The 115,343-nt window shown below is 58.1% G+C and carries 71 protein-coding genes, 1 tRNA gene and 1 rRNA gene (2 of these 73 only partly in view); 36 read left to right on the top strand and 37 right to left on the bottom strand.

Annotated elements, in window-relative coordinates; translation table 11 throughout:
• Window positions 1-1,004: the start of a PVC-type heme-binding CxxCH protein gene (locus EC9_RS03195; protein WP_218934557.1), read on the bottom strand. Its footprint begins 1,936 nt before the window's first position; only the first 1,004 of its 2,940 coding nucleotides appear in the window; its start codon is at window positions 1,002-1,004; its stop codon lies beyond the left edge, outside the window.
• Window positions 1,005-1,285: 281 nt separating this feature from the next.
• Here EC9_RS03195 and EC9_RS03190 point away from each other — a divergent pair, with 281 nt between their 5' ends.
• A complete protein-coding gene (locus EC9_RS03190; protein ID WP_145342304.1) occupies window positions 1,286-2,605 on the top strand; it encodes an outer membrane protein assembly factor BamB family protein in 1,320 nt (439 codons plus the stop codon).
• Between the two features lie 36 nt (window positions 2,606-2,641).
• Here EC9_RS03190 and EC9_RS03185 read toward each other — a convergent pair whose 3' ends face one another.
• Window positions 2,642-3,904: a glycosyltransferase family 4 protein gene (locus EC9_RS03185; RefSeq protein ID WP_145342303.1), complete on the bottom strand. Its 1,263-nt coding sequence runs from the start codon at window positions 3,902-3,904 to the stop codon at window positions 2,642-2,644.
• 150 nt (window positions 3,905-4,054) lie between these two features.
• On the opposite strand from EC9_RS03185, the gene EC9_RS03180 reads away from it, so the two are divergent.
• On the top strand, window positions 4,055-5,755 hold the full coding sequence (locus tag EC9_RS03180) for a HEAT repeat domain-containing protein (protein ID WP_145342302.1): 1,701 nt from the start codon (window positions 4,055-4,057) through the stop codon (window positions 5,753-5,755).
• A 26-nt stretch (window positions 5,756-5,781) separates the two neighbouring features.
• Window positions 5,782-6,330 carry a hypothetical protein gene (locus EC9_RS03175; protein ID WP_145342301.1) on the top strand — a complete coding sequence of 183 codons (549 nt, stop codon included), beginning with the start codon at window positions 5,782-5,784 and terminating at the stop codon, window positions 6,328-6,330.
• Window positions 6,331-6,652: 322 nt separating this feature from the next.
• Here the strand turns inward: EC9_RS03175 and aspS are convergent, their stop codons facing one another.
• The 3 genes from aspS to lpdA form a co-directional block, all read right to left on the bottom strand.
• Window positions 6,653-8,440 (bottom strand): aspartate--tRNA ligase, encoded by a 1,788-nt coding sequence (gene aspS / locus EC9_RS03170; RefSeq protein WP_145342299.1) that lies wholly within the window; start codon window positions 8,438-8,440, stop codon window positions 6,653-6,655.
• Window positions 8,441-8,626: 186 nt separating this feature from the next.
• Window positions 8,627-10,042, bottom strand: a complete 1,416-nt coding sequence (locus tag EC9_RS03165; RefSeq protein ID WP_145342298.1) for a DUF58 domain-containing protein — start codon at window positions 10,040-10,042, stop codon at window positions 8,627-8,629.
• A 127-nt stretch (window positions 10,043-10,169) separates the two neighbouring features.
• Window positions 10,170-11,561 carry a dihydrolipoyl dehydrogenase gene (lpdA, locus tag EC9_RS03160; protein ID WP_145342296.1) on the bottom strand — a complete coding sequence of 464 codons (1,392 nt, stop codon included), beginning with the start codon at window positions 11,559-11,561 and terminating at the stop codon, window positions 10,170-10,172.
• Between the two features lie 291 nt (window positions 11,562-11,852).
• Between lpdA and EC9_RS03155 the strand changes: the two genes are divergently transcribed.
• The 3 genes from EC9_RS03155 (at window position 11,853) to EC9_RS03145 (ending at window position 15,319) form a co-directional block, all read left to right on the top strand.
• A complete protein-coding gene (locus EC9_RS03155; protein WP_145342294.1) occupies window positions 11,853-12,881 on the top strand; it encodes an FAD:protein FMN transferase in 1,029 nt (342 codons plus the stop codon).
• Window positions 12,882-12,944: 63 nt separating this feature from the next.
• On the top strand, window positions 12,945-13,748 hold the full coding sequence (locus EC9_RS26370) for a hypothetical protein (protein ID WP_218934556.1): 804 nt from the start codon (window positions 12,945-12,947) through the stop codon (window positions 13,746-13,748).
• A 260-nt stretch (window positions 13,749-14,008) separates the two neighbouring features.
• Complete coding sequence (locus EC9_RS03145; protein WP_218934555.1) at window positions 14,009-15,319, top strand: sigma-70 family RNA polymerase sigma factor; 1,311 nt, start codon at window positions 14,009-14,011, stop codon at window positions 15,317-15,319.
• 50 nt (window positions 15,320-15,369) lie between these two features.
• Here EC9_RS03145 and EC9_RS03140 read toward each other — a convergent pair whose 3' ends face one another.
• The 5 genes from EC9_RS03140 to EC9_RS03120 all read right to left on the bottom strand — a co-directional run bounded on the left by EC9_RS03140 (window position 15,370) and on the right by EC9_RS03120 (window position 20,543).
• A complete protein-coding gene (locus EC9_RS03140; protein ID WP_145342288.1) occupies window positions 15,370-17,256 on the bottom strand; it encodes a TolC family protein in 1,887 nt (628 codons plus the stop codon).
• A gap of 204 nt (window positions 17,257-17,460) precedes the next feature.
• The gene (locus EC9_RS03135; protein WP_145342285.1) at window positions 17,461-18,204 is read right to left on the bottom strand and encodes a hypothetical protein; all 744 of its coding nucleotides are present in this window, start codon (window positions 18,202-18,204) and stop codon (window positions 17,461-17,463) included.
• Between the two features lie 15 nt (window positions 18,205-18,219).
• Complete coding sequence (locus tag EC9_RS03130; protein ID WP_145342283.1) at window positions 18,220-18,963, bottom strand: metallophosphoesterase family protein; 744 nt, start codon at window positions 18,961-18,963, stop codon at window positions 18,220-18,222.
• Between the two features lie 18 nt (window positions 18,964-18,981).
• Window positions 18,982-19,533, bottom strand: a complete 552-nt coding sequence (locus tag EC9_RS03125) for a YqgE/AlgH family protein (RefSeq protein WP_145342281.1) — start codon at window positions 19,531-19,533, stop codon at window positions 18,982-18,984.
• The gene (locus EC9_RS03120) at window positions 19,530-20,543 is read right to left on the bottom strand and encodes a ketoacyl-ACP synthase III (RefSeq protein ID WP_145342279.1); all 1,014 of its coding nucleotides are present in this window, start codon (window positions 20,541-20,543) and stop codon (window positions 19,530-19,532) included. Before EC9_RS03120 ends, EC9_RS03125 begins: the two co-directional genes overlap by 4 nt.
• A 396-nt stretch (window positions 20,544-20,939) precedes the next feature.
• On the opposite strand from EC9_RS03120, the gene EC9_RS03115 reads away from it, so the two are divergent.
• A tRNA-Gly gene (locus EC9_RS03115) sits at window positions 20,940-21,012 on the top strand.
• Window positions 21,013-21,051: 39 nt separating this feature from the next.
• Window positions 21,052-22,542 (top strand): trigger factor, encoded by a 1,491-nt coding sequence (tig, locus tag EC9_RS03110; protein ID WP_145342277.1) that lies wholly within the window; start codon window positions 21,052-21,054, stop codon window positions 22,540-22,542.
• Between the two features lie 207 nt (window positions 22,543-22,749).
• Here tig and EC9_RS03105 read toward each other — a convergent pair whose 3' ends face one another.
• From EC9_RS03105 to EC9_RS03070, 8 genes are all read right to left on the bottom strand, one after another.
• Complete coding sequence (locus EC9_RS03105) at window positions 22,750-24,177, bottom strand: NAD-dependent malic enzyme (RefSeq protein ID WP_145342275.1); 1,428 nt, start codon at window positions 24,175-24,177, stop codon at window positions 22,750-22,752.
• Window positions 24,178-24,340: 163 nt separating this feature from the next.
• On the bottom strand, window positions 24,341-24,757 hold the full coding sequence (locus EC9_RS03100; RefSeq protein ID WP_145342273.1) for a YkgJ family cysteine cluster protein: 417 nt from the start codon (window positions 24,755-24,757) through the stop codon (window positions 24,341-24,343).
• Window positions 24,758-24,858: 101 nt separating this feature from the next.
• Window positions 24,859-25,998, bottom strand: coding sequence for an aminotransferase class V-fold PLP-dependent enzyme (locus tag EC9_RS03095; RefSeq protein WP_145342271.1), 1,140 nt, complete (start codon window positions 25,996-25,998; stop codon window positions 24,859-24,861).
• On the bottom strand, window positions 25,995-26,429 hold the full coding sequence (locus EC9_RS03090) for a molybdenum cofactor biosynthesis protein MoaE (RefSeq protein ID WP_145342269.1): 435 nt from the start codon (window positions 26,427-26,429) through the stop codon (window positions 25,995-25,997). The genes EC9_RS03095 and EC9_RS03090 overlap by 4 nt, the downstream gene beginning before the upstream one ends.
• A 3-nt stretch (window positions 26,430-26,432) precedes the next feature.
• A complete protein-coding gene (locus tag EC9_RS03085) occupies window positions 26,433-26,693 on the bottom strand; it encodes a MoaD/ThiS family protein (RefSeq protein ID WP_145342267.1) in 261 nt (86 codons plus the stop codon).
• 78 nt (window positions 26,694-26,771) lie between these two features.
• On the bottom strand, window positions 26,772-29,714 hold the full coding sequence (locus EC9_RS03080; RefSeq protein ID WP_145342265.1) for an FAD-binding oxidoreductase: 2,943 nt from the start codon (window positions 29,712-29,714) through the stop codon (window positions 26,772-26,774).
• A gap of 38 nt (window positions 29,715-29,752) precedes the next feature.
• Complete coding sequence (locus tag EC9_RS03075) at window positions 29,753-30,472, bottom strand: LON peptidase substrate-binding domain-containing protein (protein ID WP_145342263.1); 720 nt, start codon at window positions 30,470-30,472, stop codon at window positions 29,753-29,755.
• Window positions 30,473-30,571: 99 nt separating this feature from the next.
• The gene (locus EC9_RS03070; RefSeq protein ID WP_246105933.1) at window positions 30,572-31,318 is read right to left on the bottom strand and encodes a Bax inhibitor-1/YccA family protein; all 747 of its coding nucleotides are present in this window, start codon (window positions 31,316-31,318) and stop codon (window positions 30,572-30,574) included.
• Between the two features lie 307 nt (window positions 31,319-31,625).
• On the opposite strand from EC9_RS03070, the gene dcd reads away from it, so the two are divergent.
• Complete coding sequence (dcd, locus tag EC9_RS03065; RefSeq protein ID WP_145342261.1) at window positions 31,626-32,204, top strand: dCTP deaminase; 579 nt, start codon at window positions 31,626-31,628, stop codon at window positions 32,202-32,204.
• Window positions 32,205-32,359: 155 nt separating this feature from the next.
• On the opposite strand, the gene EC9_RS03060 is transcribed toward dcd, so the two are convergent.
• Window positions 32,360-33,544, bottom strand: a complete 1,185-nt coding sequence (locus tag EC9_RS03060) for an ATP-binding protein (protein WP_145348979.1) — start codon at window positions 33,542-33,544, stop codon at window positions 32,360-32,362.
• Between the two features lie 623 nt (window positions 33,545-34,167).
• Here EC9_RS03060 and EC9_RS03055 point away from each other — a divergent pair.
• From EC9_RS03055 to EC9_RS03005, 11 genes are all read left to right on the top strand, one after another.
• A complete protein-coding gene (locus EC9_RS03055) occupies window positions 34,168-35,034 on the top strand; it encodes an HDOD domain-containing protein (protein WP_218934554.1) in 867 nt (288 codons plus the stop codon).
• Window positions 35,035-35,528: 494 nt separating this feature from the next.
• Window positions 35,529-37,057, top strand: a 16S ribosomal RNA gene (locus EC9_RS03050).
• Window positions 37,058-37,536: 479 nt separating this feature from the next.
• Window positions 37,537-38,106: a sigma-70 family RNA polymerase sigma factor gene (locus EC9_RS03045; RefSeq protein WP_145342258.1), complete on the top strand. Its 570-nt coding sequence runs from the start codon at window positions 37,537-37,539 to the stop codon at window positions 38,104-38,106.
• The gene (locus EC9_RS03040) at window positions 38,103-39,743 is read left to right on the top strand and encodes a LamG-like jellyroll fold domain-containing protein (RefSeq protein WP_218934553.1); all 1,641 of its coding nucleotides are present in this window, start codon (window positions 38,103-38,105) and stop codon (window positions 39,741-39,743) included. Before EC9_RS03045 ends, EC9_RS03040 begins: the two co-directional genes overlap by 4 nt.
• A 20-nt stretch (window positions 39,744-39,763) precedes the next feature.
• Window positions 39,764-41,143 carry a c-type cytochrome domain-containing protein gene (locus EC9_RS03035; protein WP_145342254.1) on the top strand — a complete coding sequence of 460 codons (1,380 nt, stop codon included), beginning with the start codon at window positions 39,764-39,766 and terminating at the stop codon, window positions 41,141-41,143.
• Between the two features lie 56 nt (window positions 41,144-41,199).
• Window positions 41,200-42,552 carry a DUF1501 domain-containing protein gene (locus EC9_RS03030; protein WP_145342252.1) on the top strand — a complete coding sequence of 451 codons (1,353 nt, stop codon included), beginning with the start codon at window positions 41,200-41,202 and terminating at the stop codon, window positions 42,550-42,552.
• Window positions 42,553-42,648: 96 nt separating this feature from the next.
• Window positions 42,649-45,108: a serine protease gene (locus tag EC9_RS03025; RefSeq protein ID WP_145342249.1), complete on the top strand. Its 2,460-nt coding sequence runs from the start codon at window positions 42,649-42,651 to the stop codon at window positions 45,106-45,108.
• A gap of 128 nt (window positions 45,109-45,236) precedes the next feature.
• Window positions 45,237-47,450, top strand: coding sequence for a DUF1549 and DUF1553 domain-containing protein (locus tag EC9_RS03020; RefSeq protein ID WP_145342247.1), 2,214 nt, complete (start codon window positions 45,237-45,239; stop codon window positions 47,448-47,450).
• A 14-nt stretch (window positions 47,451-47,464) separates the two neighbouring features.
• A complete protein-coding gene (locus tag EC9_RS03015; protein ID WP_145342245.1) occupies window positions 47,465-48,451 on the top strand; it encodes an amidohydrolase family protein in 987 nt (328 codons plus the stop codon).
• Between the two features lie 339 nt (window positions 48,452-48,790).
• Window positions 48,791-49,195, top strand: a complete 405-nt coding sequence (locus EC9_RS03010; RefSeq protein WP_145342243.1) for an HU family DNA-binding protein — start codon at window positions 48,791-48,793, stop codon at window positions 49,193-49,195.
• A 111-nt stretch (window positions 49,196-49,306) separates the two neighbouring features.
• Window positions 49,307-49,525, top strand: coding sequence for a hypothetical protein (locus tag EC9_RS03005; RefSeq protein WP_145091328.1), 219 nt, complete (start codon window positions 49,307-49,309; stop codon window positions 49,523-49,525).
• Between the two features lie 63 nt (window positions 49,526-49,588).
• Here EC9_RS03005 and EC9_RS03000 read toward each other — a convergent pair whose 3' ends face one another.
• The 5 genes from EC9_RS03000 to EC9_RS02980 form a co-directional block, all read right to left on the bottom strand.
• Complete coding sequence (locus tag EC9_RS03000; protein WP_246105932.1) at window positions 49,589-50,815, bottom strand: amidohydrolase; 1,227 nt, start codon at window positions 50,813-50,815, stop codon at window positions 49,589-49,591.
• Window positions 50,816-51,522: 707 nt separating this feature from the next.
• On the bottom strand, window positions 51,523-51,921 hold the full coding sequence (locus EC9_RS02995) for a hypothetical protein (protein ID WP_218934552.1): 399 nt from the start codon (window positions 51,919-51,921) through the stop codon (window positions 51,523-51,525).
• Window positions 51,922-51,937: 16 nt separating this feature from the next.
• On the bottom strand, window positions 51,938-52,171 hold the full coding sequence (locus EC9_RS02990) for a DUF4926 domain-containing protein (RefSeq protein ID WP_246105931.1): 234 nt from the start codon (window positions 52,169-52,171) through the stop codon (window positions 51,938-51,940).
• 5 nt (window positions 52,172-52,176) lie between these two features.
• The gene (locus EC9_RS02985; RefSeq protein ID WP_145342239.1) at window positions 52,177-52,506 is read right to left on the bottom strand and encodes a DUF6883 domain-containing protein; all 330 of its coding nucleotides are present in this window, start codon (window positions 52,504-52,506) and stop codon (window positions 52,177-52,179) included.
• 460 nt (window positions 52,507-52,966) lie between these two features.
• Window positions 52,967-54,454 carry a sulfatase gene (locus tag EC9_RS02980; protein WP_391556718.1) on the bottom strand — a complete coding sequence of 496 codons (1,488 nt, stop codon included), beginning with the start codon at window positions 54,452-54,454 and terminating at the stop codon, window positions 52,967-52,969.
• A gap of 253 nt (window positions 54,455-54,707) precedes the next feature.
• Between EC9_RS02980 and EC9_RS02975 the strand changes: the two genes are divergently transcribed.
• The 3 genes from EC9_RS02975 to EC9_RS02965 all read left to right on the top strand — a co-directional run bounded on the left by EC9_RS02975 (window position 54,708) and on the right by EC9_RS02965 (window position 59,044).
• Window positions 54,708-56,726, top strand: a complete 2,019-nt coding sequence (locus EC9_RS02975; RefSeq protein WP_145342235.1) for a LamG-like jellyroll fold domain-containing protein — start codon at window positions 54,708-54,710, stop codon at window positions 56,724-56,726.
• A gap of 876 nt (window positions 56,727-57,602) precedes the next feature.
• The gene (locus EC9_RS02970; RefSeq protein WP_145342233.1) at window positions 57,603-58,610 is read left to right on the top strand and encodes a DUF1559 domain-containing protein; all 1,008 of its coding nucleotides are present in this window, start codon (window positions 57,603-57,605) and stop codon (window positions 58,608-58,610) included.
• Window positions 58,610-59,044, top strand: a complete 435-nt coding sequence (locus tag EC9_RS02965) for a hypothetical protein (RefSeq protein WP_145342231.1) — start codon at window positions 58,610-58,612, stop codon at window positions 59,042-59,044. Before EC9_RS02970 ends, EC9_RS02965 begins: the two co-directional genes overlap by 1 nt.
• 1,106 nt (window positions 59,045-60,150) lie before the next feature.
• On the opposite strand, the gene panD is transcribed toward EC9_RS02965, so the two are convergent.
• From panD to EC9_RS02940, 5 genes are all read right to left on the bottom strand, one after another.
• Window positions 60,151-60,555 carry an aspartate 1-decarboxylase gene (gene panD / locus EC9_RS02960; protein WP_145117542.1) on the bottom strand — a complete coding sequence of 135 codons (405 nt, stop codon included), beginning with the start codon at window positions 60,553-60,555 and terminating at the stop codon, window positions 60,151-60,153.
• 15 nt (window positions 60,556-60,570) lie between these two features.
• On the bottom strand, window positions 60,571-60,939 hold the full coding sequence (locus EC9_RS02955; RefSeq protein ID WP_231745957.1) for a response regulator: 369 nt from the start codon (window positions 60,937-60,939) through the stop codon (window positions 60,571-60,573).
• 250 nt (window positions 60,940-61,189) lie between these two features.
• Window positions 61,190-63,115, bottom strand: coding sequence for an outer membrane protein assembly factor BamB family protein (locus tag EC9_RS02950; RefSeq protein ID WP_391556717.1), 1,926 nt, complete (start codon window positions 63,113-63,115; stop codon window positions 61,190-61,192).
• Between the two features lie 504 nt (window positions 63,116-63,619).
• A complete protein-coding gene (locus tag EC9_RS02945; RefSeq protein WP_246105930.1) occupies window positions 63,620-65,845 on the bottom strand; it encodes a PQQ-binding-like beta-propeller repeat protein in 2,226 nt (741 codons plus the stop codon).
• Between the two features lie 108 nt (window positions 65,846-65,953).
• Window positions 65,954-66,310 carry a cupin domain-containing protein gene (locus EC9_RS02940; RefSeq protein ID WP_145342229.1) on the bottom strand — a complete coding sequence of 119 codons (357 nt, stop codon included), beginning with the start codon at window positions 66,308-66,310 and terminating at the stop codon, window positions 65,954-65,956.
• An 845-nt stretch (window positions 66,311-67,155) separates the two neighbouring features.
• Between EC9_RS02940 and EC9_RS26365 the strand changes: the two genes are divergently transcribed.
• Together EC9_RS26365 and EC9_RS26360 are read left to right on the top strand one after the other, a co-directional pair.
• The gene (locus tag EC9_RS26365; RefSeq protein ID WP_218934551.1) at window positions 67,156-67,305 is read left to right on the top strand and encodes a hypothetical protein; all 150 of its coding nucleotides are present in this window, start codon (window positions 67,156-67,158) and stop codon (window positions 67,303-67,305) included.
• A gap of 78 nt (window positions 67,306-67,383) precedes the next feature.
• Window positions 67,384-67,557, top strand: coding sequence for a hypothetical protein (locus EC9_RS26360; protein ID WP_218934550.1), 174 nt, complete (start codon window positions 67,384-67,386; stop codon window positions 67,555-67,557).
• Between the two features lie 282 nt (window positions 67,558-67,839).
• Here the strand turns inward: EC9_RS26360 and EC9_RS02930 are convergent, their stop codons facing one another.
• On the bottom strand, window positions 67,840-68,322 hold the full coding sequence (locus EC9_RS02930; RefSeq protein WP_145342225.1) for a hypothetical protein: 483 nt from the start codon (window positions 68,320-68,322) through the stop codon (window positions 67,840-67,842).
• A gap of 138 nt (window positions 68,323-68,460) precedes the next feature.
• Here EC9_RS02930 and lpxB point away from each other — a divergent pair, with 138 nt between their 5' ends.
• Entirely contained in the window at window positions 68,461-69,648 is a 1,188-nt protein-coding gene (gene lpxB / locus EC9_RS02925; RefSeq protein WP_145342223.1) for a lipid-A-disaccharide synthase, read from the top strand.
• A gap of 532 nt (window positions 69,649-70,180) precedes the next feature.
• Here lpxB and EC9_RS02920 read toward each other — a convergent pair.
• Window positions 70,181-70,885: a tetratricopeptide repeat protein gene (locus EC9_RS02920; protein ID WP_246105929.1), complete on the bottom strand. Its 705-nt coding sequence runs from the start codon at window positions 70,883-70,885 to the stop codon at window positions 70,181-70,183.
• Window positions 70,886-71,442: 557 nt separating this feature from the next.
• On the opposite strand from EC9_RS02920, the gene EC9_RS02915 reads away from it, so the two are divergent.
• From EC9_RS02915 to EC9_RS02905, 3 genes are all read left to right on the top strand, one after another.
• Window positions 71,443-87,426, top strand: a complete 15,984-nt coding sequence (locus tag EC9_RS02915) for a GEVED domain-containing protein (protein WP_218934549.1) — start codon at window positions 71,443-71,445, stop codon at window positions 87,424-87,426.
• A gap of 203 nt (window positions 87,427-87,629) precedes the next feature.
• Window positions 87,630-90,221, top strand: coding sequence for a dockerin type I domain-containing protein (locus EC9_RS02910; protein ID WP_145342216.1), 2,592 nt, complete (start codon window positions 87,630-87,632; stop codon window positions 90,219-90,221).
• Between the two features lie 300 nt (window positions 90,222-90,521).
• On the top strand, window positions 90,522-95,192 hold the full coding sequence (locus EC9_RS02905; protein ID WP_218934548.1) for an Ig-like domain-containing protein: 4,671 nt from the start codon (window positions 90,522-90,524) through the stop codon (window positions 95,190-95,192).
• Window positions 95,193-95,222: 30 nt separating this feature from the next.
• On the opposite strand, the gene EC9_RS02900 is transcribed toward EC9_RS02905, so the two are convergent.
• Both EC9_RS02900 and thrC read right to left on the bottom strand, forming a co-directional pair.
• Window positions 95,223-95,663, bottom strand: a complete 441-nt coding sequence (locus EC9_RS02900) for a YraN family protein (RefSeq protein WP_246105928.1) — start codon at window positions 95,661-95,663, stop codon at window positions 95,223-95,225.
• Window positions 95,664-95,802: 139 nt separating this feature from the next.
• Window positions 95,803-97,227: a threonine synthase gene (thrC, locus tag EC9_RS02895; protein ID WP_145342212.1), complete on the bottom strand. Its 1,425-nt coding sequence runs from the start codon at window positions 97,225-97,227 to the stop codon at window positions 95,803-95,805.
• Window positions 97,228-97,457: 230 nt separating this feature from the next.
• Between thrC and EC9_RS02890 the strand changes: the two genes are divergently transcribed.
• Together EC9_RS02890 and hisN are read left to right on the top strand one after the other, a co-directional pair.
• Window positions 97,458-98,159: a signal peptidase II gene (locus tag EC9_RS02890; RefSeq protein WP_145342210.1), complete on the top strand. Its 702-nt coding sequence runs from the start codon at window positions 97,458-97,460 to the stop codon at window positions 98,157-98,159.
• Complete coding sequence (hisN, locus tag EC9_RS02885; protein WP_145342208.1) at window positions 98,137-98,952, top strand: histidinol-phosphatase; 816 nt, start codon at window positions 98,137-98,139, stop codon at window positions 98,950-98,952. The genes EC9_RS02890 and hisN overlap by 23 nt, the downstream gene beginning before the upstream one ends.
• A 1,095-nt stretch (window positions 98,953-100,047) precedes the next feature.
• Here the strand turns inward: hisN and EC9_RS02880 are convergent.
• The 4 genes from EC9_RS02880 to EC9_RS02865 all read right to left on the bottom strand — a co-directional run bounded on the left by EC9_RS02880 (window position 100,048) and on the right by EC9_RS02865 (window position 108,970).
• Entirely contained in the window at window positions 100,048-100,659 is a 612-nt protein-coding gene (locus EC9_RS02880) for an REP-associated tyrosine transposase (protein WP_145348974.1), read from the bottom strand.
• A gap of 1,255 nt (window positions 100,660-101,914) precedes the next feature.
• The gene (locus EC9_RS02875) at window positions 101,915-106,249 is read right to left on the bottom strand and encodes a hypothetical protein (RefSeq protein ID WP_145342207.1); all 4,335 of its coding nucleotides are present in this window, start codon (window positions 106,247-106,249) and stop codon (window positions 101,915-101,917) included.
• Between the two features lie 184 nt (window positions 106,250-106,433).
• Window positions 106,434-107,831 carry a tetratricopeptide repeat protein gene (locus EC9_RS02870; RefSeq protein ID WP_145342205.1) on the bottom strand — a complete coding sequence of 466 codons (1,398 nt, stop codon included), beginning with the start codon at window positions 107,829-107,831 and terminating at the stop codon, window positions 106,434-106,436.
• Window positions 107,828-108,970 carry an FG-GAP repeat domain-containing protein gene (locus tag EC9_RS02865; protein ID WP_218934545.1) on the bottom strand — a complete coding sequence of 381 codons (1,143 nt, stop codon included), beginning with the start codon at window positions 108,968-108,970 and terminating at the stop codon, window positions 107,828-107,830. The genes EC9_RS02870 and EC9_RS02865 overlap by 4 nt, the downstream gene beginning before the upstream one ends.
• Before the next feature lie 343 nt (window positions 108,971-109,313).
• On the opposite strand from EC9_RS02865, the gene EC9_RS02860 reads away from it, so the two are divergent.
• The 5 genes from EC9_RS02860 to EC9_RS02840 all read left to right on the top strand — a co-directional run.
• A complete protein-coding gene (locus tag EC9_RS02860; RefSeq protein WP_145342203.1) occupies window positions 109,314-109,787 on the top strand; it encodes a peptidase associated/transthyretin-like domain-containing protein in 474 nt (157 codons plus the stop codon).
• A gap of 153 nt (window positions 109,788-109,940) precedes the next feature.
• Window positions 109,941-110,948, top strand: a complete 1,008-nt coding sequence (locus EC9_RS02855) for a DUF1559 domain-containing protein (protein ID WP_145342201.1) — start codon at window positions 109,941-109,943, stop codon at window positions 110,946-110,948.
• A gap of 674 nt (window positions 110,949-111,622) precedes the next feature.
• Complete coding sequence (locus EC9_RS02850) at window positions 111,623-112,081, top strand: transthyretin-like family protein (protein ID WP_218934544.1); 459 nt, start codon at window positions 111,623-111,625, stop codon at window positions 112,079-112,081.
• A 108-nt stretch (window positions 112,082-112,189) separates the two neighbouring features.
• Window positions 112,190-113,182, top strand: a complete 993-nt coding sequence (locus EC9_RS02845) for a DUF1559 domain-containing protein (RefSeq protein WP_145342197.1) — start codon at window positions 112,190-112,192, stop codon at window positions 113,180-113,182.
• Between the two features lie 250 nt (window positions 113,183-113,432).
• Window positions 113,433-115,343, top strand: partial view of a PQQ-dependent sugar dehydrogenase gene (locus EC9_RS02840; RefSeq protein ID WP_218934543.1) — the 5' portion only. 771 nt of this gene lie beyond the right edge of the window; 1,911 of the gene's 2,682 nt are visible here — the first part of the coding sequence; its start codon is at window positions 113,433-113,435; its stop codon lies beyond the right edge, outside the window.

The following is a 115,343-nucleotide window of genomic DNA, read 5'->3' as shown; positions in this document are numbered from 1 at the left end:
TGGCCCTGACAACGGAACCCCGCCAGATTCGGCTCGACATCGTAGGCTCGGCAAACATTCACCCCCGCATCGGTATGAATCAGATTGCCCAACAATTGCGGCAGAAGCTCTCCCTCATAACACGTAATCCCCGCCGGGGCGCCGCCTCCGGTGTGCAGGAGGCTGGGGACCACACCAGGGTCGTCTAAGTGCCAGTGTTGACGCGGTTTCTCATCGCTCATCCCCGTCCTTTCCGTATGCCAACCGGCCCCGGTCATTTCATCCCGGAAGCCATAGTTACCGAATTCCAGAACATAATTAAGACGCACCGAAGCGTCGCCGTCGTCGTTATCGGACAGCCACATCGAGCCAAAAGAATCGACGGCCACCATCCAGCTGTTGCGCAAATTCCATCCGAGCGTTTCAAAATGACTGCCATCGAGATCGCATCGAAACAGCATCCCTTCTTGATAAGGAAGATGTTCGGCCGAAACAAGATTTCCGGCTAAGTCCACGATCGGCTTGCCCTCCTTATCCTTGATTTGCCGGCCCTCGTTTCCAAAGTTGAAGTAAAGCTTGCCGTCCGGACCAAACGAAACCGCGTGAATTCCGTGGTCGTGTTGGACTCCAGAAATGCCAGAAAACAAGGTCTGTTTCTCATCTGGTTTGTCATCGCCATCGGAGTCGGTAAATCGAATGATCTTGTCTCCAGCGGACACAAATACGTGCTCCCCTAAGACGCAGACTCCATGGGGTGAGTTGATATCCGGACCTTGGTAGAAGACGCTGTGTTTGTCAGCAACCCCGTCCGCATCGGTGTCCTCGATAATGACGATTCGATCGCCTTGTGGACGGGCATCTTCGTGATGCTGGCGGTAATTGGCGATCTCGCACACCCAAACGCGGCCCCGGTGGTCGATGTCGATACTGGCAGGATTGATACACTGAGGTTCGGATGCAAACAACGTAGCGGCCATCCCCGCCGCGATATCGAGCCCTGCGATCGCCTGCAAGGGCTCGCGCATCGTGGTATCGATGCCGGGATCCGGCATGGTCGGCTCGGCGAAACGCTTCCAAATCAAAACCGGCACGACCGCGAGCCCAATGAGCGCCGAGACCGCGAGCCCTATCCGAAGACGTTTGTTGTGTAGCCAGTGCATGGTGCTGCTGTTTTGCGGTCGATTGATTCGATAGGATAGACGGAGCGAGAACGACGATCGAAGCTCCGACGGTTGCCGATTGAGGCGTTCCGAAGCGTATAATACCACGTCTCTCACTTTGGGGAGTTGTGGCATGGAGAGTGGAGATGACGAACGTTCGGGTTGCTTTCTTGATTGCCCTGACTCTGCTGGCCGCGAGTCAGGGGGGATGCAAACGCGCCCCAGAAAAAACCGTTTCCGAATTGCCTGAAATTAGCGACCTTCCAGTGGTGGAGCTTCAGCACACGGCCGCTTGGGGGATGTTCCGAGGACCAGGCATGGAGGGACACGCTCCCGATCAGCCTTTGCCAACCTCATGGGGAGAAGACGAGAATGTTGTCTGGGCGAAGGACTTGCCTGGCCTTGGTCATGCCTCTCCCATTCTCGTTGACAACATGGTGGTGTTGCCGACGGCGATCGAGGAACAGGAACAGCAACTCGTGATCGCGCTGGATCGGTCCGATGGTCGTGAACTGTGGAGACGCGTCATCCACGAGGGGAACTTTGTCGACGAGAGCCAGTTGCATCTAAAAAGCAGCCAGGCAAATTCAACGTTGGCCTGCAACGGCAAGCAAATTTTCGCAGTGTTCTTGAACGATGCGAAGGTTGTTCTCTCGGCGTTGGGGCTTGATGGTGCATTGCTTTGGCAAACCGACGTGAGCAAGTTTCAATCCAGAAATGGCTTTGGCGCCTCACCCGTGCTCTACAAGTCACTCGTCATCTGCCCAACGGACAACAACGGCGGCGGAAACATCGTAGCGATCGACGGTGCTTCGGGCGAAGTTGTTTGGCGTACCGACCGCGGTGCCCACAACACCTATTCGTCAGCCAATGTTTGCTACTTCGGTGAGGACCGGGAGGCTCAGCTGCTGATCAGCGGAGGAGAGGGAATCACGAGCTACGATCCCGAGACGGGGAAGATCAATTGGGTCGCCCATTCCGAGTGTGACGTTACCTGCGGGACGATGATTTGTGGTGGCGATTACACGTTTGCATCAGGGGGCGTTCCCGGGAACGAGACGATCTGTTTAGATCGCGTGGGGACAACGATATGGACGAATCAGGTGAAGGTCTACGAACCCTCACTGCTGTATGTCGAAGGCTACCTGTACGCGGTCACGGACAACGGAATTGCGTATTGTTGGAACGCGTCCAATGGAGAGGAGTGCTGGAGGAAGCGACTGGGGAAAAACTTCAGCGCGTCCCCTTGGACCTGCAACGGGCTGATCTATGTGACCAATGTTGTTGGTGACACGATTGTTTTTGAAGCCAACCACGATGAGTTCAAAGAGGTTGCGAAGAACCACCTAGGCACCGATTGCTTCGCCTCTCCCGCGATCGATGAGGGCCAGATCTACATGCGTGTGGGCGTCGAGGGTGACAACGGTCGTCAGGAACGACTTTACTGCCTCGGCGACAAGTCTTAGCCGCTCGGGAAACCTCGTTTCCGTTTTCGCAATCTCTTACGAACTTCGATCTAAAAGTTGATCGATCCGGGCTTTGTAGCGTTCACAATTGATGCGGATCGAATGCTCTGAACGCACCCAGCGTTGGGCCGCCTCGGAGCATCGCTGCCAGGTCGCGGCATTCTCTTTGAGTTCACGAAGCCGCTGGGCGGCAAGGTCGAGGTCGTTGTCGGTCCCCCACCCGGCTCCGGACGCCGCCAGATAGCCGTCGAAATCTTCGAGTGAAACAACGGGCGTACCCGCTGCAGAGGCCTCGAGGATCACATTTGGAAAGCCTTCAAATTCGGCTGCACCTGTTGATAAGTACGCCAAGGCGTTGTGGTAGCGTTTGGGCATTTCGGCGTAGGGCACAAAATCAAGGATCTTTACGTTGTCGGGCACCGCCTCGCGAAGCTCTTGTTCAACAAGCACGCTCCCTGGATTGAGGATCATTTCAAACTGCAGATCGGGGCATCGTTTCGCAATTTCCAAGCATAACCAAGGCCGCTTGTGCCAAGTATCGTACCGGCCAATCCACAAGACAGGACCCTCCGGATGAACACGTGGCTTCGACGGGGTCCATCGATCGATCCTGATCCCTCCCTTGATGACATGGGCTTCCAGATTCAACGTCTTGCGCACCTGATCCCGCTGGCACTGGGTCTGACAGATGATTGCCGACGCCAGGCGTAGCGTCTCCTGACGAGCCTGAACGGTCTCCCCGTATTCGTTGCGTGTTGAAACTTGCATGTCGTCTGGGGAGGAGGGAGCGTCCGCGTTGGAAACGATGCACGCGATCGATTTGGCGCCGACTTCATTTGCTGCGCGAATGCAAGCCAGTTGGTCGTTGCCCGTGCCAAACACTAAGCAGATAGCTGGATCGATACGGCGTATGTGTTCCGCAATGCGGCTTACAATCGGGCGACGATCTCGAAACGGACGCGTGACAGCGAGCAATGGAACCTGCCACGCCAATCGCAACAAGGACCGGAAGCGAGCCTGCTTGAGAGCTTGCAGATTCAGACTCTGCGACACCTGAAGCCGGGTGTTCTTCAGCGGGTCCAGGATGGTGTGCAGTTCCACATGATCCACGACCGCGTTGGCTGGTCGTCGCGATTCGCTCACAAGGATGGAGATCGCGAGGTCGTCGCTAGTGGAAGCCAGCGTCCTGGCAATCGTCCACATGCCCGACTCGAGCCCCCCGACCGTTGTTCCCGACCTTCCTTGAATCGCCGGATAGGCATTGAGACCTAAAAAACAAACCTTTTTCGCTGCGGGCATATTGGAACTGAGAATCTGGGGGAGTAACGAGCAAATGGCGGTTCACGGGTGCGTCAACTCCCTGCCCTTTTGCCTCCAGCAAGCCTGGAATGCTATACTAAACAATCTTCTATGTACCTGCTGCAGAAATCTCATTTCGGTTTGACGTCAATGCTGTTACCCACTCTGAAACGAATGGTTTGGAACCCTTGGGCTTTCAATCTGGTCGTCATACTGGTCGCATCGGTAACGATAAACCTGCAGGAAGCGTCTGCATATTCGCCTGAACATCCAGACGTGGTCCGCATGATCGATCGCGGAATCGCATTCCTGCGTTCAAAAGAGAAGGACCATGGGCACCACCCCGAAGGTGCCAAAATGTTGAAGGCCTATGCAATCTACAAGGTGAATCACGATCCCGACGACCCGCTGGTCCGTGAGGGGGTGGCAGCCGCGGTGGCGTACATCGAAAAACAAACGAAAGCGAAATCGGTCGACCACTACATGTCGTACGCTGGCGCGTTCGCAATGCTGCTGTTGATCGATGTCGACCCGATTAAGCACCGATCAGCGATTGAGCGGATGTCCCGCTACTACTTGGGGTTGCAAAAGCCACACGGCGGTTTCGGGTACCCCAATGGTCCCGAAGGGGACAATTCACAGAACCAATATGCAGTCCTGTCGATGTGGTCGCTGCGGAAGGCAGGCTTCAAAGTCCCCCCTGAAGTCATGGAACGGCTGGCGATCTACCTGCTGCAAACGCAAGATCCATCGGGGATGTGGGGCTATTTTGGAATCATCGGCAACCGCGGCTTGGTCCGGCAGGAACGAACGCGGATGTCACTGACCTCCGCATGCGCTGGCAGCCTGTTGATTGCAGGCGATTTTTTTGACTTCTACAAAGACAGGGCGCGTCGCAAGCAGAAAACCGATGACGACAGTGGCTTGCCCCCCGCATTAACAATCCATGACGAGAAGTCCGAGCAGGCGGCCGCTGCGGTAAAAACATCGCAACTGAAGAACCCAATGATCGAAACGGCCGTTGGGCGGGCGATGAATTTCTACAACAAAACAGCCTTCAAGTTCTCCAACTTCCCCAACTCACTGGGGTTCTACTACTACGCGCTCTACGCTCACGAACGCTTCATGAGCTTCGTCGAGAACTCGCGCGGCGAGTACGAAAACGAGCCAGCCTGGTACAACCAGGGGGTCGAAGACTTAAAACGCCACCAAGACCCCAACGGGGCGTTTGGAGGAGTGGCTGCTCGCAAGGCAGGCATGTCCCCCCACCTTTCCGAAAGTGAAAACACGGCCTTCGCAATCCTGTTCCTGATTCGCAGCACCAAGAAGGCAATTGGTCAGCTGAGCACGGGAACGATGCAGGGCGGGTACGGGCTTCCCAAAAGCACCAAGGGGATGCAGTCCAAGGGGGGCCAGTTGATCGATGCTCCTAAGGCGGGCAGCGTTGGCGGAATGCTCGATTTGCTCGAACAGGGTGGCGACGATGTCGACGACAAGGCGATCTACGATTCGTTGATCCTGTCGAAAGATCCGCAGGAGCGAGCCGACCAATTGAAGCGGCTCAAACGCATGGTCAAAGGCGGCCCCTACAAGACCCGCCGCGCTGCCGCTCGGATGTTGGGCCAGAGCAGCGACATGGACATCGTGCCGACACTGATCTTCGCTCTGACCGATCCCGACAAAACGGTGCAACGCGAAGCTCGCAACGGCTTGCGTTTTGTCAGCCGCCGTTTCGAAGGCTTCGGCCTGCCCGACGACCCGCCCCCCAAACAGGTCGAAGCTGCCGTGAAGGCCTGGAAAGAGTGGTATCTGCTCTCGAATCCCTCTTACATCTTCCTGGATGAGGGCTGAGCCTCGCGAACCAATGGAGCCGATCGATGCGGATCTTGATCCTGACAGCCGCCGTGACGATGCTCGCCGCCCAAACCTGCTCCGCGCAGGTTGTCATGCTGCCGACGTTCGGCACGTTCCAGTATTCGGGATCGGTCTTGGTTCCCGACGGCGGATCGGCTCATCTGGGCAGCATCGGTCGGTCGGCCGAAAGCAGCCGCAACTCGGGCTGGGGATCGCGAGCGACAGGCCGCTCGATCTCTCGCGGCACGATGAGCGCCCACGTTCAGATCATCGACTTGGCCGAGATGGATCGCCAATTGCTAGGTGCCGAACCGGCGGAGTTCCTGCGTCAACAGAAGGCCAAAGAAGCGGCCAAGGTTGTCCCGCCGAAGCCGATCGATCCGGTCGAGGCAGCGAAACAGCTGGTCCGCGACGCCCGGCGATGCGTGCAAGAAGGCCACCTCAAGGCAGCCGATTATTATTACCGCCGCGCGATCGGCGAACTGCCGAGCGATCTCGCCGCGATCGCTCGGGCGGAATATGAACGGTTCAAGCAGCAAACCGTACTCGTGGCCCGTCGCGACCAACCGTAGAGCCGTCGCAGGGAATCCTTGGCAAGCTGCTGCTTTCTCATAGGCACTAGCCACGCCAAAGGTGTGCCAGCCATTAGCCGGTGGTCGAGCGATAGCGAAGACCACCGGTAGGAAGCAAGAATCGAACTATCGACCCCGCAGGCGGTCGCAGCACACATCGCATGAGCTTCTGCGACCGCCTACGGCGGTCAACGACGCGAAGGACACCGCAACCGCAGGTGGCGCTACGCTTACCTGCGGCTAATTGCTCAAATCCCTGACGGGATATTTATGGGTGCTCAACCGCATCGGCAAGATCCACGACGATACTAGCGCGGCAGCCTTAAGCTTGCTGCTTGCTGGCTGGTGGAGTCGTTCGCAAGTACAGCTCTTCCAGCTGCTTCTTGTCGACTTCGCTTGGCGCTTCGGTCATCATATCGGACGCCTTCTGCGTTTTCGGGAACGCGATGCAGTCGCGGATGCTGTCCAGATTGGCGAACAACATCACCCAGCGATCGATTCCCAACGCGATCCCGCCGTGCGGTGGCGCTCCCAGTCGCAGCGCGTCCAACAGGAACCCAAATCGCTCCTTCGCCAGTTCAGGCGAAATCCCCAGCAGATCGAAGACCTGTTGCTGGATCCCCGAATCGTGGATCCGGATCGTTCCGCCGCCCGCTTCGCTGCCGTTGATGATCAGATCGTAAGCGATCGCTCGGCAAGCGGCCGGATCCTCTTTCAGCATCGGCAGATCGGCGGTCCGCGGCGCGGTGAACGGATGATGCATCGCGACCCAACGGTCCTCTTCGGCATCGTGTTCGAACATCGGGAATTCGATCACCCACGAAAAGCTCATCGCTTCGGGATCGTACAGCTTCAGTTCCGCACCCAATCGCTTTCGCAAACCGGCCAAACCGCGGCAGGTCACTTCCCACGAATCGGCAAGGAAGAGCAGCAGGTCGCCCGGTTCCGCTTCAAATCGTTGGCCGATCGCCTGCAATTGCTCCGCTTCCAGATTCTTGCTGATCGGCGACCAGAGCGATCCATCCTCTTCGACGCGGAACCAAGCCAAGCCCTTGGCTCCAAAGTCCTGCTTGACGTATTCGGTCAGTTCATCGATCTGGCGACGCGAGTATTTCGACGCGGCACCCTTGGCGTTCATGCCGCGGACCTTGCCTCCAGCGTCGACGGCACCGCGGAAGACGCGGAACTCCACATTCGCTGCGATATCGCTGATGTCGACGATCTCCATCCCAAACCGCAGGTCGGGAGCGTCGGTTCCGTATTTGGTCATCGCTTCGTCCCACGTCATCCGTGGCAACTTGGCGGGCGCGTCGATTCCCAACACATCCTTGGCGACCACGCCGACCAGACCATCGATCATCCCGATCACATCGTCCATGTCGACAAACGACATCTCGAGGTCCAGCTGCGTGAACTCGGGCTGGCGATCGGCGCGAAGATCTTCGTCGCGGAAACATTTGGCGACCTGCACGTAGCGGTCGAAACCGGCGACCATCAAGATCTGCTTGTACAGTTGAGGCGATTGGGGCAGGGCGTAGAATTCGCCGGGATGAACGCGGCTGGGAACCAGGTAATCGCGAGCTCCCTCGGGAGTGCTGCGGCCCAGGATCGGCGTTTCGACGTCGATGAAGTCGCGATCGGCGAAATAGTCGCGCATCAGCTTGATGATCCGGCTGCGAAGGACCATCGTGTCGAGCATCTTGGTCCGACGGAGATCCAAATAACGATGCTTCAGTCGCAGATCTTCGCCCGGCAGATCTTGCTGCGACGGAACAAAAGGAGCCTGCTGGCAGCTGTTCAGCAGTTCCAAATCCTTGGTCCGCAGCTCGATATCGCCGGTCGCCAGCTTATCGTTGTGCTTCCCTTCCAATCGCGCCGCGACGGTCCCGACGACCTTGATCACCGATTCATTCGCCAACCGACCGGCGGCGTCGACAGCTTCCTGACCGCACTCGGGGCCAACAACCACCTGGGTGATTCCGTAGCGATCGCGGAGATCGATAAAGACAGCTCCGCCGTGGTCCCGCGTGCTTTCAACCCAACCGCAAAGTGTGACTTCAGTGTCAATATCCTGCGACCGAAGCTGGCCGCATGTGTGCGAACGTAACAATTTAGTGACCTTTTGAGGCGTTTTTGAAATGCTGGGAGGGTCCGGAACGCGTCCGGCGAAAACGATCTAGACGAGCATTTTACTTGCGATCCTCTGGCCGGGAAGGTCACCACCGAAACAACCCGTCGGGGCAGGGGATTGACGGTGACGCGCCGTTGTCGGATCGGCAGAGCCACCAGAACCGCGTTACAGCAGGTGCTTGGCTTTGATTTCCAGATACTGATTCACCAGCGGAGCGGTCATCTGTTCGGGAAACAGATCCATCGCTAGCACGCCGGAGTGTTTCATGTCCTGAATCACTTGATTCCGCCAACACAGGATCTCCGCCGCCGCCGCCGCACGATACAACCGCTGCGGATCGCTTGACGGATGATCGGCCGCGTCGAACAACTGATGATCTCGCAACAGAATCCCCAGCGGCAGATGTTTGCCGACGAGATTCGACAGGTAATCGGTCACCTGACCGGCGTTCACCTCGTCGATCACATTGGTCGCCATCACGACAAGCGATCGCTGCTTGCAGTGATTGGAGAGATACAAAAACGCCTTATCGAAGCGAGATTCGAAAAGCTGAGGGAACTGGTTGAAGCCGGCCTGCAGCAGTCGATTCATCTGCGCCTTGCCGGTCCGAGGCGGGATGTAGGCGTGGATCCGGTCGGAGAAGCAGAGCATGCCGACGGCGTCGCCGCGAGCCAACGCGACGTGAGCCATCATCAGGAACGAATTCAGCGCGTGATCCAACAGCGTCATCCCGTCGTGCTCGTTGGTCATCATCCGCCCGCAATCGAGCATGAAGATCACGCGTTGCGATTGGTCGGTTTGAAACTGGCGAACGGTCAGCTTGTTCCGCCGCGCGGTCGTCCGCCAATCGATGTGCCGATAATTATCGTCGCGGGAATAATCTCGCAACCGCTCGAAATCGTTGTCCTGGCCGATCCGCCGCGACTGCCGCACGCCGATCAGACTCAGTCGATCCTGCCGCGCAAGCAGGGCGTAATCGCTCAACTGCTTCATGTCGGGATAGACGTTCAGCTTCGATTCGCACGGCAGCTCGATATGCCGCCGCCACAACCGCAGCCCGCTGACGACTTCCAGATAGACCGTCGTCAGTTCCGCCACGCCGCGACGCAGCGGCGTCAACCGCCGCCGAAACGTCAACTGGCTGCGCGAAGGCAGCAGCAGCGGATGCTGTTCCGGACTGCTGAGAAAACCCTCGGGAAGATCATCCCGCACGCTGCCGCGAAGCGATCGCGAGCCGCGATTGATGACAGTCAGATCGACCGAGGTCGGCGCACCGATCGACGCGGTCCGAACCAATTGCCGCTCCGCCGTCAGGCCGCGCGATCCGGGCAACATCAGATAATCGACCAAGCCGACCAACAGGATCACCGCGTCGACAGCGATCACCGCGTAAGCCCATGCGTCGGTCAACGTCACCGCCAGACTGAGCGCCGCCGGGATGATCAACAGCCCGATCCACAACCGACTGGGATAGGTCTTGCGAACCAACGCGACGATCACCAGCGGCAGCAACACCACAGCCAACAACAACCAAGGGTAGTTGGCCAGATGGCCGATCGCTTCGGTTGTGGAATTTGGCATTCCTGCGTTTGTACCTATTCAATAAAACGAGCCCGACGAATTCGCCGCAACAACAGAGAACCGGACGCTAGCGCGTGCCGGCTGATACCTCAAACGGAACCTGTTGCGGGCTCATGCGCCCAACCAATTAAAAGGTGTGCAAGGCGCGTCCATCGACGCCCAACGCCGCTTCGTGCAACGATTCGGAGAGCGTTGGGTGGGCGTGGCAGCAGCGAGCGATATCCTCGGCGCTTGCGCCAAATTCCATCGCCGCCCCGGCTTCAGCGATCAGATCGCCCGCGCGGGCGCCGATGATGTGAACGCCCAACACGCGGTCGGTCTTCGCATCGGCCAAGACCTTCACGCGGCCTTCGGTCTCGCCCAGCGTGTGAGCGCGGCCGTTGGCACCGTAGGGAGCCATTCCCTTCTTGTATTCGACACCCGCTTCCTTCAACTGCTCTTCGGTCTTGCCGACCGCAGCGATTTCGGGATGCGTGTAGACGATCGCCGGGATCACATCGTAATTGAAGTGGCTGCCCATGCCGGTCATCCGCTCGACGCAGACGACTCCCTCTTCCATCGCTTTGTGAGCCAACATCGCACCGCCGATGCAATCGCCCAGCGCGTAGATTCCCGGGACCGAGGTTTGGTAGTTCGCATCGACTTCCAGGAAGCCACGTTTGTCGGTCGCCACGCCGGCGGCATCCAATCCGATCTTGTCGGTCGACGGCACGCGTCCGGTCGCCAGCAGCACGCGATCGGCTTCGATCGTCTCGCCCGCCTTGGTCTTGATCACGCACAGATCGCCTTGAACCTTGGCCGATTCGACAAACGTCGACATCTTGAATTCCAAGCCCTGCTTGGTGAAGGTCCGCTTGGCGATCGACGCCAGTTCGCTATCGATCCCTGTCAGGATGCGATCCAAGGCTTCGAGCACGACAACCTTGCTGCCCAGTCGATTCCAAACGCTCCCCAGTTCCAGCCCGATGTAGCCGCCGCCGATCACAACCAACCGCTCGGGGACTTCGGGAAAGCTGAGCGCCATCGTGCTGTTTCCGATCCGCACGCCATCCTCTTCGATCGACGGGAACGACATCGGCCGCGATCCGACGGCGATGATCGTCTTGGCCGCTTTGACGCGAGCGGGCGTCTTGCCTTCGATCTCGATCGTGTCGGAGCTGATGAAGCGACCGCGGCCGTTGTAAGTCGTCACCTTGTTCTTCTTCAGCAGCATGTTGATGCCGCCGGTCAGCGTGTCGACAACCTTCTCCTTGCGGCTCATCATCGTCGGCAGATCCAACTCGACGTCGCCGATCTTCAGGCCGTGATTGGAGAACGACGTCTTGGCGTCGTGATACAGATGGCTCGATTCCAACAGCGCCTTGCTGGGGATGCAACCGACGCGGAGACAGGTCCCGCCGTAGCGTTCATTTTCGTCGATGCAGGCGACATTCATTCCCAGCTGAGCGGCCCGAATCGCGGCCACGTAACCACCGGGACCACCACCCAAGACAACCAAATCATGCTGCGCCGTATTCATTCCAATCCTATCGATCCAAGAGCTGTAAAATTTTTAACAAGTTGAGTGCGGGCCGCGCGCCCGTGGCCTCGCGACGCCGTCGCGAGCCCTCCTACGCAAATACCGCCGTCGCGCAAGGCTTTACTTTATCGCCGATTCGAGTCCCGCGTGCGACCCGGCAAAGTAAAAGCCAGTCTATATAAGAATAGACAGCCCGCCGGGCCAACCGTTCACCGCAGTCTCATCCCTACCGCACCTAAAACGTACTAAAATGGAATCGTCCTCCACCCCAAACAACCTTCGGCAAATCCTTTGAACAACGCGGCCTCTCCCTCGGAAAACTCTCCCAGCCTCGCCCGCCCCGGCGAACTGATCTCGGTCATCCGCCCCGCGATGGCGACGGAGTTTGAGGTGCTGATGCCGGCCGACGTCGATCGCGAGGCGCCAGAGATCGCGTTGGAAGCCCTTGAATGGATCCGCACGCTGGAGGGAATCTTTTCGGTCTATCGCTCCGACAGCGACATCTCCAAGCTGAACCGTGAAGCTGCCGACGGCCCCGTCCGTGTCGATCCACATCTGTTTAAGATCGTCCAGCAAGCGATCGCGATTTCGGAAGCAACCGCCGGCGCGTTCGACATCACTGCCGGTCCGCTTGTCGACGCCTGGGGCTTCACCAACCGCAGCGGCCGCAAGCCGAGCGACGACGAACTTGCCGCGGCGCTGCAGGCCGTCGGATACAAGAACTTGGAACTCGACGCCGAAGAGCAAACGATCCGCTTTAAACAACCGGGGATGCGGATCAACCTCGGCGCAATCGGCAAAGGGTACGCCCTGGACCAAGCCGTCGCGATGCTGGTCACCTCGGGCGTTGAAAACTTCCTGATCCATGGCGGGCAGAGCAGCATCGTGGCCCGCGGCAGCCGGCGGCCGGGCGAGCCGGGCTGGCCGATCGCGCTGAGCCATCCGATCCGCCCGCAACGCAAGCTCGGCCGCGTGTGGCTGCAGAACGAATCGCTTTCGACAAGCGGCTCGGGGAAACAGTTCTTCCACTATCGCGGCCAACGACTCGGTCACATGATCGACCCGCGGACCGGCTGGCCCGGCGGCGACCTGCTGTCGCTGACTCTGATCGCGAAAGTCGCTGCGGAATCGGACGCTCTGGCGACGGGGCTGTTCGTCGACGGGATGCAGAAAGCGACTCAGTTCGTCGAAGCCAATCCAGGGCTGGGAATCGTGGGGGTCGCTGAGGTCGATCGCAGCAGCGAAGTCGAAGTCGTGGCGGTGGCGATCGCCGACGAGCGCTGGGAACCGTTCCAGCAGAGCTCGCGCGACCTAGACTAGACCTGCGGCAGAAAAGCTCTCGCCGCCACTTCGCACCACGCTCTACGAACCAGGCAAACGCAAATGAACCTTGGCAACGATTCCACGCCGCTCGCGACGCGCCCGATCTGTTCGGATCTCACCGTCGTGGCGATCGTCGGCCTGGGAATGGTCATCTTATTGATGGGCTTCATTGCCGGTGCGATCGTAAATCGAGGCCCCGAGTCTTGGTTCATCTTTGTATTTGTCGGAACGTTGGTCAGCTGGAATGCGACCGTCGCCACCTGCTGCCTAGCCAAGGGGCCACGCCTGCCGCTCCGTTTGGTGTTGCTTGTCGCCACCATTTTGTTTTCGACGGCAACCTCGTCGGTCTTAGGCCGCGATACGATCCAATCTTTCGCTCCCTTCTTCTTGTCGACGGCAATGCTCGCCTGGCTGCTAAGTTTTGCTGCGGGCTTTCCCGCTTGGCGTCTGGCAAACGATCCCGATCCGGCGACGCGATCCCAGTATTCGATTAGCGGTCTGTTGATCCTCACGACTTTCCTTGCCGTGCTGTTCACGCTCTTCAAACAACTGGCTCCAACGCAGCGTGATCTGACAGCGATGACAATCCTGGGTGTCGGCGGGACAGCGGGCTGGTTATTGGGATGTTCGTCGTTTTGCCATCGCACCCATCGGTGGCCACTGGCGACGCTCGCCCTGCTGGCGTTGCTCTGCCTCACGTTCTGGACACTCATGACCAATTACGACTTCGGCCAACCCGGAGGGGACACCTTCGAAGTCTGTTTCGTCTACCCAGCGGCCAGCTACAGCATCCCCGCCATCATCGGCCGCATCCCCCAAAGATCGCCCACACCAATCGACGAAGCCCTGGCAATCGACGCCTGATACCGCTGGCGGGCCTTGCCTTAGCAGCCAGCCTCTCGATTCGCCTTCGCTTTCGCCAAACCGAATCCTTCGAGGGGCTTCCAACTCTGCCAGGAGTACGGTTTCCAACCGACGATTGTCGATCGGGCCCCAACCCTCAAATCGAGCTGAAACGCCTCCGCCCCAAGCTCAAGGGCTGCGATTTTCGCTTTCCGGCATGCCGATTGCACATCTATCGCCTTGCACTTGGCTCTGCCAACTTGATTTGGAAAGGCGATATCATGGAAAAAACAACCCGAAACAGCCGCAGCAGCTGGATGAACCGGAGCTCAACGCCCACGGCTTGGCGGTATCCCAACGACAGCGAAGGGATCGCCGAGTACTTTGCTGCGGTATCGCGAACCGAACTGTTGAGTCCGGAAGAGGAGGTCGAAGCGACCCGCCGGATCAAGCGAACCCGCAATGCCTACCGGCATTCGATGCTCACCCAACCGGCGATGATCGGTGCGGTCGCGGGTTTATTGAGCGATGTGGTGGCCAGCAATCGCCGGGTCGATTCGATCATCGATGTCGCGTCTCACGATAGGACACGTGTCGCACTTTTGCGGCGCGCTCTTCCCGTCGCGGCCCAATCGCTGCTTCGCTTTGAACACGAGAACGCGATCGATCAGAAACGACTTCTCGCCCTCCGGACTTCTCAAAAGCGACGGGCGGCCGCGCGGCAGCGGATCCGCCATCGGGTCTGCGTCTGCCGACGTCTTGTCAACGATCTCCCGCTTCGCTTACCGATTCTCGAACAAGCTTTTGAAACGGCGACGGCGAGAAACCAATCCCCCTCCATCCGCTCGGTTCGATTGCGAGCCAAAGGCTTGCGACGGTCGCTGCAGTCGCAGAAACGCGAATTCATCAGCCACCACCTGGGATTGGTGATCCCCGTTGCCAAACAGTACCGCGGACGTGGACTCGGCTTCTCCGACCTGATCCAAGAGGGGAATGCGGGACTGATGCGGGGGATCGAAAAATTCGATCCCGATCGCGGCTTTCGCTTCAGCACCTACGCCACGTGGTGGATTCGCCAAGCGATCTCGCGATCCGTGGCGATCCAAGCCCGCTCCGTCCGCGTCCCTTCGGGCGTGTTGTCGCGGATTGGCGACGTGCGACGAGCCAGCGAACGATTTGTCCACGCTCACAATCGCCAACCGACAGTCGAAGAGATCGCCCGCCTGACGGGACTGTCGATCGCCAACATTCGGCGAACTCAGGAAGCGATGCGAGAGATGGTCTCGATCGACGACACGTCGGCAATGGCACGACAACCGATCGCCGAACTATTGATCGACGAATCTCAAACGAGCGACCCGAGCCTGGCGTTACAGCGAGAGGAACGCGATCGGAAATTGAATTCGATCCTGGAGGCGTTGCTGCCGCGAGAACGACGTGTCATTGAACTGCGGTACGGAATCAAGGATGGCAGTCCCAAGACGTTGCTGGAAGTGAGCGAAGTGTTGTCGCTGTCGCGCGAACGAATTCGCCAAATCCAAACCTCCGCGATCACCAAGATGCGCGACGCCGTCCAACGACGGGACAATTGAGCGTCGAACGCCAACGGCGCGGCAAAGCCTCCCCCAGCCAGGCGGCTGGTCTACAGCGGCGTCTCGACAAACAACAGGCCGCTAGCGCGACGCAACTGCAAAATCGCCACGTTGTACCGGGCCAGCGAATTCAGATAATTTGATTCCGCCGTTCGCAGACGGTCCTGAGCTTCCAATATCGCTTCGATGCTGGAATTGCCACCGAGCACCGCCAGCTCTTCGACAACCTTTTCGGCCGTCTCGGCTTCGAGCCGCATCTGGGCAAAATTCCCGCGCAGCTTCAGCATCGCGTCTTTGACATCCAAGCGAACCAGATCCATCACAACCTCCAGTTCCTGCGACGCGCGAAGCTCGGCCACGGACGGCTGTGGAAACCGCGAACTGGCCAACTGGTGCTGCGATTGCGGGCCCAACGATTGAAGATGCTGAAGGACCGCTTGGACCTCGGCCCGTTGCGACATCGCCAACTCCAATTCGGTCGATTCGCTGCGTTGCAGATCGCATTCACAGGGAACGTCTTGTGGCATCAATTCGATATCTTTTTGCCAGCCGGGAACGCTGACCAAAAACGCCAATTCGTTCTGAGCCTGCTTCAGCGAGATTCGGGTCGAATTGACATCCGCGCGGCGTTGGCGAATCGTCGCTTCAACCTTTACGAAACGCTGGCGATCACGCTCCGACGCATATTGCCCAGAGGACTGTTCGTACAGCGCCAGCGCCGCGTCGTGATGCCGCTGGCCGATCGCGACGAGGCCTCGCAGACGATAGACGTTCCAATAGGCATCGGCGATCTGCAGCAACATATCGGCAGTTTTCGCGCACGTATCGCTGCGGCTGGCTGCCGTCCGATGGCGAGCAATAAAAATCTGTTCGGACATCAACGTCGGATCGCAGCCCGGCGTTTGAGGCCGGCCGTAACGCAACGTTAGGCGCGACATCCCATATCCACCCGTTTGCGGCAGCATTCCATCGAGCCGCACGATTTCCAAGAGGGGCGAGTGCTGCAGGGCGATCGTGATCAATTGGTCCAAATCGACGGCCACCTTCTGAGGATCATCCAAGTGGCAACCAGTCTGCACTTGATCCTGCCACCACGGCGACCATCTCGCCCAGACGGCTCCGGGGGCTGGTGCGGCCTGGCCTCCGATCGGCTCTTGAATCACGTGTCCTTTTGCTCCTGGAGACTCCACGGCTGATCCGCCGCGGGGCTCCGTTTGCCGAACGCCCAAATCGATCGGCTCCGCCTGCAGCGGTTCCGATGGAAGCATCTCACGCTGAATCGTTTCGGATTCGACAGTCTCCGCCGGCCCATCGCTTCGCAGCGTCTGAGGCAATAATTCGCTCAGCACCCGTGACTTGGGCTGCGAAGGGGAGGGGCTGCGTCCCAAGCTGTCGCTTTCGATCTGCGGCTGCGGCGGTTCGATGCCGCCCGTGGCGGGCGGCTCCTCCGCAGCGGCGCGTGGCAATTCACGGCTTTGGGGCGCAGCGTCGGCCGGTTCTTGAAGCGCGTTGCCTCCTCGACCAGGAATTTGCAACGGACGATTCTCGACCGCAGGCTGCGGCACGGGCAGAACCGCTTCATCGGCCTGCTCGATCGCCGGGACTGGTTTCTGATTCGTTTGGTTCGCCGCAGCCGATTCCTTGCGGATCGAATACTCGCCTTCCAACCGATGGGGAACGACAACATGCGGCGTCGCTAAATCGTTGACTGGCGGCAAACGCTTGGGTTGCGGCCGCGATACCGGTGGTGGGATCGCTGGACGCTGCCGGTCGGGAACTTCTTCGACCAGAATACTGCCCGCCCGCGGTTCGCTGACAACCAACGGATTGATTCTCTGCGGGCCCGATTTGTCTTGAGTCCAAGCCAGCGTCGCCCCGGCGATCACCAGGATCGTCGCGGTTGGAATCAGCAGAATAGAGTGGCGCAAAGTTGCCATGGGAATCACGACCTTCAATCAGCACGGAATCTCGCTGGACGCTCTCCAGGCGACGCATTCAAGAATCGCGGCAGCTATCGAACCACCCGACCTGAAGCGTGGCAGCACCGGACATGCATCCTCTTCGATATCGGAACAACCGATCCAATCCGGCCAAACGTTATCGGCCCGAAGTTACGATTTTCCTGAACTTATTTGCCAGCATCAGCGCGTGATGCGAAGTTCCAAATCGCCGATCGCAACGGTCAAGGGCAGGGCGTTTTCAAGCGTTTGCCCCGGCCGGACCCAGGACCGAAAGCCGACCTTGACCGCGACTTGGGAAGAGAGATTTTCCAGCTGAACGCCGGCCGCCGCACACGAAAGCCGCAGTTGCTTGCGAGAAACCTGCACATTATCGAGTGCCGCGATGATCAATTTTCGCCCCTCCGCAACGTGGACCTCGCCGAACGGGGGCGGTTGCCCGACCGATTGACGCCCAACTTCCAAGCTGCGGTGAAAGCGAGTCCGCACCAACTCGGTTTCGCCCCGCACGACCGAGATCCAACGATGCGGGACCTCCTGCTGAACTCGCTGAACCAACCCTTCGATCACCTGGCGAGACAGACAACCGAAACGACGCGCCAGATCCTCCAGCGTTGGTGGCTCGGACCATCGCAATCGAACCCGGTATTCCTCGCTCAGCAAGTCTTTTGACAACTCCTGGTGATCAGCCAAACCAGGCAGCAGTCGGCAATAATCTTCGACCTGCGGTTCATTGGGAACCACAGCCCGATCGCAATCTGGCGCCGGCAAAGGGAATCGCCAACGGTACTCCAAATCGATCATCACCAGCTCGGCCGCAGTGTCGCGCGAGAGCGCCGGATCGCACAACAGGCGGTCGACTTCCGCATAATGCCGTTGCTGCCAAGCCGCTTCAAATGCCGCGAACACTGCGGTTTCATCGATCATGCAACCATTGCCTGATTAGTGCTTTGTTGGCGAACCATTTCTCGAGAGGCGTTCTTGCACGAACTTCCCCGCGGCGCGCAACCGCCGCATCATCGCCAAACCGAATTGACGACGAGCATGCCCGTGCAGGTTCGCTTGCCAGACCTCGGCGGTGTCTAAATCCATCGCCGTCAACCAACCGCCGCCGAAACAATAAGTGTCCAGGCAGACCAGGTGCCCGAGATCCAACACCTCCAGATTCGCTTGCGGCGTATGACCGACGAAAACCCGCTTGCCGCTGATGTGCGGCAGCGGCGCGACCGGCGACAGATGCTCCCAAAACAGATGCTGTTCGCCCAGTCGATCCATCGGCTGGTCGGGCAGGTAGGAGGCGTGGACGCAGATATTCTGCTCGTCTTCCCAGTAGGCGCCGCAACACCTCAGAAAATCGATGTGAGCTGGAGGAATGTGCCGCAGCGCGCCGCCGTAACTGGCCAGCGTGGCGTTCCCACCACACATCATCCAGATCTTGTCCTCCATCCCACCACAAACGACCCCCATAAACATGATCTCATGGTTACCCAACAATGGCACCAAATTGCACCGCTGCTGCAGGTCGATCAATTGGTCGATGACCCCGCGACTATCGGATCCGCGATCGATGTAATCGCCTAGAAAGACCAGCGTATCCTCGGCCGTCGGGTTGATGTTTTCCACCAACGTTCGCAGCGCTCGGCTGCAACCGTGAATATCTCCAATGGCGATCGTGCGTCCCGACATCGTGTTCGACTCTCGGGGCTAGTTCATTTGGGAATCGACATCGGGAGCAGACGGGACCGCTTCGCCGATGATCGAGCGTCCGACGCGTTTGACCAACGATTCCCACAACGGCTCAAAATCGCCAAAGACCTCGTCCGCAGTGGCATCGCAGATCAACCAACCGCCGTATTGCAGTTCGGCTTCTAATTGGCCAGGCCCCCAGCCGCTGTAGCCAGCGAAAAACCGGACCCTCGCTTGGGGGCGATTTGCCAACAGGATGATCGACTCTTGTTCGCTGCTCACAAACAATCCCCCCTCGCAATCGAGATCGGCCAAGTTGGCATCTTCGTGCAACGCACACAGCGGCCCCTCGACGGGCCCCCCAAGATAAACCAAATCCTCGCGAAGCGCGGTGCTGCCCATCGTCGACTCAAGCAATTGCTGCAACTGCAGGTCGCTGGGACGGGTGAGGATCAACCCCAACGCACCATCGACATCGTGCTTGACCATAAAAACAACGGTCCGCTGGAAATTGCTGTCGGGCAGATAGGGGGACGCGAGAAGAAATTTTCCGTTCATCAGCTGCGTCATCGGTCGACTCGCTCAAACGTATCTTTCCACAAACAACCAGCCCACGACCACCCGACGCCAAATCCGACCAGCATGTTCGTGGCCCCTTTGGTCAGCGTACCATCACCGCGCAGTTCGTCAATCAGAATGGGGATGGTCGCCGAGACGGTATTACCGACGTCGCGGAGCCGAATCGGCAAACGGTCTTCGTCGACCCCCATACTGATCCGCAACTGTTCCAACATCTTAAAAGTCGCTTGATGCAGCAGGAACAAATCGATGTCGTCGGTCGACAGATCGTTGCGTTGGACGATCTCTTCGATCAATTTTGGAACCGCGCCGACGGTGAAATTGATCAAACTGGGGCCATCCATATAAAGACGACTCTTCCAACGTTTGCGATGTCGCGGCTTATGAGCATCTTCGGGGGGGCGAGCACCACCATCGGCGACTAACAAAGTGTCCGCTCCACTCCCATCGCTGCCGAACTGGAAGCCCCACAACGACTTTTCGTCGCTGGCTTGGACCAAGGTCGCCGCCGCGGCATCGCCGAAGATTGTCCGCAGACTGCGATCGTCGGAATCGATGTATTTCGAATAGGTCTCGGCGGTTATCAGCAAAATCCGCCGGGCAACCCCCGATTGGATCAAACCGTCGGCCATCGCCAAACCGTAGACAAACCCGGAACAACCCAAGTTGTAATCGATAGCGCCGCAGGTCGATGACAGCCCCAGTCGCTGCTGCAGCAGACAAGCTGTCGTCGGCAGCGGGTAATCGGGGGTCTGAGTGCAAAGCATTATAAAGTCGATCGATTCGCGATCGATGCCGTGCTCTGCAAACAGTTTTTCCGAAGCCTTCACCGCCAGATCGGCTGCGGTCTCACCAGGGGCGGAGATATGCCGCTGCATGATCCCCGTCTTTTCCCCGATCACCTGCAGATCCCAATTGGGGTGTTCGGCTTGCAAAAAAGCGTTGGTTTCAACGCGTTCGGGCAGATGGACGGCGATTGGTCCGATTTGGGCGTAAGGCACGTGGAACCTTCGTGAAACAGGCAGACTGAACCAGGCGGGACAAAACGCCCAAACCGCGGCACAAAACTAGCATTCACCGCAGCGATGCCCAGCGTATCACGCCATTCTCCCCTCCGGCAACCGGTCGGCAAATCGCCACGAACCGTTAATCTGCCTTTTTATCCGCTACAGTTTACCACCGGGCCTTGCACGGGATCGCGGGAGTTCTATAATTCCCCTCATGTCACAGAGGTGTTCGCGACGAAACAATTCGTACAGCATTCCCACTGAGACGCTGAACACGCAAACGCAAGTGTTGCCAACAACATCACTGGCTCATCCGGACCACGGAAACATTCCATGGAACCCGAGCCCGACGTAAGACGTGTTCAACATTCAGAGTAAAGGAATTTCCAGGCGGGTGTAGCTCAGTTGGCAGAGCACAACGTTGCCAACGTTGTTGTCGTGGGTTCGAATCCCATCACCCGCTCTTCTACTCTCTTTTTTCTCTCGAGAGGCCCCCAACGGCATGTCCACAACCGACGCCCTAAGTTCGTCCGAAACTACCGAAGAAACCAAGCTGACGCTGACCGTTGCGGTCGATGCGCCACAGACTTGTCTTCGACACGTTGTTGTGACCGTCTCTCGAGCCGATGTCGAACGCTACCTAAAGAACGCCTACGACGAACTGGCTCCCGAAGCCAGCGTTCCTGGCTTTCGCGCCGGTCGCGCGCCGCGCAAGCTGCTGGAAAAGCAGTTTAAGGAACGCGTTGCGGACCAGGTCAAGGGCCAGCTGTTGATGGACAGCCTGGGACAAGTCACCGAAGAACAAGCGTTCTCGGCGATCAGCGAACCCGACTTCGATTTCGAATCGGTCGAACTGCCCGAAACCGGCGACTTCCGCTTTGAATTCAAGGTCGAAGTCCGCCCTGAGTTCGACACCCCCGAATGGAAGGGCCTCAGCCTGACCGAACCGGACGAACAAGTCGACGACGAAGCAATCGACGCATCGATCGCTCGCGTGATGACCCGTTACTCGAAATTCGAAGCAGTCGACGACGCTGCCAAAACTGGCGACCAATTGCTGCTGACCGCGACCTTCCGTCATGACGGCGAAACGCTGTCGGAAATGGAAGAAGAACGCGTCGAACTGGGTTCGGGCCTCAGCTTCCCCGATGGTCGCTGCGAAGAATTCGGCAAATTGATGGAAGGGGTACGCGAAGGCGAAACCCGCACCGGCAAGGTGACTGTCAGCCAGGAAGCCCACCCAGAACTGGGCGGAAAAGAAATCGAAGCCGAGTTCCACGTTATTGAAGTCAGCCGCAACGAAGTGGCCAAACTGACCCCTGCGGTCTTGGAAGAACTGGGCGATTTCGAAACCGAAGCGGAACTTCGCGAGTTCATCTCCGAAAGCCTGCAACGGCAGATCGATTACCGCCGCCAACGCTCGCTGCGAAGCCAGATCACCAAGACGCTGACCGAAGACGCCAACTGGGAATTGCCTCCAGATCTCGTACGCCGCCAAACGCGACGCGAACTGGAACGCCAAATCCTGGAAATGCGACGCAGCGGATTCCAGGAAGAAGACATCCGCAACATGGCCAACATGGCGCGTCAAAATGCACAAACCCAGACCGAAGCGTCGCTGCGAGAACACTTCATCCTGGAGAAGATCGCCGACGACCAAGACATCGATGCAGCACCAAGCGATTATGACGATGAAATCGCGTTGATCGCCGAACAGAGCGACCAGCCCGAACGCCGCGTCCGTGCTCGCCTGGAAAAATCGGGCCAAATGGATGCCCTGCGAAACCAGATCGTCGAACGCAAGGTAATCGAAATGATCACCGCCGACGCGACTCTCACGAAAGAGCCTGTCGAAAAGTCGGGCGACGCAAGCGGAGCCCGCGACTTCTCGGTCGACCACAGCTTGGTTCGCGCCAAAGAAGAACTGCCCGAAGCGAAATACGACGACAGCAACAAGGGCGAGGCTTCGGAAACGCCAACCAACAAGTCGTAGCGATTGCGGCGATTGGCGATCCGCCAATCACAAAACCAAAATGAATCAAAGGGACAGGTTTCGGCCTGTCCCTTTTTTCGTTGATCGCTTGCCTTCGATACCCCGCCGCAACTCCGATGCTCCGCCACCGAAGCATCCACGCATCCAAAACGGCTTGCGGCTTGAAGATGCCGCGGCGTCGCTAGCACCCAGCGAATCGCCGATCCCTTACAGCCCCGAGCCCGCTTTTTTGGGACGACGCCGAGCGACACCCGTCTCGGCTGCGGCATCCGCTACCGCTTTGGCGACCGCGGCGGCAACACGTCGATCGAAGACGCTCGGGATGATGTAATCGCTGCAGCGCTCATCGTCGGTGATGATGTCGGCGATCGCTTTGGCCGCCGCGACTTTCATCGCGTCGTTGACTTCGCTTGCGCGAACATCCAACACGCCGCGGAATAAGCCGGGGAAACACAACACGTTGTTGATCTGGTTGGGATGGTCCGAACGTCCCGTCGCCATCACCGCGACGTGCCCGTTGGCAAGCTCGGGGCGAATCTCTGGATCGGGATTCGCCATCGCAAAGACGATCGGATCGCTGGCCATGCTTTTGACATCGTCGACCGTCAGCACATCGGGAGACGAAACGCCGACAAAGACGTCGGCCCCCTGCACGACATCTCGCAACGATCCCCGCCGGCCATCTTTGTTCGTGACCGCTGCAAGTTCATCCTTCACGGGATTCATCCGCGTCGTTCGTCCTGCAAAGATCGCTCCCTCGCGATCGCACACAATCACGTGCTCGGCTCCGGCCAACTGCAACAACTTGGCGATCGCCGCCCCGGCTGCACCTGCACCGTTGATGACAATCTTGACTTCGTTGAGCTTCTTTTGAACCAACCGCAACGCGTTCTCCAGCCCCGCCAACGTCACGATCGCCGTCCCGTGTTGGTCGTCGTGAAAGACGGGGATATCCATCGTTTCATTCAACCGCCGCTCGATCTCGATACATCGCGGCGACGAGATATCCTCCAGATTGATCCCACCAAACGTCGGCTCCAAACGCTGAACCGTGGCGATGATCTCTTCGACATCCTGCGTCGCAATGCAGATTGGAAACGCGTCGACGCCGCCGAACTCCTTGAACAACATCGCCTTCCCCTCCATCACCGGCATCGCGGCTTCGGGACCAATGTTTCCCAACCCCAAGACGGCCGATCCATCGCTGACGACGGCGACCATATTTTTTCGGATCGTCAAGCTGTAAGAGGATTCGACGTCCTCATGGATCGCCATACAAACCCGAGCCACGCCGGGAGTGTAGACCGACGAGAGGTCATCGCGACTTTTGATCGGCGTCTTCGCGACGACTTCGATCTTCCCGCCCAAGTGTTTCAGAAACACCTGGTCGGAAACCGTCTGCAGTTCCAGCCCCGGAATTGCCTCGAGATGCTCCGCGATCCGTTGCACATGTTCCGCGTTCGCGGCGTTCACACTGACATCCCGCGTGATCCCCCGCCCGCTGGAACTGACGATATCGATCGCCCCAATCATCCCCTCCTGCTCGCCGATCGCGGTTGCGATCCTGCCCAACATGCCGCGATCGTTTGCATAGGTAAGTCGAATCGTCGCGGAATATGAAAAGGTTTGGTCCATTTGGGTTTCCCAAGGATCGTGCAAAAGCAAGAGGTTGGCGCAAACAGTTGCACCACGGGCGCGTAGACTAGCAGATCGAACCTAGGGAAGACGAGAGCAGCCCAAGCCGCGAAGGGAAGCCGCAGTTCCGTGAGGTATCAGCTAGCGTCCGGCAGTCCCGACCTCAGACGCTCTTCTCTTTCCGACGGGCTTCGATCTGCTTGAAGTTGTACAGCTTACCGACGCCGCTGCCGGGACAGATGTCGCAGGTCTCTTTCCAAGCCGCCTTGTCCTCCAGCGTGCTGTCCCAAAACGGCCAGGTGCGACACTGAATCGGCCGCGATTCGTAGACCGAACAGCCGCGGGTATCGGGATCTAAAAAGATGCAATCGCCATCGGAGTATTCGACGAGACTTTTGGCGGCACCGACGTTGCGGACGAACTTGTGCTCGAAATCGTCGATCGTCATCTGCATGTGCGTGGCCAGCGCCGCGATCTCGTCGTCGTTGACCCACACATAACCCGGCTCGCCGCTGCAGCATGCGCCACACTGCGTGCATTCAAATCGCAAGCCATCTTTGTACCAAGGTTTTCCTGCCATCGATCTTCGTCCAAACGTTCCAATTGAGCCGGCGATGGAATCCAGCCGGCAGAGTTTCTTTTTAAGTGGTTTTAAGTCGTTAAGCTTTGCGTTTCATTGGCTCACTGGCCAACCAACTGGCCGACGGCATCGATCGCGCGGTCGATCTCGGCTTGCCTGGTGAAGCGTCCCAAGCTGAACCGCAACGTCCCGGCCGACGTCCCCAAAGCTTCGTGGATTCGCGGCGAACAGTGCAAGCCGGCTCGCGATTGAATTCCAAACTGAGCGTCCAAAACTCCCGCCGCATCAGTCGGCTGCCAACCGTCGATCGCCACGCTGACGACCGCGACATGCGACCGCGCCCGATCGCGAAAGACCTCCACGCCCGGCAGCGCCGCCAAAGCATCCGCCAACCGATCGGCCAACGGGCCGCTTGAATCTTCCGTTTCGTTTCCGGCGGACCAACGCAGCGCCGCCAACAATCCAGCGATCGCCGGCACGTTCAAGTTACCCGCTTCGTGACGTCCCGGCATCCCAGCGGGCATTTCCATCCGATCCGAATCGGTCCCCGTCCCGCCATACATCAACGGCTGCACCTGGGACTGAATCGAATTTTCCAGATACAAAACTCCCGTCCCCAGCGGTCCCAAGCAACCCTTGTGCCCGGGACTGGCCAACATGTCGATCGCCATCGCCTGGACATCGATCGGCAGATGGCCAAGCGACTGCGCGGCGTCGACCAAGAACAGGGCAGGGTGGTGCCGCACGATCGCTCCGATCGCGGCGAGATCCTGAACCGCGCCGGTCACATTCGACGCGTGCGAGACCGCGACCAACCGCGTGTCGTCCCGGATCGCCGCAGCGATCGCATCGGCGTCGACAAATCCAAACCGATCGCAGGGGACGACGGTCATCGAAACGTCGCGGCTTTCCTGCAACCAAGCCAGTGGTCGCAGGACGCTGTTGTGTTCGATCTGCGTCGTGACGACATGATCGCCGCGGCGCAGCACGCCCTGAATCGCGATGTTCAACGAATGAGTACCGTTGCAAGTCAACGCGATCTCCGCAGCTTGAGCGTTGATCATTTGAGCGACCGCAGCCCGGCAGTTGGCGACCACTTGCTCTGCCGACATCGCTGCGGCGTAGGCACCGCGTCCGGCGGCCGCACCAACTTCAGTGATCTCCGCCGCGATCGCCTCCGCCACTCCCGGCGGCTTCGGCCAGCTGGTCGCTGCGTTATCCAAATAGATCCGTTGGTTCATGGATGCACCCACTCCGTCAGCCCATCGGACCAATGCTCTTGTTTCCAGATCGGCACGTCCGACTTGATCTCATCCAACAGCCAAGGGATCGCTTCAAAAACCTCTCGGCGATGCCCACTGCTAGCGGCGATCGCGATGCTCGCCTCGCCAAGATCGACCCGTCCCAAACGATGGATCACAACGACGCGTTTTAATTGCCAGCGGTCCGCCGCCGCATCGGCTAAGCGGCGCAGTTCAGCCAGCGCCATCGGACGATAGGCATCGTAGACCAGATAGTCGGTTTCTTTGTCCGCCGTTCGGCGGCGCGTCTTCCCCAGAAACAGACAGTGAGCACCGGCGTCGAGATCCGACAGCGATTCCAAGATCGGTTCGTTCTCGATCGGCCCATCGACCAATTCGACAACAACTCGCGTTTCGGCTTTCCGTTGCACGCGTCAACCTCCACTGACTGGAGGGATCAACGCCAGCTGAGCACCGGGCGCAATCAAATGCTCCGCCGCCACGTACTGCAGATCGACAGCCAACCGGCAGGCGGGCAAAAGACCTTGCAGTTCCGGACATCGCTGCCCCAGTTGCACCAGCACCTCGCCAGCGGTTGCGCCGGCGGGCAGCGTTATCGTCACCGAATCCGATCCCACCAACTCCTGGGCGGCGGCAAACATCGCCACTTCGATCGTGCTTGGAGAATCGGTCATCGACGAAAAACAAGGCTCAGGAAAAATGGAGACAGAAGGGCAGGGGACCTCGGGACGGACGCCTGTCTATATAAACTTCTAACCCAAAGCGGTCAGAGCGGGAAGCCGCCCATAGGCGTAGGCCATCACCTTGATCGGATGCAGCGTCGTCCGGTTGCTGCCGTGTTCGATCTGGTTTTTGCAAGCGCTACATTCGGTCGACGCCGCTTGAATATCAGCCTTCCGCATCCCGCTGATCAGATTCCAGCCGATGCGGACGCTGTTGCGGAAGTTCTCCCGTTTCATACCGTACAGCCCAGCCATCCCGCTGCACCCCTTCTCCATCGATTGAACGCGCAGCCCGGGGATCAGATCCATCAACTGCTGAGCCGGCTTGCCCGAATCGATAGCGCGAACATGGCACGGCTGGTGATAGGCGACGCTGGCGGCGACCGGGCGAAAGTCCAACGACAGCTCGTTCCGCAGATGCATGTCCCACAGATAGCGGCACGAATCGTAAGTGTTTTCGGCGACCAGGCGAGCGTCTTCGCTGTCGATAAGGTTGGGATATTCGTGGATCAGACAAAGCGCTGCGGTCGGTTCGGTCGTGACGATCTGGTATCCCTGACGAACCGCTTCGGCCAGGATGCGAATATTGTGAGTCGCCGCGTGCATCGCCCCTTTCAGATCACCCGCCGCGATCCGCGGCATCATCGACGAATATTGATTCGGCGGCACGTAGACGCCGACGCGATTGTGCCGCAGCACTTCGACAAGCGCTTGGCCGAGTTCGGGGTCGTGCCAGTTGGCGAAGTAGTCGACGAAATAGGCGACCTTGGGGCCACCTTTTTGCAGCGGCCGCGTCAATCGTTTTTTCGCCGCCCAACGCATGAAACTGAGCTTCGCGTAGGGAGTGATCCGGCGACCTCGGGCCAGCCCCATCGTCCGCTCCAAAACCCAACGCCAACGCGGACTCTTCAGCACCCAGTTCGAAACCGTTGCTACGCGGCTGGCCAGCGGCGCTATCGATTCAATGCGAGTCATCAAATAATCGGCGACCGACAGTCCGTTGGTAGCGACGTATTGCCCGCGCAGCTCGTTGACGATCTTCGGGATATCGACCGACGCCGGACATTCGATTCGGCACTGATGGCAACCGAAACAGAGATCGGTGATCTGTTTGACCTCGTCGGTCGCCAACGCATCGACCGACAGCTCGCCGGCCAAGACCCCGCGCAACAGATTCGCTTTCGCCCGTGGCGACGCCTCTTCGATCGGCAGCACGCGATAGACAGGACACATCCGCTCACTCGGTGCCAGCGTTTTGCAACGCCCACAACCGTTGCAGTTGCGCGTCGCCATCTCGATCGGCTCATCGTTCCACGACTGCAGCACCGGCAACCGCGGCACGATCGGCTCGGCGACCGAATCGGCATCCGACTCCTCGTCCGGCTCCGTCTCTTGACCGATCTGAATCATCGCCGTCACGTTGCGGAGATTCTCATCGGGCCCCTGCGATGGCAAACCGACGACCTTGCCGGGATTCAGCAAACCGGCCGGATCGAAGGCCCGTTTGACAGCGATCATCGCCGGCCACAGCGATCCGTATTGCCGCGGCAAGAACCAACTGCGACTTAGCCCCGCGCCATGCTCTCCGCTGATCGTGCCGCCAAACTCCAAGACCTTCTCGAAGATCGACTCGGCCAATTCCCGCAGGACCTGCGGGCTGCCGGGATCGGCCAGATCCAAGAACGGGCGGATGTGCAGATGCCCGTGCCCGGCGTGAGCAAACATCGTCGCGGTGACCTGATGCTCTTTTAAGATGTTCTGCAGCTCGACCATCAGATCGGGAAGCTTGGCAGGCTCGATCGCGATGTCTTCGATGATCGGCAGCGGACGCGTATCGCCGCGCAACCGATACAGTCGCGGGATCACACGACGCACGATCAGCCAAAAGAAATCGCGCTCGCGGCGTTCGACAGTCATCCGCGAACCAAAGGCCAGCTTTTCCTGCCGGCACAAACAATCGTTGAGGTCGCGCAAACGAGATCGCAGCTCGGGCAGTTGTTCGTCTTGGAACTCGACCAACAACATCGCCTCGGCATTGCGAGGGATCAATTGCTCGAACCGCGGATCGGTCTCCCGAGCGATCTCCAACAGTCGCCGATCCATCAGATCGCAAGCCGCTGCGCCACGCCCGGCCGCCAATAACGCTCCGCGAGCAGCATGCTCCAAGCGATGAAAGAACAACAGCGAGACGCCGCGATGCGTTGGCATCGGTTCGGTGCTGACCGTCGCTTCGGCGATGATCCCCAGCGTTCCTTCGGCCCCGACCAACAGACTGGCCAGGTTCACTTGATCTCCCGTGACGGCAAGATCCAACCGATAGCCGCCATGATTGTGAGGGGATCCAGCGCGAAGCTTTCCCAATTGCTCCGCATGCCGTTTGGCGATCCCGGTAACCTCATTGGCCAACCGCCCTGCGATTCCCCCCGATCCGTGGTGATGGCTGGAAAATTCAGCGATCTCCCCCGTGGCGGTGACCACTTTGATCGATTGCACCGTGTCGCGAGCCGATCCGTAACGGAGCCAATGGCTGCCCGAAGCATCCAAAGAGAGAACGCCTCCCATCGTCGTCACGCTGCGGGCCTGCGGATCGGGACCGTACAGACGACCATGCGTCCCCAGTTCGCGATTCAATTGAGCTAACACCACCCCCGCCTGCACGCGGATCAATGAATCGTCCAAGCGGTACCAACGTCGCATGTACCGCGACATATCCAGAATGATCCCACGCCCCAACGATTCTCCCGCCAAACCGCTCCCGGCGCCGCGGGGATGGATCGAAAGATGGTGCTCGCGGGCATATTGCACACACGACGCGATGTCATTCATCGACCGCGGGCGAACGATGCCGGCGGGCTTCAATTGATAGATGCTCGCATCGCTGGCGTAGATCTGCCGATGCACATCCTCACACAGCACATCCCCTTCGATGATGCCACGCAGATCGGCTTGCAATCGTGTACTGTCGGCGTCCATATCAAACCGTCAACTCTCAGGGGCCAGGATCTATGCAGTCAGTTTCGACTGAACGGCGGCGGAAATCCTGACGAGAGCGATTCGTTTTCCGGCTCCGAAACTTCAACTTGCTTCTGCGACGGAGCGAGTGCCGCGATCAGCTTTCTTGCCCGCTGATCGACATCGAGTTCGGCCAACAATTTCAACTTCTGCGAAACGGGAATACCAACGGTGTAGGCGATGATGTCGCTGACGATCCCCAACGGCATCTGGCTGTCCAACAATTGGCTAAAGTTCTCCTGCGCGAGCGCGGATTCGGGAATGTATTTCCGAAACTCCTCCAACAACGATCGCTTTAACAGCGGACGATCGGCAGCGGCTTGCGGCGAATAGACGTCGTCCAACACCTCGACCTTCGCCATCCGATAGGTCTGGTTGGTGACCACTTCTTGCAAGATCCGCACCCGCCGAATCCCTAGCAACAATATATTGTGACGCTCGTCGTCGGTCGGCGTATGCGAAACAATCCGCCCGATACAGGCGAATTCTTCCAACGCCGGACGGCCTTCGTAATCGGGCTCCCAACCACTGGCCAGCGTCGCCATTGCGATCAATCGGTCCGATGCCAAGGTATCGGTCAACAAATCGCAGTAACGCGGCTCAAAGATATGCAGCGGTTGCATTACATGCGGAAAACTGACAACCCCAGGCAGCGGGAACAGACGAACCGTCCCATCAAAATGATCGGGCAATCGCGTCAGACTTTCGATATCGGACATTGTTTAATCGCTGTCCCCAGACACTGCCCCTGACCAACGACCACTACGAGAGTGGTCGCATAAAAATGAAAGTTCCCGCTAAGCGAGCGTCGTCGTCGATCAATCGTTCGACGAAAACGACATCACCAACTGCAGGATATACCAAAACAGAAGTGCTACCGAAGCAAACAGAGCCAGCGACGCGGCGACATATTGATCCGTTCGGTAATGGTGTAGCACGTTGGAGGTGTCATAGAGGATGTAGCCCGACGCAACGGCGACCATGATCACCGAGAAGAAGATCCCCAACGAGAAACCGAACATGATGCCGCAAACGATCGCTCCCATCGCGACCAACCCGGCCATGAACAGGATCTTGCCCATCCAGCTAAGGTCGACGCGGGTCACAAAGACAAACGCTGTCAGTCCAAAAAAGACGATGCTTGTCAACATTCCTGCGATCACAGGTGTCTGGGGGTCGAATCGCATCGCGATGTACAACAGCGGCAAAAAGACGATCGCCTGACCGACGACGTACAGCGACAGCCCCATGTACTGCATCCCCGGCGACGCGCCGCTCTCGGCCCAACGGCGAGCCATCCAACTGACCGCCATGAACGCCCCTAAGACGATCAACCACCCATAACCGGTAACCATCCGCGTGACGATCATTTCCATCGTGTTAGCGGGAACCGCGGTCAACAGCAGCGCTTCGATGCCGACAAAGCCCAAGACGGCTGCGGCGAGATGGAGATACGTCTTGCGAATGAAGCCGGCGCGAGCCGATTCCTCGGCAAACGCAGCCATCATGTTGCCGCCCATTCCCGCTTGGCCAGTCTCAAATTGATAGGGATTCGTTGAACTCACGCTACGCACTCCACAGGGTTTATTTAATCGCTCTTCGATACAAAATCGAAACAAGCACTTTCAGTTGCTGTAATCGCTTCATTTATTCTACGCGGCCCAGATCGGCGAGAACACTGCCACCGCAGGAACCATTGGAAGTGTACCACATACATTCTCCGGTCCCCAAGGATTCCTGTTTTGGAAATCGGGTAGGTTTCGCCCGGCCGATTAGTTGACATCGGGTCCCCGGATGCCTGAGAATTAACATCTGCGGTCAACGCTTCCCTCCCACTCACCTGGCCGCCGACCTTCTCGGAGCAAAGATCGCATGATTCTATCGGGCGAAGAAATTAGGTCGCGGATCGGAAAACAGATCGTCATCGAACCCTTCGACGACGACAAACTGAACCCCAACAGTTGCAATCTGTCGCTGCACGACGAACTGCTGGTTTACGAAGAGGTGGTGTTGGACATTCGGCAGCCGAACCGGTATCGGCGACTGGAGATCCCCGCCGATGGTTTTGTGTTGCAACCGGGCTGCCTCTATCTGGGGCGAACGTCTGAGTGGACTGAAACCCGCGGCCTGGTTCCGATGATCGAAGGCCGATCGTCGCTCGGGCGACTGGGCCTGTTCGTCCACGTGACCACAGGTTTTGGAGACGCCGGATTCTGCGGCTACTGGACCCTGGAGATCTACACCGTCCAACCGATCCGAATCTATCCCGGGATCGATATCTGCCAGATCATGTACCACGAGATCTGCGGCGATGTCGAAGAGTACTGCAGCAAATATCAGAACAGTCGCGACATCCAACCGAGCATGATGTATCGCGAACTCGGCGGCAGCGAATCCGACCAACAGCTCGAACTCGACTTCGAATCGTTGGTCCGCGAAGCGATCTCGTGAAACAAGCCCCCCCCTGCGGTGGAAGAGGGAGGGCAAATCAGTGTTTCAAACTGGAACGCCCGAGGGAATGGTAACCCGACGCGTAAGCGAGGAATTCACGCGGTGCCTCGCTGACGCGCCGGGTTACCAAGAATGCCCATGGTGAAAGAGGGAAATCACATCACCGAGAAGTAGTTATCGACGGCAAAGTCGAAGTATTCATTGCACAATTCGATCGGTTTGCCGTGATACATGCAGTAATTGCGGACCTGCAATAAGAGATCCCGGGGTTGGCAATTGCGAAACGGACGATTCACCGGCAGGTAGTGCTTCTTAATAAGGTAGTCGATCGGTTCGGGCTTGTACGGGATCTTGGTGACCTTGCACATGATCTCGAACAGTTTGCGAAAATCAGCTTCGGCAGGGTTGGTCACCTCGATCTTATAAGGGATACGCCGCAGAAAGGCGTCGTCGACAAGATCTTTCGGCTCCAGATTGGTGCTGAAAATCACCAGCTGATCAAACGGCACCTGGATCTTCTTGCCGCTAGCCATATTCAGATAGTCGTAACGCTTCTCCAGCGGAACAATCCAGCGGTTCAGTAATTCATCGACCCGCATCCGTTGCCGCCCGAAATCGTCGATCACCAACGTGCCGCAATTGCTTTTCAGCTGCATCGACGCTTCGCTGATATTGCTTTCGGGATTCCGTTTGACTTCCAACATGTCCATCGTCAATTCGCCCCCCGCCACAATCGTGGGCCGCTTGATCCGCACCCAGCGTTTGTCAAACGCCGAATCGCTCAACAGCCCGCCGCCGCTCTCTGGCATCGCCAATTCATGATTCATCGGGTCATAGACCCGCATGATTTCGCCGTCGACAAAGATCGAACGTGGAATCCAAATGTACTTGCCAAAGGCGGACGTGACGCGTTCGGCGATGCTGGTTTTGCCGTTGCCGGGATACCCGAACAAAAACATCCCACGACCGCTGTTGATCGCTGGCCCCAACCGCTCGAGCATCCTGGGGTTGATCAAAAGATCCGAAAACGCTCTCAGCAGGTCAGCTTTCTGAGGCCGCTGCCCTTCGACGGTTTGGTGCTTCACGCTGGCGACATATTCGGACAGGAGCACCGGGCATGCACCATAATAGGTGCAGTCCTCGACATACCTGCGGGCTAGATCGCGACCGCTTTCCGTCAATATATATAGATAGTCCCCCGTAGCAGTCGACGACCGGTAAGCGACCGTCTGCTCCATCTTCATTCGATTGAGCCCCGGCTCGACGAGCCGAAACGGCAACTGCAATTGATCTGCGATCGCCCGCCCATCGGCTTCACCGGCGTTCAGCAAATACCGCATCGTGATCTGTTCGAGTAGCGTTTCGGAGATCCGCGATTCACTCAACGACCGGATTTCGCCAGGCCGCCACGGTTCGTCACGACTCGGTTCGAAATTAAAGGCGACCGCCGGACGCGATGGCTGGGCCGGGGCACTTGCCGGCGACTGACCTCCGTCGGGAGGCCTGGCCACCCCTGCGGAGTCGACCTTCGGCGGGGACGACGATTCAGGAACCAAAGGAGGCGGCTGACTCGCCGCCCCATCGGACAGTCCATGGATTTTTGCCAGCAACGCATCGAGCTTGCTGTCAGAATTTTGCTGCCGAGCTGTTGAAACCACGTGCACTCTCCAAAGATTTGCGATCGCAGGGCGACAATGCCTGATCGCAACCCATTCCGCCATGCCGGACCACCCAAAGGCACCGACAATCGATACAGCGAAAACTACTTCACAAAAATGCACCAAGCAAACTTAACAACTCCGGTTCCGATCGATGACCTAGGTTATTTCACAAAGCGAAACTCCTGGAACGGCACCGCCGCTTGCCCAACCGGCACACCCCGCAGAACCAAATCCCGCGGGAGCCGTTCCGGAATTCGCATGTGACACGTGATTCAACGCCCCGATTCACAGAGCACCTTCGTTTGAGCACTGCAACGACGCCCCCAACCACCGATCGACTCAAAAGCTTGGTCGATCGCGGCCATCTGCAATTCCCACTCGCTCCGGAAGCCCAGTGGCTGATCCGCAACGGTCACTTCGAAACCGCCGATCTCGACGGCCTGCTCTCGCGGATCGCCCCCGATTCGCCATTGCACAACCGCTTGCTCGCCTGGTGCAATTCGCCGTTGTTCAATTGGTCCGCAACATTCACTTCGCTGCACGCGGCGGCTTTGGTGATCGACGCCAACCATCTGCTGCGCCTCGCCTTCCTGGCGACGATCCGCGATTACTATTCCCCGCCGCTGACGATCGGCCGCTACAGCCGCGACGGATTATGGAAACACGGCATGGCGGTCGGCGTCGTCGGATCTTTCATCGCTCGAACATCGGGGCAGGCCAACCCCGCCGACTTATTGCTTGCTGGTGCGCTGCACGACTTCGGACTGTTAGTCTTTGAAAAACTAACTCCGCCACGGTTTTGTCGTTGGCTGGCCGCCAGCCGGGGAAAAGTCCCGGGGCGTCAAATCGAAACGATTTGGTTCGGAACCGACCGAAACACCCTCTGCGAAGCGATCCTGTCACAGTGGGGCTTCCCAAACGAGATCCTGCAAATCACGCAACCGCCGTCTCCCCGAACCAATCCCAACGAACCGATCCCAGCCGCCAACTGCTGTCTCGCAATCGCCGACTATCTATGTAGCCGAGCCGCGGTAACCGCGACGGGGCATCACGAAATTGCCGTCCCCACCGTCAAAGTGTTCGCTGAACTGGGTCTCGATAAGGATCTTTTGCGGATCGTCTGGGCCAATCTGCCAACATTATTGGACGGAAGCCGCGTCTTCGAATAACTCGCAAACAAACTTCAAAACGGTTCGCTAGGCAAATTGCAGGCCCAAACGACTCTTACGCACAAATTTCGCCAAAATCTCTTAAACGCCCCTTGTCCATACAGCGAACACCCTGTAAATTTCTGCCATGCCAACGAGGGCAGCACAGAAGCGAATCACGAAACGATCACTTCCGAGCTACTAACTCTCGCTGACATAAAACAAAACACGAGTCAAAACTTTCTTGAAAGTTTTGACTCAAGAGTCCTCAGGCTCTTGACGATAACTTAAGTAACAACTAAGATATTCGAATCACCTGACTCACACGAGTCAGCACTGAGACAAAACCTTGATCTTTGACAATTTGGTTGGTGAAACTCTTATTGAGTTCAGCTTTGAGACCGTTAGTTTTTAACTAATGGCGAAAAGTTTTTGCCGGGATGACCAACCCGGCGAGTTCAGCTTAAACTACTTTGGTTAGCCACGATCGGAACTTCGGTTCTGGTCTATGCATACAATTGAAGGGTTTGATCCTGGCTCAGAATGAACGTTGGCGGCGTGGATTAGGCATGCAAGTCGCGCGACAAGTCTAGCTTGCTAGATGGAGGAGCGGCGAAAGGGAGAGTAACGGGTAGATATGTGCCCTTGAGACCAGGATAGCGTTGGGAAACCGGCAGTAATACTGGATAACATCTTCGGATCAAATGGTGTGATTCCGCTCAAGGATCAGTCTGCTTCCTATTAGCTTGTTGGCGGGGTAATGGCCCACCAAGGCTGAGATGGGTACCGGGTGTGAGAGCATGACCCGGCTCACTGGGACTGAGACACTGCCCAGACACCTACGGGTGGCTGCAGTCGAGAATCTTTGGCAATGGGCGAAAGCCTGACCAAGCGACGCCGCGTGCGGGATGAAGGCCCTCGGGTTGTAAACCGCTGTCAGTTGGGAGGAAATGTATTTGAGTTATCTCTTATACTTGACCGATCTTCAGAGGAAGTACGGGCTAAGTTCGTGCCAGCAGCCGCGGTAATACGAACCGTACGAACGTTATTCGGTATCACTGGGCTTAAAGCGTGCGTAGGCGGCCTTGCAGGTCGGGTGTGAAATCCCACGGCTCAACCGTGGAACTGCGCCCGAAACCGTGAGGCTTGAGGAAAGCAGGGGTGTGCGGAACTGATGGTGGAGCGGTGAAATGCGTTGATATTATCAGGAACACCGGTGGCGAAAGCGGCACACTGGGCTTTTTCTGACGCTGAGGCACGAAAGCTAGGGGAGCGAACGGGATTAGATACCCCGGTAGTCCTAGCCGTAAACGATGAGCACTGGGCTGGGGGGACTTCCACATCCTCCCGGCCGTAGCGAAAGCGTTAAGTGCTCCGCCTGGGAGTATGGTCGCAAGGCTGAAACTCAAAGGAATTGACGGGGGCTCACACAAGCGGTGGAGGATGTGGCTTAATTCGAGGCTACGCGAAGAACCTTATCCTGGTCTTGACATGTTTAGGAACCTCTGTGAAAGCGGAGGGTGCCTTTCGGGGAGCCTTTACACAGGTGCTGCATGGCTGTCGTCAGCTCGTGTCGTGAGATGTCGGGTTAAGTCCCTTAACGAGCGAAACCCTTGTCTTTAGTTGCCAGCGGGTAATGCCGGGGACTCTAAAGAGACTGCCGGTGTCAAACCGGAGGAAGGCGGGGATGACGTCAAGTCCTCATGGCCTTTATGACCAGGGCTGCACACGTCCTACAATGGCGCATACAAAGAGAAGCAATACCGCGAGGTGGAGCAAATCTCAAAAAGTGCGCCTCAGTTCGGATTGCAGGCTGCAACTCGCCTGCATGAAGCCGGAATCGCTAGTAATCGTAGGTCAGCATACTACGGTGAATGTGTTCCTGAGCCTTGTACACACCGCCCGTCAAGCCACGAAAGTTGGGAGGGCCCGAAGCCGCCGAGCTAACCCGCAAGGGAGGCAGGCGTCTAAGGTCAGCTCGACAATTGGGACTAAGTCGTAACAAGGTAGCCGTAGGGGAACCTGCGGCTGGATCACCTCCTTTCTAAGGATTTCTGATTTACATTGGGTGACCTCTGTATTTCATACCGTGGATAACGATCTCAAGCTATCAATAAGAGTCGCCTCGCAAGAGGCACACCACCAATAGTCACAAAGACCCGCTTAGGTTTTCGCCAACCTGAGCGGGTTTTTTCGTGCGCTGATCGTATCGATCCGTCGCTCCAATGGTCTTTCCATTGGTTGCGTCGCCCGCATCGTCGGTATACTCCTGCGATCTGGCTTTTAGGATCGATTTGAATCAGCATACACAATCACCCGCTCAGGCTTTCATTAGCCTGAGCGGGTTTTTTCGTGCGCATCGGACAAACCTATCGACGGCCGCGTCCCTTCGAGACCCTACTTTTGACGCTGCGGTTGCCTTCTCCGCCAATCATTGGGGGCCGAAGGAGTTTTATCTTCGATTCCGCCTACTATCATGGCTAATCTTGGGACGATTGGGACAACACTTGGATGTAGGCACCGATGTGCCTTGATCGACTTGCCCCCCCCCTCTACCTATTTGTGGTCGCGGTCCTGGATACTCAGCGTCATTTACAGTTCGCCGAACGCGTGGTTAAAAATCAGCAACGCGTCTATCGGTACATTGTGTCATTGGTCCCCAATCGGGCCGATGCAGAGGATTTGTTTCAACAGACTTGCCTCACACTTTGGGAGCAATGGGATCGCTACGACCCCGCTTTGGATTTTGTCCCCTGGGCCTGCGGTATCGCTCACAATCATGTTCGTAATTTCTATCGCAAACGCCAGAATTCTCAGCTTCATTTAGCCCCCGACGTGATCGTTAGCTTGTCGACCGAAAGCATGAAAATGGAACGGGGATCCGACGAACGGATCGATGCTATCGAGAACTGCTTGCAAAGAATGACTCCTCGAAATCGCGAGGTACTTGAAAGCTACTATGCCGGACGATCTGTTGCGGAAATCGCCGGCCGCTCCGCGACACCCAATGCGATCTACAAACAATTGGATCGAATTCGAACGGCGCTGCACCAATGTGTCACCGCACGTTTGGCAGGGGAGGGCCCCCAATGAATAATCCATCCCGATGGCAAATTCTTGCCAATGCGATGATCAACGGTACAGCGGATGGTTCGGATGCCGCCGAATTGTCAGCCCTGTTGCGGAACGATCCCTCTCGACAGAGAGAGTATTTGGAATATTTGGATACACACGCGGCGTTGAGTTGGAAATTTCGCGATGCCGAAATGGCGGCTGAGCACCCACAGCCTATTCATCCAACCCGCAGTCGTGGGGATTGGTTGCCCTGGGTGATCGCGATCGCTGCCACTTTCTTCGCGATTCTCTCTGTTGCCTCGCATTTATTCCCAATTCGCCGGGAGCGTTCATCTTTTTCCGCGGTGGAAAAACAAAATCGCCCGGCGGAAGAAGAGAAAATCTTGTCCACGGCGCAGCCGATGGCGATGTTGATGGACCAGGCGGGTGCCCGCTTCGAAAAAGGTCGCGCTCCCACCGGAACTCGCTTCCAACAGGGCGATTACAAATTGCTGGAAGGTGTGGTGCATTTGCGTTTCACCAACGGATCCGATCTCGTCGTTCAATCCCCTTCGGAGTTTCGGATCGAAAGTCCACAACATTTCCGCTTGGCTGCGGGGCGAGTTCGGGGCATGGTCCCACCAACGGCCAAAGGTTTCACCATCGTTACCGCCGAAGTCGACTTTGTGGATGTCGGTACCGAGTTTGCTGTTCGGGTCGATGACGGTGGCGAAAGCATGCTGCATGTTTTTGACGGGCAAGTGAATGTGCTTCGTACCAGTGGCGAACTAATGAGGAGTGTTTTTGGTGGCGAATCGGTGCGCTACCAAGACGGCAACCTACTCGATAGCGAGATTTTGGATCTCGACAGCTACCAGACTCCCGAGCACATCGGTTTCATGCGATGGCGCGAACAACGTACGCAGATGCTGCAAAATCCGGGGTTAATTGCATGGTATCCCTTTGTCAAAGAGGCCAATGGATCGATCCTCACCAATATCGTTCGCTCCGAAAAGGTCCCCGATGGACGAATCGCCGGAGCGCGTTGGGTCGCGGGACGCTGGCCAGGCAAAGAGGCGCTGTTGTTCGACCGCGATTCGGACTTCGTTCAACTGAATATCCCGGTTGAATCGCCAGAGATCTCGGTCGCAGCCTGGATCAAATCGGATCGATACGAAAATGAGATGAATGCGATCCTGAACTCCAATGCAACCCATCGCGGCGGCATGCATTTTCAATTGACCCGGTTTGGGCTCCCCCGGGGTGGAATTGTCGGTTTCAACCGAAGCGATTACCGCTGGGTGGGGAATCCGGTGCCGCAAAACAAATGGTGTCACGTCGTCTCCATCGCTTCGTTCCCCACGCGAAAACATTCGATTTATGTGAATGGGAGCTTGGTGACCGAATCGATGTTTCGCGGCGAAGTCGAAGAAGAACGAATTTCATTGGCGCATTGCCGGCTGGGCAATTGGTTGCCTCCAGCGACGATGAACAACCAACCCTCACGGTCATTCCGTGGCCGAATCGATGACTTGGCGATTTGGAATCGGGCCCTAACGCGCGAAGAAATCCTGGCTCACGTCCAACGTGGCCGCCCGAGTTTATTATGGCAGCCCGAAAACCCAACACTTAACGTGGAAGTGCCCGCTCTACCTCAAGCGGCTCGCCATCCATAGCAAACACTTACGAAGTACCCATGAAATACCTGATCTCCACCTTTGCGATGGCCTTGTTGTTCGCATCGTTTTCCGCCGCCGCGGATTCGCCGAACTACGACGATCACATCAAACCACTGCTCCGCAAGTATTGCCTGAAATGTCATGGCGATGACGACCAACAAGCGGACATTAATATGCAGTCTTTCACCGGCGTGATGCGTGGCGGCAGCGGCGGGGCGTTGGTCGTGGCGGGACGATCCAGCCAAAGTCTGTTGGTTCAGATCATTACCGATCCCGATCCCGCGATCCGCATGCCTCCGGAAAGTCCCGCAATGCCAGATGCTGAGGTCCAATTGATCCGGCAATGGATCGATTCGGGCTTACGCGAATCGGCGACCAGCAAGTCGATGACCAAATCGCGAGACATCAGTTTCCAGCCGGCCGCGGGTGCCGGCGGCCGCCCCGAATCTCCCGCGATGCCCGAAGCGCTGCCGGAGATCTCCGTTCCCAAGCTAGTAAATCCGTTGCCCGTGTTGGCGATGGCCGCCAGCCCGTGGGCACCCTTTGTCGCCGTCGCGGCGCAAGACCATATCCGGTTGTTCAACACCGAAACCGAAAAAGAGATCGGCAAGTTGCCGTTTCCCGATGGCGAACCACACGTGATCCGGTTCAGCCGCGACGGAAATCTGTTGATGGTTGCCGGCGGACGGCCCGTCGAATCGGGACGCGTCGTGTTGTTCGATGTGAAGACCGGCCGGCGGCTGGCCGAAATCGGCGACGAGATCGACGCGGTTCTAGCCGCAGATATCAGCGCCGACCAAACCTTGGTCGCGTTGGGCGGAACCGGCCGAGTTGTGAAAGTCTATTCGACGAGCGATGGGAAACTGCAACACAAACTGGAAAAGCACACCGACTGGATCACATCGTTGGCCTTCAGCCCCGAGGGGCATCAATTGGCAAGCGGCGACCGCACCGGAGCGATTCATTTGTGGGACGCTGCCAGCGGCGGGATCCTATTAAATCTGTCCGAACACAAAGCGACGGTGACCTCGCTCGACTGGCGCAGCGATGGCAAGTTGTTAGCATCCGCCGGCGAAGATGGCTCGCTGATCTGGTGGGATGCCGGCGACGGTTTTCCCGTGGTCAATCGTGGCAAAGCACACCCACCGACACGTCCCGTCGACGTTCCCTACGGCGAAATACCCAACGGAATCCTTTCGGCACGGTTCGACGCCAGCGGTAACCTAATCTCCTGTGGACGCGACCAACACGTGCGGACATGGAAACCCAACGGCACTCCGCTGGGATCGTTCAAACTAACCACGGGACTGCCGATTAGCGTCGCCGCATCCAGCGATGCGAAAGTCATTGCCGGCGATCTAACCGGAAACGTTCACTTCTGGCCGCTTTCGAAATAGCTCACTCCTCGCGTCTTCCAAACCTTGCCCAGCGAAGCCCCAACAAGGATTTCCCTATGAACAAAACACTCACCTCTCGACGCAAAGTTCTTCAAGCCGGCGTGTGCGGCGCGCTGGGATTGTCGATGGCCGACATGCTTCGGATGGAAGCTGCCGAAAGCAAAGCGTTCACTCAAGTCGCTGGACAAAAACGCGAAGCCAAAGCGCTCAGCGTGATCCAACTGCACTTGGGTGGCGGTCTCCAACAACAGGAATCGCTCGACCCAAAACCCGAAGCGCCGATCGATATCCGCGGCCAGTTTGGCGTGATGAAGACCAACACCGGCGACATTCTCAGCGACACATTTCCCCGCACCTCCGCGGTCGCAGACAAGTTGACGGTGATTCGCAGCGTCGTCGGCCGGATCCCCGATCACCAACAAGCGACTTATCATCTGTTCACCGGATACACCCCCACCGCCGTGATCGATTTCCCTCAAATGGGCAGCGTCGTTTCGCACGAATTGGGCAAACGTGGCGAGCTTCCACCCTATGTCGCGATCCCAAACCAGAACGCCTTCGCTGGCGGAACTGGTTTCCTCAGCAGTACTTACGGCGCGTTCGAGACCGATTCGGACCCGGGCGCCCGCGGATATCAGGTCAAAGATTTCTCGATTCCCAAAAACGTCTCGATGGAGCGTTTTGATCGCCGCCAATCGGCACGTCAGATCGTCGAACAACGGATCCGCCAATTGGAAGCCGACCGTGGCACGTTGGACACGATGGACGATTTCTACAAACAAGCTTACACCGTGCTCACCTCGGCCCAGGCGCAAGCCGCGTTCTCGTTGGATGATGAAACCGAAGAGACCCGGCAACTTTATGGCAGCGATGTCGTGGGGCTCAAAGGCCCCGACAACCGCTTCCATCCCAAGGGGTTGGCCGAACGATTGATCGTCGCGCGGCGGTTGGTGGAGTCGGGAGTTCGTTTCGTTACGGTGAACTACGGGGCGTGGGATTGTCACGTCGATGTTCGCAGCAACACGCTGGACCAGATGCCAGCACTGGACGCCGCGATCGCCGGCATGGTCACCGACCTGGATCGTCGCGGTCTTCTAGACACGACGATCTTCTGGGTCACCACGGAATTCGGTCGCACGCCGAAGGTCAACAGCGACGCAGGCCGCGACCACTGGGCCCGCTGTTATTCGAACCTGATCGCCGGCGGTGGATTTACGCGCGGTCAGATGTACGGTGTCAGCGATGCCACCGGTGCCGAACCGGCTCGCGATGCGGTCCCGTTGGAAAATCTGCTGCATACGATCTACCACCAACTGGGAATCGATGGTTCCAAGGAACTGTTGGCCTTCGGAACCCGCCCGATCGAAATCGTCAAAGAAGGCAAACTGGTCCACGGCTTGCTCGCCTAGCTGCACGTCGAGTTCCGATCCCGCAAGTTTGGCCATCGCCAATGTCCGCAATGTCCTGGCGATGCCCCCGCCCCCATTCAATCCAACGACCGAACCATGCATATTCTCAACCGAACGCTTGCCATCATCGGATGCCTGATCGTCGCGCAACAGGCGTCCGCCATGACGAAGAACCTCGAAGGAACCTCGCCGCGCATCGGCCAGCGTGGAACGACCGTCGATGTGACGATCGTTGGCGTTTCGATCGGCGATCCCCGCGAGATCATTTTCTACAAACCGGGCATCCGCGCGGTGAACGTTCGGACCGCCGATGAACCGCCCAAAAGACGCGGTTTGATGCACGGGGGACGGATCGAAGAAGCTGTCGTTTGTCAGTTTGAAATTGCGGAGGACTGCCCGCTGGGCGAGCACCCGTTTCGGCTGTTGACGGCGACCGAACTGACATGCATTGGCACTTTCCACGTCTCTCCGTTTCCAATCATCGACGAAGAGGAAACCGAACACCACAGCAACGACACGCTCGAAACCGCAAAATCGATCACTCCCAATGTCTCCGTTTTGGGACTTCAAGCGGGCGGGCGGCGCCCCGACGTCGACATCTATCGCGTGCCAACCAAGGCCGGCCAACACGTCTCGGTCGAACTGGATTCGGCCCGGATTGCCGACGTTCATTACGGTGATGCGGAGTTCGATCTGGCGCTGCGGATCCTCGATGAAAAGGGGAAAGAACTGGGTTCCAACGACGACAACCTGCTGCACGTGCAGGACCCGATTTTGTCGATCATCGCCCCGCGCGAAGGCTTTGTCTTTGTCGAGGTGACGCGTTCGGCGTATAAGCCATCGACGACGACGTACTGCTTGCATGTCGGCAACAATCGGCGACCGATCCTCGCGTTTCCGCCAGGCGGGCCGGTGGGAACCAAGCAGGATGTCGTTCTACTTGGCGATCCAGCCGGCAGCTACAACCATTCGGTTCAGGTGCCCGAGACCGAAGGGTTGTTCGATCATTATGACGGTGGGCCGTCGCCGATCAAATTAAGTGCCAGCGACTTCCCCAACCTGATCGAAGATGCGACCGCGGACGTGACGGAAGTTCCGCAACTGCCGATCGCGATCAACGGGATGATCGATGCACGCAATGATCGGGATCAATACCGATTCACTGTCAAGAAAGGGGAACCGCTGCACATTCGGCTCTTCTCCGCGACGCTTGGTTCTCCGATGGACACCAAGATCGTGATTCGCCCGATCGGTGACGACGGGACGCTGGGCAAAATCGAATTGGAAGCCGACGATGCAACCTTGGAAGAACGCGGCACCTTTGGCACCAAGTACCGGGCTCGCGGTGGGCAGACGTCGGTGCTGGATCCAAGCGTGCTTTGGAAACCGGCCGCCGATGGCGAATACCAGCTGGAAGTCTCCGATCCCAGCGGCAATGACGGCGAATTGGGAGTCTATCGAATCGAGATTCAACCGCCGCAGACGATCGTGCAAACGATGTTGGCTAGCGCCACGTTCGACTGGACCGAAAGCATGCGTGTCTCCGGCTTCGCCATCCCGCGCGGCAACCGCTGGACCGTTAACGTCTCGTTGCCCAAAGGCCAATGGAACGCATTCGATGGCCCGTTCGAATTCATCGCGCACGGATTGCCCCAAGGAGTCCGAATGGTCTCGCCTCCACTGAACGCCGGTGCGGGGAAGTGGCCGGTGCAATTAATTGCCGAAGCCGATGCTCCGCTGACCGGAGCGAGCTTCACGTTGGAAGCCCGGCCGATCGATTCGGACGCCACCATCGACACCCGTTGCCAACAAAACGTTCCGTTCATCAATCACTCCGGCGGCGATGCCTGGCGTGCGGTGCGAGTCGATCAATATATGATGGGCGTCACCGATCCAGCTCCCTTCTCGCTTGTCGTCGAAAGCCCCAAGGTCTCTCTGGTGCAAAGTGGCGAACTGAATATCGATGTCGAGATCGTTCGCCACGATGGTTTCGACGGCCCAGTGCTGCTGGAAACCGGCTACGTTCACCCTACGATCAGTTCATCGCCACCGGTGATCATCCCCAGCGGTTCGAACTCCGGAACGCTCACCCTGGCGGCAAAAGGGCGTCCCCCCTTGGGCAAATCGCCGTTGGTCGTGATCGCCAGCACGATCAACGATTCGATCAAACCTTACTTGGGCCCCGGTCACATTCGTGTCTCTTCCGATATTCTCGAACTGGACGTGAGCGCTCCGTTTGTCCAATTGACAGCCGATGTCCAATCGGTCCGCCGCGGGGAAACCAAACCGTTTATTTGGAAGGTGAAGCACCAAAGCGAGTTTGAAGGGGAAGCGACCGTTCAATTGCAGGGACTTCCTAAGGGAGTGAGTGTTGTCGATCCGCAACCGACGCTGACCAAGGACTCCAAGGAACTGGTCTTCCAATTACAAGCGACCGATGAAGCGCTGCTGGGCAAGGTCGGCGGACTTCGATGTCAGCTGTCCGTCCCCGTCGCTGGGCAGACGATCGTGCAAGGCGCAGGCCAAGCCAGCTTGCGGATCGACCCCAAGCTGTAACCACACAACAACAAAGCGTCCTGCCGACTCAGATTCGAGTTGGCCCGCCTGCGGCACGCCCTCAGTAAAACGAAACCACCGCGTTTGAATTGGCGACCTCCTCCGATTCCCTCTCAAAAAAATCAACGATGAACATTCAACGCACACTCGCATTCAGCATTGCCATCCTGACCACGTCGCTGCTGCAGGCCGCTTCGCCCGAAGTCCCCAGCTTTCGCAAGGACATCATGCCGATCCTGTTCCGCACCGGCTGCAACTCGGGCGCTTGCCACGGAGCGGCTCAAGGGAAGGACGGTTTCATGTTGTCGCTGTTCGGATACGACGTCCGTGGCGATTACCACCGGATCACCGGGGAGATGGTCGGCCGGCGATTGAATTATGCGATCCCCGAACAGAGTCTGCTGCTAAAGAAAGCAACCGGCGCGGTGCCGCATTCGGGAGGCAAATTGTTCGACACCGACAGCCCGTATTACGAAACGCTGCACCGCTGGATCGCCGCCCGAGCTCCCGATGATGAAGGGGAGGTGGCCGAAGCGGTTGGATTGGAACTGTCGCAAGATGCGTTTGTGTTTGAAACATCCGGCGCCGAATCGTCGCTGCGCGTGCTGGCGAACTTCAGCGATGGAACGCAGCGCGACGTCACTTCGTTGGCGCTGTTCCACAGCAACAACGCCAGCGTCGCCGACATCAATTACGACGGTTTCATCACTGCCGCTAAGCCGGGGGACACCAACGTCTTCGCCCGCTACAGCCGCTTTACTGTCGGTGCCGAAGTGATTGTCTTGCCTCCTAGCAAAGGCTTTCAGTGGCCCAATCCACCTGAAAACAACTACATCGATCACCTGGTTTTCGACCGACTGCAGAAGCTGCGGATCGTCCCATCGGAGCTGTGCGACGACGAGACATTCTTGCGCCGCGTGACGCTCGACCTCGCCGCTCGGCCGCCGACGCCCGACGAATACCATGCATTTATGGACGATAACGATCCGGGGAAACGCGAGAAAAAGATCGATGAACTGTTGCAAAGCGATGAGTTTTCCGACTATTGGACGACGCTGTGGAGCGAACAATTGCGGATCATCGGCGGCAACTACGCTCCCGTGGGAACCCACCTGAAAGCGGCGACGATGTTCCAAAAATGGATCCGCCAGCAGATCGCGTCGGGACGTCCGTTAAACGAATTTGTCGCCGAGATGGTCGCGGCGTCGGGGAGCAACCTGACCAACGGCCCTGCAAATCTCTACACGATGCTGCAGCATAAACCGCGTTTTGAACCGAAGGTCTTTGCGGCCGATTTCTCGCAGGTCTTCCTGGGGATTCAAATCCAGTGCGCCGAGTGCCACAACCATCCTTTCGATCGCTGGACCCAAGACGATTACTATAGCTTCGTCAGCTTCTTCTCCGGCGTGAAACGCAAGCCGGGGGTCGAACCTCGCGAACGGCGGATCTTCTACGACACATCGGCTCCCCCCGCCAAACACGTCGTCGATCAACGCCCGATGCCGCCCAGAGCGCTCGGCACCGTCGATCCAGCCGAACACGACGGCGATCCGCGGCAAGCCCTCGCCGATTGGCTGACATCGCCGGAGAACGAAATGTTCAGCCGCAACCTGGCCAATCGCATCTGGGCACACTTCCTGGGACGCGGGGTGATCCAACCGGTCGACGATATTCGCGTCAGCAATCCGCCGGTCAACGCGCCGCTGTTGGATGCGTTGAACGATCGTCTTGTCGATTCGAACTTCGATCTTCGAAGCCTCGTCCGCGACATCTGCAATTCCCGCGTCTATCAACTGAGCACCACGCCAAACGATTCGAATCGCTTGGACACCCGACAGTTCTCGCACATGCATCTGCGACGACTGCGAGCCGATGTGCTGTGGGATACGATCAACGATGTCACCGGCATGCCCGGGACGCCCGACGGACATCCTCAAGGAACCCGAGCGGTCCAGTCGTTTCCGGTCTCCGGAGGATCGACCGAACGTCCAAATTTCGGTGGCGACTTCTTTAAGACGTTTGGTCGTGCGGGGCGCAATTCGGTCTGCGTCTGCGACACCAAGACCGAACCGACGTTGTCGCAAACGTTAAACCTGAGCGTTGGCTCGACGGTTCAAGGGCGTCTGTATGCCAACGGACGATTCCGAAAGCAGATCGCCGATGGCGAAACGCCGGAAGAAATCATTCAACAGATGTTCATCACCGCTCTCTGTCGCCAACCGACCGCCGAAGAGATGTCCGGTTTGCTGGGTCTGATCGGCGATCAGAAGAAAGACGCCCACGCCTACGAAGACATCTTCTGGAGTCTGCTAAACTCAACCGAGTTCATCTTCAATCGCTAAACCGCGAGATCCCCATGAATCCCAATTCAATAGAGTCTCCCAAAACGTCGACGATCTCGCGCCGCGGTTGCTTGCAAAGCGGTGCCGTTGCGTTGACCGGGCTGTGTCTTGGCACCAGCGACGCAGCCGAAAGCGATCCGCCGCTGGAGATCATCGATTGCCATACGCACTTCTACGATCCAAGTCGGCCACAGGGAGTGCCTTGGCCCGGACCGGGTCCGCTCTACCGAACCGTCTTGCCGAAACATCTGCGTGAGCTGAAGCAATACCGGCCGGTGACCGGGACGGTGATCGTCGAAGCGAGCGCATGGGTGGAAGACAACGCGTGGCTGCTCGAATTGGCGGCGGACGATCCGTTTGTCCTAGGGATTGTCGGCCGGATCGATCCCGACCAACCCGACTTCGACAAACACCTGGCTCGGTTCTCCGCCAACCCGCTGTTTCGTGGCATCCGGATCTCGGTCGGGCTGTTGAAAAAGCAGCTCGAAGCCAACGACCTCGCGGCACTCAAAGCGCTTGCCGACCGCGGCCTGGCACTCGACGTCAACGGTGGCCCCGAGACGCCTGCGGTGATCGCCAAGTTGGCGCGGCGGCTGCCCAGCCTGACGATCGTACAGAATCATATCGGCAACGTCCCGGTCACGGCCGATCGACCGCCGCAGGGCTGGATCGACGGGATTCGCGCGGCTGCCGATCACGACAACGTCTATTGCAAGATCTCTGGTCTCGTGGAAAGCGCGGCCCATCACAGCAAGCAACCGGCCCCGAAGGACCTGGAATTCTATCGCCCCTACCTAGATTTCGTCTGGAATGCGTTTGGCGATTCGCGCGTGATCTATGCTAGCAATTGGCCCGTCTCGGATCGCGGGGCCACTTACGAAGATCTGCAGCGGATTGCGATGCAATACGCCGCAGAAAAGGGGACCGCGGCGACCGCCAACTTCTGCTCGCTCAATTCCAAGCAAGCCTATCGCTGGAAAGAACGTCCCGGACGCGGCTAAACGGCCGCAGGAACGCCTCCGGCCCACCTCCCCCGCTGGCTCCCCATACTTCTCCGGAGTGGCTTCTAAGAGCGACAGCCGACCGAATGGGGCGGGGCTGTGACAATTGAGAAGTGCTAGCAGTCCGATTCTCAAATAAACTTCACCACGATCTTTACGGCTTTGTTGAAGTTTGCGGGCTGGAGAGCCGATTCGGAGAGTATCGGTTGTATAGATCGTTTGGATCTTGCGATCGGTCGATCTTGACGGCAGGTTCGGTTGCGTCTACACTTCGCTTTACTAAGTAGCGTCGTGCAAAGGACTTACAACGCTGAATCATCCGTCTTGGGGATCGAGTTTGTGACCAAAAAAGACATTGTCAAAACGATTTCCGAGGAAGTCGGGCTGACTCAACAACAAACCAAGAAGATCGTTCAAAAGACGTTCGATGCAATCATCGATTCGCTTGTCAAAGAGGAGCGGATCGAACTGCGGAACTTTGGTGTCTTTGAAGTCAAATTGAGGGCTGCCCGAAAGGCCAGGAACCCCCGTACGGGGAAACAGGTGAGTGTGCCGGCAAAGTATGTCGTAACATTCAAGCCAGGAAAGGTGATGGAGTCGCGTGTTGCCGAATTGACAGCTGGTATTGTTGAGAACCTCCTATCCGAATCCGAATTGGATTCGCCAGGAAGCACCGACGATAGTTTGAACAAACCGGCCAATCCGACAACACACGATGCCTTCGGAGACCGCTCCGTTGGCTGATTAAGATTTCGAGATGTAGTTCGATCGATTTCCTGCGTAGCGATTCCGATCAGATTCGGATCCGAACAACGGACTTCCACGGCAGACAAAGACGTTCACGGAGGAACGGCGATGCGACGTTTATTTCAGATTACCGCCCTGGCATTGTGTCTTGGACCTTTGGGCGGCTGCTTTCTGCCAATCTATTCGGCGCGGCCTGAACACCGTGTCAAACAGTTGCTGTTCACCTCCGAAGACCTTCGCCAGGTCGTCGATGAATGGGAACGCTTCTGGTTCCTCGACCAACCAAGTCACATGACGCCAGTCCGCGTTCACGGCGGCATCATCTAGTCAACGCTTTTGCAAGCGTTTGACAGATTGGTCCGCGCACTGGCAAGCCTTCCGATGCCGGTGCTATTTGCTGAGGATTTCCAGCGCGGCCGCAACCATGGTCCGCAGCCCCGTCGTCAACGTCGGTTCGATGTCGGGGTAATAAAGACTCGAGTGCAGCGATGGGGGATTGGTTCCTAATTCCTCGTAGCGTTCCAACCGCCGTGCTTCGACCGATCCCAGCCGGTACATCAAAATCGGCACTCCCGCCAGGCCGTAGCGACTGAAGTCCTCGCCTCCCATCGACGGCGTCGGCGTGCTCACGTTCGCTTCGCCCAACAACTGCTGAAAGACCGTGGTGATCCGCGCGGCCAGCTGATCGTCGTTCCTCAACGACGGTGTCCCTTCGGCGACGCTGATCTTCGGTTCGGGAGCGGCAAAGCTGACGGCAACCGCTTTTGCCTTCCGCTCGATCGCGGCCAGCAATTTCTCGCGGACCTTGGGATCGTACGACCGCACCGTCAGCTGCAGATGGCAGCTGTCGCCAATGATATTGTGCTTCGTCCCACCATGAATCGATCCGACGGTGACCACAGCCGGATCCAAGGGCTTGATTTCGCGGCTGACAATCGTCTGCAGATCCATCACCAGGGCGGCAGCTTGAACGATCGGATCGATCGTCGTGTGAGGCGCCGAACCGTGGCCGCCGCGGCCGATCATCGTGATATCGACGCTGTCGACGTTTGCCATCGCAAAACCTGGCAGCGTTTCCACCGTCCCCGCAGCAACATCGCCTCCCACATGGAGCGCGATCGCAAAGTCGGGCTTTTTAAAGCGAGTGAACAGGCCATCTTCGAGCATCGCCTTGGCACCCGCCCCGCGTTCCTCCGCCGGCTGGCCAATCAACATCAAGGTTCCCTGCCACAGATCGCGGTGGCTGGCCAGGAACTGAGCGACGCCAACGAGGTTGGTCATGTGAACGTCGTGGCCACAAGCGTGCATCACCCCGGTATCCGTACCGTCGGTGTTTTTGGTCGTCACCTGCGACGCATAAGCCAATTGCGTCCTTTCGACCAACGGCAATGCATCCAGATCGGTTCGCAACATTAAACAAGGGCCGGGGCCATTTTCCAGGATCGCAACGACGCCAAAACCTCCGACTTCCGTCGTCACCTCAAACCCAGCCTCGCGCCACAGCTCCGCGATCCGTTTTGAAGTTTCACGTTCTTGAAACGAGAGTTCCGGGTGCGAGTGAAGCCATTGATACTCTGCAACCAAGCTTTCCAAGTTGTTTTGAATCCAAGTGTCCACCACTCCCACAGGTTCTTTCGCACAAATTGGCAAAACGCAAACGGCAAAAACGATCCCACTCAACAGACGACGACACACAATCAGACTCTCCCAATCGAGGACTTCCAAACCCACCGCCGCAACCCAATTCGAAACGGTTCCGGCCATTTCACACACGCGTCAACGATCTCGCCTTCGTTGCCATCATCCTAATGCAGCCCGATCGAGAAAGACAGCGTCGCCCCGCTCAACGAGCCAATTGTCGCGTTCCAAACATAAAACGCATTCTCCGTTGCCCGCGTTGAACCACACGCCGACACATCGCAGAGATCCCAGCCTCGAATAGCGGCGGGAAGCTCAGGAAACGGTTGAACAATTTGTAATTAGTCGAGAGCGTTTCTCCGGCGGCTTACACTGCCAGCAGGTCGCGTGTCGGCCTCCGGCCTGAGAAGGTTTTGAGTGCGGTTCTGGACCCCGGCGGCTTACACCGCCAGCAGGTCGTGTGTCGGCCTCCGGCCTGAGTAGGCGACGGTTGGTTGTGGCCGACTGGACCGGCAGAGCCCGAAGGGCGGAACAGGAACTGCCGGTGGTGTAAACCACCGGTTCCAAGATCGCCAGACACAACAAAGCCTGGAGGGCGACACAATCAGAAGCCCATGTGTCGGCCTCCGGGTTGGTCTCTTCCTATTGAATCCCAAAGTGCCATGGCGCGTGAGTTCGATCTGGGGCTAGCCCAAGTGCGCCTGGACAACGCTCGCGACAGAATCCCGAGAAATGCTCTTACGTTGGCAGTAGTCCGATGCCAGCCAGACCACCAAGTCTTTTGCTCCCTTGCTTGCGTTGCATGAATTGCAACACAAAGCGATGTTCTCCAGCGTAACGATGCGAGCGTCGTTTACGATGTGCTCCCAGGTCGCAACGCGTTTTCGCGAACCGCCATTCGCGTCCGCTTCGAGGAATGCAATCCCGCAGTAAACGCACGCCTGATCACGTTCGCGAATTACCGCCTCCATTTCGAGAGGAATGCCCCAGCGGTTCATTTTTTGTTCAGCGAAATCAAAGCGTTCAGGACTCTCAAATAAACCGGCCTGTCTAAAAGAGTCCTGACACCCTATTTTCTCTGACACCTTATTTTCTCCGCCCCTATGCGGTTTTGCGGGTGTGGAGCAGTTCACCAGCCTTGATGGGCCGCACATCGTCGGAACCGACGGTTACAAGCGCAACTGTCTGACCACCACCATCAACAAATTCGACTTCGTATCCTCTACCGCCCTTGTAGACGTGCACAACGGTCCCCACATCGCCGCGAGTGAGTTTCTCGTGAGGCGGATCAGCATCAAGGACAACGAGCGAGTGTTCGGCAATCATGGCAATCATGGCAATCATTCAGGATACGCAGTTACCAGTCGTGGAGGATCATCGTCCTCGACGATCCAGACAGTCAAAACGACACCGGGGCGGTGTTCGGGCCGCCCAACAGTCCCCAACGCCTTGTATTTTACACCAAAGCCAGTGGTTTCGGTATCGAACGTTCGGCTATTTCGAGCGATGGCAAGTAGATCGGCGGCAAGGTGGTGCGATTCTTCGCGGTCGTAGCCAAGCGAGTGAAACCAGATCGCCTTGGAACCACCGTCAGGATGCGCCGGATTGAGAAGGTAGTCGCGTACCTTCGCGTCCTCCACTACGGCTCGTTCGGAATCAGGTATCGGCATGAAAGTTTATGGGCGAACGATGTTTCTCACCCGAACGTTCGAGCATGAATAAAGTGACATCCGCTTTGCTCTCAGGGCGGGAACCGGGGAACTCAAGCGTTGAATGAGGGACCTGCTCTCACTGGTCCGCGGGTTACCTCTGGTCAACTTATTCTCACCAGATCCCCGACCGAAACGAACTATCCTGCGATCTCGGAGGCGACGTTCTCGTTCCCAGATCACCCAGGAAAAACGCCACCCTTTTGACGGACCAATTGTGACGAATCCGACTAGGCCGTGCAAGCATCCTCGCTCGTCCCGCTGGGCGGTTGCGTGCTTGCGCTCAGGGGAATTAGTCGGTGCTTGTGCAGCGTTGTCCTTGAGAACCGGACGCTAACGCGTGGCGGCTGATACCCCAAACTAAAACAATGCTTGGCGCAGGCTCAGACAGTGATTTGCTCTGACGCCGGTGCGGTGACAGCTAGTTCTTGGAGCGCGGGGAGGCGGCGAGGTCGTTGTCGCGGACGCGTTGCATCGTCTTGGCGAATTCGGAGCGCATCTTTTTTAGCGTCGCCGCGTAAGCTGGATCGTCGACGAGGTTTGTGTATTGCAGGGGATCGGTTTGCATGTCGAACAGCTCTTCGCCTCCCGAAGCATTCTCGCGGTAGCGGATGTAGGCGTACCGCTGGCTGCGGATCAGATAGCCCTTGCCGTTGACGCTCAGCGCCGTCTCGCGAAGCTCCAGTTCGGGATCGTCGAGCATCCCCGAGATGTCGATCCCCTGCAGTCGATCGGGAACTTCCAAACCGCACAAACTGGAGACCGTCGGGTAGAGATCGATCAACTCGGTCAACGATTCGCAAACCGCGGGCTGTTTCCCCGGAACGCGGATGATCAACGGCACCAAGACGGATTCTTCATGCAGGCTGACCTTGGCCCAGAAATCGTGTTCGCCCAGATGGTAGCCGTGGTCGCTAGTGAAGATCACGATCGTGCGATCGGCAATCCCCGCCTGCTGCAACGCCGACATCACCTTGCCCACTTGAGCGTCCATGTAGGCGACCGAAGCGTAATAGCCGGCGACAGCTTTGCGTTGCCGCTGCACGTTCATCTTCATGTTCTTGCTGGTTTTGTAATTGATCCCCAGCTTCGGGATGTCGTCCCAGTCGCCAGCCACTTTTTCCGGCAACTCCATCTCCGCTTCGGGAAACGGTTCGTGATACGACGCGGGAGCGACAAAGGGAACGTGGGGCCGGACAAATCCAACGCCCAGGAAAAACGGCTCGTCCTTGTGCTCGTGAATCAACTGGCACGCCTTCTCCGCGGTCCGCCCGTCGCTGTGGACCAAGTCGTCGCCATCGGCTTGCACGACGACAAACGTGTTGCCGCCGACCGCCGGCTTCTTGCCATCGGGATTGTTTTCCAGCGTCTCCCCTTTGCCCGGAGCCCGCCATTCGGGGCCCTGGCTATTAAAACGCTCGGTCCACGAGATCGGATCGTCGGCCCCGTCGTCTCCTTTTTCGATCCCGCCGGGAACTCCCATGTGAAAGATCTTGCTGACTCGCGAGGTGTAGTAGCCGAAGTTCTTGAAATGCTGAGCCCATGTGGCGCGGTCGCCGATCGCTTTGCGAGGACTGATGTACCCCAGGATCCCCGTCGCGTGCGGGTAATAGCCCGACATGAACGATGCTCGCGAGGGACCGCAATAGGTCCCCTGGCAATAGGCGCGGGTGAACCGAGTGCCAGAGCTAGCCAAGGCGTCGATATTCGGCGTCTGACAAACCTCGTTGCCGTAACACGACAACGCGTTCAACGTCAGATCGTCCGAGATGATAAACAACACGTTTAATGGACGCCTCGCCGATTCGGTTTGCCCGCTGGCCAAATCGTCCGCCGCAACCAAACCGCCACACAACACACTGCAGATGACAACGCCAGCCATTCCGATCCGAACAAGACTCATCCGCACGACCACCCTATTAACGACAACAAAACAACCAAAGGACACGACACGATTCGCACAATCTTCACACACCGTGCACGCCTGAATTCTCGTGGATCGTTTAGAATAGACCACCAGCCAGGAGCCTTCTAGTTTAACCGCGTGGGCATCGCCCCGCGTTTTTAATGCCTGCGAGGCTCGCGGCTTAACCGAAAATTTCATCGTGACGTGCTTCGCACCTCAAAAAACTCGGGGCATCCCTCTCTCCATGACCTTCCTGATGCAAATGACTGTAAAACCATCGACCGCTCGTTTCGTGGCCAGCGGACTGCTAGGCCTTTGTACATCCCTCGCGTTAACCAGTGCTGCCTTGTCACACGAAGGTGTCGCCGGCCATTCGCACGATCACAAACATCCGGCCAACGACAGCTTCTTCACCACTCGCGGCAAAGCCCAAGTGCTGCCGCTGGCCAAAGAAGAAGACGTCTTCCACTTCGTCGTCTACGGTGACCGAACCGGTGGCGTCCCCGAGGGGCTGAAGGTTCTGGAACAAGCTGTCGCCGACACCAACCTACTGTCGCCCGATCTAGTGATGACGGTCGGCGATCTGATTCAGGGCTACAACGAGAAGCCCGAATGGATGCGTCAGATGGCCGAATACAAGGAGATCATGAACCAACTGAAGATGCGTTGGTTCCCGGTCGCCGGAAACCATGACGTCTATTGGCGTGGCAAGGGTCCCGCACCGGCCGGCCAACACGATTCGAATTACGAACAGCACTTCGGCCCGCTGTGGTACACGTTCCGCCACAAGAACGCCGGCTTCATCGTCCTCTACAGCGACGAGGGAGATCCGGTCAGCAACAAAAAAGCTTTCAACGACGGCAAGCTGCAACAGATGAGCGAGCAGCAACTGAAGTTCCTCGGCGAAGCGCTCGAACGGCACAAGAGCCTCGACCATGTCTTCGTCTTCCTGCACCATCCACGCTGGACCGGTGGCGGTTACACCGGAACCAACTGGGACACCGTACACGGCATGATGAAAAAGGCGGGGAACGTATCGGCTGTCTTCGCCGGGCACATCCACCACATGCGTTTCGACGGCCACAAAGATGGCATCGCCTACTACACGCTGGCGACCACCGGCGGTCACCTTTCGGCCGAGATCCCCGGCGCCGGATACCTGCATCACTTGAACATCGTCACCGTTCGGCCGGACGATATCTCCGTCGCCGCGCTGCCGGTCGGCGCCGTGATGGATCCCAAAGAGTTCACGCCCGAGTTCTTGGCTGAAATCCAAGCGGCTCGCAAAGTGCGACCGCAGATCACCGCAAGCGATCTGTTGTTGCAGACCGACGGATCGGCTGCGGGGCAGGTAACGGTGAAGCTGCACAATTCATCGCCACGCGAAATGCAAGTCACCGCATCGATCGATACCGCTTCCCGCGACTGGCTCAGCTCGCTGGATCACGACCACCTGACGTTGGCGACCGGAGCGACCGAGACCTTTATTGTCAAACTGCGCCGCGTCGCGGATCCCCAAGCGACGTGGACGATCCCACGGATCACGCTGGACCGCGTCTTCGTCGGCGAAACCGCTCGCATCCAACTGCCCAGCGTCTCGACTCCAGTTGAGCTCGATCTGGCTGCGGTCCCCGCCGATTATTTCAGCAACCAAACCGACCACTGCTTGGAAGTCAAAGGCGAACAGTCGGCTGCCCGCATCGCCAGCGACGCAATCGGACTGCCCGATGGTCCTTTCACACTGGAAGCCTGGTTGAACCCAAGCCGCAGCGAAGGGATGCAAGCGGCGGTCACGAAGACCCAGCAGAGCGATTACGCGATCTTCTGCGACGAAGGAGTGCCGCAGTTCGACCTCAACCTCGACGGCAAATACTACACCGCCGAAGCCAAGGAGAAGCTGCCCGTTGGAAAATGGACGCACGTCGCCGGCGTCTTCGACGGCAAACAAGTCCGTCTGTTCATCGATGGCAAACCGATCTCCGCGGTCGACGCCAAGGGGAAACGGAAGAAGAACAAACATCCGCTGTACGTCGGTGCCGATCCAGACAACAGCGGCCAACCGACGCGTCCCTTCATCGGCAAGATCGACGAGGTTCGCTTGACCGCGGGAGCTCTTTACAGCGAAGCCTTCGAACCGGCAGAGCGACTGGTGCCTTCAGAAAAGACGCATCTGTTGCTGCACTTCGATCGGACGCTCGGCCCCTACGTGCTGGACCACAGTCCTCGCGGCAGCAAAGCGAACCTGGGAACCAAGTCGACGCTGACAGCTCGCTAAGCAGAGCCGAATCTTTCAGATAGTCAGTCCCGGAGGGGAGGGCAGGTGTCGCCCTCCGGGCTGCTCTCTTCTTGCTGGGCGGTGCCTACCGGTGGTTTACACCACCGGCAGTTCTTGTATCGGCCTCCGGCCTGAAGAAGTGGCTGTCGGAATGGTGTGGCCGCTAGCGGTTCGATCGACTGAGCCCGGAGGGCGGCACATCCATTGCCGGTGGTGCAAGCCACCGGTTCCAGACTCGACGGCCACAACAAAGCCCGGAGGGCGACACACTTAGAATCCCATGTGTCGCCCTCCGGGCTGGTCTCTTCTTGCTGGGCGGTGCCTACCGGTGGCTTACACCACCGGCAGTTCTTATGCCGGCCTCCGGCCTGAAGGCATTCTGTTGCAGGGCTCGCCCCCGGTGGCTTACACCACCTGCAGGTCGCGTGTCGGCACACGAACTCGTAGTAGTCCGTGTAGTCCTGGATTCCGGCGGCTGACACCGCTGGAAGATCTTGTGGTGGCTTCTGGCCTCGCGAAAGTTCCTGCTCGTATCAAAGGGAACCTGGATACGCATCCATACCGCGCCGTGGGCAAACCAAATAGCCCCAAATGGTCCGACGCACAGGCGAAAACCGGCCAATCGATGTCGAGGGGCACACTCGATGCAAAATATTTGACACCCTCTCAACAAAGTTGCTACACTCACCGCACCCCCCAACAGCCAAACCTCAAACACCACTCGACCAGACTTCGTCACCGCAGCCCCCAGCGGAGAAGAGGACGAGAAGGCACCCACCCACACTGCAAGTTATGTGACGCGCGTCCAATGCGCCTCATCCTCCCGCTCACCTCGTTTCTTGTTCTTTCCCTACCTCCTCACTATTGGGTCCTCCCATGAGAAGCTTTCAATTTAAACGAACCAACGGATTCACGTTGGTTGAATTGCTGGTGGTCATCGCGATCATCGGCATCCTTGTTGGCCTGTTGCTGCCTGCAGTCCAAGCGGCTCGCGAAGCAGCGCGCCGTATGGAATGCAGTAACAACACCAAGCAGATCGGCTTGGCGCTGCACAACTATCACGACACGTACAAAAAGTTCCCCCAAGGGGCCCGGCACGGCCTAATGAATCCCAATAGCTGGCGATTTTCCCTGCTTCCATTCATGGAACAGCAAGCGATTGCGGATCTTGCCAGGGCTGCGGAAGCAGCGGGCACAAAGATCAACTTTTACCCGAAGGGCAATGCGGCGCACACACTCGCGGATTACAACATTTACACCCAACCGCTGATAAATCTGATCATTCCAGCCTACGCTTGCCCCTCAAGCGCCGCGCCGGAGATATACACGTACTCATCTCACTTCACAAACACAGGGACACAGCGAATCAACTACACGGGAATCATGGGAGCATATCCCGATCCCGCCGGCCGCACGAGTTCAGCCTACCAAACTCAATACTCGAGTTTTGCAACCAATAACGGCAGCCTGTTAATCAACGAACACACAGCTTTCCGCGACATTACCGATGGAACATCCAACACGGGCATCGTTGGCGAACAATCTGGCAACCGCCGATTTCCGACTCGAACCGCAAACTACCATTCCGGCTGGTCTGGCTATGGTTATTCCGGAACCGTTGCGACCTGGAACGCTGGTGCCGCTTCGCAACACAGATTCGGATCTGGAGTCACGGCGCTCTACCATTCCCCAAACCCCACCTCACTAGGCAGCGAAGCGAATGCGGACTGGGACAGCAACACGCCACTGACCTCCTACCACCCCGGCGGTGTTCAAGTGCTTCAGGCTGACGGATCCACACGATTCATGTCCGACACCGTCGCACTGGAAATCGTGCTGAAGCTTGCTACACGTGACGATGGACAGGTAATTGGAGAATGGTAATGGTTTATTTCAACAAAACTCGATTCCTGAGATTGCTCGCCTCGCTGGTCCTGCTGGTCGGATGCGGAGATAGCGATCCCCGCCAGCCCGCGACGATCAGCGGCCAAGTGCTGCTCGATGGCACTCCATTATCCTCAGGCAACATCCAGCTCACTTCACCCAAGACGGGTGAAAGCGCCGCTGTAAATTTGGACAATGACGGCCGCTATTCGGTCACGTTCCCCAAAGCCGACATTGGAGCTGACTACGAAGTGACAATCGGGCCTCCCCAAGAGGAGGAACTGGACGCAACCGCGCTAGTCGAAAACCCACCGGAAAAGGTTGTTAACTTGATTCCCAAGAAGTATTCAGCTCGCACCACCAGTGGACTGAAGACCACTCTCGCAACGGCGGGCGAAAACGAGTTCAACGTCGAACTGACAAGCGAGCCTTAATCGGAAAACGCTGTCACGGCAGGGGTGACCGCAAGTTGCCCCTGCCGGTATCTCATGTAAACCGCACGTACGAAGACCGTGCGGTGGCCTCCGGCTTGCAGGTCGGTGGTGGGTGTTTGGACTGTTGGATCCCGGAGGGCGGAACAGGAACTGCCGGTGGCGTCAGACACCGGTTCCAGGATCGCCCACCACAACAAAGCCCGGAGGGCGACACACTTCAACTCCCATGTGTCGCCCTCTCGGCTGCTCTCTTCTTGCTGGGCGATGCCTACCGGTGGCTTACACCACCGGCAGGTCCTGTGTCGGCCTCCGGCCTTGAAGGCATTCTGTTGCAGGGCTCGACACCGGTGGCTTACACCACCGGCAGGTCGCGTGTCGGCCTCCGGCCTGAAGGCATCTGCGCGGAGTTGGAGGCCGGTGGTTTACACCACCGGCAGTTCTTGTGTCGGCCTCCGGCCTGAAGGGCATTTGGTGCGGACGTTTGGACCGAGGGAGCCCGCAGGGCGAAACATCCATTGCCGGTGGTGTGAGCCACCGGTTCCAGGATCGCCCACCACAACAAAGCCCGGAGGGCGACACACGTCAACTCCCATGTGTCGCCCTCCGGGCTGCTCTCTTCTTGCTGGGCGGTGCCTACCGGTGGTTTACACCACCGGCAATTCGTGTGTCGGCCTCCGGCCTGAAGACATCTGCGCCGTTCTGGACCCCGGTGGCTCACACCACCGGCAGGTCCTATGCCGGCCTCCGGCCTTGGGGAGGCGACGGGGGAGCTGGTTGTGGCGGTTCGGCGGTTCGTTTGGCTGAGCCCGGAGGGCGGTACATTAACTGCCGGTGGTGTAAGCCACCGGTTCCAGACTCGCCGGCCATAACAAAGCCCGGAGGGCGACACACTTAGAATCCCATGTGTCGCCCTCCGGGCTGCTCTTCTTGCCGGGCGGTGCCTACCGGTGGCTTACACCACCGGCAGGTCCTGTGTCGGCCTCCGGCCTGAATACATTTGCGCGGACTTGGACACCGGTGGCTTACACCACCGGCAGGTCTTGTGTCGGCCTGCGGCCTTAGAAGGATCTCTAGAACAAAGCTGCGGTTGCTGCGGCTTCCGCGATTTAGGATCCGGCGGGTTCGGCGCGGCGTTGGGGGCCGGCGATCTCGGGGCCTTCGTGTTTGATCTGGTTGTGATCGTCGACGAAGATCAGCCGCGGGCAATGCGTTGCGGCATCGTCGCGATCGTAGAAGGCGAATGTCGCCAGAATGACTTTGTCGCCGGGGTAGACGTGGTGCGCTGCGGCACCGTTGGCACAGATATCGCTCGAACCGCGAACGCCTTCGATCGCGTAGGTTTCCAATCGCGAACCGCGCGTCACGTTCCAGATCTGGATCGATTCATAGGGAACGATCCCCGCGGCTTCCATCAACTCGGGCGGAATCGTGATGCTGCCTTCGTATTCCAGATCGGCTCCCGTGACGGTCGCGCGATGAATCTTGGCACTGAGAAGTTTGCGAAATGGCATGGCGAGTCAATAGTCCTACGATAGAAATGCGGCCAACGATTGTTTGGTCTCGGCGGCTCGCAACTGCAACTTTCCAAAACCACGCTCGGCGCCGATCGCCATCGCCGCGTCTTGATGTTCGGGAAAATTGGTAATCAACATCACGGGGATCGCCTGGGTCTTCGGGTCGTTTTTCAGTTGCCGAATGATCTCCATCCCGTCGCTGTAATCGCGATCCAGCTTACGATTGACGGTGATCAACGCGACCTCCTGGCGGCCCAGGATCTCCATCGCATCAGCCGCTCCATGGGCCTGCACCACACGAGCGTCGAAGTTGCCTTCGATCAGCGTTCGGATCGCGGAATGATCCGGGCTACAGTTTCCAATATCGAGAACGGTCTGCATGATGTGCGAGATTCCAGGGCAGGGGGGAGGTTATCCAACCGACGAGCATGCAATGTATTGCTTGCATCCCAAGCTGAAAATGCCGGCTGTCGATCGTCTGACGATTTTAAACCGGCACCGGTGCAATGTATTCTTTGCATCGATGGGCATGTTGTCCACGGCAAAGCCAGCCCCGGGGAAGCATTCGCCACGAAAAAACCCGGCTGCGAGCAGCCGGGTTGTGCGGGATTAACTGTCGAAAGCTGCCGCTTTATTCCTTTGGCGGAGCGATCGCAAACAGCTTGTCCTTGGTGCTGATATAGATCACGCCATTGGCGGCGATCGGCGTGCTGTAGACGCTGGTTCCCATGTTGATCTCATCGATCGGTTCCTTGTTGTCCTTGCCGAGCTCGAAGATCGCCACGTCGCCGTCTTCGTCACCGATGTAAACATGGCCATCGGCGATCAACGGGCTGCCCCAAGCTTGAGCCAGCATGTCGTAGGTGAAGTGGACGATCGGTTCGCCATTTTCGGAGCCCTTAGGATCCAAGCAGTGCAACATGCCCGAGAAATCGGCCACGTACAGCAGATCGCCTTGGATCGCCACGGTACCACAGCTGCGGTGCATCTCTTCTTCAAAGTCGATCTCGCCGTCGCCGTTCTGATCGAACGATGCGTAGTGCCAAACGACGCCCGAGTTCGGGTTATCGATCGCAACTTCGCCATCCTCTTCGATAACAGCTTGCAAACGACGATGCGGGATCGGGACACGCTTGTCGCCTTCGATCTTCATCGCCAATTCCGAGCTGATGTCGCCGCGTTTGGTCGGATCGATACACCACAGGTGACCTTGGCCTTCGCCGTGCTCGGGATCCTGACCGACAGCGACGTAGACCAGACCGTCGTGAACGACAGGCGTGGCGATGATGTTGTTACGCGTTCCGGCTCCGCCCAAGATCCACTTCGAAGTCTTGGGGTTGGCGTCAAACTTCCACAACAGTTCAGGATTGCCATCGCCACCCTGATCGGCTTTGAAGCTGTAGACCCAGCCGTCGCCGCCAGCAAAGATCGCTTGGACAACGCCACCGAGTTCCGCCACGGTTGGGCTGGACCATTGGCCGTGAACGATGTTCGTTCCAGGCGACTTGTCGGTCCACAAAACCTCGCCGGTGTTCTTGTTCATGCAGATGAAGCTTGGCGCGTCGGGGGAGGGGAGGACAATGTGCGATTCATCGACACCGTTGCTGGTGTTGACGAACAACAGGTCGCCGTAGCTGGTGACCGAGCAGCTGCACATGTTGTGCTGGCTGATCCCCAGTTCTTCCATCATGTTGTAAACCCACAACACGTCGGCCTCTTCCTTGTCGTCGGCGGTGATCGTCTTGAAGACGCTCAAACGCGGGCCGGCAACCACAGCTTCGAGATCGCGAGCAGCGCCGTCGATCGTCGCTTTGATCGACCACTTCTTGCCAGCGGCAACGGTTGTGACTTCGGCAGCACCTTCGATCGGTTCGCCATGTTCGGTCAACAGATCCAACAGAGCTTGCGTCAGTTCGCCCTTGTCGAGTCCGGCAACGGCTTCTTTAAACTCGGGCTTGGCAACAGGCAGATCGGCGACGCGTCCCCGCTCGCCTTTGACTTCGCCATCGTCGCTGCCGTCATGAAAACCCTTGGTGTCCAAGCAGCGGACTTCGCCGCGGCTGGTGACGAACCACAAGCGATCGCCTTCGACCAACGGAGCACAACAGATGCCTTGCAGCGGCCAGTCGTGGACGCGGCCGGTGATCAGTTTTTCGCTGCTGTGCTGCCACAGAAAATCACCCGTCTCTTCGTCGAAACAGATCAAACATCCGAGGTCGACGTCACCGGGATAACGCTTCAGGTAGCCACCGCTGTTGTTGGTACCGCAAAAGACGCGGCCACCGGCGACGACGGGGTTGCCGTAGGTTTGGCTGCCCAATTTCGCGAACCATTTGATGTTCTCGGCATTGGTGCCGTCCCATTCACCGGTCCGGCGATCGAACTTGCCAATGTTCCAAGACTTCGCGATTCCCTTGACGTTGGGAGTGTTGTTACGCAGACGCGTTCCGGCCCACTGCGGCCAATCGCCACCCGCTTCGAGAACGGCGGCAGGATCGTCGCTCTTGCCCGCCGGTGCGGCAGCCGTCTTGGTCGCCTTCGGTGCAGCAGCAACCATCGCCGCTGGCTCTTCCTTGGCTTCAGCCACGGGGGCTTCTTTTGGTTCAGCCGCTGGTGCTTCTTTGACTTCAGCAACCGGCGTTTCCTTGACTTCGGCCGCAGCAGGTTTTGCGGCGACAGGAGTGTCGACAGCCTTCAACTGCATTTCAGAAGTGGCCTCGTTGTCGTCGGCCGCCGCGATCGGTGTCTCCGCAGCCGTCACGTTGCTGTCGGCGGCGGTCACGTTGCTGTCGGCCGCTGTCGTGTTGCTAGAGACCCCAGCTGGATCGGTCGGCTTGCGACAACCACTCATCGACGTTGCGGCAAAACTGCCACTGATGACAGCCAGTGTCAGCATGCACCAAGTTTTAATTTCACTGTTCATTTTTTAGAGCCGTGGGGCGGAGGTATTTTGTTTTCCAGAAAGGTTCGGTGAGACGGACACTTTGCCCGTCGTGAACGCCCCCTGCCTGCAGTGCTCGGCAAGCAGGGGATCAATGGGCGGGATCATGGCCGCCGCGGATTACTGTTCGTTTGCGGTGACTTCGATGTTATCCAAGTACAACTCGCAGACTTTGGCATTCCCGTACAGACCAGGACTGCCCGAGAGATTTGGCGAATGATCGACCGCGGTGACCGTCCATTCGCTTGGTTCCTTGTCATCGCGAGGCCAAACTTTCCCCTTCAAGACGGCAACCTTCTTGCCATCCTGCTCTTCGATGCCAGCTTGCAATTTCATCCGGTACCAAACGTCGGCCTTCCATTCGAATGGAACCGTTTTGGCCATCCGCAGTTGAGCGTACCAGGTGCGAATCTGCAGCTTCTGGCTGTTGCCTTGCAAATCCAAGGCGTAGCCCATCGCGGTCAACCCGATATCGGGCAACTGGGTTCCGACTTGCTGGCCTTTGACATCGGCGGAGATCGTGTAGTTGGCGAGATCCCAATGTCCCATCCAACCGCGGCTGCGAGCTCCCTTGGGAATCGTCGAGACCTTGACCAAAGCTGGCGATCCGTCGACTTCGCGGATCACGTGGCGATAGCGAGCGCCGACCCAGGTGACCGGGGCGTCGTCGAGTTCGTCGAAGGTGAACTTCCAGGGCAGGGCAGGGACCACGCGAACTCGCGAGCTGCCTTGCAGATCGCCAACCGCTGCAGTCACGGTCGCCGCGTAGTGCGAACCGTTTTGGTCGGCGGCGTCAAATGTCGTTCCATCGACCGAACCACCACCGACAACGGTCAGCTTCGGGTCGGATGCCTCTTCGATGAACTGGCCGTTCTGGTTGAACAGACGCACTTTGTAGTCGATCTTCTCGCCCGGACGAACGATCGCTTCGGCGGGGACAACTTGAACCCAAGCTGGCGTCTTGTCGTCGTTAGCCATCTCTTTGGCAGCTTCGGGAGCTGGCGTTACGCCCGGCTTCGCTTTTTCGTCAGCGATACAATAGATCCCCGAGGTGCCAACGAAATAGATCGCGCCATCGTAAACGATCGGCGAAGCGTAGAAGGCTTCATTGCTGATCCGGCCCTTGTCGGTGATGTCGACTCCCGCGTCGGAGAGTTCCATAAAGGCCCAGCGGCCGTTTTCGGTGACGGCGTAGATCCGACCGTCGGCGTAGACCAGGCTAGCCCATTGCTTGCGGTCGCCCAGGGCAACACGCTCTTGAATCATTTCGCCCGTCTTGGCGTCGACGACCCACAACTTGCAGCGATCATCGACAATGTACAGTCGGTCGCCGATCACCAGTGGTGAACTGCGATTGAGGATCAGCCCCTCCATCTTCCAAAGCTCTTTGGCCTTGGTATCCGAACCGGTACCTTCGATCTCGATCGCCGCTAGAGCGCCCATCGAGGTCCCTTCCATATTTTCTTCACCATGGCCGGCATAGACACGGTTGCCAACAACCAATGGAGTCGCAAACAGACCGCGACGCGAGAACTGGTAGTTCCACAACGTCTTGCCGGTGCGAGGCTGGAAACCCCAGACCGCACCATCGCCACCGCCGACGACCATCTGCAATTGCCCGTTGATAACCGCCAGGTTCGGCGCGCTGTACGAGGTGTCGTCGGGGAGATCGCGGGTTGGGCTGAACCAAACGATTTCGCCGGTTCGCTTGTCCATCGCCAGGAAGCGATGGTTTGGCTTGGCCGCATCGCCCCAGTTAATGATGATGCCGCTGATGATCACCAGGTCTTCGTGGATGATCGGAAAGTTGGTTCGTCCGCCGTAGGTGCTCAACATGCCGAGGAACTCGTGCAGCGGAACGCTCCACTTCTCCTCGCCCGTCTTTCCATCGAGACACATAAAGATGTCGCAGACGCCCAACGCATAGACGTTGCCGGTTTCCGGATCGGCGACAACGCTGGCCCAACCGACGCGGGTGTCGGGGACATCTGACATCCAGACGTTAAACTTGTGTTCCCAAACCGTCTCGCCTGTTGCGGCATCGATGCAAACGACGCGTTCGCCTTCGATCTCGGTGCCGGGATCGGCGCGGGTGATCAGATACAGCTTGCCGTCCATCGCGACGGGGGTGCTGCGGCCGGCGAGGTCATCGCGGTGCCATTTCAGGTTGCTTCCCTCGCCTCCATCGGGATCCCAGGTCGCCGGCAATCCGGTTGCCGAACTGGTTCCGTTGTAATTGGGGCCCCGCCAATAGCTCCAATCCGCGGCTTTGGGGGCTTGCCCGAAGGCAGCACCTGCCAGGAGCAAAAGGGTCGGGAGGATCAATAGGTATGTTCGCATCATCATTGTTAAGAGCTTGGTGTTGTTGGAAGCCTAGGTGGGTGTTTTGAAACTGCGAAACAAGAATCCATCCAATCAGCCGAATCGAGAGTTCCGCTCCTGATCAGCGGGGCATCAGTCAAACCATTCGTCGTTGGGATCAAACTTGGGAGTACAGAAGATGATTACCTTCATCTTGCCGACCGCGCGATGGCGGGTGCCAGGGGAAATCAAGATCGCTGTGCCGGGACGGACCGGGTGGGATTGGCCGTCGAGTTCGATGAAGGCATCGTCGTCGCATTCTTGGACGACATACGTTTCGGTCAAGGTCTTATGGTAGTGGACTTTGGCGGTTGCAGCGATTTCGGTGAGGTGGACAGTTGCCGGAAACGACTCAACCTCCGCAAATGCACGACGCGCCGTACCACACGGACAGGGGGTGCCGGGCAAATCGGGCAGATGAGCCACCACAAAGGCAGGGGCTTTTGGCATGGGAGAGTCTATGCGCGGTTGGAGGTGGGGCAAACGTGAACGCGATTTAGCGTACGGAACGCATTTTATACGTACCGCCGACGCTTTTCCATGCGATAACCGATACGGTCAGAAAAAGTCGTCAAACCGGCATTCCTTACGTATCCGCCCAACTTCAGCATCCTGCCGAAATTACCATTCCGATGTCAAGAGAACCCGATCTCCCGGTCGATACGGTAAGTGACGTGTTACGAGTCCAGTGCCTTACCTCGCGTTGAGGCCTCCTGAGACAACAACTAAGGCCAGTGCGAATATCAGACTAGTGGATGGTCTGAGCTGGTCTAGAACCTGAACAAAATTGAACTCACTGGTCTCACCATCCCTAGGTGGGACTGTCAGTGGCAGTGCAAGCAGAACGAAGTCGGAGGGTTGGCGTTCCATTGGAATGTTGACCTCTAAAGTGCTAGCCGGCCCATCAGGGCTTGATCGGCGGCGACTTCGTCCGCCGACCGTGTCCTTGGCCGCCACTTTCCGTGTGAGTGAAAACTAGGTTTCAAAAAACGTCGAACTAACGTTAGGAGACGTGGTGCAATGAAGCGTGCAATCCTGTCGACGACCTTGATTATCGGAATGAGCATCTGCTCGCAAGGTTTCGGATTTGACCTATTGGACCGCATGTTGGGACTGAAGTGTGGTGGTGGAAGCAGCAGCTGCTGTGAAACTGGCTGTGCAGACGTTTGTGAACCAGCATGTGGTTGTGAAACTTCTTGTTGCGAGTCGGTTTGCGAACCAGCTTGCGGTTGCGAAGCCTCTTGCTGCGAAGCTGCTTCCTGCTGCGAACCAACCTGCGGAGTTGAAACTTCGCTGTGCGGAACCTCTTGCTGCGAACCAGCTTGTGGTTGCGAAGCATCTTGCTGCGAAGCATCTTGCGACAGCAAGTCGTGCTTCGGTTCGAAGAAGAAAAAGTGCTGTGGCCTGCTGTCGAAGCTTTTCGGCGGATCGAAGAACAGCTGTGATTCGTGCTGCGAAACTTCGGCTTGCTGCGAACCAGCTTGCGGATGTGAAGCTGCTGCTTGCTGCGAACCAGCTTGCGGATGCGAAACTTCTTGCTGCGAATCGGCTTCGTGCTGCGAACCAGCTTGCGGTTGCGACCCATGCGGAAAGAAGAAGAGCGGTGGCCTGTTGTCGAAGTTGTTCGGCGGCCTGAGCTGCTGCAAGAAGAGCGACTGCGATTCGGCTTGCGACAGCTGCGGATGTGCAGCTACTAGCTACGCTGCTCCAGCCGCACCAGCTTGCTCGAGCTGCAACGGCGGAACTTCGGTTCAAGTCGAAGCTCCAGTAGTTGAAGACGCTGCTCCAATGCCACCAGCACCGGTTGTAGACCCAAGTGCTTACTTGAACAGCAAGCGTCGCGTCATTCAGGCTAGCACCCGCTACGCTCGCTAATGCGAGTAGGATGCTAGATCCTTCAGACGTGATTCGATAAACGGCCCGGTCAGCTTCGGCTTTCCGGGCCGTTTTTTTTTGCGCCGAAAGCAATTCCCGTGCTGTTAATCGTGCAGGCCAAATTCGGTCCCTTCGCCAAGCGCCTCGGCAACCTCTTCGCGTTCGATCTTCGCGGCGATCACAAACCCCCGATCGGTCAACGAAAAGTCGCGGTACAGGTGATGCAGCACCAACCCGTGGCGACACAACTGGCAGAAGGCTTCAAAGAACCGGACCGTCACCTGTGGCTGCTCGCGATTGCGAAACGCGATCGTCCGATGCTCGTCCTCTTCGATATAGACGGCCAACAACCGCGCGGTCGCTTCAAACGCGGTGTTCACTCCGCGGACTTCGATCACGCCTCGATTGCGAGCTGCGTATAAGATCGCTTTCGCTTCGACACTCAGCGGAGTCTTGTCGCGGGTTCCTTCGACCATCGCGCGGGCACACAGTTGGGCCAACGCGACCAACGTCGGCGCCCCGTTGCCGAGCGCCTCCCAGCCGCCTTGCAGAGAATTTAAATAATCGGGCGATTCGGGCAGGTTCATCGCAAGTTCCAGGTTTGAAGAGAGCTAGCGCGTCGCATCGATAGGATGCTAGCAACACGGTTCGTATTGACCAATTTTTCGGCTGCGAATACATGTGTCTATTTGGGACGATCCCTCCTGCAACCCTATCACGCCCCCATGAATCGATCAATCTTCTTCTCTGCCGGTGAACCGAGCGGCGACAAGCATGCCGCACGTTTGATCGAAGCGCTTCGCGAGCGCGATCCGAAGCTCCAGTTTCGTGGATTCGGCGGCAGCGAGATGCAGCAGGCCGGGTGCCAGACCGATTTCGAACTAACCCAATTGGCGGTGATGGGGATCGTCGAGGTTGCTCCGAAGGTGGCAGAGTTTTATCGCGTCGCCCAGCAGGCCAAACAGATCTTTGCCGAAGGGGAGACCGATGGCGTCGTATTAGTCGATTTCCCGGGGTTCAATTGGCACGTTGCCAAGCGGGCCAAAGCCTGCGGAATCCCGGTCTACTACTACCTGCCCCCCCAGTTGTGGGCCTGGGCCCCCTGGCGGATCCGCAAGGTCCGCAAGTACGTCGACAAAGTGCTGTGCGTGCTGCCATTTGAGTACCAGTGGTACCGCGATCGCGGAATCGACGCGGAATACGTTGGACACCCCTTCTTTGATGCCGTCGCCAAACAACCGCTGGACAAAACAACCCTCGATCGATTCGATGAGATCAAAAGGTCGGGAAAGCGGCTGGTCGCCGTGTTGCCCGGATCGCGACGCAGCGAAGTCACGAACAATTGGCCTTTGCAGCTCGAAGCGATCCGCCGACTGGCCAAGCGCCATCCCGACGTGCGGTTCCAAGTCGCATGTTTCCGCGACCGACAATGCCTCTGGTGCCGCGAACAACTAACCGCCGAAGACCAATCGCTGCCGCTGGACTTCTTCGTCGGCAAGACCAGTGAAATCGTGGAAGCCGCCGAATCGGCGATCATGGTCTCCGGTTCGGTCAGTCTGGAACTGATGGCCCGCTCGACCCCCGCGGTCGTGTTGTATCGCGTGGGGCGGACCATCAAATGGCTCGCTTCGGTGCTCGTTTCCACCAAAAGCATGACGCTACCGAACCTGATCGCAGAAAAGACGCTGTTTCCTGAATTCGTCTCTGCCGGGGATCCCGAACCGGTGATCGGGGAGGTCGTTGCCGCGGCCGATCGAATGCTCAGCGAACCCGAATATCTAGCCGACCTGCAACAGCAGTTGCAGACGTTGCGCAGCAAATACGCGGTCCCAGGCGCTTCGGAGCGGGCCGCCGACCAGTTGATCCAATGGATGGGCGAGCGTCGATCGAGCGCGCTTCGCCGCGCCGCGTAACATACCAGCACGAAGCGCAAGCGAGTGTCACAAGACGGCACTCCATTGAGCCCCCATACCAGCACGAAGCGCAAGCGAGTGACGAACAAAATCACTCGCTTGCGCTTCGTGCTCGTATCTTGAGCGTAGCGAAAGACATCGAGACTTTCGGGCTGCGACGGACGCCTCAATGAGCCCGATATCGGGCAGGCCGCGAGCCCCCATACCAGCACGAAGCGCAAGCGAGTGACGAACAAATCACTCGCTTGCGCTTCGTGCTAGTATCTTAGGCGTGAGTAAAGAAAATTCACTCGCTTGCGCTTCGTGCTCGTATTCTGGACGTAGCGGTAGTCGTCAACGGCCTGTCGATTTAATCAGCCGTTTGGGCGTTAGCCCCGGTTCAAGCACCGCTAAACCGGGGCTAACGCCCAAACGGCTAATTCAAGAAGTTCGCACGCTATTAAATCAACAGCCCGTCAAGACTTTCGGTCCACGGCGGGTGCCCAACGAAGCTCTTGACGAGCTCCGCTACGTGGCCCCTGGGAAACGCTGATTAATAACGTCCCTTGGAGACGTCGGCGGCGGATTGCTGAGCCAAACGGGTGCCGCTGGCGGTCACTCCGCCGACGCCGCTGACGATCTGGCGGTTCATCGACGCGATCCGCTCGGCAACCTGAGGCTGCATGCTGTTCAGGTCGTAACTGCGTTGGTAATCCTGCAGAGCCTGCTGGTAATCCCCCGCCGCTTCGCGGATCTGCCCCAAGGCGAGCCAAGCGCGAGCATTGTTTCCGTCCTGATGAATCGCATCCTCGAGAAACTTCTGAGCGGTCTCTCCCTCGCCAAACTCCTGGTACAGCCGCGCCAACTCGATGCGAGAATCGGCAAGCTGGGGCTGGCTGGTCGCCCAATTTCTCAACAACGCAAAGGCGCGATCGGGACGATCGGTCTCGACCAACAAAACGGCCAGCCCGCGATGGCAATCGACATGCGACGGCTGAATATCGAGACATTGGTTGTACAACGATTCGGCCTGGTCCATCAAAGCGCGATCGTTCCGCTCCTTAGCCAACCGATGGGTGGTAGCAGCCAAATTGTAATAGCTGTCGGGATTTTTTGGATCCGAAGAGATCGCTTGTTGAAACTGCTGCAATGCGGCGGAGTACTGACCTTGGTCGTACAGTCGAACGCCCTGGGCGTTTTGCCCGCTGGCAGCAAATTGACAGCCGGAAAGCGACAACGCGAGTAATGCAGTAGCCAATAGTTGGCACTTTAGTTCGGTTTTCCAGAAGGAGTGCATGATGTGCACCTTTGTCTACTTCGGTTTTGGAGGGAATTTGTCGCTAGTTACGGGGACATTACCAGCCTTCGTCCCATCGCGGCAAGGTCGTTTTGGAACCCAATGGATCAGGACCGCCAAAACACCCGCTCGGGGGGGGCTGGTAGAGGATCTGCAAAGCCACGGAACTTTCCCAGAGTCGCAAGTATCCAAACCGAAGCGTTCTGCGAAGCCTGCATATTTGGCACAAGCGGTTAATAAGCAGACGTGGAACAGGGTATCGCATTGATTTTCGTTGCACTGACGGCCGTCTCAACTACAATCCAGCCAATGCGGCATGCTGCTTACGCAAATTGCCCAGCTTGTCTATTTTGGCACTCGGGACCGCCGTTATCCGCACTGCGAAATGCTCCGAAAGTCCATGCCAACATAGGTGTTGTGCCTAAATCAGAGGGCCGAATCGTTCGGCCCATAAGTTGTTCGCCCGAAAGGGTTTACGAAGAGGTCGGTGAATGGCTATCCGGAAAACTGGATCGTCGGTGAATGACAATTCCAACAAGTCCCGCAGAAGCGATCGGGCCGCAAAGCGCCAACGGCTCAACAGCCGCCGGTCGCTGCTGGAGACGCTGGAGGGGCGGCAATTGCTGGCCGCTGGCCCGATGTTGGTCGGAGTCCAGCCGGACACCGGTGATTTGCTGGAAAATCTGGATGTTTTGACGACATCACCGCGTGAGATCACGTTGCGATTCGATGAATTGGCATCGTTGGATCCCGCTTCGCTCGATGCGATTAAGATCATTCGCGCTGGCGGGGACGGTGAATTTGCGTCCGCATCGGCGGTCACCGATCTCGGTTCGTCCGGCTTGGTCGAGATCACCTTTGAAGCGGTGCAATCCGGTTCCGCGGGTGACAGCCTGGAGATCGTCTTTACGAAGGCCAACCGGACCGACAAGACGCTGCCAATCGTAAGCGTGGTCGGCCAACAGATCCAAATCGAACTGAATTCTAACCCCAGCCTGGTCACCCGCGCTTCGGACATCCAGTACGGGATCGCGCAGAATCCCGCTGCGGCGGCGTTGCTGCGCGTCGCTTCAGTTAGCGGGCAGACCTTCTTCGACGTCGGCCGGACTGCGCAACAGGGTCAGATCCTGACGCTTCAGGGATCCGATCGCGCTCAAGCGACCTCCTCGCTGGGAGCTGCCAACACGCAAGTTCGCTTCACCGCGACCCAGAGCGGCGTTGCCGGACAAAACTTGGGGATCGATGTCCGCGAATCGTTCCGCGTCGCTGGGGCACCACCGATCGTGTCGGTGCTAGGCGAGCGAATCGAAGTCTTGATCAACAGCAATCCAGCGTCGCGGACAACCGTTGGCGAATTGGTCACGGCGATCAACAACCACCCGTCGGCCAAGTTATTGGTGACCGCGGCACAGGAGACCGGTAGCCCGTCATCGACCATCGGTCTGAATCTGAGCCTGTTTTCACCGATCGAATTCTCGTTGCAAAGCGGCAACTTGGATGTCGAAATCGTGCCTGGCTATGTCGGTTTCGTCGATGCGAGTCAGCGCGAAGTCGTCTTCCGTTTCGCGGAGGATTTGCCGCAAGACGAATACCGCATCGAGATCGATGGCAGCAGTGCCAATGCGTTGCAGAACGAACAGGGAGACAAATTCAACAACGGCGTCGACGAGACGATCCAGTTCACGCTCGATCTGGCTCCCACGATCGAAGCGGTTGTGCCACAGCCGATCGTCAATGGTCAGCAACTGCGCGACCAGATTTGGGTTTACTTCGACCGCAACGATCCCTTGGACGCGGCGTCCGCACGCAATGCGGCGTTGTATCAACTGATCTCCACCGCAGGGACCGAGACGGGGGCCGACGATCAATCGCGGACTCCACTTTCGGTCAGCTACAACCCAGGCACCGGAGTCGCCGTTCTACAGTTCTCCGACGATCTCTATTCGCTGTTCCCCGGAACGGACGTCAAACAGCTCCGCTTACGCGTCGGTGAGACCGATGTTCGCGGAACCAGCCCCACCGTGCTGCCAGCGGTCGTCGAACCTGGCGACAGTTTTGCCCAGGCTCGCGATATTCGCAACGACTGGATCGTATCGACCGATACGATCTCATCGGTCGTGATCGAAGGGGCGATCGCCAAGACCGAATTCATCAATGGCGTTCCGGTTTCGAACAACGAATACCTGATCGATTTCCCAGGTGGCGATAGCGCGCCAGGGGTCCAGGAATTCCGCCCCGAAGACGCTTCGATCTACAGTGCTCCCCAAGCCGATCCGCTCGATGGCATCTCGACCTATTACTACAACTTCTTCGGGCAATTTCGCGGCGACGACCCGAATTCGATCTTTGTCGACGACGATCGGGTCCTGTTCAACAACATCACCGAACAGCAGAAGCAGCGAGTTCGCGAGGTGCTGGATCTGTACAGCCAATACCTGGGCGTGCAGTTTGTCGAAAGCGCCGACATGGGGCTGCAAATCGCGGTCGGCGAGACCTCCAGCACGACGACCGGCTGGGAGGTTTCGAGCGATCTGGGCGTGATCAATTCGCGACTGGTCGACGAATCGGACGACGATTTGTATGGCCAGGAGTTCTTCCAATTGGCCAATGGAATGGTCAAGGATCTGATCGGCGTTTCGGACTTCCTGTCGCCAATCAGCGCCACCGCCGATCCGCTGTATCCGTCGCCACGCGACATCATCGAGGGGCAATACGCATACCGCCCCGACAGCACCGACATCGATCTCTACAAGTTCACCGTTCCGACGGCGGGCGAAGTCACGATCGAAACGGTTGCCGAACGTCTGTCCGACAGCGCCAGCCTGCTGGATACCAACCTGCGACTGTATCGCGAACTGTCCAATGGATCGATCGAGGAATGGGCGGCCAACGACGATTACTGGAGCGAAGACTCCGAGATCACTGTCGATCTGCCCGCTGGCACGTATTTCATCGGCGTCAGCGCCAGCGGCAATGACACCTACGATCCGATGATCGAAGATTCCGGAATCGGCGGCCGCAGCGAAGGGGCTTACGAATTGCGGATGTCGTTCAAGCCCGACATAGAAGCAACAACGCCCACCGTACCAACGAAGATAACTGATACCGACGACATTGCGCTCGATGGCGACAACGATGGCGAACAAGGGGGGGCATTCGATTTCTGGTTCGAATCGGCAGCCTTCACCGACACCGTGTTTGTCAAAAAAGATGGCGGCACGATCACCCCCGTCGTCAACAATGCAATCAGCGGCGTAGCTCAAGGGGCCGTCACCACGATCTCCAGCGCGATCTCGGGCGTTGCATCGCAGGGGACCGACATCATTCGGATTCTGCCAAGCGGCGATGGCAACCTTGCAACGACGGGGGACAACCTTCCCTATCTGATCGGATTCGATGATTTCGGCCGACCGCTGGCCGATGGATCGAGCTTCCAAGTTCCCAAAGACGTCACGGTGATGATCGATTCGGGGGCGATCTTGAAGCTCCGCCGCGCAAGGATCGGCGTCGGCAGCAGCAGTGCCGTGGTCGATGCCAGCGGCGGTTCGCTGCAGGTTCTGGGAACTCCTTTGTTTGTTGGCGCCAACGGCAGCCAAGCGACCGCGACTCCCGTTTCGGGCGACGTCGTCTTTACATCGATCGCCGACGACACGATCGGTGGCGATCAGAGTGGCAATGCAGCGCGACAGGGTGATTGGGGTGGAATCGATTTCCGATCCGATGTCGACAAAGCGGACGAGAGCCGGATCAATTACGAAGCCGAAGGGATCTTCCTGAACGTCGTTCAATACGGTGATTTCCGATATGGCGGCGGCACGATCCTGGTCGAATCGAAGCCCGAAGTGATCAGCCCCGTCGAACTCTCCGAGACGCGTGCGACGATCGCAAACTCCACGTTCTCCTACAGCGCCGACGCGGCAATCGAAGCGTCCGCCGACACGTTCCAGGACGACAAGTTCACGTTGCTGGAAGGGCAAGCGGCGCCGGACTACACCCGCGTTGGCCCCGACATCTACGATATCCAATTCATCGACAATACGATCAATGGGATGTTCATTCGGTCGCAGACTCGCGACGGCCAGGGAGTTGAGAAGCTGACGGTCCAAGCCCGTTTCGACGACCTGGACGTTGTCCATGTGCTCGCCGAAAACTTGGAGATCCAAGGAACTCCTGGCGGTGCGTTGGTCGAATCGGCCGCTCCGCCAACACGAATCGTTCGCCTGACAGCAACCGCCGGAGGCACTCTGGCGGCGGGTGAATACAGCTATCGCCTGTCGTACGTGACGGCCAATGGCAACGAAAGCCCGGTCTCCAACGCCACCGGTTCGGTGATCACCGACGGTGCCAACGGATCGATCCTTCTGGAACAATTGCCGACCGTTCCGGCTGGAGAAGATTTTGTCGCCCGCCGACTGTATCGTTCGGTCGATGGCGGCGATTACCGATTGGTAGCGACGCTCAACGGCAGCAGCACCGATTTCGTCGACAACGGTTTGACCGCCGGAACGTCGATCGACGTCAATCGTCCCAACGTCGACGACGTCACGCTGACAGCGATCGCCGGTGGCGATCTCCCAGCGGGTCAATACGAATACAAGATCAGCTACGTCGATGCCAACGGAAAAGAACTTTCGGTCTCCTTCGCCACCGAAGCGGCCTTTGTTCCCGGAATCGATATCGACGACAACGCGATCCAATTGGACAACCTGCCGACGTCGCTCAACGGCAACGTCGTGTCACGTCGCGTCTACCGATCGTTTAACGGCGACGCGTTTCGCATGATCGCCGCGATCCCCAACAACACCGCGACCCAATTCACCGACAGTGGATTGGTCAGCGGAATGACGTTGATCGAAAACCTGCGTCCACGCATGGATGCCCGACTGGCGATCGATGCAGGCGTCGTGGTCAAGTTGTCGGGCGCGTTCATCAAGGTCGAACAAGGTGCCCAGTTGATCGCCGAAGGAACCGACCTGAAGCAGATCGTCTTCACCAGCTTGGACGACCAACGCTTTGGCCGTGGTGGAACCTTCAACACCAACCAAGCGAACACCAACACCGTTTTCGATGCGAACGACCTGACGGGCGACTGGGGAGGGATCTACGTCGGCCCCGGAGCGGAAGCCAGCCTCGACCACACCCGCATCACCGGAGCCGGTGGTGGCGCACGGATCGATGGCAAGCTAGCCTTCTTCAATCCGATCGAAGTTCATCAGGGTGAACTGCGTTTGACCAACAGCCGCTTGGAACAAAGCGGTACCGGATTTGCAACCGGCGACAGCGATCGCGCTGGTCTGCAGACTCACAATCCCGCGGTCGTATTTGTCCGTGGCGCCCAGCCGATCATCGCGTCGAACACGTTCATCAACAACGATGCGGTCGCGCTCAACTTCGACCTCAATTCGCTCGACAATTCGTACGTCAGCGATCTTGGAACGACCACCGGACGCCTGGAAAAGGTTCTCGGCGCCAGCCTGGGGAACCAGGGCCCGTTGGTCTTCGATAACGTATTGGAAAACAACGCCTACAACGGCATGGAAGTTCGTGGCGGCGAATTGGCTGCTGCGGGTGTCTGGGACGACAGCGATATCGTGCATGTTGTCCGCGGCACGATCTCGATTCCGAACCACGAGGTGTATGGTGGCTTGCGTCTGGAAAGTGCTCCAGACCGCAGCTTGGTTGTCAAATTTGATTCCAGCATCGCCCCGGCCACGATCATCGCCGGTGGCGATCTGACCGGATCGGCCGACCAATTTAACGGCTTGGCCGATCGCGTCGGCGGTGCGTTGCAAGTGATTGGGCAACCGGGCAAATCGGTGATTTTGACCTCGATCTCCGATGACACCGTTGGATCGGGTTTCGACACGCAAGGGAAGCCGCAAACCGACACCGACAACAGTCGCAACAGCGACATCGCCAACGCGATATCGCTGCTGCCAACAGGCCCCGAGGTGGCGCGTGGCACGATCATCGACAACGATGTTCTGAATACCGTACCGGGACACTTCTCGTTCCAACCCGTCGCCGGTGGCGGTGTCGGGGCCACTGTCAATGGAGGATTTAATGAAGTCACGACACAGGGTGTCTCGACCTTCTTCCAGCAACAAAACGCGCTGTTCGATTATCTCAACTACATCGATGTCGGAGCGGACGGTGCAGCGGTCGAACTGGGAACCACAACGATCACAACGCCCACGACCTTGCTAGCCGATGACGTGGTCTACAGCGAAGGAACGTTTACCGGCGAAAACGGCCTGATCACTTGGCGAATCGAACAATCGTTCCAAGATGGCTCGCCGACCCTGATCACAAAACTGACACTCGATAGCGACGCGCCGCTCGGCGATCTACGTTTCATCAACTACTACGATCCAGTCATCGCCAGCGATTCGGGCGACCTGTTGTTCACCGAAGGTACTCCCGGGACCAACGATTACCGCGTGACTGTCCTCGATGGTGATGAACGCGTCGGTTTCCGCCACTACGGAACCTTCGAAAACGGGACGGGCCTTGTCGGGGCGAATTACGAAGGCTGGATCGCCGACGAATTCCCCGACCTGATCACCGCTCCGGAATTCAGCCTCCCCTTCACACCAGCGGGAACAATCGACACCACGTCGATTCCGTTGACGACAGTCGCCGATCTGCCAGCGCCAATCTACGGTCCCGCAATCACCACGACAGCCCATGCCTGGTTGGTCAACCCAACCTCCACCAGCGTCACGATCACCGCGGCCTTGGAATTGATCGAAGACGAATTCGACCAAACCGTCGGGTTGGGCAAACCGGGCGACTGGGACGGGATCGTGATCCGCGAAGCCGCTTTGGACCGGAATGTCGAAGCCGCAGTGGAACAGGAAGGCGACCTGCCGCTGAACCGCAACGACCAAATCGAATTGGCACAATTCTTGGGCGAACTGGCTCCCACGGTCAAAGCGGGCAGCGAGAACCGCCGGATCGGGTTCCAGGTCTATGGCAACATCGATCAACCCTCCGACGTCGACGTCTATTCGTTTGATGCCGAAGCAGGGACCGAGGTCTGGTTGGAGATCGATCGCACCGACAGCTCGCTCGATTCGGTCCTCGAACTCGTTCGTCTGCTTCCCAATGGAAGCGATTCCGATAGCGACCAGATCTCCGATAGCATCGTGGCGATCTCCAACGGTTCGATCGTCGAAGCTCTCGATTCTGATCTGATCATTCGCGATGAAAACGCCGGGACGTTCGAGCGAACGGTCAGCAATGGCCAGGTGAATTCGTTGGACAATTCGATGTTCTCGCCTGCCTCCACATCCGCCTTCGACACCCCTCAAGACCTTTATTCCACCAATCCACACGACCCCGGTTTGCGAGTCGTGTTGCCAGGTGAAACCGGTGAAGTCTTCACCTACCAAGTCCGCGTTCGCAGCAGTAATTTGCAGCTGAACGATCCGGTATCGAAACTCTTTTCGCCCGAGACCGGGGCGAAGATCGACGCCGGACAATACGACGGTTTGACCTCGGGTCCTTACGAACTGAGCATCCGCTTGGCCGAAGCCGACGAGACCGCCGGTTCGTACTTGAACCTTGTCGACATTCGTTATGCGACGACGGGTGTGACCGTGATCGGTCAACCTTTCAATTCGCCGCTGTTGGGCGATGCGGTTGAATTCATCGACCAAAACGGCGACGACAACAACGACACGCTGGCGACCGCCCAACCGCTGGGCCCTTATGGTACGCAAACCGATCCAAATTCGAGCGACCAATTGTCCGTGGCCGGTGCGATCAGTTCGGCGACCGACATCGATTGGTTCGAATTTTCGATCTCGGGCGTAACCACTCAAAGCGGCCTGGAGAACTACGTTTCGACGATCTTCGATCTGGACTACGCCGATGGCTTGGGCCGGGGCGATTTCTCGATCTGGGTCTTCGACGAAACCGGACAACTGATCCTGACTGGACTCGACAGCAACGTCGCCGACGACCAACCGGGCAACCCCAATTCGTCCGACTTCACGTCGCTCTCGCGCGGTTCGACCGGCAACGCCGATCCGTTCATTGGGCCCGTCGAACTGATCGGCGAAGGAACCTCGCAGACCTACTATGTTGCGATCAGCGGTATAAACAACATGCCGTCGGTGCTGGATCAATTCACCACCGCTGCGGCAACCAATCCTCTGGTTCGTCTGGAACCGGCCGAATCGATCATCCGTATCGTCGAAGACCACGTCGGATCGATCGGTGGCAGCACCGCCGCCCCAACCGTGTTGCAGACGCTGCTGTTCGACCCGGCCACCGCTGCGACGGGGCTGACGCTGAACGATCTCAAACTGTACGTCAGCACGGGCGGATCGACGGACAACATCCGCTTGGTCAACGCCTACACCGGACAGCAATACGGAGTCATCGGTTCGACCACCGGCCAAGAGTTCAACGACATCGCGATCCGCCCCAACGGCGACATCTTTGGTTACAACTCCAACGGCGTCGTCGACGATGCTTCGTGGCACTATTACAACATCGATACAGGGTTTGCGAACACGACCGACCTGACGCCCACCGGGACCAACCTGATCACCAACGAAGCGCTGATCGCGGTCGACGCGCAGGGCAATGTCACCGCAACGGTAGTCCCATCCGATACGGGCGTGACGGTCAACGCGATCAGCTTCGATGCAATCAATGGATCCGAACGAGGCTTCATCGTTGGCGATCGCGGCCCAGGTGTAGGTGTCGACCAGACACAGAATCTGTTGTGGCAGTTCAACCCAACCACCGGCCTGATCCAAGGCATTGGCGGGGCGACGCTGGTAGCGGCAGACACCGGTGGATTCACCGACCCACGCGAACGCGGTTACATCGAAACGGGCAACCCGAACAATCTGCCAAGCACGCGATTGGGTGTGACCGCGGCGAGCGTAGCCAATGCAAACGGCTTCGTGGCACCAAGCCTCACCGATGGCGTCAGCTTCACGATCCGCGACTTTGTCAGCGCCACGTCGATACCATTCCAGTTCGACCTTGGGTCGGCAATCCAGATCAGCAGCAATGTCAGCTCGGGCGTCTTCTTGCGAGATGGCGAGACGATCACGATCGGCGGCCAGTTGTTTGAATTCGACACGGGCGTGCGGTTGGACGTTGTCGGCACCAGCGATCCGTTGAGCGGTGGCGTCGAAGAGGGGTCGCGTGTGACGTTGACCAGCAAATCGACCGGGCTAGCCTACACGTTCGAATTCGACAGCGATGGAATCGATTTCACCGGACGCGACTTCTCGCGCCCCGATCTGTTTGCCGTCGATCTGACAACCGCGATCACCGACGGGTCAGCGGCCAGCGTCCTGGCCTCGGCGATCAACGCTGCGGGAGTTGGGATTCGAGCCACGTCATCCAACACGGGCGAAATCGTGTTGACGGGGACTGTCGGCACCGCACCTTCGACCGGGCTAGGAATCACTTCGCTGGGAGCCGATGGCATCACCAGCACCAACGCCACAGCGATCGTGATCGACGACGACCTTTCGTCAACGGATCTGACACAAGCGATCTCGTCCGCGATCCGCGACAGCCAAATCGCAATTGCCACCGCGGGAACGCGAATCGACTTTACCGACAATCCCGACATCGACCTCGATCTCGACACACCGCTGGGTGTCGGCGCAGCGATTTCGATCGTTGGCACCGCCAACACCGCGGGCGGCCCGACAGTGATCCCCTTCGACGTCGATGATACCGCCGCAGAGATCGGAACTCGAATCGTCGATGCGATCCAAGCCGCTGTCGATTCTGGCCTATTGACCAGTGTCAGCGCAGCGGTCGACGGCAACACCGTGGTCTTCAATGGCGCCAACGTGTTGTCCGCTAACAATCCGTTGACGGTTGCCGGCATCGCTCCTGGCGGAACGGTCACCGGCATCGCCACGCCGAGCGAGATCGTCAACGGCGTCGTCACACCAGGTGCCGACCTCTACGCGGTCAGCAACCAAGGCGGTTTGTACCGGATCGACTCCCAATTCACCTCACCAGCCCAGGCGTGGTTCGTCGACAGCATCGGCGCTTACGTGGAAACCGCGACCGATCTGCTGGGGATCAACTTCACCGGCCTGAGCGCTGGACCAGAGAATGTCGAGGGTGGCAAATACGCCGACCTATTGTTTGGTATCACCGGCAACGGCGACATCTACGCATTCAACACGCGTGGTGAATTGCAGCCAGTCTTTGCCAACGGCAGCTCGCGGATCTCGACTGGAGTCTTCGGAGCGACCGGCTTCGACTTCAGCAACCTCGATTACAACCTCTGGCACGTCACCGGCGATACCTTCGCTGGCAGCCCGACTCCGATCACGCTGCCTGGGCACGGCATCAACTCAACGTTTAACGACACGCGGAATTCGTCGGCTGGCGGAACCAGTTGGTACTTCGGCTTGGACGATGCCATTTCCACAGGCACTCTCAACGCGCGGACAACTCGCGTCGATGGCAGCACGGTCAACGGAACCTACGACTTTGCTGGCGGTGCCCACGGCGAGATCGTCAGCAACGCGTTCAGCTTGGAAGGCTACAACTCTGCCGACCTGCCGACGTTCTACTTCAATTACTTCTTGGAAACCGACAGCGATGGCGATCGGCAGTTAGAAGATTCGCTGCGAGTCTATCTGGTCGATGAAAACGGCACCGAATACCTGCTGTCGACCAACAGCGATTCGGCCACTGCAAGCGTCAACAACCCGAATCTTTCCGACTTAGAAATTCAGGCGTTGGATGAAGCCCAAGAGACTTTTGACAACACCGGAACATGGCGACAAGCCCGCATCCCATTGGATGAATACGCGGGCCTCAAAGACCTGAAGCTGCGATTTGAATTCAGCACTTCGGGAAGCCTCGAATTTGGCCAAGCCCAGCTGCAAGCGGTTGCGGGCGAAGACATTCTCGATGGCGATCGCTTCCGGGTCAGCGGCCGAGATTACGAATTTGTCCTCTCGCCACTGTTGGTCATTCCCGATGGCAATCAGATCGTCGAAGGTGAAACGATCACCATCGACGACGTGGTCTACCAATTCACCACCGATGCGACGACAGTCGCCAGCCCCTTGGTACCGGTTGAGTACAGCGTAACGCAGACGGGTGATGAAATCGCTCAATCGCTTCGCGATGCGATTGCCAACTACACGAATTCGACAAACGTCGACTACGACACCGACGCCGACGCGTCGCAGGTCAACGACAACTTTGGCACTGCCAATCCTGTCGATCTACCTGGTGCGATGACCACGGTCACCTCGACTGGATCGATCGGCACTTCCGACGGCAGCATCAGCAGTCTCGATGTCGACATGTTGCGATTGGAACTGGCCGAAGGGCAGACCATCCTGTTGACGATCGACGAAGTCGCGACCGCACCGGGATTGAACCCGATCGCCCGACTGTTCAACGATCAAGGGATGGAACTGGAGCGTGAAGTCTCGGTCGACGGCCAAACGGTGATCACGTTTGAGGCCCCTGCCGACGGCACCTACTACATCGGTATCAGCGGTGAAGGAAATGGCAACTACGACCCGACCAACAATCTTAGCGGACGGGCGTTTGGCAAGAGCGGTGCTTATTCGCTGAACATCGAAAGCACGCGACCTTACGACATTCGTGTCACTGGCAACCAAGTGATTTTGAACGGCACCGGCGACGCAGAGTTCTCCGCGTCCAGTTCGATCCAAGTGACGGGCAACGACGGTGCCAGCGGAATCCCCGTATTGATCAACCGCGACATGACGCCAGCCGAGGTTGCAACGGCGATTGCCGACGCGATCAGTCAGACGCTGGGCGACGGCCAGATCGTGACACAACAAGGTGCCGTACTGACGCTGCCAGGACTGTCGATCAACAGTGCCGGCCCATTGAGCATTCCGGTACGAACCGGAGACGCATTTGGGGCCCCGACGGTTGAGATGGCTCGCGACAACGACCACCGCGGCGTCTATCTGGACGATTTCATCATCGGCTTCCGCGAGCGAGGTGAATTTGTTACCTCCGCCGGGGTGTTTAATGACTTTGTCGCGAACAATGGTTTCGATCTCGATGGCGCCGACTTCGCTGTCACGCAAACGGGCGAATACCAACTGGAAATCCGTGGTGCCAGCGAATACGTACTTGCTGGCTTCCCCACCGAACCGGCCACGCTGTTCCGATCGTTCGACACCAACGACCGCCTGGTCCAAGGCGTCACGCTGGAAGCGATCAGCGCGACCGATCTGGACGCTGCGGCAACCGCTCTCGAGGAACTGATTCAACTTCGCAACAGCGATCCAACGCTGTTAGACATCGATACCGATACCCGCCTCAGCTTCACGCTCAACGACGGGCAGACGACGATCACCTTTGAATTCGTGAACGAGAGCTCGGGAATCGAACCGCTGGAAGGCAACGTACCGATCTATTACAACACCGGCGTGGTCAATCCGATCAGTGGCGAATCGGTCCCCGATTCGGCTGCCGACATCGCCGCGAAGATCACCGACGCGATCAATTTGCCTGAGGTCCAAGCTTTGTTGGATATCAGCGCACTCGGTTCCAGCGGCGAAACTTCGGCCGACGCGGCCGCCATTGGCGACTTCCGAATCAACCTGTCGGGCAACGTCAACATCACCGAAAACCTCTCGCAACTGTCGTCCCAAATTTTGGGCGACTCGCGAAAACCGGGTACCGATGAACTGCCTACCGTCTCCCTGTTTGGCCAACCGACGCAAACCTTGGCATTCGATCGCCGCGGCGACGCGAACACCGGCAGCGAAGAACAGGGTGTCATCAAGATCGAAGGCGTATCGGTTTCGTACTCTGCCAACTTTGGTATCGAATTGGACCACGGCAACGACGTGGGCAAGTTCAAGTATCCAAAGAACTTGGTCGAATTGAACTCCTATGTCGACGCCGCGGGCATCGTTCACGCGGGGCTGGCACCAGGCGTTGTCGTGCAAAGCAATCTGCTGGCATTCAACGATGCAGGTGGCATCAACGTCGTCGGGATCGACACGGCCAACGGTTCTCAACGATCGATGATTGCATACGACCGAATCGTCAACAACACGATCGTCGGCGGCACGATCAGCCCAACGTCGACTCCGGAAGAGGCGACCTATGGCGGCACCGTCTACTCGCAGGGAAGCATTTCGTTTGCTGATGTCGTTGTCCAGTACGACCCTAGCACAACGACCCCGCCAGCGCTGGGGCTGCAGATTTCTGGCAACAGCCTGGGCGTCCCCAACTACACCGGCGGAACCGCCGAACCAACACCTAACGCAGGGCAGGGGGCCGTTTCGCTTGGCGGCGGTGGATCGATCACGGTCCAATTTGTCGACAACCGATTGGTCGGCAGCGGCGACGCATCGCCCGATCTCGAAATCTTCGAAGTCGGCAATGCCGAACCGGTCAGCGTCGAAGTCAGCATCGACGGCGTGAACTTCGTCAGCGTTGGCACCGCGGTGGGTGGCAACAACCAGATCGACATCGACCGCTATGGCTTTGGCCCCAACGATCGCATCTCCTTTGTACGGATCACCGACCAAAACTTTGGCAGTGCGGCGGATCAAGCTGTTGGTGCCGATATCGACGCCGTCGGAGCAATCTCGTCGGTTCCTGCCGATCAATTCGTCGCCGGGGGTACGGGCATCGAACTCTCCAACGGCGTCAGCCCGACGCTGTTGAACAACGTCTTCGTCAACAACCGCACCGCGATCGATGCCGCGGCCAACAACGTGCCGGATCATCCCGTCGTGTTGGGAGCCAATACGTTCCAAGCCAACACGTTCAACTTGAACGACCCCAGCCAGACCCTGTTGGACAACGTTTTGGCTCGCTTCGTCGACGCCTCCACAAACCTGTTTGTGTCGCCCACCGAATCGATCTTCATCCCGTCCCAGGGATCGGATCTGATCGACAGTTCGATCAACTCGTTGGATGATCGTCCTCAATTGCAGATCGTCCGCGAAACCGTCGGCCTGCTTGCCTCCCCCGTCCTGGCACCTAACTTCGATGCCAACGGTGCCCTTCGTATCGACGATCCAACCCACAATGTTCCCGGCGGTCAGGGAAGCCTGATCTACAAGGATCGCGGGGCCTTCGATCGGGGCGATCTGGCGCCGCCTCGCGGCATCGTTACCACGCCGCTGGACAATTCGCGAGACGGGTCCGATATCGATCCGCTCTCCGATTCGGTCCAGATCCTCCAGTCCAACAAGAACTATTTTGAGATCTTGCTGGTCGACGGTGGCGAACCCGCCAACCCACGCGGTGGCGTTGGCATCAAAGACAGCTCGGTCACCTCCAACGCACTGCTGCTGTTCAAAGACAATGTCCCATTGATCGAAGGCGAAGACTACATCTTTGCCTACGACACCTCGGGCGACGTGATCCGACTGACCCCATTGGCAGGACGTTGGGAACCCGATTCGGTCTACCGAATCGAATTGCTCAACGACGCGCAAGCGGTGTTGAATTCGCTGCCGACGTCCGACTACACCGACGGCGATCAGATCCGCTTGATCGACAGCACGTCGATCGAAACCCCGTTCGAAATCGAACGTGGCATCCTCGTCACCGTTCCAGCGTTGGCTGGCGACTTTGCCAACGTCAACGATGGCGACACCTTTACGATCTTCGATGGCGTGACCGAACGCACCTTCGAATTCGATACCAACGGGGCTGCCTTCCCTGGAAACATTGCGGTTTCGATCCCGCCGAGCACCGACACCGGTGAACCACAATCGGTCAATCAAGTTTCCGCCGCGATCACCGCAGCGATTCAGATCTCGGGACTCAACGTGCAAGCGTCGGATCTCGGTGGCCAAGTGCAATTGTTCTCCGACAACCGTCTGACATCGGTAAGCACCGACACCTCGACACTCACCGCCGAGGGCAGTGTCGGCGTTTCGACCGGATACGGAATCCAGATCCCCAACACGCTGGGAGTTGCCGAAGGTATTACCGACGGTCAACAGTTCAGCGTTCGACGTGGCGACGGACGAATTCGATTCTTCGAAATCGATCTCAACGGCAGCAACATCAACACCTCCGCAACGCCGATTCAAATCAGTTCGACAACCGACCTGACGGCGATCGCGATTGCGATTCGCGATGCGATCACGCTGTCCGACCTGGGTCTGAACCCAAGCGTAGCCGCCGGCGGACAAATCCTTCTGCCCAAAGCAGCCGACGTCACGATCGATTTGACCGACAGCGTTCTCACCCAAATCGGGCAACCTGGCGACGAAGCGGCAATCCCCATCGTGCTGGAAGGCAATCTGACCAGCAGCCAAGTCGGCGAAATCATCGTCGCAACGGTCCAGGCGGCCGATCTGCCTGGTATCACGCTTCGCGTCATTGGCGATCAAATCATCGTCAAGGGTGCCCAAGCGGTCTCCGGAGCGGGTGCCGAACGCGTTCAAGCGATCATGGACAACGCGGGTAATACGCTGGCATCGAACGATCCGGCAACCGGCACCACTCAGTTTACGATCTTCGTTTCCGACGAAGCGGGACTCGACTACGGTGACGCCCCGGACAGCTACGGCACGCTGGAAGCGAGCGATGGAGCTCGCCACACTGTCACGGCCGGGTTCTCCTTGGGTGCGACCGCAACGCCCGAAAGCGACGCGCGACTGGGTGACGATGCATCCAATGCCGATAGCGATATCGACGATGGCGTTGCCTTCACCGCGACCTCGGTCCTGACTCCATCGGGAACCGCGACGCTGCAAATCGACCTGACCAATACCGCCGGCCTCGACGCGATCCTCGATGCTTGGATCGATTGGAACCAAGACGGCCAGTTCTCCGACAGCGAGCGATTGAACTGGAACCCCGGTCCGATCCTGGCCAGCAGCGGCGGAATCCATCTGCAGGACGGAACCAACACCTACTCGATCGAAGTTCCTCACACGGCTCGGCCTGGCACCACCTATGGTCGGTTCCGTTTGAGCTCGACCGGCGTCTCGTCGCCGGTTGGCAAAGCGGCAGACGGAGAAGTCGAAGATATCGTCGTCAACGTGCAACAAAGCACGCACCAGAATCCGACAGACGAGAAGGATGTCAACGGCAGCGGCGATATCTCGCCAATCGACGTGTTGCAGGTGATCAATGCTATCGGCCGCTATGGTTCGGGGCAGATCACAAGCAACATCCCATCGTTCCCCTATATCGACGTCAACGGCAACGGCCAACTGGAACCTGTCGATGCCCTGATCGTACTCAATTACCTCAACAACACCCCAGCCAACGGCGAGGGGGAAGGCTTTGGATGGATCCCCGCAGCCAACGGTGTGTTGACGCCTGAGTTCATGGATTCGCAGGATGAACCGACAATCGCCGACGCCGAACAACTGACGCCGGCATCGACCGCCACCGCCAGCGGCAGCGTGTTCGATTCCGCGGCCAGTGGCACGCTGGACGACGTGATCGGCGAACTGGCGTCCGAGCAAGCCAAGGAAGAACCCTCGGCAATCGATGACTTCTTTGCCAATATCAGCTTCGAATAGGGAGTGTTGTCGGCAGATCGCGCAATCGGGAAATTCCTCAGATGAGCTAGGACCCGAGCGCGATGGGCGGTTTCCGATTGCGGAGAAGTTTATTTAGAAGACGGAATCTTTTTGTCGAAGGAGAATCTAAACGTAGGGATTTCGTCCTTATAGGTTAAATCTCGAGTTCATCTCCTTCGCCCCCTCTTCTGTCTGCTGTCGACATGACTTTTCCGCTGCGATCTCCGCTCCGCCGCAAATCGTGGCGGCGGTGTGCGCTTCGGTTGGAACATCTCGAAAGCCGGCAATTGCTAGCTGGATTGCCCCTGGGAGCGGCGGCAAACGATACAGCTGAATATATGCTGGGCCGCGTTGCGGTTACTCCTGTATTCCTGGAAAGCGATGGCTCGATCGATACCAGCACTCAGGACTGGTCCGAGGAGGAGATCGCCACGACGCTCGCCAAAGTGGCCGGCGGAGTCCAGTGGTGGGCCGACACCCTCGACCAGCTCGACAGCGTCCATACGCTGGAATTTGTCATCGACGACAGCTTTGCCGAGACCCCGTTCGAGACACCCTACGAACCGATCAATCGCCCGTCGGACGATTATCCGATCTGGATCACCGACTTCCTACTGACCGTCGGCTATGACGGCAACGGTTCGTTGGAACAAGGAATCCGCGACTTCAACGACGCCCAACGGCAGAAACTCGATACCGATTGGTCGTTCACCATCTTCGTTGCCGCGGCGGAAGAATACGATCAATTCCCCTCCAGCGGCACCTTTGCGACAGCATTCGCGCTCCCCGGTGGACTGTTTTTCGTCACCCCGGCCTCCCGTCCGACATCGACCTATGCGCACGAAACAGGGCACATGTTTTATGCCTTGGACGAATACTCAGGAGGTGCGTCGGCAAATCGAACCCGCGGCTATTACAACACCACCAACCTCAACGCGATCAGCGGCAACCCCGAGCCTGGCTTCGTGCAAGAGCCGAGCATCATGTCGGGGGGCAGCAGTCTACAGACCGCGTTCGCAAACAACACCAGTGCCGCCGAGACGCTGGCCATGGTCGGCTGGCAAGACAGCGATGGCGACGGCATCTTCGACGTCCTCGACGTTCCGTTGGCCCTCTCTGGCAGCGGGCGATTCGATAGCAACACCAGCACCTATCGATTCGAAGGGGAAGCGGCGGCGCAAGCCCTGCCGAATCAAAATCCGACGGGCTTGCAAAACGATATCACCCTGAATCAGATCAGCCGGATCGAATACCGGATCGACGGCGGCGATTGGCAGATCGCGTCGTCCCCCAACACCCCCACAGCAACACTCGACTTGCGGATTCCGATCGAAGATCCGTTTACCGAGATTCAAATCCGAGCGATCGACCAACAAACGGGGGTAACCAGCAACCTATTCACCGGCAGGGCCGATGCCCCCGCGACGACCAACACCACCGCGGCAATCGCCGGACACGTCTGGCTGGACCGGAAAAACGATGAGATCTTTGATCCCGCAGACCCTGGAATTGCAGGCGTTTCGGTTCAAGTGATCGATTCATTCGGAGAACCGGTTTCTATGAGCCAAGGAGTCGAACCGGACGATTTCGACGCCGGGGTGATTGGCGCTATTCCAGGCGTGACGCTTTCAGCCGTTGGAACGTCGTTGGGCCCCAATCTGTTTGCATCGACCTCCGATTTCGCATCGACCGGCCAACTCGTTTTCAGCGCACTCGATACGCAACAATTCCGTCGCTCCGAATCGTGGTCCTCGTCTCGTGAACAACTCTTCCAAGCAACGTTTGACGAACCGGTCAGCCACGCCTGGATCGATGCGACCGCGTTGACTCAGTCGAGCATTGGACGCATCGAGGCTTATGATGCCAGCGGTCAATTGATCCATCGGATCACCAGCGACGCGATCCCGCTGGGCGAAAGCATAACGCTTGCAATCGAGACCGCGACGGCAGAGATTGCATCGATTCGAGCGTTTGGCCACGCCGAAACATCAGTGGCATTGGATAATTTACGATTCGGTACGACGACCGCCACTAGCACCGATGCCATGGGAACCTTCTCGCTGCGTGGTCTGCCGGACGGACAATATCGCCTGCAAATTGAAAGCGACCGCCCCGAAATCTTTGAAATCGAAACTCCCGTGATCGAAGTCACGGTCAGCGACGGAGCGATCGCACAACCGCTGACGCTTCGCGCCACCCAATACAACAGCCCCTGGCAAAACCCGACCGATCGGTTCGATGTCAACGCCAACAACACGATCGAACCTCTCGATGCCTTGCAAATCCTTAACGAAATCAATCGCAATGGCAGTCGCGAATTAACCACCGACGACATCGGAGCTCGCTATTTCGATGTCAACGGCGACGGTCTGATCGCGCCGGTCGACGTGCTGAACGTCATCAACGAGATCCAACGAACCCGAATGTTCGACGGCGAATTCCAGGCCAGTACCGGGGACAGTCAATCTGCAAGCGACACCGCGCCAGTCGGCTCGTCGGACACAACGTTGAACACACTAACGCCCCCGTCCCCTGTGGCGGCTGGCGAGCAGGCTGTTCCGTCGTCTTCCAAGACTCGATCCGATCGCGAACGGGCGACCGACGAAATCTTTGCAGCCTTCATCCCCGCGTCGGCACCGCTGACCGGCAGCGATCTCCCCTTCCGATCGAGGCCCTCCCAACCTGGCGCGGCCTTAGAACAGGATAAAACGGAAAAAACCGAAGAAACAAACGATTCGCGAGACTCCCTAGAAACGGACCTCGAATCGCACAACTCCCTAATCCAACCGCTATAAAAGTAAAACATATTCCCAAATTCGGGGGAACTATAACGGTTTTTCAGGTTCTAAGTTTTGTTTCCACACCTCGACGTACATTCTAAGTAACCAAGAAAACTTGCTAACGCCGACAAGCTGAATAAGATAGACAAACTTGTCACGCCCGGTGGTCCTTATTTGTTCCCCATACGGAATAGAGTCCGGCGACAACAGTAGAACCCTCGATGACTTGCCGACCACTTTCCGTGCAAGTTCATTCGTGTGCAACATCGTAACTAACGAACCACGCTTCTCGCAGACCAAACAATAGGAATGGCGATGAACCAACTGCGCCAACGGTTTTTGAAGTCACGCAAAAAAAACACCCGCCGCCAACGGCGACAATTGTTTGGAGAGGTGCTGGAAGGGCGGCGATTGCTCGCTGCCGACGTCGTGGTTCCGATGGATGGAATGAATCCACATCACAACTACGTCTTCGGCACCGATACCAACCGCGACTATCAAACCACCGCTGTCGATGCGTTGATCGTGATCAACCGTCTGAACAGTGCCAATTCGGCGTTCAGTGGTGAACTGGGATCGACCAACGACGATGGCGTCTTCCCCGACGTCAATAACGACGGTTTGATCACGCCGATCGATGCGTTGAATATCCTCAATACGATCAATCGCGGCGAGGGATCTCTCTCACCGATCCTCGAGCTTTCGCTGGACGTCTCGCAAAACAATCAATCGCTGCTGCGTGCCGACGGTGATTCGGTGAGCGACAACGAGATGAACACTCGCGATTTCACGCTGACGGTCGGCGAGAAGTTTAACCTAGAGGTTCGCTGGGATCACTTGGTCAAAGATTTCGGCCAGCAACCGCTGGGGGCGTTTACAGTTTACGCCGACATCTTGGCGAGCAATAAGGACGCCTTTGCGCCGGTATTGAGCGAGACGCAGATCATTACGATCTCGGAAAATCTGGTGGATGGCGGTGGCGGTGGCTTGGAATTGAGCTACCCCGGAAGAACTCCCGTCTCTGTAAGTTTCCAAGATATCTCTGATCATGGTTTCGAAGGGCCCCTGTCCAGCGCGATCGAGGAGGCAGGAGGATTTGAAGAAGGGAGCATCAGCGTCTTCCAAAGCACGGCTCGCACCTCGCGTGCGAACAGCGAAACCGGCGTTGGCGATCCGTTTGTCTATACAATTCGGTACAACGGAGATACCGAAGAGAATATCGACATTCCCAAGTTACAGGTGACGCCCAAGATCACCGACGGCAGCGACAACCTGATGGACAACATCACCGCATCGGTCGCTGAGATCCCCGTCTATCTCAACAACAACGAAGCCGATGGCCTGAATCCCGACGCCTTCCGCTTCAACATCGATTTCCGGTCATCCAACCTCAACGAGATGGCGCTCTACCCGTCGAGCCCGAGCGGGAACTACACGCTCGATGGCGACGGGAACCCCGACGGCGACGACGTGATCTTCGACGAAGTCGGCGGTCTTTCGAACAACATCTCCTCGGGCGGTTTGCCATCGATCGTGAGGGGAGTGGCAAATGCACTTCCCTACGACGGACTCGATTTCGAAGCGTTTAGCATCGAATTAATCGTTCTCGAGCCAGCGGATGACGTGACGTTCACGCTGAACATGCCCGATCTGATCGGAAACCAATTGACGGTATTCGGAAACGACGATGCGTTGACCGAGGATGGTCTGGTTACGATCGATACATCCGAGAACGGAAAAGCGCTGGTACGCGGTACCTTTGTCGCCGCTCCACAAGACATCACGATCGGTGCCGATAGCCTTTCGGTCGTGGAAGACACTGCCAAAAACATCGATCCGGTCGCCAACGATGTGGAGATCGAAGGGGGCGTGTTGACCCTGAAATCGACAGGTGGCTTTACTCAACCGACCAACGGTACCGTTACTCGAGTTGGCACGTCCAATACGCTAACTTACACCCCAGATCTCAACTACAACGGTCCCGACAGCTTCACCTACACCGTCGTCAACAGCGAAGGTGTCGAAGCGACGGGCACTGTTTCGGTCACGGTCTCCGCCGTCAACGATGTCCCCACCGCAGTCAACGATTCGGGCATTGGACTGACCACTCCTGAAACCGATCCACTGACAATCACCGCCGATCGCTTGCTAGACAACGATCTCAAGGGCGCGGACAACGAATCGGATCAGATCTTAAGCGTCACCAACGCCTTTTCAACAGCGTCGACCAAGGGGACGGTTTCGTTCAACCCTTCGACCAATGAAATCCTTTACACGCCCAAGAACGGTGAACTCGGCAACGACACCTTCTCCTACACGATCAGCGACGGCGCCGGCGGATCCGCGACGGGGACCGTCACGGTTAACGTGACCGACGTCAACACAGCACCGATCGCTGGCAACGATACGATTGCAGTGACCGAAGATGTGCCGCTGACCATCGACGTCTCCGATCTGCTTGCCAACGATTCGGACGACAACAACATCTTCAGCATTGAAAGCGTCAATGCCGGAACCGGGGCATCCGCTGGCAGCGTCGTGTTCAACTCCGGTGCAGGCACGATCACCTACACCCCCGCCGCGAACGTCTTTGGCACCAACGCCGATTCGTTCACCTACACCCTGACCGACGGCGTGAACGAAGCCGTCACGGCGACCGTGCGAGTGAACATCACGGCGGTCAACGACGCACCTGTCGCGACCGACGACGCGTTGACGGTCGACGAAGGGCTGACCCCGCGAACGCTGGATGTGTTAGATAACGACAACGCGGGCCCCGGCGAGGGAACTTCGGTCACGATCACCGACGTCACAGCACTCCCTGCGGGTGCCGGCACCGTCGCGATCGCTAGCGACGGCCAATCGCTGATCTACACCGCGCCATCGGCGAACTACGTCAACGCCGCGATCAACTTCAGCTACACCATCCAGGACAGCCAGGGACTCTCAGCAACCGCCGATGTCACGTTGAGCGTTGTCCCGACGGTCCGCCCTCGTGCGATCCCAGACGTCGTGAACATCAACGAAGACGCTGCGGCGATCGAAATCGATGTGCTGGCCAACGACCTCGGTAACGTGGGTGAATCGGTAACGCTCGAATCGATCGACACCACTGGCTTCCCCGCCGCCGCAGGGACGCTGGAGATCGACGAAAAAGACCCCAACACGAAGACCGATGATGTGGTGGTTTTCACTCCGGCGGAAAACTACTTCAGCACCAGCGGCTTGACATTCACCTACACGATCAGCGACACCAGCGGAAACGATTCCGAAGCTGCGGCGATCGGTGCCAACACCGCGACCGTCACGATCAATGTCGCGTCGGTTAACGACAAGCCAGTTTTTGTTGCGGACGCATTGTTCGAAATCGACGAAGACGAAACCTTCACGCTTCCAGCAAGCGTCCTGGCAAACGATTCGGCAGGCCCAGCAAACGAGCAGCAGACCCTCTCGATCTCCTCTGTCTCGGCCACCTCCGCTGCGAACGGCACCGTCACGCTTGCCGATGGCGTTGTCACCTTCCAACCAGCTGCCGACTACCACGGCGACGACTCGTTCACCTACACGATCAGCGACGGCGTCGACACGACGACAGCAACAGCCAGCTTCTCGATCGCTTCGATCAACGACGCTCCGAACCTGCTGCCCGTCACCCAGCTGACCCAAGGTTCCGAAGCGATCACCTTGGACAAAAGCACCTTGCTGGCGGGAGCAACTCCGGGGCCAGCGGATGAAGCGAGTCAAACGTTGACGATCTTTGCCGTTAGCAACGGCGGGGCAACCTCCGGCGGCGGCAACGTCGTCCTCAACGCCGACCAATCGATCACCTACACGCCGCCAGCCGGCTTCTCGGGAACCGACACGTTCCAGATCTCGGTTCGCGATAACGGCTCGCCAAGCGAAATCGCAACCGCAACGGTTTCGATCACCAACAACGCCGCTCCTGTTGTCCGCAACGACACCGTCTCGACCTACAAGGGCCTGACCAAAACGATCCTTGCTAGCGAACTGTTGGCGAACGATTCGGATGCCGAAGGCGATCCGCTGACGATCACATCGATCACCCAGCCGTCGGTTGGAACCGTCGAGCTCAGCGAAGATGGGCTGTCGATCATATTGACGACCCCAAGTGAATCGGATGCCGATTCGACTCAATTCACCTACACCGTGACCGATTCGTTCTCCGAACGCGTCGGTACCGTCGACGTGGCGATCCTGCCGTTCCAACCAAGCACGATCACCGGATCGGTCTATGTCGATCAAGCCAACGGATCGGAAGCCAATGGCTCCCAGGACGATGGAGAGATCGGACTGGGCTCAGTTCACGTGACTCTCTGGCAAGCGGGCTCGCCTGTCCTTTCGGTCCTCTCCGATGCCTACGGCAATTTCAAATTTGAGAATGTCGTTCCGGGTGAATACACCCTCACCTACGAGACTCCAAGCGGCGTCAACGATAGTGCGACCAATCCCGACAGCATTCCAATCTCGATTGGCCCTGCGGGTGGAGAGGAATTCACCGGCATCTCCTTCACCGCCGACAGCCTCAGCTCGACCGCTGGCAATACGCTCGATCGCTACATCGGTAGCTACCTGATGGCACTTCAACGTGCCAATAGCGACCTGTCCGATGAAGATATCGCAGCCCTGTCGGAACAGGGAATCGTCTTCGGAATCGACGGCGACGACGAGATATCGTTCATGTTCGTCAAGGGAGGCACCGGCTTCCAGGACGCTGCCGCGATCTCGGCCACATTGAGCGACGATGGCAGCCAGCTGGAACTGACCAAGCTGTACGCGGATGGTCGCGTTTCGGTCCCCGTCGTGATCCCACGAGCGTTGTTCATCTCGATGGAAGATCCCGAAACCGGTGACACCATCATTCGCGTCCTGGGCGATGTCGCCTTTACGCCGAAAGTTGAGATCGGAGGGGAAGCCAGTTTCGATGACTACACCGAAGCTGTCGACGATTACTTTGCAGGAACCTAGTCCTGCGAAGGTAGTTTGATATCGACCAAGTCAGCTGAACCATTGGTACTGACCGGTCGGCTCAACAGCGTTCTGATAGTGTTCGATCCGCTCGGGCTGATCCAGCCCCGGCGGCCACCAAACGGCGATCACATCGATCCGCGCCCGGTGCTCTAACAATCGATGGCGTTTCAGAAACGAAAGAGCCGCACGCGTCAAACGCCGCTCTTTGTCGGCATCGATCCGGTCGGCGGGATGCCCGCGATGATCGCTGGTCCGCGTCTTCACCTCGACAAACACCACCGTCCGTTTGTCGACCGCCACCAGATCGATCTCTCCGATTCCCTGGCGATCGTTCTGCGAGACGATTCGATAGCCCAGCTTGCGAAGATAACGCTCCGCAGCCTGCTCGCCACGCTCTCCCAGGGGACGACTGAGATCGATTTTGCCAAACCGCCAGTCGTCGAATCGACGCATTAGTTGTGCAATCACAACCACGATTCTACAGCGTCCGGTAACGCGACTGCGCAGCAAAACCGCCCAGTCGATGAAATGTCAAGCGATGGAAGGCTCCATCCGACTGGATGGAGCAGGGTAGGGCAGGGCGGACGGCTCGCGTACCGACGCCGGCTTAAGAATACAGCCGGATCGCTTTGATGATCTCTTCGAGATCGTTGGGCAACGCGACAGCTCGGTTGGCGAAACTGGCCCGCTGCACGCCACGGCTTCCCAAGACGTCGTTAAAGACCGCCTGGTCAGTCGTGTGATAGGCGACGGTCGCCGTGGGATCTTTCAACTGATGCCCGGTCAGGATGCAGACGACGCGGTCGCTCGGGGCGATCACCCCTTCGCGGCGAAGCATCTTCGCTCCGGCAACGCTTGCTGCACTGGCCGGTTCGCAACCGATTCCGCCAGCGCCCACCTTCGCCTTGGCGTCGAGGATCTCTTGGTCGGAGACCTGCCGGACGACGCCATCGCAAGCTTCCAACGCACGCAGACACTTCTTCAGATTCACCGGGCGATTGATCTCAATCGCGCTGGCGATCGTGTCCGCCTTGGCCCCATCGCGGTCCATCTCGTCGTAGAACGCACGGATCGGATCCATGTCGACATTGCCGCCGTTCCAACGGACGCCGCGGCGTTCGTACAGTTCGTACAGCGTGTCGGCTCCCGATGCGTTGATTACCGCCAAGCGTGGAATCCGATCGATCAGCCCCAGTTCCTTCAGCTCGGTAAACGCTTTGCCAAACGCGCTGCTATTCCCCAAGTTGCCGCCGGGAACAACGATCCAATCGGGCACTTCCCACTGCAACGCTTCGAGAACGCGGAACATGATCGTCTTCTGGCCTTCCAGCCGGAAGGGATTCACGCTGTTGACCAGATAGATCCCCAGTTCATCGCTGACCTGTTTGACGCGGATCATCGCATCGTCGAAGTCGCCAGCGATCTGCACCGTTAACGCACCATACTCTAAGGCCTGACTGAGCTTGCCGTAGGCGATCTTGCCCGATCCGACGAAGATAACCGCCTTCATCAATTGGCTGACCGCACAATACATCGCCAACGACGCGCTGGTGTTGCCGGTGCTGGCACAAGCCGCTCGCTTGGCACCCATCATGTGAGCGTGAGTGAAGGCGGCGCACATGCCGTTGTCTTTGAAACTGCCCGACGGGTTCATCCCCTCGTACTGCAGATGCAACTGGCCAGCGTTCATGCCGACGTATTGCCCGACCGATTCGGCCTGCTGCAGCAACGTCTGCCCTTCGCCGACGGTGACGATCTTGTCGTCGGGAGCAAATGGCAGCAATTCTTTAAACCGCCACACGCCGCTGAACCGCAGCGGATCGTGCCGCTGTGTCCAGAATTGCTCGAAGTCCTTCAACTTTGTCGGAACCGTACCGCGATCCCAATCGTAGATCACGTCGACCAGATCGCCGCATCGATCGCAACTGGTGCGCACCGACTCCGCCTCGTAGGTGGCGCCACAGGAGGGCGAGATGCACTTCTGAAACGCGATTCCTTCGGTCTTGCGATGCGATGGTTTCGTCTGGAGCATGATAGCGTGATTCGATTGTGTGTCGGCGGATTGTGTAATTCGGGGGACTTTGCCAAGTCATCGGCCCCAGACTATAGAATAGATCGGTTTTTCTCGTTTGTCGCTAGATTGGCATCGCCAGACCTGCTAATTGAGACCAGAAAATTCGATTTCCGGTATGCTGTTTCAAATTCGACGAAGCAACAGGAACCGCAAGACAAAAAACGAGTATTCTGGTGGAGAAAGCGACAATGCTCAGTCCAAACGGCGATCCGCAGGTGCTAGCAAACGCTCCCGCCGACCGCTCCAATCACCCACCCCAATCGCGTGACGGAAGCCCCTTGCCGCACTCCAATCCCCTGCCAGCCATCCCCACCAACCGCTACATCACCTTCTTCGCACTGGCAATCCTCGGCGGAGTCGCCGATCTGTGGACCAAGCAAGCGATGTTCGCATGGCGTGGGCTGCCCGGCATGCAGCCGCCGCATTGGGTTGTCGAAGGCTATGTTGGCATCGAGACCGCCGTGAATATCGGCGCCGTCTTTGGCATCGGTGCCGGCAAGGGACAGCTGTTTGCAGCGATCTCGGTCGTCGCGGCGATCGCGATCTTCATCTTTCTGTTCGTCAAACGAGCCGCCCACCAGTGGCTGCTGACCATCGCCCTGGGCTGTGTGATGGGAGGCATCATCGGCAACCTCTACGATCGGCTCGGATTGTGGTGGGAACCGGGAATGGATCCGCGTTGGCAATCGGGAGTCCGCGATTGGATCCTTTTCCAAGCCAGCGACACGCTCAAATGGCCCAACTTCAACATCGCCGACAGCCTGCTAGTCTGCGGCGCGGCGATGCTGATCTACCGATCGTTTTTCCCCGTCGATGAATTCGACGACGACAAACCAAACTCTCAAGAAGATTCCAACGAGGCACCCCGTGACAACAACTCCTCCCAGTGAATGGTCCGCTCGCGATGAAGGTCGTGTTGCAGCGATGATCGATTTGGCCCATGCCGCCGGCCAACTGACGCTCAACTTCTTTGGCGACGCCACGCTCGCCGTCGATCGCAAAGGAGACGCCTCGCCGGTGACCGAAGCCGATCGCAGCGCAGAGCGTCTGATCCGCCAACGGGTCGCCGAATCGTATGGCGACGATGCCATCCTGGGCGAAGAGTTTGCCGACACGCAGGGCAGTTCGGGCTACCGTTGGATCGTCGATCCGATCGACGGCACGAAGTCGTTCATCTGTGGCGTTCCACTCTATTCGACGCTTGTCGCCGTGGAGAAAGATGACCAAGTGATCGCCGGGGCGATCGTGATCCCCGCCTTGGGCGAATCGATCGTCGCCGCGATCGGCAGTGGCGCGTGGCATTGCCGCAACAGCGACGCCCCTTGGACCGCGGCCCACGTTTCGCCGTGCGACCGCATCGAAGACGCCGTCTTCTTGACCAGCCAAGTCGACAGCTTTGCCAACCGCGGCGCAGGAGCAGCCTATGACAGCCTGCAATCGGCAGCATCGATCACTCGCAGCTGGGGCGATGCGTACGGCTACCTGTTAGTCGCCACCGGCCGCGCCGACATCATGGTCGATCCGATCGTCAACCCTTACGACGTCGCCGCCGTCCAACCGGTCCTGACCGAAGCCGGCGGCCAATTCAGCGACTGGAAAGGCAATCCAACGATCCGCGGCGGCGACGCCTTCGGCACCAACGGCCACCTGCACCCCCAAGTCCTATCGCACCTCGGTTCGTGAGTTCTCCAGGGTGCCACTGGCTATGCCAGTGCAGCGGATCGAAGTCCTGAACGTTGCACAGGCTTGCAATCTGATCAACGCCCCCCAAGAGCACCTTCGGACTCAGCAAACACGGGCATAGCCCATGCCACCCAGAATCCCAACAGGTCACCACACAGGGTGCCACTGGCTATGCCAGTGCCTCAGGAACGAAGCCCTGAACGTTGCCCAAGCTTGCAATCCGACCAACGTCACCCAAGAGCACCTTCAGACTCAGGTAACACGGGCACAGCCCGTGCCACCCACAAACCCAACTGGTCACCACACAGGGTGCCACTGGCTATGCCAGTGCCTCAGGAACGAAGCCCTCGACGTTGCACAAGCTTGCAACCCGACCAACATCATCCAAGAGCACCTTCAGACTCAAATAGCACGGGCACAGCCCGTGCCACCCCACAATCCCAACTGGTCACCACACAGGGTGCCACTGGCTATGCCAGTGCTTCAGGAACGAAGCCCTCAACGATACACAAACTTGCAATCCGACCAACGTCACCCAAAAGCACCTTCAGCCTCAGATAACACGGGCATAGCCCATGCCACCCACAATCCCAACCGGTTGCCCAGGGTACCACTGGCTATGCCAGTGCCTCAGGAACGAAGCCCTGATGCTTCACAAGCAACCGACAACGACCTGTCCAAACTTCGAAGCAGGATTGCACGGGCATAGCCCGTGCCACCCCACGTTGCAGGAACTTTCCACGGCAGGGTGCCACTGGCTATGCCAGTGCTTCAGGAACGAAGCCCTAAACGTTGCATAAACTTGCAATCCGAAGAGCACCTTCGGACTCAGCCAACACGGGCATAGCCCGTGCCACTCACAATCCCAACCAGCTAACACACAGGGTGCCACTGGCTATGCCAGTGCCTCAGGAACGAAGCCCAAATGCTTCACAAGCATCCGACAACGACCTGTCCAAGCTTCGAAGCAGGAATGCACGGGCGTAGCCCGTGCCACACCACCTCACAGGATCGTTGCATGACAGGGTGCCACTGGCTATGCCAGTGCTTCAGGAACGAAGCCCTCGACTTTGCACAAGCATCGGCCGAGCCGACTCAATCCACTCGAGAAAAATCGTCGAATGCTTGTGGCGGCAGACGAGCTATCGTAGGCAGGTTAGAACACTGCTGGAACATTGGCTCTGCGTGGTAGTAGCGAGCACTGGACCATTTCCAATCGATCGCACGTTTACACAGACCACGTGTTACGGGGTTTGTATGAATGTAGTCAATCGATGCAGCGATCGCTTTCGCGGAATAGATGTTTCGATCAAATCCAGGACCTGCCTGCCAAAACCGAAAGCACTTTTTCCCTGGACGTTCTTGGACCGTCAATCGTTCGAGCAACGAACTATTCCGGTCGATCAAGATCTGTTTGATTTGCCGAGAAAACGGCTGCTTCATCGCAGCCAGAAGCAAACCGATATCGGGTTCGGGACAAAGGGGCAATACAAGCAAATGCACATGCTCCGGCATGAAAACAAAAGCAACAAGTTGGAACCGATGCTGTTCACAAGCGGTTTCCACCGACCGCGACAAGTGCATCCGCCAAGCATCGTTGGTCAACAGCGGCATCTGGTGAAAGCACGAAAACGTCAACTCGTGAAGGTGGCCGGGCTGATGGTAATGCTTGATCTTTTTCCGATGTGGTTGACCGACTATTTCCATCATACGAACATCTCCACCAGAACCGAGAGTGGACGAATGAACGGACCTGAGAATTCGGAAGTGAAACACTCCTTCCACGCAAGACGACGAAACCGAAACCCTCGATTCAACCATATCGATTATAGAAGACGGCCCATACCAACATCACCCACAACAAAAGGTATGCACGGCCCCCTCTAGTGCAAACGGACGTAGAGCCAACCGACTCACGAGTTACCGGTGCTTCCTGAACGAATCCTCTAGGGTTTCACCAAAATTGAACGTCGACCAAAACAAATCCTGGAATTGACTGCACGGGCATAGCCCGTGCGACACCACGTTGCAGAAACGTTCCACGACAGGGTGCCACTGGCTTTGCGAGTGCCTCAGAAACTAAGCATCTCAACGATGCCCGAGCTTGCAATCCGACCAACGTCACCCAAGAGCACCTATAGACTCAGATAGCACGGGCATAGCCCGTGCCACCCACCAACCCAACCGGTTGCCACACAGGGTGCCACTGGCTTTGCCAGTGCCTCGGGATCGAAGCTCTCGACGTTGCCCAAGCTTGAAATCCAACCAACGTCACCCAAAGAGCACCTATAGACTCAGATAGCACGGGCATAGCCCGTGCCACCCACCAACCCAACTGGTTACCACACAGGGTGCCACTGGCTTTGCCAGTGTCTCAGAAACGAAGCATCTCAACGATGCCCGAGCTTGCAATCCGACCAACGTCACCCAAGAGCACCTATAGACTCAGATAGCACGGGCATAGCCCGTGCCACCCACCAACCCAACTGGTTACCACACAGGGTGCCACTGGCTTTGCCAATGCCTCGGAAACGAAGCCCTCGACGTTGCCCAAGGTTGCAAACGGACCAACGTCACCCAAAGAGCAACTCCAGACTCGGCGAACACGGGCATAGCCCGTGCCACCCATAATCCCAACCGGTAACCACACAGGGTGCCACTGGCTTTGCCAGTGCCTCAGAAACGAAGCATCTCAACGATGCCCGAGCTTGCAATCCGACCAACGTCACCCAAGAGCACCTATAGACTCAGATAGCACGGGCATAGCCCGTGCCACCCACCAACCCAACCGGTTGCCACACAGGGTGCCACTGGCTAATGCCAGTGCCACGGGATCGAAGCCCTCGACTTTGCACAAGCTTGCAACCCGCCCAACGCCATCCAAGAGCACCTTCAGACTCAGATAGCACGGGCACAGCCCGTGCCACCCTCAGATAAGGCAACTTGATTGGCAACGGTCGCGTCACTCCTCCGAAGCCACAACTTTCCAGCGGCCCCAGAGGCTTGGGGTAAGCTCCGCCTCGCTCGGAACGTCGGCGGTGATCGCTGTCGCTTTGTTCGACCAATAAACACGCTGTGTCGTCTGACCGCCAGCACCTCGCAACACGCCCAGGTCGGCTTGATACGTTTGCCCGGCGGTGGGCTGCCAGTTCAATCGCTTCAACGGAATGCTGATCTCAAAATTCCCCTGCCCGTCGGCGGCCAACTTGACGTCGCGGCTGACATCTTCCACAACGTCCAATTCGATCGTCCGCCAGGGACTGCTGAACCCAACCGGCTGTTTCGTGCCGGGGACACGCGCCCGGTATAACAACGCTCGTGTCTGCCCATCGACTTGCGTGACCAGCAGGCGTTGATCCCCAGGGACCGGCGATCGGCGATCGGCTGCTGCACTGGCATCGGTGGCGAGCATCAGATCTAAACATCCCCCAGTCTTAAAGAGTGCGTTGGGCGTTTCGCCCGAATTGACCAGCAGATTCTTTTCGGTCGTGCGCCATGCGGCAAACAGATGCGAATCGGTCAACGTCACCGCCGCGCTGACTTCATAGGGCCGGGAGTCGCTGTTGAAGTTGGCTTTGATACCCCGGCGATCGATGAACGCCCAATCGGTCTCCGCCGGCCAATCGTCAAGATTCCCATCAACCTGCGGCGGCGTCCGCCGCAACGGCACCTCCACCGTCCCGCGACCGCGTTGCTGCTGCCGCTGCGATTCGACTTCCGCAAACCATTGCCGAGCCTCCTGCAAATCGTCGCTGCTCACCTGCAAATTCTGTTCGGGCAACCGCTGCAACGTTTCCAAACCGTCGACGCGGACGAGACTCGTGCGTCCACCATCGACCAAAAAGACCTTGCCATCGGTGGTCTGCGTGATGCTGGGCCAGAAATTTTCGTCGTGCAGCGAAACATCGGTCACGTCCATGTTCCGCTGAGCGATCGGAGCGGCCCAGTTCGGCCGCGTGCGGATGTCGTGGAACAACGTGCCAACGAACAAACCGTCGGCGGTGAACAGGTACATGTTTCCCATGTTCCCGTTGACGCAGAACATCGGCCCCGCGTTCCCTTGAATCCAACCTCCCAACAACCGCGTGTGACCGATGACCATTCCAGGCCGATCGGGAACGGCGGCTTCATGGCTGGCGTGCAGCCCCGGCCAGGGACTCGGATAACTCCAACGCGGCTGACCGTCCCGGCCCCCTCCCAAACCGTAAGGCGAAAACGGCTCGGGCGCATTGGTCTGGATCGTCCAGCCTCCCGGTTCGGTCAGCGATTGATTACCGCCACTCGATTGTGGCCGCCCAGCCGCCGGGCCGAGCGATTCGGGCTGATTGATGTCATAGCGAGGCAGTCCCGCCGCATCGATCGCCGCGGCAATCCGAACGTTGCGATCGCCATACCGCGCCACGACGACTGACAGATCGTTCATCACACAGACGCCACGACAACTCTCGGCGACAAACTGCACCTCCTCCGGCTGCGGCCTACCTTCGCCGTTGGCATCGGTCCAAGCAAAAGCGACCGGCGTTGCGTCGCGAGGCCGTTCCTCCGCTGGCTTCGAGCCCGCGGGCCAACGATCGTGGAACTCAGGCTCGCGAAGGACGCTCCAAGAACGGGCGTCGCCGACGGCCGCAACCAAACGGGTCAGCGGCTCTTCATCGAGCCACAGGAACGCGACGTTATCGCCATTGGTCGGCGTGTGGGTATAGCAACTGGTGAAGTAGCGTCGCCCTGAGGAAAGGGCAGGGTAGAGGGGCGTGTCGGGGGAGTACGGTCCATAGTGTGCATCCAACAGCGGGCTGGGCAGATGGAACACACGAGTCAGCGAATCGGTTCCCGCTTCCCAATCGAGCTTAAACTCCATCCCTTTGTAATAGAACCGCGTGGGATCGCGTGGATCGAGCGCGCCGCCGCCGCCATATTCCGTCGGTCCATAGAAGGCTCGCTGCAAACTGCCGTCTGCACTCCATAACGAGACGCGTCGAGGATGGTTCGAGGACTCGGCAACCCACAGCCGACCTTGCGTATCGATCGCCAAGCCGTTCGGATCGTTTATATGCAACGGATCGTAAAGTCCCGCGGCGGGAGCCCCCGGTCGGCCGATCGTCCCCATCAACTTGCCGTCGGGCGAAAAAATCTTCACCTGATGGGATTGGCCTCGATCGGAGATAAACATCCGCCCGTCGGTCGCGATGGCGACGTGACGAGGATCTTCGAGCCCATCGCCGATGATCGTTTGCGGCTCGCTGGCAAGAGTCTCCAAGCGGACAAGCTTTTTGCCACTGAGTACCAGCAGACGACCGCGATCGTCGAATGCCAAACCGCGAGGATCGTCCAACGCGATCCGCGAGGCAATCTTGCCCTCTGCCGAGTCGACTATCAACAATTCGTTCTGCCGCACCAAAGAACAGACGAGCGATCCGTTGTGAGCTGCCAGACCGCCCAACACAAACTGCTTCTCACCACCGTCAAAACCTTCCAACTCGGGGTAGGGCAGGGGGGCGTTGCTGCGATTCTTCGGATCCTTCCCCAACACCAGCTTAAAGACCTCCGCGTCTTGCAGCTTCCGCGTCTTCGCCGTCAGCCGCAACTCACCTTCCCAAATCGACCCGACATAACAGAGGTGATCGGCAACCGCACCATCCCCATTGTCGACCGCCAACGTCGGCGCGCCGGTCCAATGCCCGCCGACCCAATGTTGCCCGCCCAGCTTGGTGCCATCTTCGCGCAACCACTGCAAACCATGACCACCTTCGGCCACGTACGCCCCTATTAACACCAACGGCTCTCCGTCGGCGGTTCGCGAACCGGGAACGACCGCCATGCTGCTGGGGGGCGTGTGCGTCGTCAGCCAACAACCTGTATTGTCCGCCGTTCGCCAAGCCGGTTTGCCGGCGCTGTAGATACTGAATTCATACCGCAGCTGCAGCGGTTTTCGCCACAGTCCACGCACGGTGTAGGTTCCCGGTTCGACAAACCGCGTTGGAATGTAGTAGACGCCGTGGCGAGCGGCTTCGGGATCGCGAGTCAGATCGTCGCTGCCATCCCACCAGGCAACGTTCTCGCCAGCAGGGTAGGGCGTCTCGCTGACCAAATTCCGCACCCGTTGCCCGTTCTGATCCTCGATCACCAAGGTCACCAAACCGGCTTCGGGCAGATGGAAGCGAATTGGAATCGGGGGCGGCACTTCGCTGGCTTGCGGCAACACAAGACTCGCCAGGTGAGCGTCGTCGGCCAGCGGAGCAATCGCCATCAGCTCGCCCAACCAAACGCGTCGCCCATCCTTCACCTTGCTCTCCAGGTGCGAATGATTCGCCTTAGCCCCCTCGACGATCCGCAGCCGAATCGCGCGCGTTGTGACCGTTTTGTCGAAGGGGACCCAGTTTGGCCCCAGCCCCATCGGATACAACGGATCCATCTCGCTGCGACCGCCCACTTTTTGCCAATCGGTTTCGGCTGCATCGAATGGTTGCGAGTCGGCCGATCCACCAAAAGCGTCGACCTCTAGCGCGGCGAAGCCTGTCCACAACAGGCACAGTCCGTTGAGTGTGACCGGCTTGGGCCACGCAAGCGTGACGGTCTCTTGATTTGTTATACAGATCGGCTGAGCCGCCCCTTGCTCGCCGTTGTCCCATGTCTTCCACATCCCATTGTTCGACCGATCGACCAGCCGCGTCCCAACGTCTTCCCGCGCGATCGATTGCACGACAGCCTGCGGTGCGACATTGCCAAACCGCTCTCGTTCGATCCAGACACCGCCGATCCAGCCCGCCATTTCGGGATCTCCCGCCGCGGGCGTGTGGCTGAAACGAAACGCCTGGGTCTGCGTCCCCGCTGGCAGTAACCAGACCGCATAGCCCTCGCGATCGACAGGTTCTTGCGACGCGTGGCCGTCGATCAACCGCTCCGCGACAATCCACTGCGAATCGTCGGCCAGGTTGCCGGGAGAGGCCACGCCCGGCTTGAGCACACTGAGCGTTCCGCCACCACGAACCAAGACGCTGCCAACGCGGATCGGTTCGGTCAATCCAATCCTCAGATGTCGCGGTCCCGCAGCGCGTCCCTGGCCGAACTTCACGCCTTGCCAATCGGGACGATGGCGAGCGCTCCAGACGAGGCTGCCGGGTCCCTGTTTCGCTTCGGATTCCGCAATCGCCGACTCCTGCCCGTCGACCCATTGAGCAAACGCATCGCGGTCCAGTAGATCGCCACCGACGGGCGAACCGATCGCGAGCGCACCAGCCTGGGAAAGCAAGACAAAACTTGCGACAGCAGGGAAGAGGAACCGTGCAGATTTGGACATGAACAACTTCGGAGAGGGAACCAGATTGGCGGAGCAGGCGGGGGGGAGCCAACGCTCCCGAGAACACCCTCCAACGGGTGACCCAGTCACCCAACCAGGATATTCGCAGCCACCGCCCGGTCGCAACAAATGCGACTGCGCAGTTCGAAAGATCTGGCAAAATAACTTGCTGGCTAGCGGACCGCTACGGCGCCGCAGCGGCGTCGTCGCGAAACCGTGCGGCCGCAGCCAAAGCGCGGCCGTGATCGGGGTTCAGATCCAAACACTTTTGGTAAGCCTCCAACGCCGACTGTGGATTGCCTAGCTCTCGCTCGATCTCCGCCAGGTAGAACCAAGCTTGATCGAGCGACGGATCGGCATCGATCGCCCGCTGGGCCGCCTGTTTCGCCGGTTCCCATTGGTTATTCCAGAACGCCTGCTTCGCTTCCAACAACCCGGCCTGACCGAAATGATAATCGCGTCGCGCGTCGTCGTTCTTCTGCTGGTAGGCGTCGGCCAGAATTTGGTGCAGCGGGATATTGGGAGACATCTCGCTGGCGCGAATCCACAACGTAACCGCACGGTCGATGTCGCCATTCAACTGATACGCCGCCCCTTCCAATTGCAACATGTCGGGACTGCTGACCCCCAGCTCTTTTAAGCGGTCGACGGCGTGCAACATCTCCTCGGCGCGACGCCGCTGAAACGCAACCTCCGCCATGCTGATCAGGATCTTGCTCTTCTGGCTCAGCATTGTTGGTTCGACAACATCCCACATCGACTGCAAATGCTTCGCCAGCAGATCCATATCCCCCGACGCCAGCAGTTCGTTGTATTCCTGCAGCTTCCGAGAAATCCCCAACCGCTGGTTCAAAGGAGTCACGAAGTTGGTGCTCATATCGATAGGAATCATGTACCGCGACCGCTGCAGCACGTCGGCCGCTTGAGCTGCCAATGCCTGCTGCCCCTTCGCTTCAAGAGCCTGCAATCGCAACGCGTTGAACTTCAACGACAGTGGCGTTTTACCAAGCTGCATCTCCAACAACGGCAAAGCGCGGTCGACCTTGCCGTCGCGAACCAACAGCTTGGCGTATTGGTAGCTGGCGGGAGCGAAACCGACCTGGCTGGCAAAGCTGTCGATCGCCGCCGCAGCATCCTCTTCTCTCAGATAATTCTTGCCAACTTGATACCGACAATGTTCGACCGACCCGATCAATCGCTTTGACTTGCGTTCAATTTCCGATGCCTTTAAATACGCTTCGCTGCTCTCGGCGATCCGCCCCGTTCGGTCCAAGCAGAAGGCCAGTGAGAATTGAGCCATGTAGTTGCTCGGGTCGATATCGACAGCCGCCCGAAACGCATGTTCCGCCTCGCCGTAAAAGCCTTGTCCCAGCAAGCCTTCGCCGAGAGCCTGCCATTGCTCGCTCCCTCCCGCAGTCGCTTGATCGGCGAGCTGTTGGAACTCCGTCGCCAACAGCGGATCGTCCAGCGTCACAGCCGGCAGCACAACATGATGCCGCCACAAGCGACGCTTCAGGTAGAGCCCGCCAATGACGATCTCGAGCAACAAGACAACGACCAGAAGCTGCTTGAAACGTTTCATTGTTTTGCCTCGCTGCGATTCAACCACGCACTCACGCGCCCCACCCGCTGAAACGGTTTCCGCAGGTTTAATGCCCCCGCCACGATATCGTCGCTGCCATCGCCATCGAGATCTCCGGCGGCGACGGTGACCAGATGGATCGGATCGCTGGCGATCTGCCAGGTCGTGAAGTTCTGTTGGCCATCGTTTTCCAGCCAAACAAGACTTGCCGTATCGGTTCGGTTCCAATTGTTCGTCATGCTGGCCAAGACGACGTCGAGATCGCCATCGGAATCAAAATCACCGACGTCCGCCGCGTAGGTCCCTCCCAGATCCGCGATGCGACGGATCTGAAACGTCCAGTCGCCTTGGTTCTCAAACCAATAACAACCGTGATAGGGCTGCGGATAGGCATCGAGATCCTCCAGGTTGTCCCCCGCAGGCAAGATCAGATCGGGATCGCCATCCCCATCGAGATCGGCTTGCACCAACCCCGCACTGCCGAGATCGTGATTGATCGTCATCCACAATCGGCGTTTCTTGAATTCGCCATTGCCAAGATTCTCAAAGCCCCACAACTCCTCTTCGTCCTGCGTGACGATCGCCGCGATGTCCGGATCGCCATCGCCATCGTAGTCGGCGATCGGAACGTGGATCGTCCCCGGAGCGGTGTGCAACAGGTGATCGCGGAATTTCAAGTGACCGCGATTCTCCAACCACAAGACCGAACCGCGAGAGTATCCAAAAACAGCCACCGCGAGATCGATATCCCCATCGCCATCGAAGTCGGCCGGCTGGACATCGGCGACGCGCCGCACGTCGTCCAAGATCACGTGCCGCCGATACCCCTCGGGCGTCGACTCAAACAACTCCACTCGCCCGATCACACTGTCGTCGGGCATGATATTTCCCAAGACCGAAACGACCAAATCGAGATCGCCATCGGAATCGATATCGACAACTGTCGCGTGGGCAGGGGCGGCGACGTCGCGCACCAAAACCTCTTCGCGCCACTTTCCATCGCGCAAGCGAAACAGCAGCACCTGATTCTTCAGTGAATCACAAGCGAGCACGTCGACGTTTCCATCCCCATCAAAATCCAAAATTTGGACGTTTGTAATCTGCGGCAAGCCCTCCGACGCAGCGTCCAAAGAGATCATTTCGAATGGAACCTTCGACGCAGAATAAGCGGTTCCCCCCTGATAGACGACCGGCAAGGGACGAATCGCCCCCCCATGCCGAGAAACCACCATTACCACAGGTGGAATCGCGAATATTAATATTAGAAAAACCACGATTTGCTGCTTGGGAGACATCGTCAACATTAAGTTTTCCAACGATCCAGTTTTCAAGACGCTTCACGATTTGTTATGCGAAAACATTGCGCACAACGCTTCGATCACCGTCCTGCGATTCCACACAACTATACAAAACGGCTCTACAAAAGTTGATACATGAAGTGATAATCTATAGAGCAGATCCAAACATTCTCCTAACCCTCGTATGAAAGTATTCTACAACGTGACCGACCTCTGGCGATTCGTCGACTCGAAGAACACAAACACAGCCTCTGTTTCTATTTTATTGGCGACCCTACTGCTGATCGTTTCCGCTGGCTGTGGTGGCGGCAGCGGCCTGGTGATGCCTGAGACCGGTGAGGTCGAAGGGATCGTCACGATGGATGGTCAGCCATTGCCCAATGTCTCCGTCGTTTTTCAACCGCAAGACGATCCCCAGGCGCGGGCTTCGATGGGAGTTACCGACGAACAGGGACACTACACGCTGACCTATCACACTGACAAACAAGGGGCGTTGATCGGATCGCACAAGGTCAGCATCACCACGCCAAGCGACGCTCCCGATCCTTCGGGGCAGGCCAAGGATCCGATCCCGGCAAAATACAATTCAAAAAGCGAACTGGTCGTCGAAGTCCAAGCAGGCTCCAACGACATCCCGCTCGAACTCACTTCGAAATAACCCCCACCCGCAAGCGATTGCAGGAATACCGCGGCGAGTCGATTCGATTCGACAGCTGCAGGTCCGCGCAGTCATCTCGGGGTTTCCTGGACGATCGCAATCTCGCCTTCGTCCGTTGTTACATCTACTTCTTCCACTTCAGGAATCGACATCATGACACAGAATCCACAGCGACGAAGCCGTCCCGGCTTCACATTGGTTGAACTTTTGGTAGTGATCGCCATCATCGGGATCCTCGTCGGCTTGCTTTTGCCAGCCGTCCAGGCGGCGCGTGAGGCAGCACGCCGGATGCAATGCAGCAACAACATGAAACAGCTTGGCCTTGCCCTGCACAACTACCACGACACCTACCGGGTTTTCCCACCAGGATGCATCGACAGCAACCGCAAGACGAACTCCCCAACCGACGCCCTCAGCAATAACAATGGGCTGGGGTGGGGCACTCTCCTGCTTCCATTCATCGAACAATCCCCGCTCTACGACCAAATCGGCCTCGAAACGGGGAGCTTTGGGCGATCGTGGCAGGACAAAAACAACGACGGCACGGCAAACGACCCCATCGATTCGGCCAAGGTTGTGATCGACGCGTTCGTCTGCCCATCGGATCCGATGTCAGGCCTCAACTCCGACAAGAGCGGTTATGGAAAATCGAACTACCTGGCGATTGCAGGCCGCTATGCAGTGCAAACCGACGCAAACGGATCCCCATTGGGCCAACGCAACGGAATGTTCTTTGAGAACTCCAACCGTAAGTTCCGGGACGTCATCGACGGTACCTCCAACACATTGTTCATCTCCGAGCGAACGACCCAAAACGACAACGCCAATTCGACGCAGTGCGGTGGATCGCCTTGCAGTTGGGCCGGAGGTCTGTGGATCGGTCCGCGTATCGTCAGCAGTTCCGCAACCTGGCACACCGGGCTCTATTTGTTTGATGTCGCCAACGTCGGCGGCTACGACACCGGCTACAGTTTGACCCACGGCTTCGGCCGCAGCAGCGCAACGTGGGGTGCCGACTGGAACGCCAAGGGATGTCACCCCGGCGGAATGCAAACGACTCTAGGGGACGGTTCGGTGCGTTTCGTCACCGAAACGATCGACTTCGACCTCTACCGCAACCTCCACACGCCGCAAGACGGAAACGTGATCGGCCCGTTCTAACGCCCCCCTTCTTTGGCGCCACTCGCTTACGACGGAGCATGCAGCCATGCTCCGTCGAGTCCGCTCCGAACCAACACGACAAAAACGGACAGGACCCTTTTTTTTTTGGGGGGGGGGACACAAAACCCAAGGGGAAGGCGTCGCCTTCCCCAACCTCTTCGCGACGCTCTCTCTGTCGCACCGGAGTAACAGCGTGGGCGAGCCCTTGAGCGCATCGCCTGGAAACACCGCGCCCGTTTCGTCGTCACCACACTCCCCAAACGGAACTTTTGTCGATAGCGGCAAGCGTTCTAACCGATCCCCCAACGCATTCTGACGGCACCGAATTTCACATACTCCGCGCTCCCCCTTTCTCCAAAATTGACTGTCTAGCAAGAAAACCCAACCAAGCAGCAAAAACAACAAAACCACAGGTGGCATGTGGTGAATTTAAAATTACAAAAACTGGAATTTATTGTTTCGGGGAGAATGACAACATTAGGCCTCCCAACGGCTCAAGTATTCCAGAGCAAGCGACGCACTCAAAGGGAGATTACTGCGCACAACGCACCCCACACCGTCCCCTGCTTCCGCTTAACTACTCAGAAAGGCTCTACAAAACCTGACACATGAAGTGATAATCTATAGACCGAGACAATCTTTTCTACTCACCTCTGTCATAGGTATCTACAAACGTGACCGCAACTTCGCGAATCAGCCACATCATGAAGATGAGCCCGAGATCCCTAACAACACCCCCCCTGGCGGCAGCAATCATAGCAATCATTTCTGTGGGGTGCGGTGGAAATGGCTTGAAGATGCCTGAAACAGGAGAGGTAGAAGGAACCATCACATTGGACGGCATGCCACTACCCAATGTATCTATAGTTTTCCAGCCTCAGGGTGACGCGAACGCCCGCTCATCGATGGGGGTTTCGGATGAACAGGGGCGCTACACGCTGAGCTACCACGCCGACAAATCGGGTGCACTGATTGGATCTCATAAAGTGAGTGTAACAACGCCAACCGATGCTCCCGATCCATCGGGACAAGCCAAAGAACCGATCCCCGCAAAATACAATTCGAAAACCGAGTTGGTGGTAGAAGTCGCAGCAGGCTCCAACGACATCCCACTGGAACTCACTTCCAAGTAGCCACTTCGGCCAGCGCGACCACCCAGCAGTGAGTACCGAGTTGGCCCGCATTCCTACACGCTTTTCCTATTCTTAACGTGTTCCTTTTTGTGGAGATCTTTAATCGTGATGAAACGCAATTCTCAACGAAGCCGTGACGGCTTCACACTTGTAGAACTGTTGGTGGTGATCGCCATCATCGGCATCTTGGTCGGCTTGCTGCTGCCCGCGGTACAGGCGGCCCGTGAAGCAGCTCGCCGGATGCAGTGCAGCAACAATCTGAAACAGATTGGCTTGGCGATGCACAACTACCACGACACGTACCAGGTCTTCCCATCGGGCTGCTACGATAGCAATCCAAAGACCAGTTCGCCTGGAGACGCTGCCAACAACAACAATGGTTTTGGCTGGGCGACCGGCTTGCTGCCCTTCATCGAGCAATCGGCTTTGCACGATCAAATCAGCAACGAAACCGACGGTTTTGCACGCTCCTGGCAGGATGCCAACGGTGACGGTTCGGCCAGTGATCCGATTGCTTCGGCATCGGTGATCATCGACGCCTACGTCTGCCCATCGGACCCGATGTCGGGAATCAACACCGACAAATCGAGCCTTGGCAAATCGAACTACCTTGCGGTCGCCGGACATTCCGCCGTCCAACGCGATGCAAACGGCAACGGCAAATCGACCCAGAACGGCATGTTCTTCGAAAACTCCGACCGCCGCTTTCGCGACGTGACTGATGGCACCAGCAACACGCTGTTTGTTTCCGAACGAACCACAAAAAACGATCGCGCTGACTCGCTCCAATGCGGTGGCACCGACTGCAATTGGGCCGGAGGAATCTGGATCGGGCCGCGGATCATCGGCGCGAGCGAAGGCTGGCACACCGGCCTGCGATTACTGGATGTCACCAACGTCGGTGGCGGCAGCCTGACCTACGGCTTCGGACGCACCACCGCCAGTTGGGCAGACGACTGGACCGCCAAGGGCTGCCATCCCGGCGGGATGCAGGTGACGTTGGGAGATGGATCGGTTCGGTTCGTCACCGAAACGATCGATCTGATCGTTTACAAGAACCTGCACACGCCGCAAGACGGCAATGTGATCGGCCCCTACTAACGTTCACGGTCCGGACACGTATTTGAAGTCTGCAGGGCGTCGCGAACGACACATCGAGTGTTGGGCGTGACGCCCTTTTTCGTTTCTCGACCGCTGCATTGCGAAACAGCACCGGATCGCGGCAAACATGGTAATTGAGCCGCTCGCAATGGCCTCTCCCGCCCCCTCCTGCCGGCCGCGTGCAATCACCCCAACTTTGACTAGAATATCCCCATTATCCTTTCCGCAACGCCTTCCTGAGCCCCGCGCGATGTCAAAACCCAATCTGTCCGTGACACGGATCCCTCGATGCCTTGCCGTCTGGTGTGCGATCGCCTGGCCCGGTGCCTTGTGCGCCGAAGAGGTCGAGATCGATCGGTTTGAACGAACGACGGTCTACAGTGAACTGACACAGCCGATGGAATTGGAGATCGCCCCCGACGGGAGCATCTTCCTGATCGAAATCGCAGGTCTGGTCAAGCAGATCGATCCGCAAACAAGCAAGGCAACCGTCGTCGGAAAGCTGGAGGTCACCACCGCTCAGGAGAATGGTTTGATCGGCATGGCGTTGGATCCCAACTTCGCCGAAAACGGCTGGATCTACCTGCAGTACTCTCCACCCGATTTCTCGGGGCAACATGTCAGCCGGTTCGATTTCCGCGATGGCCAGATCGATTTGGCGAGCGAGAAGTTGATGTTCAAGTATAAAGAACAGCGACGCGAGTGCTGCCACCACGCTGGATCGCTGGAGTTTGGTCCCGACGGAAACCTGTTCATCGGCACCGGTGACAACACGAATCCCTTCAAGGATTCGCAAGGCTTCGCGCCGATCGACCAGCGCGAAGACCGGGGACCGTGGGACGCTCAACGGACTGCGGGAAACACGAAAAACTACAACGGCAAAGTGCTGCGGATTCGGCCCGAGCTCGATGGCAGTTATTCGATCCCCGACGGCAACCTGTTCCCCAAAGACGGTTCGATCGGACATCCCGAGATCTACGTGATGGGTTGCCGCAATCCTTGGCGGATCAGCGTCGATCAAAAAACGGGATACCTGTATTGGGGTGACGTTGGGCCCGATGCCGGCAGCGACAACGATCGCGGCCCTCGCGGCTACGACGAAGTCAATCAAGCCAAGGCGGCTGGCAACTTCGGCTGGCCTTACTTTATCGGCAACAACTTTGCCTACCCGATGGTCGATTTTGCCAGCGGTGAAATCCACCCCGCCCAAGACCCTCGCAAACCGATCAACGAATCGGTCAACAACACCGGCAGCAAAGAACTTCCACCAGCGCAGCCGGCGATGATCTATTACCCCGCCGCGCCGTCGCCGGAGTTTCCCGAAGTCGCTTCGGGCGGCCGAACCGCCTGCGCCGGGCCGGTCTATCACTACGACGCCCAATCGAAATCGACCACCAAGTTTCCTGCAGCCTATGACGGAACGTTGTTTGCGTTCGAATGGTCGCGGCACTGGATCATGGCCGTTCATGTGGACAAAGACTCCAACGTCGAGCGGTTGGAACCGTTCCTGCCCGAGATGAAATTCGCCCGCCCGATCGACTTGCAGTTCGACGCGGCGGGAGCGTTGTACGTGATCGAATACGGCGAGACCTGGGGCGTCAATCCCGACGCGCGGCTGGTCCGAATCGATTACGTCCGCGGCAACCGTTCTCCCGTGGCAGTGGCCAGCGCCGAGAGCACCGTCGGCCGCGAACCGTTGATCGTCAAACTGTCAGCCGCCGATTCATACGACAAAGATGGCGACAGCCTGACCTATCAATGGACATCCGTCCGTTCAGGCGTCACGCCTCCGGTACGGAATCCGATCGCGACGACGGCGACGGCCGAAGCCAGCTTCGCCGAACCGGGAGTCTATACGATCGAATTGACGGTGACCGATCCATCGGGCGCAAGCAGCAGCATGTCGCTGCCGGTGATCGTGGGGAACGCGCGACCGGAAGTGAAGTTCTTGGAACCGCAGAACGGCGACTTCTTCAGCCCCGGCAAACCAATTCGTTACCGATTGCAGGTACGCGACATCGAGGATGGGACGAGCGATTTTGATGAAGCTGAAGAAGAGGGATGGCACTTGATCGAAGGGCTTGCCCCGACGCGGCTGTTTGTCGAAGCAAGCGCCGTCGCCGATGAAGGTGCCGCGGCAAACGTTCCTCCAGGCCTCGCA

This window comes from Rosistilla ulvae (assembly GCF_007741475.1).
Classification (GTDB): domain Bacteria; phylum Planctomycetota; class Planctomycetia; order Pirellulales; family Pirellulaceae; genus Rosistilla; species Rosistilla ulvae.
Note: the sequence above shows the minus strand (reverse complement) of the source record. Positions and strands in the feature narration are given on the sequence as shown.

Coding starts and splice junctions, on each gene's coding strand:
- EC9_RS02990 (WP_246105931.1), bottom strand. CDS start 52,171: ATGATTGCCATGATTGCCGAACACTCGCTCGTTGTCCTTGATGCTGAT.
- EC9_RS02945 (WP_246105930.1), bottom strand. CDS start 65,845: ATGATGATGCGAACATACCTATTGATCCTCCCGACCCTTTTGCTCCTG.
- EC9_RS03030 (WP_145342252.1), top strand. CDS start 41,200: ATGAACAAAACACTCACCTCTCGACGCAAAGTTCTTCAAGCCGGCGTG.
- EC9_RS03165 (WP_145342298.1), bottom strand. CDS start 10,042: ATGCCAAATTCCACAACCGAAGCGATCGGCCATCTGGCCAACTACCCT.
- EC9_RS02975 (WP_145342235.1), top strand. CDS start 54,708: ATGCAAATGACTGTAAAACCATCGACCGCTCGTTTCGTGGCCAGCGGA.
- EC9_RS03045 (WP_145342258.1), top strand. CDS start 37,537: ATGTGCCTTGATCGACTTGCCCCCCCCCTCTACCTATTTGTGGTCGCG.
- panD (WP_145117542.1), bottom strand. CDS start 60,555: ATGCCATTTCGCAAACTTCTCAGTGCCAAGATTCATCGCGCGACCGTC.
- thrC (WP_145342212.1), bottom strand. CDS start 97,227: ATGCTCCAGACGAAACCATCGCATCGCAAGACCGAAGGAATCGCGTTT.
- EC9_RS02855 (WP_145342201.1), top strand. CDS start 109,941: ATGACACAGAATCCACAGCGACGAAGCCGTCCCGGCTTCACATTGGTT.
- lpdA (WP_145342296.1), bottom strand. CDS start 11,561: ATGAATACGGCGCAGCATGATTTGGTTGTCTTGGGTGGTGGTCCCGGT.
- EC9_RS03140 (WP_145342288.1), bottom strand. CDS start 17,256: ATGGCAACTTTGCGCCACTCTATTCTGCTGATTCCAACCGCGACGATC.
- EC9_RS26360 (WP_218934550.1), top strand. CDS start 67,384: ATGCGAAACTTCTTGCTGCGAATCGGCTTCGTGCTGCGAACCAGCTTG.
- EC9_RS03175 (WP_145342301.1), top strand. CDS start 5,782: ATGCGGATCTTGATCCTGACAGCCGCCGTGACGATGCTCGCCGCCCAA.
- EC9_RS03185 (WP_145342303.1), bottom strand. CDS start 3,904: ATGCCCGCAGCGAAAAAGGTTTGTTTTTTAGGTCTCAATGCCTATCCG.
- EC9_RS03015 (WP_145342245.1), top strand. CDS start 47,465: ATGAATCCCAATTCAATAGAGTCTCCCAAAACGTCGACGATCTCGCGC.
- EC9_RS02955 (WP_231745957.1), bottom strand. CDS start 60,939: ATGCAGACCGTTCTCGATATTGGAAACTGTAGCCCGGATCATTCCGCG.
- EC9_RS02910 (WP_145342216.1), top strand. CDS start 87,630: ATGACTTTTCCGCTGCGATCTCCGCTCCGCCGCAAATCGTGGCGGCGG.
- EC9_RS03035 (WP_145342254.1), top strand. CDS start 39,764: ATGAAATACCTGATCTCCACCTTTGCGATGGCCTTGTTGTTCGCATCG.
- EC9_RS03125 (WP_145342281.1), bottom strand. CDS start 19,533: ATGACGCAGCTGATGAACGGAAAATTTCTTCTCGCGTCCCCCTATCTG.
- EC9_RS02870 (WP_145342205.1), bottom strand. CDS start 107,831: ATGAAACGTTTCAAGCAGCTTCTGGTCGTTGTCTTGTTGCTCGAGATC.
- EC9_RS03180 (WP_145342302.1), top strand. CDS start 4,055: ATGCTGTTACCCACTCTGAAACGAATGGTTTGGAACCCTTGGGCTTTC.
- EC9_RS03190 (WP_145342304.1), top strand. CDS start 1,286: ATGACGAACGTTCGGGTTGCTTTCTTGATTGCCCTGACTCTGCTGGCC.
- EC9_RS03105 (WP_145342275.1), bottom strand. CDS start 24,177: ATGGACCAAACCTTTTCATATTCCGCGACGATTCGACTTACCTATGCA.
- EC9_RS02950 (WP_391556717.1), bottom strand. CDS start 63,115: ATGGTTGCTGCTGCACCGAAGGCGACCAAGACGGCTGCCGCACCGGCG.
- dcd (WP_145342261.1), top strand. CDS start 31,626: ATGATTCTATCGGGCGAAGAAATTAGGTCGCGGATCGGAAAACAGATC.
- EC9_RS03130 (WP_145342283.1), bottom strand. CDS start 18,963: ATGTCGGGACGCACGATCGCCATTGGAGATATTCACGGTTGCAGCCGA.
- EC9_RS03100 (WP_145342273.1), bottom strand. CDS start 24,757: ATGGCAGGAAAACCTTGGTACAAAGATGGCTTGCGATTTGAATGCACG.
- EC9_RS02890 (WP_145342210.1), top strand. CDS start 97,458: ATGCTCAGTCCAAACGGCGATCCGCAGGTGCTAGCAAACGCTCCCGCC.
- EC9_RS26370 (WP_218934556.1), top strand. CDS start 12,945: ATGAACCTTGGCAACGATTCCACGCCGCTCGCGACGCGCCCGATCTGT.
- lpxB (WP_145342223.1), top strand. CDS start 68,461: ATGAATCGATCAATCTTCTTCTCTGCCGGTGAACCGAGCGGCGACAAG.
- EC9_RS02940 (WP_145342229.1), bottom strand. CDS start 66,310: ATGCCAAAAGCCCCTGCCTTTGTGGTGGCTCATCTGCCCGATTTGCCC.
- EC9_RS03060 (WP_145348979.1), bottom strand. CDS start 33,544: ATGCGGTATTTGCTGAACGCCGGTGAAGCCGATGGGCGGGCGATCGCA.
- EC9_RS03080 (WP_145342265.1), bottom strand. CDS start 29,714: ATGGACGCCGACAGTACACGATTGCAAGCCGATCTGCGTGGCATCATC.
- tig (WP_145342277.1), top strand. CDS start 21,052: ATGTCCACAACCGACGCCCTAAGTTCGTCCGAAACTACCGAAGAAACC.
- EC9_RS02860 (WP_145342203.1), top strand. CDS start 109,314: ATGAAAGTATTCTACAACGTGACCGACCTCTGGCGATTCGTCGACTCG.
- EC9_RS03085 (WP_145342267.1), bottom strand. CDS start 26,693: ATGACCGATTCTCCAAGCACGATCGAAGTGGCGATGTTTGCCGCCGCC.
- EC9_RS02865 (WP_218934545.1), bottom strand. CDS start 108,970: ATGATCTCTTTGGACGCTGCGTCGGAGGGCTTGCCGCAGATTACAAAC.
- EC9_RS03025 (WP_145342249.1), top strand. CDS start 42,649: ATGCATATTCTCAACCGAACGCTTGCCATCATCGGATGCCTGATCGTC.
- EC9_RS02905 (WP_218934548.1), top strand. CDS start 90,522: ATGAACCAACTGCGCCAACGGTTTTTGAAGTCACGCAAAAAAAACACC.
- EC9_RS02845 (WP_145342197.1), top strand. CDS start 112,190: ATGAAACGCAATTCTCAACGAAGCCGTGACGGCTTCACACTTGTAGAA.
- EC9_RS03075 (WP_145342263.1), bottom strand. CDS start 30,472: ATGTCCGATATCGAAAGTCTGACGCGATTGCCCGATCATTTTGATGGG.
- EC9_RS03020 (WP_145342247.1), top strand. CDS start 45,237: ATGAACATTCAACGCACACTCGCATTCAGCATTGCCATCCTGACCACG.
- EC9_RS03040 (WP_218934553.1), top strand. CDS start 38,103: ATGAATAATCCATCCCGATGGCAAATTCTTGCCAATGCGATGATCAAC.
- EC9_RS02880 (WP_145348974.1), bottom strand. CDS start 100,659: ATGGAAATAGTCGGTCAACCACATCGGAAAAAGATCAAGCATTACCAT.
- EC9_RS03095 (WP_145342271.1), bottom strand. CDS start 25,998: ATGAACCAACGGATCTATTTGGATAACGCAGCGACCAGCTGGCCGAAG.
- EC9_RS03005 (WP_145091328.1), top strand. CDS start 49,307: ATGCGACGTTTATTTCAGATTACCGCCCTGGCATTGTGTCTTGGACCT.
- EC9_RS03145 (WP_218934555.1), top strand. CDS start 14,009: ATGGAAAAAACAACCCGAAACAGCCGCAGCAGCTGGATGAACCGGAGC.
- EC9_RS02965 (WP_145342231.1), top strand. CDS start 58,610: ATGGTTTATTTCAACAAAACTCGATTCCTGAGATTGCTCGCCTCGCTG.
- EC9_RS02930 (WP_145342225.1), bottom strand. CDS start 68,322: ATGAACCTGCCCGAATCGCCCGATTATTTAAATTCTCTGCAAGGCGGC.
- EC9_RS02985 (WP_145342239.1), bottom strand. CDS start 52,506: ATGCCGATACCTGATTCCGAACGAGCCGTAGTGGAGGACGCGAAGGTA.
- EC9_RS02875 (WP_145342207.1), bottom strand. CDS start 106,249: ATGTCCAAATCTGCACGGTTCCTCTTCCCTGCTGTCGCAAGTTTTGTC.
- EC9_RS03135 (WP_145342285.1), bottom strand. CDS start 18,204: ATGATCGATGAAACCGCAGTGTTCGCGGCATTTGAAGCGGCTTGGCAG.
- EC9_RS02970 (WP_145342233.1), top strand. CDS start 57,603: ATGAGAAGCTTTCAATTTAAACGAACCAACGGATTCACGTTGGTTGAA.